The 114,271-nt window shown below is 74.8% G+C and carries 98 protein-coding genes, 4 pseudogenes and 1 riboswitch (2 of these 103 cut by a window edge); of the genes and pseudogenes, 65 read left to right on the forward strand and 37 right to left on the reverse strand.

The genetic code is table 11. The features are described from left to right. Window positions 1-321: the end of a ribonuclease J gene (locus tag ACFYWL_RS05900; RefSeq protein WP_386967948.1), read on the forward strand. Its footprint begins 1,368 nt before the window's first position; the window shows 321 of its 1,689 coding nt (coding positions 1,369-1,689); the start codon falls outside the window, past its left edge; its stop codon occupies window positions 319-321. Between the two features lie 163 nt (window positions 322-484). Next, window positions 485-1,696 carry a S1 family peptidase gene (locus tag ACFYWL_RS05905; protein ID WP_386967950.1) on the forward strand — a complete coding sequence of 404 codons (1,212 nt, stop codon included), beginning with the start codon at window positions 485-487 and terminating at the stop codon, window positions 1,694-1,696. Between the two features lie 47 nt (window positions 1,697-1,743). Here the strand turns inward: ACFYWL_RS05905 and ACFYWL_RS05910 are convergent, their stop codons facing one another. Continuing rightward, the gene (locus ACFYWL_RS05910) at window positions 1,744-3,486 is read right to left on the reverse strand and encodes a YbjN domain-containing protein (protein WP_386967952.1); all 1,743 of its coding nucleotides are present in this window, start codon (window positions 3,484-3,486) and stop codon (window positions 1,744-1,746) included. Beyond that, on the reverse strand, window positions 3,483-3,962 hold the full coding sequence (locus tag ACFYWL_RS05915) for a YbjN domain-containing protein (RefSeq protein WP_386967954.1): 480 nt from the start codon (window positions 3,960-3,962) through the stop codon (window positions 3,483-3,485). Before ACFYWL_RS05915 ends, ACFYWL_RS05910 begins: the two co-directional genes overlap by 4 nt. Before the next feature lie 113 nt (window positions 3,963-4,075). Here ACFYWL_RS05915 and ACFYWL_RS05920 point away from each other — a divergent pair, with 113 nt between their 5' ends. After that, window positions 4,076-6,544, forward strand: coding sequence for a DNA translocase FtsK 4TM domain-containing protein (locus tag ACFYWL_RS05920; protein WP_386967955.1), 2,469 nt, complete (start codon window positions 4,076-4,078; stop codon window positions 6,542-6,544). Window positions 6,545-6,959: 415 nt separating this feature from the next. Here ACFYWL_RS05920 and ACFYWL_RS05925 read toward each other — a convergent pair whose 3' ends face one another. Continuing rightward, window positions 6,960-7,205 carry a hypothetical protein gene (locus tag ACFYWL_RS05925; RefSeq protein ID WP_043962438.1) on the reverse strand — a complete coding sequence of 82 codons (246 nt, stop codon included), beginning with the start codon at window positions 7,203-7,205 and terminating at the stop codon, window positions 6,960-6,962. Between the two features lie 95 nt (window positions 7,206-7,300). Continuing rightward, on the reverse strand, window positions 7,301-7,615 hold the full coding sequence (locus ACFYWL_RS05930; RefSeq protein ID WP_386967958.1) for a DMT family transporter: 315 nt from the start codon (window positions 7,613-7,615) through the stop codon (window positions 7,301-7,303). A gap of 65 nt (window positions 7,616-7,680) precedes the next feature. Then, window positions 7,681-7,745: riboswitch (guanidine-III (ykkC-III) riboswitch) on the reverse strand. A 157-nt stretch (window positions 7,746-7,902) separates the two neighbouring features. Between ACFYWL_RS05930 and rimO the strand changes: the two genes are divergently transcribed. The 6 genes from rimO to ACFYWL_RS05960 all read left to right on the forward strand — a co-directional run bounded on the left by rimO (window position 7,903) and on the right by ACFYWL_RS05960 (window position 13,317). Continuing rightward, window positions 7,903-9,402, forward strand: coding sequence for a 30S ribosomal protein S12 methylthiotransferase RimO (gene rimO, locus ACFYWL_RS05935; RefSeq protein WP_386967960.1), 1,500 nt, complete (start codon window positions 7,903-7,905; stop codon window positions 9,400-9,402). Window positions 9,403-9,479: 77 nt separating this feature from the next. Continuing rightward, on the forward strand, window positions 9,480-10,082 hold the full coding sequence (gene pgsA / locus ACFYWL_RS05940) for a CDP-diacylglycerol--glycerol-3-phosphate 3-phosphatidyltransferase (RefSeq protein ID WP_386968752.1): 603 nt from the start codon (window positions 9,480-9,482) through the stop codon (window positions 10,080-10,082). A gap of 50 nt (window positions 10,083-10,132) precedes the next feature. Continuing rightward, entirely contained in the window at window positions 10,133-10,708 is a 576-nt protein-coding gene (locus ACFYWL_RS05945; RefSeq protein ID WP_386967963.1) for a CinA family protein, read from the forward strand. A 156-nt stretch (window positions 10,709-10,864) separates the two neighbouring features. Beyond that, entirely contained in the window at window positions 10,865-11,323 is a 459-nt protein-coding gene (locus ACFYWL_RS05950) for a helix-turn-helix domain-containing protein (RefSeq protein WP_043962444.1), read from the forward strand. A gap of 208 nt (window positions 11,324-11,531) precedes the next feature. Next, the gene (locus ACFYWL_RS05955) at window positions 11,532-12,413 is read left to right on the forward strand and encodes a PspA/IM30 family protein (protein ID WP_386967966.1); all 882 of its coding nucleotides are present in this window, start codon (window positions 11,532-11,534) and stop codon (window positions 12,411-12,413) included. A gap of 70 nt (window positions 12,414-12,483) precedes the next feature. Next, on the forward strand, window positions 12,484-13,317 hold the full coding sequence (locus ACFYWL_RS05960; RefSeq protein WP_386967969.1) for a hypothetical protein: 834 nt from the start codon (window positions 12,484-12,486) through the stop codon (window positions 13,315-13,317). A gap of 6 nt (window positions 13,318-13,323) precedes the next feature. On the opposite strand, the gene ACFYWL_RS05965 is transcribed toward ACFYWL_RS05960, so the two are convergent. The 4 genes from ACFYWL_RS05965 to ACFYWL_RS05980 all read right to left on the reverse strand — a co-directional run bounded on the left by ACFYWL_RS05965 (window position 13,324) and on the right by ACFYWL_RS05980 (window position 19,293). Continuing rightward, window positions 13,324-17,040, reverse strand: a complete 3,717-nt coding sequence (locus ACFYWL_RS05965) for a multicopper oxidase domain-containing protein (protein WP_386967971.1) — start codon at window positions 17,038-17,040, stop codon at window positions 13,324-13,326. A 159-nt stretch (window positions 17,041-17,199) separates the two neighbouring features. Further along, window positions 17,200-18,090, reverse strand: a complete 891-nt coding sequence (locus ACFYWL_RS05970) for a zinc finger domain-containing protein (protein WP_386967973.1) — start codon at window positions 18,088-18,090, stop codon at window positions 17,200-17,202. A gap of 63 nt (window positions 18,091-18,153) precedes the next feature. Then, complete coding sequence (locus ACFYWL_RS05975; RefSeq protein ID WP_091277528.1) at window positions 18,154-18,396, reverse strand: CPCC family cysteine-rich protein; 243 nt, start codon at window positions 18,394-18,396, stop codon at window positions 18,154-18,156. Window positions 18,397-18,510: 114 nt separating this feature from the next. After that, the gene (locus tag ACFYWL_RS05980; RefSeq protein WP_386967976.1) at window positions 18,511-19,293 is read right to left on the reverse strand and encodes an S-adenosyl-l-methionine hydroxide adenosyltransferase family protein; all 783 of its coding nucleotides are present in this window, start codon (window positions 19,291-19,293) and stop codon (window positions 18,511-18,513) included. A 195-nt stretch (window positions 19,294-19,488) separates the two neighbouring features. Here ACFYWL_RS05980 and ACFYWL_RS05985 point away from each other — a divergent pair, with 195 nt between their 5' ends. From ACFYWL_RS05985 to ACFYWL_RS05995, 3 genes are all read left to right on the forward strand, one after another. Continuing rightward, window positions 19,489-20,019, forward strand: a complete 531-nt coding sequence (locus ACFYWL_RS05985) for an RBBP9/YdeN family alpha/beta hydrolase (RefSeq protein ID WP_386967978.1) — start codon at window positions 19,489-19,491, stop codon at window positions 20,017-20,019. A 1,022-nt stretch (window positions 20,020-21,041) separates the two neighbouring features. After that, window positions 21,042-22,217 (forward strand): helix-turn-helix domain-containing protein, encoded by a 1,176-nt coding sequence (locus tag ACFYWL_RS05990; protein WP_386967980.1) that lies wholly within the window; start codon window positions 21,042-21,044, stop codon window positions 22,215-22,217. A 374-nt stretch (window positions 22,218-22,591) separates the two neighbouring features. Then, window positions 22,592-23,791, forward strand: a complete 1,200-nt coding sequence (locus tag ACFYWL_RS05995) for a helix-turn-helix domain-containing protein (RefSeq protein ID WP_386967983.1) — start codon at window positions 22,592-22,594, stop codon at window positions 23,789-23,791. A gap of 27 nt (window positions 23,792-23,818) precedes the next feature. Here ACFYWL_RS05995 and ACFYWL_RS06000 read toward each other — a convergent pair whose 3' ends face one another. Then, on the reverse strand, window positions 23,819-24,175 hold the full coding sequence (locus ACFYWL_RS06000) for a hypothetical protein (RefSeq protein WP_386967986.1): 357 nt from the start codon (window positions 24,173-24,175) through the stop codon (window positions 23,819-23,821). After that, window positions 24,172-24,522: a hypothetical protein gene (locus tag ACFYWL_RS06005; RefSeq protein WP_386967989.1), complete on the reverse strand. Its 351-nt coding sequence runs from the start codon at window positions 24,520-24,522 to the stop codon at window positions 24,172-24,174. Before ACFYWL_RS06005 ends, ACFYWL_RS06000 begins: the two co-directional genes overlap by 4 nt. 190 nt (window positions 24,523-24,712) lie before the next feature. On the opposite strand from ACFYWL_RS06005, the gene ACFYWL_RS06010 reads away from it, so the two are divergent. Then, window positions 24,713-26,122, forward strand: a complete 1,410-nt coding sequence (locus ACFYWL_RS06010) for an MFS transporter (protein ID WP_386967992.1) — start codon at window positions 24,713-24,715, stop codon at window positions 26,120-26,122. 90 nt (window positions 26,123-26,212) lie between these two features. After that, window positions 26,213-27,115, forward strand: a complete 903-nt coding sequence (locus ACFYWL_RS06015; RefSeq protein WP_386967995.1) for an aminoglycoside phosphotransferase family protein — start codon at window positions 26,213-26,215, stop codon at window positions 27,113-27,115. Between the two features lie 208 nt (window positions 27,116-27,323). On the opposite strand, the gene rox is transcribed toward ACFYWL_RS06015, so the two are convergent. Continuing rightward, entirely contained in the window at window positions 27,324-28,751 is a 1,428-nt protein-coding gene (gene rox, locus ACFYWL_RS06020) for a rifampin monooxygenase (RefSeq protein WP_386968755.1), read from the reverse strand. Between the two features lie 471 nt (window positions 28,752-29,222). On the opposite strand from rox, the gene ACFYWL_RS06025 reads away from it, so the two are divergent. After that, window positions 29,223-30,587, forward strand: a complete 1,365-nt coding sequence (locus tag ACFYWL_RS06025; protein WP_386967998.1) for an RICIN domain-containing protein — start codon at window positions 29,223-29,225, stop codon at window positions 30,585-30,587. A 144-nt stretch (window positions 30,588-30,731) separates the two neighbouring features. Here the strand turns inward: ACFYWL_RS06025 and ACFYWL_RS06030 are convergent, their stop codons facing one another. Then, window positions 30,732-35,360, reverse strand: coding sequence for an ATP-dependent helicase (locus ACFYWL_RS06030; protein WP_386968000.1), 4,629 nt, complete (start codon window positions 35,358-35,360; stop codon window positions 30,732-30,734). A 184-nt stretch (window positions 35,361-35,544) separates the two neighbouring features. Between ACFYWL_RS06030 and ACFYWL_RS06035 the strand changes: the two genes are divergently transcribed. Further along, window positions 35,545-35,892 (forward strand): hypothetical protein, encoded by a 348-nt coding sequence (locus tag ACFYWL_RS06035; RefSeq protein WP_386968003.1) that lies wholly within the window; start codon window positions 35,545-35,547, stop codon window positions 35,890-35,892. A 5-nt stretch (window positions 35,893-35,897) separates the two neighbouring features. Here ACFYWL_RS06035 and ACFYWL_RS06040 read toward each other — a convergent pair whose 3' ends face one another. Next, window positions 35,898-37,502, reverse strand: coding sequence for a DUF4139 domain-containing protein (locus tag ACFYWL_RS06040; protein ID WP_386968006.1), 1,605 nt, complete (start codon window positions 37,500-37,502; stop codon window positions 35,898-35,900). 173 nt (window positions 37,503-37,675) lie between these two features. Here ACFYWL_RS06040 and ACFYWL_RS06045 point away from each other — a divergent pair, with 173 nt between their 5' ends. The 9 genes and pseudogenes from ACFYWL_RS06045 to ACFYWL_RS06085 all read left to right on the forward strand — a co-directional run bounded on the left by ACFYWL_RS06045 (window position 37,676) and on the right by ACFYWL_RS06085 (window position 47,755). After that, the gene (locus tag ACFYWL_RS06045) at window positions 37,676-40,519 is read left to right on the forward strand and encodes a Na+/H+ antiporter subunit A (protein WP_386968009.1); all 2,844 of its coding nucleotides are present in this window, start codon (window positions 37,676-37,678) and stop codon (window positions 40,517-40,519) included. Continuing rightward, a complete protein-coding gene (locus ACFYWL_RS06050; protein WP_386968011.1) occupies window positions 40,516-40,989 on the forward strand; it encodes a Na(+)/H(+) antiporter subunit C in 474 nt (157 codons plus the stop codon). The genes ACFYWL_RS06045 and ACFYWL_RS06050 overlap by 4 nt, the downstream gene beginning before the upstream one ends. Further along, window positions 40,986-42,500: a Na+/H+ antiporter subunit D gene (locus ACFYWL_RS06055; RefSeq protein ID WP_386968013.1), complete on the forward strand. Its 1,515-nt coding sequence runs from the start codon at window positions 40,986-40,988 to the stop codon at window positions 42,498-42,500. Before ACFYWL_RS06050 ends, ACFYWL_RS06055 begins: the two co-directional genes overlap by 4 nt. Before the next feature lie 46 nt (window positions 42,501-42,546). Continuing rightward, on the forward strand, window positions 42,547-43,191 hold the full coding sequence (locus ACFYWL_RS06060; RefSeq protein ID WP_386968014.1) for a Na+/H+ antiporter subunit E: 645 nt from the start codon (window positions 42,547-42,549) through the stop codon (window positions 43,189-43,191). Further along, the gene (locus ACFYWL_RS06065; RefSeq protein WP_386968016.1) at window positions 43,188-43,451 is read left to right on the forward strand and encodes a monovalent cation/H+ antiporter complex subunit F; all 264 of its coding nucleotides are present in this window, start codon (window positions 43,188-43,190) and stop codon (window positions 43,449-43,451) included. The genes ACFYWL_RS06060 and ACFYWL_RS06065 overlap by 4 nt, the downstream gene beginning before the upstream one ends. A gap of 128 nt (window positions 43,452-43,579) precedes the next feature. Continuing rightward, the gene (mnhG, locus tag ACFYWL_RS06070) at window positions 43,580-43,918 is read left to right on the forward strand and encodes a monovalent cation/H(+) antiporter subunit G (protein ID WP_386968758.1); all 339 of its coding nucleotides are present in this window, start codon (window positions 43,580-43,582) and stop codon (window positions 43,916-43,918) included. Between the two features lie 264 nt (window positions 43,919-44,182). Next, window positions 44,183-45,517, forward strand: a pseudogene (locus ACFYWL_RS06075) (hemolysin family protein); the annotation flags it as partial. Window positions 45,518-45,624: 107 nt separating this feature from the next. After that, a complete protein-coding gene (locus tag ACFYWL_RS06080) occupies window positions 45,625-46,692 on the forward strand; it encodes a hemolysin family protein (protein WP_386968019.1) in 1,068 nt (355 codons plus the stop codon). 136 nt (window positions 46,693-46,828) lie between these two features. Next, window positions 46,829-47,755 (forward strand): sporulation protein, encoded by a 927-nt coding sequence (locus ACFYWL_RS06085; RefSeq protein WP_386968022.1) that lies wholly within the window; start codon window positions 46,829-46,831, stop codon window positions 47,753-47,755. 99 nt (window positions 47,756-47,854) lie between these two features. Here ACFYWL_RS06085 and leuE read toward each other — a convergent pair whose 3' ends face one another. Both leuE and ACFYWL_RS06095 read right to left on the reverse strand, forming a co-directional pair. Continuing rightward, entirely contained in the window at window positions 47,855-48,523 is a 669-nt protein-coding gene (gene leuE, locus ACFYWL_RS06090) for a leucine efflux protein LeuE (RefSeq protein WP_386968025.1), read from the reverse strand. Next, window positions 48,520-49,752, reverse strand: a complete 1,233-nt coding sequence (locus tag ACFYWL_RS06095) for a bifunctional pyridoxamine 5'-phosphate oxidase family protein/GNAT family N-acetyltransferase (RefSeq protein ID WP_386968028.1) — start codon at window positions 49,750-49,752, stop codon at window positions 48,520-48,522. The genes leuE and ACFYWL_RS06095 overlap by 4 nt, the downstream gene beginning before the upstream one ends. Window positions 49,753-49,790: 38 nt before the next feature. Between ACFYWL_RS06095 and ACFYWL_RS06100 the strand changes: the two genes are divergently transcribed. The 7 genes from ACFYWL_RS06100 to rny all read left to right on the forward strand — a co-directional run bounded on the left by ACFYWL_RS06100 (window position 49,791) and on the right by rny (window position 58,151). Then, complete coding sequence (locus ACFYWL_RS06100) at window positions 49,791-51,128, forward strand: aminotransferase class I/II-fold pyridoxal phosphate-dependent enzyme (RefSeq protein WP_386968031.1); 1,338 nt, start codon at window positions 49,791-49,793, stop codon at window positions 51,126-51,128. A gap of 196 nt (window positions 51,129-51,324) precedes the next feature. Continuing rightward, on the forward strand, window positions 51,325-52,029 hold the full coding sequence (locus ACFYWL_RS06105; protein WP_386968034.1) for a UdgX family uracil-DNA binding protein: 705 nt from the start codon (window positions 51,325-51,327) through the stop codon (window positions 52,027-52,029). Between the two features lie 133 nt (window positions 52,030-52,162). Next, complete coding sequence (locus ACFYWL_RS06110; RefSeq protein WP_386968037.1) at window positions 52,163-53,485, forward strand: MFS transporter; 1,323 nt, start codon at window positions 52,163-52,165, stop codon at window positions 53,483-53,485. Continuing rightward, complete coding sequence (locus ACFYWL_RS06115; RefSeq protein ID WP_386968040.1) at window positions 53,476-53,676, forward strand: DUF3046 domain-containing protein; 201 nt, start codon at window positions 53,476-53,478, stop codon at window positions 53,674-53,676. Before ACFYWL_RS06110 ends, ACFYWL_RS06115 begins: the two co-directional genes overlap by 10 nt. Window positions 53,677-53,860: 184 nt before the next feature. Continuing rightward, the gene (recA, locus tag ACFYWL_RS06120; protein WP_043962471.1) at window positions 53,861-54,907 is read left to right on the forward strand and encodes a recombinase RecA; all 1,047 of its coding nucleotides are present in this window, start codon (window positions 53,861-53,863) and stop codon (window positions 54,905-54,907) included. A 14-nt stretch (window positions 54,908-54,921) separates the two neighbouring features. Further along, window positions 54,922-55,638 carry a regulatory protein RecX gene (locus tag ACFYWL_RS06125; protein ID WP_386968044.1) on the forward strand — a complete coding sequence of 239 codons (717 nt, stop codon included), beginning with the start codon at window positions 54,922-54,924 and terminating at the stop codon, window positions 55,636-55,638. A gap of 746 nt (window positions 55,639-56,384) precedes the next feature. Then, window positions 56,385-58,151 (forward strand): ribonuclease Y, encoded by a 1,767-nt coding sequence (gene rny / locus ACFYWL_RS06130; RefSeq protein WP_386968047.1) that lies wholly within the window; start codon window positions 56,385-56,387, stop codon window positions 58,149-58,151. Window positions 58,152-58,265: 114 nt separating this feature from the next. Here rny and ACFYWL_RS06135 read toward each other — a convergent pair whose 3' ends face one another. From ACFYWL_RS06135 to ACFYWL_RS06150, 4 genes are all read right to left on the reverse strand, one after another. Next, window positions 58,266-59,156, reverse strand: coding sequence for an amino acid ABC transporter permease (locus ACFYWL_RS06135; RefSeq protein WP_386968759.1), 891 nt, complete (start codon window positions 59,154-59,156; stop codon window positions 58,266-58,268). Beyond that, complete coding sequence (locus ACFYWL_RS06140) at window positions 59,153-59,827, reverse strand: amino acid ABC transporter permease (RefSeq protein WP_386968050.1); 675 nt, start codon at window positions 59,825-59,827, stop codon at window positions 59,153-59,155. The genes ACFYWL_RS06135 and ACFYWL_RS06140 overlap by 4 nt, the downstream gene beginning before the upstream one ends. A gap of 78 nt (window positions 59,828-59,905) precedes the next feature. Continuing rightward, window positions 59,906-60,772 (reverse strand): glutamate ABC transporter substrate-binding protein, encoded by an 867-nt coding sequence (locus ACFYWL_RS06145; protein ID WP_386968053.1) that lies wholly within the window; start codon window positions 60,770-60,772, stop codon window positions 59,906-59,908. Between the two features lie 58 nt (window positions 60,773-60,830). Next, the gene (locus ACFYWL_RS06150) at window positions 60,831-61,586 is read right to left on the reverse strand and encodes an amino acid ABC transporter ATP-binding protein (RefSeq protein ID WP_386968056.1); all 756 of its coding nucleotides are present in this window, start codon (window positions 61,584-61,586) and stop codon (window positions 60,831-60,833) included. Window positions 61,587-61,873: 287 nt separating this feature from the next. Here ACFYWL_RS06150 and selD point away from each other — a divergent pair, with 287 nt between their 5' ends. Further along, on the forward strand, window positions 61,874-62,863 hold the full coding sequence (gene selD / locus ACFYWL_RS06155; protein WP_386968059.1) for a selenide, water dikinase SelD: 990 nt from the start codon (window positions 61,874-61,876) through the stop codon (window positions 62,861-62,863). A gap of 179 nt (window positions 62,864-63,042) precedes the next feature. Beyond that, window positions 63,043-63,522 carry a hypothetical protein gene (locus ACFYWL_RS06160; protein ID WP_386968062.1) on the forward strand — a complete coding sequence of 160 codons (480 nt, stop codon included), beginning with the start codon at window positions 63,043-63,045 and terminating at the stop codon, window positions 63,520-63,522. 111 nt (window positions 63,523-63,633) lie between these two features. Here ACFYWL_RS06160 and ACFYWL_RS06165 read toward each other — a convergent pair whose 3' ends face one another. Next, window positions 63,634-63,870: a DUF2277 family protein gene (locus ACFYWL_RS06165; protein WP_386968065.1), complete on the reverse strand. Its 237-nt coding sequence runs from the start codon at window positions 63,868-63,870 to the stop codon at window positions 63,634-63,636. 52 nt (window positions 63,871-63,922) lie between these two features. Between ACFYWL_RS06165 and miaB the strand changes: the two genes are divergently transcribed. After that, window positions 63,923-65,467: a tRNA (N6-isopentenyl adenosine(37)-C2)-methylthiotransferase MiaB gene (gene miaB, locus ACFYWL_RS06170; RefSeq protein WP_386968067.1), complete on the forward strand. Its 1,545-nt coding sequence runs from the start codon at window positions 63,923-63,925 to the stop codon at window positions 65,465-65,467. A 49-nt stretch (window positions 65,468-65,516) separates the two neighbouring features. Here miaB and ACFYWL_RS06175 read toward each other — a convergent pair whose 3' ends face one another. The 3 genes from ACFYWL_RS06175 to ACFYWL_RS06185 all read right to left on the reverse strand — a co-directional run bounded on the left by ACFYWL_RS06175 (window position 65,517) and on the right by ACFYWL_RS06185 (window position 70,065). Further along, window positions 65,517-66,482, reverse strand: coding sequence for a polysaccharide lyase family 1 protein (locus ACFYWL_RS06175; RefSeq protein ID WP_386968070.1), 966 nt, complete (start codon window positions 66,480-66,482; stop codon window positions 65,517-65,519). Window positions 66,483-66,780: 298 nt separating this feature from the next. Then, entirely contained in the window at window positions 66,781-68,427 is a 1,647-nt protein-coding gene (locus ACFYWL_RS06180; RefSeq protein WP_386968073.1) for a cellulase family glycosylhydrolase, read from the reverse strand. 429 nt (window positions 68,428-68,856) lie between these two features. Beyond that, complete coding sequence (locus tag ACFYWL_RS06185; RefSeq protein ID WP_386968076.1) at window positions 68,857-70,065, reverse strand: DUF349 domain-containing protein; 1,209 nt, start codon at window positions 70,063-70,065, stop codon at window positions 68,857-68,859. Between the two features lie 203 nt (window positions 70,066-70,268). Here ACFYWL_RS06185 and ACFYWL_RS06190 point away from each other — a divergent pair, with 203 nt between their 5' ends. Genes ACFYWL_RS06190 through dapF form a run of 3 tightly spaced genes read left to right on the forward strand, consistent with a single transcriptional unit; the run spans window position 70,269 to window position 72,845 of the window. Next, a complete protein-coding gene (locus ACFYWL_RS06190; RefSeq protein ID WP_386968079.1) occupies window positions 70,269-71,042 on the forward strand; it encodes a hypothetical protein in 774 nt (257 codons plus the stop codon). Then, window positions 71,039-71,992, forward strand: a complete 954-nt coding sequence (gene miaA / locus ACFYWL_RS06195; protein ID WP_386968082.1) for a tRNA (adenosine(37)-N6)-dimethylallyltransferase MiaA — start codon at window positions 71,039-71,041, stop codon at window positions 71,990-71,992. Before ACFYWL_RS06190 ends, miaA begins: the two co-directional genes overlap by 4 nt. Before the next feature lie 7 nt (window positions 71,993-71,999). Further along, window positions 72,000-72,845, forward strand: coding sequence for a diaminopimelate epimerase (dapF, locus tag ACFYWL_RS06200; protein WP_386968085.1), 846 nt, complete (start codon window positions 72,000-72,002; stop codon window positions 72,843-72,845). Between the two features lie 187 nt (window positions 72,846-73,032). Here dapF and ACFYWL_RS06205 read toward each other — a convergent pair whose 3' ends face one another. After that, on the reverse strand, window positions 73,033-74,508 hold the full coding sequence (locus ACFYWL_RS06205; RefSeq protein ID WP_386968088.1) for an NAD-dependent malic enzyme: 1,476 nt from the start codon (window positions 74,506-74,508) through the stop codon (window positions 73,033-73,035). Between the two features lie 206 nt (window positions 74,509-74,714). Between ACFYWL_RS06205 and hflX the strand changes: the two genes are divergently transcribed. Continuing rightward, complete coding sequence (gene hflX / locus ACFYWL_RS06210; RefSeq protein WP_386968091.1) at window positions 74,715-76,166, forward strand: GTPase HflX; 1,452 nt, start codon at window positions 74,715-74,717, stop codon at window positions 76,164-76,166. A 110-nt stretch (window positions 76,167-76,276) separates the two neighbouring features. Further along, window positions 76,277-77,971: a hypothetical protein gene (locus ACFYWL_RS06215; RefSeq protein ID WP_386968094.1), complete on the forward strand. Its 1,695-nt coding sequence runs from the start codon at window positions 76,277-76,279 to the stop codon at window positions 77,969-77,971. An 89-nt stretch (window positions 77,972-78,060) separates the two neighbouring features. Here ACFYWL_RS06215 and lexA read toward each other — a convergent pair whose 3' ends face one another. Then, window positions 78,061-78,846, reverse strand: coding sequence for a transcriptional repressor LexA (gene lexA / locus ACFYWL_RS06220; RefSeq protein WP_386968097.1), 786 nt, complete (start codon window positions 78,844-78,846; stop codon window positions 78,061-78,063). Window positions 78,847-79,430: 584 nt separating this feature from the next. Here lexA and nrdR point away from each other — a divergent pair. The 9 genes and pseudogenes from nrdR (at window position 79,431) to ACFYWL_RS06265 (ending at window position 88,512) form a co-directional block, all read left to right on the forward strand. Continuing rightward, window positions 79,431-79,943 carry a transcriptional regulator NrdR gene (gene nrdR, locus ACFYWL_RS06225; RefSeq protein ID WP_386968100.1) on the forward strand — a complete coding sequence of 171 codons (513 nt, stop codon included), beginning with the start codon at window positions 79,431-79,433 and terminating at the stop codon, window positions 79,941-79,943. A 65-nt stretch (window positions 79,944-80,008) separates the two neighbouring features. Then, window positions 80,009-80,479: pseudogene (locus ACFYWL_RS06230) on the forward strand (vitamin B12-dependent ribonucleotide reductase); the annotation flags it as partial. Then, window positions 80,477-81,358, forward strand: a pseudogene (locus tag ACFYWL_RS06235) (LAGLIDADG family homing endonuclease); the annotation flags it as partial. The pseudogenes ACFYWL_RS06230 and ACFYWL_RS06235, both read left to right, overlap by 3 nt. Window positions 81,359-81,535: 177 nt before the next feature. Further along, window positions 81,536-84,004: pseudogene (locus tag ACFYWL_RS06240) on the forward strand (vitamin B12-dependent ribonucleotide reductase); the annotation flags it as partial. Between the two features lie 133 nt (window positions 84,005-84,137). After that, on the forward strand, window positions 84,138-85,091 hold the full coding sequence (locus ACFYWL_RS06245; protein WP_386968102.1) for a DUF2332 domain-containing protein: 954 nt from the start codon (window positions 84,138-84,140) through the stop codon (window positions 85,089-85,091). 78 nt (window positions 85,092-85,169) lie between these two features. Next, window positions 85,170-86,618, forward strand: a complete 1,449-nt coding sequence (locus ACFYWL_RS06250) for an alpha/beta fold hydrolase (protein ID WP_386968105.1) — start codon at window positions 85,170-85,172, stop codon at window positions 86,616-86,618. 97 nt (window positions 86,619-86,715) lie between these two features. Then, entirely contained in the window at window positions 86,716-87,459 is a 744-nt protein-coding gene (locus tag ACFYWL_RS06255; protein ID WP_386968108.1) for a class I SAM-dependent DNA methyltransferase, read from the forward strand. 112 nt (window positions 87,460-87,571) lie between these two features. Next, window positions 87,572-87,814 carry a DUF5522 domain-containing protein gene (locus ACFYWL_RS06260; protein ID WP_386968110.1) on the forward strand — a complete coding sequence of 81 codons (243 nt, stop codon included), beginning with the start codon at window positions 87,572-87,574 and terminating at the stop codon, window positions 87,812-87,814. Window positions 87,815-87,960: 146 nt separating this feature from the next. Then, window positions 87,961-88,512 carry a hypothetical protein gene (locus ACFYWL_RS06265; protein WP_386968113.1) on the forward strand — a complete coding sequence of 184 codons (552 nt, stop codon included), beginning with the start codon at window positions 87,961-87,963 and terminating at the stop codon, window positions 88,510-88,512. A 32-nt stretch (window positions 88,513-88,544) separates the two neighbouring features. Here the strand turns inward: ACFYWL_RS06265 and ACFYWL_RS06270 are convergent, their stop codons facing one another. Then, the gene (locus tag ACFYWL_RS06270) at window positions 88,545-89,228 is read right to left on the reverse strand and encodes a metal-dependent transcriptional regulator (RefSeq protein ID WP_386968116.1); all 684 of its coding nucleotides are present in this window, start codon (window positions 89,226-89,228) and stop codon (window positions 88,545-88,547) included. Window positions 89,229-89,384: 156 nt separating this feature from the next. On the opposite strand from ACFYWL_RS06270, the gene ACFYWL_RS06275 reads away from it, so the two are divergent. The 3 genes from ACFYWL_RS06275 (at window position 89,385) to ACFYWL_RS06285 (ending at window position 94,127) form a co-directional block, all read left to right on the forward strand. Beyond that, window positions 89,385-90,233: a sulfurtransferase gene (locus tag ACFYWL_RS06275; RefSeq protein ID WP_386968118.1), complete on the forward strand. Its 849-nt coding sequence runs from the start codon at window positions 89,385-89,387 to the stop codon at window positions 90,231-90,233. Window positions 90,234-90,355: 122 nt separating this feature from the next. Next, window positions 90,356-91,537 carry an acetoin utilization protein AcuC gene (locus ACFYWL_RS06280; protein WP_386968121.1) on the forward strand — a complete coding sequence of 394 codons (1,182 nt, stop codon included), beginning with the start codon at window positions 90,356-90,358 and terminating at the stop codon, window positions 91,535-91,537. A 31-nt stretch (window positions 91,538-91,568) separates the two neighbouring features. After that, window positions 91,569-94,127, forward strand: coding sequence for a GNAT family N-acetyltransferase (locus ACFYWL_RS06285; protein WP_386968124.1), 2,559 nt, complete (start codon window positions 91,569-91,571; stop codon window positions 94,125-94,127). 145 nt (window positions 94,128-94,272) lie between these two features. Here ACFYWL_RS06285 and sigB read toward each other — a convergent pair whose 3' ends face one another. Further along, window positions 94,273-95,286: an RNA polymerase sigma factor SigB gene (gene sigB / locus ACFYWL_RS06290; protein ID WP_386968127.1), complete on the reverse strand. Its 1,014-nt coding sequence runs from the start codon at window positions 95,284-95,286 to the stop codon at window positions 94,273-94,275. A gap of 239 nt (window positions 95,287-95,525) precedes the next feature. On the opposite strand from sigB, the gene ACFYWL_RS06295 reads away from it, so the two are divergent. Next, on the forward strand, window positions 95,526-96,314 hold the full coding sequence (locus tag ACFYWL_RS06295) for a sporulation protein (RefSeq protein WP_386968761.1): 789 nt from the start codon (window positions 95,526-95,528) through the stop codon (window positions 96,312-96,314). A 143-nt stretch (window positions 96,315-96,457) separates the two neighbouring features. Here the strand turns inward: ACFYWL_RS06295 and dtd are convergent, their stop codons facing one another. Both dtd and ACFYWL_RS06305 read right to left on the reverse strand, forming a co-directional pair. Beyond that, window positions 96,458-96,880: a D-aminoacyl-tRNA deacylase gene (dtd, locus tag ACFYWL_RS06300; protein ID WP_386968130.1), complete on the reverse strand. Its 423-nt coding sequence runs from the start codon at window positions 96,878-96,880 to the stop codon at window positions 96,458-96,460. Window positions 96,881-96,938: 58 nt separating this feature from the next. Next, window positions 96,939-98,423, reverse strand: a complete 1,485-nt coding sequence (locus tag ACFYWL_RS06305) for a methyltransferase (protein WP_386968133.1) — start codon at window positions 98,421-98,423, stop codon at window positions 96,939-96,941. A 147-nt stretch (window positions 98,424-98,570) separates the two neighbouring features. Between ACFYWL_RS06305 and ACFYWL_RS06310 the strand changes: the two genes are divergently transcribed. Both ACFYWL_RS06310 and ACFYWL_RS06315 read left to right on the forward strand, forming a co-directional pair. Further along, window positions 98,571-99,146, forward strand: coding sequence for an HhH-GPD-type base excision DNA repair protein (locus tag ACFYWL_RS06310; protein WP_386968135.1), 576 nt, complete (start codon window positions 98,571-98,573; stop codon window positions 99,144-99,146). 57 nt (window positions 99,147-99,203) lie between these two features. Further along, window positions 99,204-100,409 carry a low temperature requirement protein A gene (locus tag ACFYWL_RS06315; RefSeq protein ID WP_386968138.1) on the forward strand — a complete coding sequence of 402 codons (1,206 nt, stop codon included), beginning with the start codon at window positions 99,204-99,206 and terminating at the stop codon, window positions 100,407-100,409. Window positions 100,410-100,455: 46 nt separating this feature from the next. Here ACFYWL_RS06315 and ACFYWL_RS06320 read toward each other — a convergent pair whose 3' ends face one another. Together ACFYWL_RS06320 and ACFYWL_RS06325 are read right to left on the reverse strand one after the other, a co-directional pair. Beyond that, the gene (locus ACFYWL_RS06320; protein WP_074473972.1) at window positions 100,456-100,767 is read right to left on the reverse strand and encodes a hypothetical protein; all 312 of its coding nucleotides are present in this window, start codon (window positions 100,765-100,767) and stop codon (window positions 100,456-100,458) included. 12 nt (window positions 100,768-100,779) lie between these two features. After that, window positions 100,780-101,094, reverse strand: a complete 315-nt coding sequence (locus ACFYWL_RS06325; RefSeq protein WP_386968140.1) for a hypothetical protein — start codon at window positions 101,092-101,094, stop codon at window positions 100,780-100,782. Between the two features lie 125 nt (window positions 101,095-101,219). Between ACFYWL_RS06325 and ACFYWL_RS06330 the strand changes: the two genes are divergently transcribed. Next, entirely contained in the window at window positions 101,220-101,576 is a 357-nt protein-coding gene (locus tag ACFYWL_RS06330) for a DUF3099 domain-containing protein (RefSeq protein WP_077936787.1), read from the forward strand. 49 nt (window positions 101,577-101,625) lie between these two features. Here the strand turns inward: ACFYWL_RS06330 and ACFYWL_RS06335 are convergent, their stop codons facing one another. Continuing rightward, entirely contained in the window at window positions 101,626-102,528 is a 903-nt protein-coding gene (locus tag ACFYWL_RS06335; RefSeq protein WP_386968143.1) for a carbohydrate kinase family protein, read from the reverse strand. Continuing rightward, complete coding sequence (locus ACFYWL_RS06340) at window positions 102,525-103,451, reverse strand: pseudouridine-5'-phosphate glycosidase (protein ID WP_386968146.1); 927 nt, start codon at window positions 103,449-103,451, stop codon at window positions 102,525-102,527. The genes ACFYWL_RS06335 and ACFYWL_RS06340 overlap by 4 nt, the downstream gene beginning before the upstream one ends. A gap of 87 nt (window positions 103,452-103,538) precedes the next feature. Between ACFYWL_RS06340 and ACFYWL_RS06345 the strand changes: the two genes are divergently transcribed. The 3 genes from ACFYWL_RS06345 to ACFYWL_RS06355 all read left to right on the forward strand — a co-directional run bounded on the left by ACFYWL_RS06345 (window position 103,539) and on the right by ACFYWL_RS06355 (window position 106,407). Then, complete coding sequence (locus tag ACFYWL_RS06345; protein ID WP_386968149.1) at window positions 103,539-103,757, forward strand: DUF3039 domain-containing protein; 219 nt, start codon at window positions 103,539-103,541, stop codon at window positions 103,755-103,757. A gap of 40 nt (window positions 103,758-103,797) precedes the next feature. Further along, a complete protein-coding gene (locus tag ACFYWL_RS06350; protein ID WP_386968152.1) occupies window positions 103,798-104,448 on the forward strand; it encodes a trimeric intracellular cation channel family protein in 651 nt (216 codons plus the stop codon). A 225-nt stretch (window positions 104,449-104,673) separates the two neighbouring features. Beyond that, a complete protein-coding gene (locus ACFYWL_RS06355; RefSeq protein WP_386968155.1) occupies window positions 104,674-106,407 on the forward strand; it encodes a DEAD/DEAH box helicase in 1,734 nt (577 codons plus the stop codon). A gap of 83 nt (window positions 106,408-106,490) precedes the next feature. Here the strand turns inward: ACFYWL_RS06355 and ACFYWL_RS06360 are convergent, their stop codons facing one another. Next, entirely contained in the window at window positions 106,491-106,724 is a 234-nt protein-coding gene (locus tag ACFYWL_RS06360; protein ID WP_036374862.1) for a hypothetical protein, read from the reverse strand. Window positions 106,725-106,969: 245 nt separating this feature from the next. Beyond that, complete coding sequence (locus ACFYWL_RS06365; RefSeq protein WP_386968160.1) at window positions 106,970-108,571, reverse strand: RNA polymerase sigma factor; 1,602 nt, start codon at window positions 108,569-108,571, stop codon at window positions 106,970-106,972. 287 nt (window positions 108,572-108,858) lie between these two features. Here ACFYWL_RS06365 and ACFYWL_RS06370 point away from each other — a divergent pair, with 287 nt between their 5' ends. Continuing rightward, a complete protein-coding gene (locus ACFYWL_RS06370) occupies window positions 108,859-109,674 on the forward strand; it encodes an inositol monophosphatase family protein (protein WP_386968162.1) in 816 nt (271 codons plus the stop codon). Between the two features lie 32 nt (window positions 109,675-109,706). On the opposite strand, the gene ACFYWL_RS06375 is transcribed toward ACFYWL_RS06370, so the two are convergent. Beyond that, window positions 109,707-110,222, reverse strand: coding sequence for a LytR C-terminal domain-containing protein (locus ACFYWL_RS06375; protein ID WP_386968165.1), 516 nt, complete (start codon window positions 110,220-110,222; stop codon window positions 109,707-109,709). 434 nt (window positions 110,223-110,656) lie between these two features. Here ACFYWL_RS06375 and ACFYWL_RS06380 point away from each other — a divergent pair, with 434 nt between their 5' ends. Both ACFYWL_RS06380 and ACFYWL_RS06385 read left to right on the forward strand, forming a co-directional pair. Next, window positions 110,657-110,953, forward strand: coding sequence for a DUF4193 domain-containing protein (locus ACFYWL_RS06380; protein ID WP_007075406.1), 297 nt, complete (start codon window positions 110,657-110,659; stop codon window positions 110,951-110,953). A 223-nt stretch (window positions 110,954-111,176) separates the two neighbouring features. Continuing rightward, a complete protein-coding gene (locus ACFYWL_RS06385) occupies window positions 111,177-112,082 on the forward strand; it encodes a hypothetical protein (RefSeq protein ID WP_386968170.1) in 906 nt (301 codons plus the stop codon). Between the two features lie 60 nt (window positions 112,083-112,142). Here the strand turns inward: ACFYWL_RS06385 and ACFYWL_RS06390 are convergent, their stop codons facing one another. Next, window positions 112,143-112,631: a DUF3093 domain-containing protein gene (locus ACFYWL_RS06390; RefSeq protein WP_386968172.1), complete on the reverse strand. Its 489-nt coding sequence runs from the start codon at window positions 112,629-112,631 to the stop codon at window positions 112,143-112,145. An 83-nt stretch (window positions 112,632-112,714) separates the two neighbouring features. Between ACFYWL_RS06390 and dut the strand changes: the two genes are divergently transcribed. The 3 genes from dut to ACFYWL_RS06405 form a co-directional block, all read left to right on the forward strand. Then, window positions 112,715-113,224: a dUTP diphosphatase gene (gene dut / locus ACFYWL_RS06395; protein WP_386968175.1), complete on the forward strand. Its 510-nt coding sequence runs from the start codon at window positions 112,715-112,717 to the stop codon at window positions 113,222-113,224. 25 nt (window positions 113,225-113,249) lie between these two features. Beyond that, window positions 113,250-113,891, forward strand: coding sequence for a DUF3710 domain-containing protein (locus ACFYWL_RS06400; RefSeq protein ID WP_386968177.1), 642 nt, complete (start codon window positions 113,250-113,252; stop codon window positions 113,889-113,891). A 173-nt stretch (window positions 113,892-114,064) separates the two neighbouring features. After that, window positions 114,065-114,271, forward strand: the 5' portion of a protein-coding gene (locus tag ACFYWL_RS06405; protein WP_386968179.1) for an OB-fold nucleic acid binding domain-containing protein. 177 nt of this gene lie beyond the right edge of the window; 207 of the gene's 384 nt are visible here — the first part of the coding sequence; it begins with the start codon at window positions 114,065-114,067; its stop codon lies beyond the right edge, outside the window.

The following is a 114,271-nucleotide window of genomic DNA, read 5'->3' on the forward strand; positions in this document are numbered from 1 at the left end:
GTGGGCGACGTCAGCGAGTCGCTGCTCACCGAGCGCCGGATCCTCGGCGACGGCGGGTTCATCGCCACCACCGTCGTGGTCGACTCGGTCACCGGCAAGGTCGTGGGCGGCCCCACCGTGTCGGCCAAGGGCTTCTCGGAGGACCCGGAGGCGTTCAACCCGGTCGTGCCGCTGGTCACCGAGGCGCTGAACCGGGCCGCCGCGGACGGCATCACCGACCCGCACCAGCTCCAGCAGATCGTCCGGCGCACCGTCGGCCGGTGGGTCAACGACAAGTACCGCCGCCGGCCGATGATCGTGCCGACGGTCGTCGAGGTCTGACGCCCCGCCGGACCCGCCGCGCGTACCGACGCCGGCCCACCCCCGAGCGGTGGGCCGGCGTCGGCGCAAGAATTGTTCCGGGTCGATCGTTCAACCGTCCGGCGCTCTGTCCCGTACTCCGTCGCGGCAGGCGTGCCCACGCCGGCCGGGAGGAGCGTGGCGGATGGACCGCAGACGGATGACAGCCATCGGCGTACTGGTGGCGGCGGCGGGAACGGCGGCGGTCGTGGCCCTGCCGTCGTTCGCCGGGGAGGGCGCCGCGCCGCCGGCCGGGGACTCCGGGCGGGCCGCCGCCCCGGCGGGGGCGGACCAGAAGGTCGTGGACGCGATGAGCCGCGACCTGCGGCTCACCCGCGAGCAGGCGGCGCAGCGGCTGAAGACCGAGCGCTGGGCCGCCGGCACCGTCGACAAGCTCCGGGCCGAGCTGGGCGAGGACTACGGCGGCGCCTGGCTGGGCGCCGACGGCCGTACCCTGACCGTCGCGGTCGCCGACCCCGGCCGGGCCGCCGCCGTGCGCGCGGCGGGCGCGGTGCCGAAGCAGGTCGCCCGGGGCGTGGGGGAGCTGGACACCATGAAGACCCGGCTCGACCGGTCCGGCGGCGCGGTCGGCCGGGCCGTCACCGGCTGGTACGTCGACGCGCCCACCAACTCGGTCGTGGTGGTGGCCCGGGCGGGCCAGGAGGCGGCCGGTCGCCGGTTCGCGGCGGCCAGCGGGCTCCCGGCGTCGGCGGTGCGGGTGGTCGGCTCGACGCGGGCCCCGCGGCTGCTCGCCGACCTCTCCGGCGGCGACGCCTACCTCATCAACGGCAACTCCCGCTGCTCGGTCGGCTTCGCCGTGGTCGGCGGCTTCGTCACCGCCGGGCACTGCGGCCGGGCCGGCGACCGCACCACCGGGGTGGACGGCTCCCCGCAGGGCGTCTTCGCCGCGTCGTCGTTCCCCCGCGACGACTGGGGCGTCGTGCGGGTCACCGGCGACTTCCAGCCGCAGCCCGTGGTGAACGACTTCAACGGCGGCGCGGTGCCCGTCAACGGCTCCCAGGAGGCCCCCGTCGGCGCGTCGATCTGCCGCTCCGGCTCCACCACCGGGGCGTTCTGCGGGGTGATCCAGGCGAAGAACGCGACGGTCAACTACCCCGAGGGCACCGTCACCGGGCTGACCCAGACCAACGTCTGCGCCGAGCCGGGCGACTCCGGCGGGTCGTGGATCTCCGGTGACCAGGCGCAGGGGGTCACCTCGGGCGGTGCGGGCGACTGCACCGTCGGCGGGGTCACCTTCTTCCAGCCGGTCAACGAGATCCTCCAGGTCAACGGGCTGACCCTGGTCACCGCCGACGGCGGCGTCGGCACCCAGGGCGGTCGCCGGGCGCGGCGCTGAGCCGTCCCTGTGTGCCCTGACCGGCCCCGCGTCACCGCGCGGGCCGGTCAGGGCAGCGCCGCGACCGCCTCCGCGTACGCGACGCCGGTGGCGACGGCCGCGGTGACCAGCACGTCGAGCTGTGCGGGGGCCACGCCGTGGGCCAGGTCCGTGGTCACGTCGCCGGCCAGCACCAGCTCGCCGCCGCCGTCGTCGTGCGCGTACGCCTTCGGCAGCAGCCGGTCGTGGTTCCAGGCGTTGCAGAAGGCGTACGCCTCCGCGCGCCGCCCCGCCGGGAGGCGTCGGACGGCCAGCACCCGGGCGTGCAGGATCTCGCCCCGCTCGCCGGCCTGCCGGAACTCGATCACCGCCGGCCCCCAGCGCCCCACCACCGCCGGGCCGCGCATCGTCCAGGCGTCGCCGCGCCGGTTCAGGGCTTGCGTCACCAGGGCGACGGTCAGCGCCCCCACCTCGTCGCCGGCCAGCTCCCGCCCGGCCTCCCGCCCCGCCGGCCCGCTGCCGTCCACGCCGCTGCCGTCCTCGTCGGGCCCGTCGGGGTCGCCGCCGTCGGCCGCCTCGTCGGCGGGCAGCGGCGTCACCGGCCCGCCGACCGGCCGCTCGGCCAGCAGCGCCGCGATCCGGCCGGACTGGTGCCCGGTGCCGTTGCGGGCGTCGAAGCTGCCGGCGAGCCCCGTCGCCAGCTCGGCGAGCAGCCCACCGAGCCGGGCCACGTCGATGTCGTCGACCGCCCGACCGGCCTGACCCACGGGGCCGGCGGGGCCGGGCATCCGCCGCTCGCCCCGTCCCGCCTCGGCGGCGAGGGCGCACAGCAGCGCCCCGGCGGCGGCGAACTCCATCGCGGCCAGATCGTCGGAGGGGCGGTCCAGCCGGGGCAGCTGCTCGGCGAGGATGTCCAGCCCCCGGTCCAGGTGCCCGCCCAGCGCGCAGAACCGCAGGTGCGCGGCGAGGTGCCCGAATGCCGCCCGCTCCCGCCGGTGCCGCCGGTACGCCCTGACGTGGGCCCGGCCCGCCCGCTCCGGCTCGCCGGCGCGCAGCAGCGGCAGCAGCGCCCCGGCCAGCGCCCGCTCCGGCTGGTCGGTGCAGTACGCCCCGCCCGCGCCGGCCGTCCCGCTCGCGGTGGTCCCGCCCGCCCCGGCCGGGGCCGCCGTCGTCGGGTCGTCGACGATCGGGCGCAGCTCGGCCAGCGCCGCCGCCCAGTCGCCCCAACCGGCCAGCAGGTCGGCGCGGCGCGACGGGGCGCAGCCCGGGCAGCCGGCGGCCGGATCGGCGGGGGCGGTGCGCCAGCGGTCGTACCAGCGGCGGGCCTCCGGCTCGTCGCCGAGGTGGTCGGCGAGGCGACAGCGCAGCTCGGCCACCAGGTCGGTCACCGGCGCGTCGCCGGCGCCACCCGGCGCGAGCCGGGCCAGGTCCTTCGGCTCCGGCGCGTGTCGGGCCAGGTCGTCCAGCGCCTCGCGGGTCTGGCCCAGCCCGACCCGGGGCGTGCCGAACGCGGCCTCGACGGCGAAGCGCTGGTAGCGGCGCAGCTCGGCGGCCCGCTCGGCGGTGGCGTCCGCGGATGCGGCGTCGAGCAGTTCCCGGCAGCGGCGGACGGGCTCGAACAGCCGCCACCGCTCGCCCCGCCGCAGGTACAGGTCCATCAGCGCGAACCGGGCGTCCAGCTCGGTGGCCGGGTCGCCGGCCGCGTCGGCGGCCGAGGCGATCCGGTCCAGCTCGACGGCGCGTCCCTCCCCGTCGGGCAGGTCCCCGGCGGCGGCCAGCCGGTCGGCCCACCGGCGCGGCTGCCCCGTCACGGCCGCGCCCCGCCCGCGAGCTGCCCGACCGCGGCGGCGAGCTGACAGCCGGTCGAGATGCCACAGTCGAGCAACTGGTCGAGCTGGTGCGTGGTCACCCCGCGCTCCAGGTCGGCGATCACCTCGCCGCAGACCAGGGCCTGCCCGTCGTCGTCGACGTGCACGAACGCCTTGGGCCAGTACCGGTCGTGGTTCCAGGAGTTGCAGAAGGCGTACAGGGTCGGCACGTACTCGATCGGGAAGGTCGGCGCGGCGATGGTGCGGACCTGGAGGATCTCGCCGGCCGCCCCGACCCGCAGGAACCAGACGAGCGCGTCCTCCCAGCGGCCGAGCAGCCGGCCCGCCGGGTCCGCCGCGACCGCGTACCCCCGGCGGCGCAGCACCGCCGCGACCAGCTCGTCGGTCAACGGCCGCAACGCCCCGGGGCGCCCGGCCAGGGGGCCGTCCGGGCCGTCCTCGATCTCGGGCGACGCCATCGGGCATCCCTTCTGAGGCGAATAACACAACAGGCGGCGTCGCCCGTGCTGCGACGCGCGGACACGACCCGGAAAAGCGGCGATCCACCGGGTCCCGCCGTTACGGTGACTCTATGGCGGGCCGTACCTCTCAGGCGAGCCGGCGACGCGGCGCGTCGCCGCGCGGCACCACGAACAGTCGTGCCCGCCAACCGGCGAAGAAGACCACCAAGGCGACGCCCCGGCGGCGCACCGCCGCCCGGCCCGGGCCGGCCGTCCATGTCGGCCGGGCGATCGGTGCGGTGTGGATGGGGCTCGCGCACGGCGTCGGCTGGGCGGTGCGGGCCGCCGGCCGGCAGGCCGCCTCGGCCCGCGACCTCGACCCGGAGCACCGCCGCGACGGCGCGGGCCTGCTGCTGCTCGGCCTCTCCCTGCTCAGCGCGGTGGCCCTCTGGTTCTCCGGGGCCGGCCCGCTGGGGGCCCGGCTCGCCGACACCGTGCGGCTCTTCCTCGGCGCGATCTCGATCGTCGTGCCGGTGCTGCTGTCGATCGGGGCGTGGCGGCTGATGCGCACGCCGGCCGAGCCGGAGCACCGGGGGCGGGGCCTGGTCGGCTGGGGGTCCATGCTGGTCGCCACCGCCGCGATGCTGCACATCGGACAGAACCCGGTGGACCCGGTCCAGCGCGACTACGCGGGCGGCCTGATCGGCGCGGGCGTCGGCAACGTGCTGGAGACCGCCGTGACCGCCTGGGTGGCGGTGCCGCTGCTGCTCCTGCTGCTGGTCTTCGGCCTGCTGGTGGTCACCGCGACGCCGATCAACAAGATCCCGGAGCGGCTCGGGCTGCTCGCCGGCGCGGTGGTCGGCCCGCCGCCGGCCGCCGAGGAGGCCGAGGCGGAGCCCGTCGAGAAGAAGCCGGCCCGCCGCCGCCCGGCCAAGCGCGCCGCGCCGCCGCTGCCGGACCCGGACGACTTCGACGGCGAGGCGTACGAGGGCGCCGACCTCCAGGAGACCGTGGTGTTGCCCCGCAAGGCCCCGGCGAAGGTGCCCGCCACCCGCAAGCCGGTCGAGCCGCCGGAGCACTCGCCGCCGCCCACCCGGGCGGAGCAGCTCGCGCTCACCGGCCTGGCCGGCGACTACACGCTGCCCCCGGCCAACCTGCTCAGCGGGGGCGCCGCGCCGAAGACCCGCAGCAAGGCCAACGACGAGGTGATCGCCGCGCTCACCGGCGTGTTCGACCAGTTCGGCGTGGACGCCGAGGTCACCGGCTTCACCCGGGGCCCGACGGTCACCCGGTATGAGGTGGAGCTGGGCCCGGGCGTGAAGGTCGAGCGGATCACCCAGCTCTCCCGCAACATCGCGTACGCGGTGAAGTCCCCCGACGTGCGCATCCTCAGCCCGATCCCGGGCAAGAGCGCGGTCGGCGTGGAGATCCCGAACACCGACCCGGAGAACGTGGCGCTGGGCGACGTGCTGCGCTCCCGCGCCGCCACCAGCGACCACCACCCGATGGTGGTCGCGCTCGGCAAGGACATCGAGGGCGGCTTCGTGGTGGCCAACCTCGCGAAGATGCCGCACATCCTGATCGCCGGCGCCACCGGGGCCGGCAAGTCGAGCTGCCTCAACTCCCTGCTGGTGTCCATCCTCACCCGGGCCACCCCGGACGAGGTGCGACTGCTGCTGATCGACCCGAAGCGCGTCGAGATGACCGGCTACGAGGGCATCCCGCACCTGGTCACCCCGATCGTGACCAACGCGAAGAAGGCGGCCGACTCGCTGGAGTGGGTCGTCCGCGAGATGGACATGCGCTACGACGACCTCGCCGCGAACGGGGTCCGGCACATCGACGACTTCAACCGCAAGGTGCGCACCGGGGAGATCAAGGCCCCGCCGGGCAGCGAGCGGGAGATGCGGCCGTACCCGTACCTGCTGGTGATCGTGGACGAGCTGGCGGACCTGATGATGGTCGCGCCGCGCGACGTGGAGGACTCGGTCGTCCGGATCACGCAGCTCGCCCGCGCCGCCGGCATCCACCTGGTGCTGGCCACCCAACGGCCGAGCGTGGACGTGGTCACCGGCCTGATCAAGGCCAACGTGCCGTCCCGGCTGGCCTTCGCCACCTCGTCGCTGGCCGACTCGCGGGTCATCCTCGACCAGCCGGGCGCGGAGAAGCTGCTGGGGCGCGGCGACGGCCTCTTCCTGCCGATGGGCGCGTCGAAGCCGATCCGCATCCAGGGGGCCTGGGTCACCGAGCGCGAGATCGCCGACGTGGTGAAGTTCTGCAAGGACCAGCGGGAGCCGGAGTTCCGCCCGGACGTGCTGGCCCCGGCGCAGGACAGCAAGAAGAAGATCGACGAGGAGATCGGCGACGACCTGGACCTGCTGGTGCAGGCGGTCGAGCTGGTGGTCACCTCGCAGTTCGGCTCGACGTCGATGCTTCAGCGCAAGCTGCGGGTCGGCTTCGCCAAGGCCGGCCGGTTGATGGACCTGATGGAGACCCGGGGCGTGGTCGGCCCGTCCGAGGGTTCCAAGGCCCGCGACGTGCTGGTCAAGCCGGACGAGCTGGAGGAGGTCCTCGCCGGCCTCGGCGGCGCGGACGACTGACCCGGGCGGGTCAATCCTCGCTCACCCACCGTGATGACGCTGCGGAGGTGACTCCGCGTCGCTCCCCTTCCACCCGGCCCCACTCCTCCCGCTCCCTTTGCTCTGCACCCACGGACGCATCCCCCGCCTGACCAGTAGTTTCGCGGCGCCGTCGGGCGGCGAGCGGAACCGGCCGGTTGCGTTGAGTGAACCGCTGCGTATGTGGGTGCAGAGCAAAGGGCGGCGTGGGGGTGGCGGGGTCGGGCGGCGAGGTTGCTGTGTGTAACGCGTTGACGCGGCCGGGTGCGGTCGCGCGGGACGCGCGGGACGGTATGGACGGTGCCGGACGGTATGGACGGCGCGGGGCCCGCCGGGAATCCGGCGGGCCCCTGCGCTCGCGCGTCGCTCGTCGCGGATCGCGGGTGGATTGGGGTGCTCAGGCGTTCAGGATCACCGCGCTGAGGATCATGCCGAGCACGGCGCCGGCCACGCTGGCGGCGGCGGCGTACCAGCCGAGCGGCTTGTCGCCGAGGACCGCGCCGACCACGCCGAGGATCACGCCGAGCAGGCCGAAGATCACCGGCGACACGAAGACCGCGAGGGCGGCGAAGACGAAGGCGACGATGGTGCAGATCCGGGCGGCGTTGGTGCGCGGGCGGGTGGTGGCGTGGGTGTCGGCCATGACGTCCTCCGTGGTGAGCCTCGTTCTACCGTCGACCGGATCACTACCCACCGGTGCCGAGAACTACGCATCCCGGTCGGTCAGGGGAAGACCGGTCAGTGGAAGACCTTGAGGCCGACCACCCCGGCGACGACCAGCAGCAGGCAGACGATGCGGGGCAGGCTCGCCGACTCGTGCAGCGCCAGCATGCCGACCAGCGCGGTGCCGACCGCGCCGATGCCCACCCAGACCGCGTAGCCGGTGCCGACGGGGATCTCGCGCAGCGCGTACGCCAGCCCGGCCATGCTGAGCACGAGGGCCACCCCGAAGACGAGGGACGGCACGAGCCGGCTGAAGCCGGCGCTGCGGTCGAGGGCGACCGCCCACGCGGTCTCGAGAAGTCCGGAGATCACCAACACGATCCAGGCCATGCCGCAACACCTCTGCTTCGGTGCCCGGGCCTGCGGTGCCGGGGCGAGTGTGGTCGGTTGTCACAGGTGCGGCGTCTTGGCCTGACCGGGTACGCCCACCACTCGTCCGGGGCGGCCCTGGGGCCGCCGCGACCGACGTTAGCACCGGCCGGGGCGACGGCGGGGGTGAGCCGGGCCACCGCCGGTTGACGTGAAGCGACGCCCTGCTCGCCGCGTACGCCGGCCGCCTGGTGGCCCCGCCCCGGGCCGCCGTTGCGGGCCGCCGTCCGCCCGCCCGGTACCCTCGGATGGTGTCTGCCACCGCCCCCTCCCCGCAATCCGCCGGCCGCCGCGTCGCCCTGCTGACCCTCGGCTGCGCCCGCAACGAGGTCGACTCGGAGGAGCTGGCCGCCCGGCTGCACGCCGACGGCTGGCAGGTCACCACCGACGGCGAGGGGGCCGACGTGGTGGTCGTCAACACCTGCGGCTTCGTGGAGAAGGCCAAGCAGGACTCGATCCAGACGCTGCTCGCCGCCGCCGACACCGGCGCGAAGGTGGTCGCGGCCGGCTGCATGGCCGAGCGGTACGGCCGCGAGCTGGCCGAGAGCCTGCCCGAGGCGCAGGCGGTGCTGAGCTTCGACGACTACCCGGACATCGCCGCCCGGCTCGACGCCGTCGTCGCCGGGGAGGCGCTCGACGCGCACACCCCGCGCGACCGCCGGGAGCTGCTGCCGCTGACCCCGGTCGCCCGGCGCGACAGCGCCGTCTCGCTGCCCGGCCACGGCACCGCCCGGGCCGCCGTGGCCACCGACGAGCACACCCCGGCCCACCTGCGGCAGGTGCTGCGGCGTCGGCTCGACACCGGCCCGGTCGCGTCGCTCAAGCTGGCCAGTGGTTGCGACCGCCGCTGCGCGTTCTGCGCCATCCCCGCCTTCCGCGGCGCGTTCGTCTCGCGTACGCCCGACGAGCTGCTCGCCGAGGCGGAGTGGCTGGCCAGGACGGGCGTGCGGGAGCTGGTGCTGGTCAGCGAGAACTCCACGTCGTACGGCAAGGACCTGGGCGACCCCCGGGCGCTGGAGAAGCTGCTGCCGCAGCTCGCCGCGATCGACGGGATCGTCCGGGTCCGGGCGAGCTACCTCCAGCCCGCCGAGACCCGCCCCGGCCTGGTCGAGGCGATCGCCACCACACCGGGCGTCGCGCCCTACTTCGACCTGTCGTTCCAGCACTCCAGCGAGCCGGTGCTGCGCCGGATGCGCCGCTTCGGCTCCACCGACCGGTTCCTGGAGCTGCTGGCCGCCGCCCGCGCCCTGGCCCCGGAGGCCGGCGCGCGGAGCAACTTCATCGTCGGCTTCCCCGGCGAGACCCGGGGCGACGTCGACGAGCTGGTCCGGTTCCTCAGCGCGGCCCGGCTCGACGCGATCGGCATGTTCGACTACAGCGACGAGGACGGCACCGAGGCCGCCGGCCTGCCCGGCAAGGTCTCCGCCGCGACGATCAAGCGCCGGTACGACCGGCTCAGCGCCCTCGCCGACGAGCTGTGCTCGCAGCGGGCCGAGGAACGGCTCGGCTCGACGGTCGAGGTGCTGGTCGACTCGGTCGACGACGGCGTGGTCGAGGGCCGGGCGGCGCACCAGGCCCCCGAGGTCGACGGCTCCACCACCCTGGTCGCCCCGGCCGACGGCGGGGTGGACCTGGCGGCGCTGCGCCCCGGCGACCTCGTGCGGGCCACGGTGACCGCCACCGAAGGGGTGGACCTGGTCGCCGTACCGGATGAGATGATCTCGGCTGCGCCCGGCGCGGCACGGTGACGGCGGGCCCTGAGAAGGCGGGGGAGCCACGTGGTGCGGTGCCAGGTTCGCCGCGGCGGCCCGAGCGGGGCACGCCGGTGACGCCGACGGCGGAGTCGACGCAGCCGCCGGTGGTCGCCCGGGTGCCGGTGCTCAACGCGGCCAACGGGCTGACCCTGCTGCGGCTGGTGCTGGTGCCGGTCTTCGCGGCCTCGGTGGTCGCCTCCGGCACGACCCACGCCGGGTGGCGGATCGCGGCCTGCCTGATCTTCGCCGTCGCCTCGGTCACCGACCTGGTGGACGGCTGGATCGCCCGCCGCTTCGGCCTGGTCACCTCGGTCGGCAAGGTGGCCGACCCGATCGCCGACAAGGCGCTCACCGGCGCGGCCCTGCTGCTGCTGTCCTGGTACGACCTGCTGCCCTGGTGGGTGACCGGCGTCATCCTGGCCCGGGAGCTGGGCATCACGGCGCTGCGGTTCTGGGTGATCCGGCACGGCGTCATCGCGGCCAGCCGGGGCGGCAAGATCAAGACGGCGCTCCAGATCCTGGCCATCACCTGGTACCTGTGGCCGATGCCGGCCGGGCTCGCCGCCGTCGGCCCGTGGCTGATGGCCGCCGCGGTCGGCGTCACGGTGGTCACCGGCTTCGACTACGTGGCCCAGGCGCTGCGCCTGCGCCGCCCCGCGCGCGAGGATGCGTAGGCCGGCGCGGGGGTGCGTAGACCGGCCGGCTCGGGGAAAGGGACGTTTCCATGGGAACTGACGCGAACGGCCACCGGCCGGCAGGCAGCCCGGCGGCCGGCGTGGTGCACCGCCTCGCCGAGCGGCACGAGACGCTGGCCACCGTCGAGTCGCTCACCGGCGGCCTGCTCTCCGCCTCGGTGGTGGAGATCGCCGGGGTCAGCGGCGTCTACCGGGGCGGCCTGGTCGTCTACGCCACCGAGCTGAAGTCGGCGCTGGCGGGCGTACCGGAGGAGTTGCTGGCCGAGCGCGGCCCGGTGGACCCGGACGTGGCCCGCGCCCTGGCCGAGGGCGGCCGGCGGCGCTGCGGAGCGGACTGGGGGCTGGCCACCACCGGCGTGGCCGGGCCGCAGCCGCAGGACGGCAAGCCGGTCGGGCTGGTCTACGTCGCGGTCGCCGGGCCGGCCGGCGTCGAGGTCCGCCGGCTCGACCTCGACGGGGGCCGGGACCACATCCGGACCGCCGCGGTGATCGAGGCGTTGCGGCTGCTCGCCGAGCGGATCGACGCGGCCGTGCCCGGCCCCGGGGCGGGCGTGTCGCGCTCCGGCGACGGCGACGCCGCGCCCGCCGCGGCGGCCCGCCGCTGAGCCCCGCGGCCAGAAGGACGGGCGGGGTGGGATGTCACCGGGGCCCGCAGCGGGTACGGTTGCGGGAAGGTTCCGACGCGCGGCGTCGACGCCGGGGCGGCCCGCCGCGCCGGCACGGCGTCGGTGAAGAGGGTGAGACCCGTCAGGGGAGGTGCGATGGTCCTGCTACGCCGGGTGATCGGTGACGCACTGCGGGCGCGCCGGCAGGGGCAGCACCGCACCCTGCGCGAGGTCTCCTCGGCGGCCAACGTCAGCCTGGGCTACCTGTCCGAGATCGAGCGCGGCCAGAAGGAGCCCTCCAGCGAACTGCTGGCCGCCATCTGCGACGCCCTCGGCGCCCGCCTCTCCGAGCTGCTGCGCGAGGTCAGCGACACGGTGGCGCTCGCCGAGCAGCTTCCCGGGGTGCTGGTGCCGGTGCAGGACGAGCCGGCCGAGCCGGTCGAGTCCCCGGTGGCCCGCGCCTCGGTGCGCAAGTCGACCGGCCGGGGGGTCCGGCAGGTCACCTCCGGCGGCCCGGTGGCCGTGGCGGTGCACCAGGACTCGCCGCTGAAGGCGACCCTGCGCACCCGGGTGCGCCCTGCCGAGCGCGACCGCGACGTCGTCTGCGCCGCCTGATCCCACCCGCCTCCCGCAGGTCGCCCGAGGACGTGGCCGGGCTTTCCCGCGCCGCGTACTGTTGATCAGACGGTGGCGTGCCGCCGGTGACGCACGGATGCCGGGCTGGCGCCCGGCTGGGACGATGGGGGTCACCGCCGCACGACCGCCGGCCGGACCGCCCGGCCTGGCCCGGGCGGCGCGACTCTACTGAGGGGATACCGCGGAGATGGCGAACCCGTTCGTCAAGGGCTGGAAATACCTGATGGCGCTCTTCGGTGCCCGGATCGACGAACACGCCGACCCCAAGGTGCAGATCCAGCAGGCGATCGAGGAGGCGCAGCGCCAGCACCAGGCGCTGGTGCAGCAGGCGGCGGCGGTGATCGGCAACCAGCGGCAGCTGGAGATGAAGCTGTCCCGCCAGATGACCGAGGTCGAGCGGCTCCAGGGCAACGCCCGGCAGGCCCTGGTCCTCGCCGACCAGGCCCGGGCCCGGGGCGACGAGGCGGAGGCCGGGAAGTACGAGCAGACCGCCCAGGTGCTCGCCACCCAGCTCGTCTCCGCCGAGCAGGCCACCGAGGACCTGAAGACCCTGCACGACCAGGCGCTCGGCGCCGCCGCGCAGGCCCGCCGGGCGGTGGAGAACAACTCGATGATCCTCCAGCAGAAGCTGGCCGAGCGCACCAAGCTGCTCAGCCAGCTCGAACAGGCCAAGATGCAGGAGAGCGTGGCCCAGTCGCTGGAGTCGATGTCGTCGCTCACCGCCTCCGGCAGCACCCCGTCGCTGGACGCGGTGCGGGACCGCATCGAGCAGCGCTACGCCACCGCGATGGGCCGCGCCGAACTGGCCGGCAACTCCGTCGAGGGCCGGATGCTGGAGATCCAGAAGGCGTCCCTGGACTCGGCCGGCTCGTCCCGGCTGGAGCAGATCCGGGCCAGCATGGCCGGCGAGCAGCTCGCCGGCCGGCAGGACCGCCCGGCCGTGGGGCAGCAGGGGCAGGCCGCACCCGCCGCGCCGGCCGTCGACCCGGCCGCCGCGGCCCGGCTCGACCAGCTCCGGGCCAGCATGGGCCAGGACCGCGGCACCGGGGACACCAGCGCCGCCGGTTGAGCGGCACCAGCGCCGCCGGCCGGGCGGCCCCGGCACCGCCCGACCCGGCGGCCGGAACGAGGAGGCACGGGTGGCAGACGAGCGAGCACGATACTTCCGCCAGCTCCGCAGGCTGCGGCGGTCCGCCCGCCGGTGGAGCGTGCTGGGCGGCGGGCTGACCGGGGCGGCGGCGGTGCTGACCCCGTACGCCGGGCTGGGTCTGCCCGACGCGGCGTGGGCCGGCGCGGCCGGCAGCGCGGTGGCCCTGGCCGTCTGGCGGTGGATCGACCTGCGGGCCCTCGCGGCGAGGCCCGCGCCCCCGGCCCTCGACCCGGCCGAGGCCGCCGCCCGGTCCCGGGCCCGGCTCGTCGCCGCCGTGGAGCGGCTTCCCGCCGGGCAGGGGGTGGTGGCGGAGGTGCGCCGCGCCCGGTCCCGGCTGGCCCTGCGCGGCACCAGCGTGGCGCAGCCGTGGGCCCGGCTGGACCGGGCCGCGCTCACCCTCGGCGGGATGGCCGGCCGGCTGACCGGCCTGGCCGAGCCGGCGGTGTCCGAGGCCGCCGCCGCCGACCGGTCGCTGCGCGAGCTGGCCGGGCGGGTGGCCAGCGTCGAGCGGGCCCTGCGGCTCGCCCCCGCCGACGCCCGTGCCCCCCTCGCCGAGGCCCACCGCGAGCTGTCCGCCCAGCTGGAGAGCGGGGTGGCAGCGTACGAGCGGCTGGTGGTGGCCGCCGCCGGCTACCTCGCCGAGGACGCCCGCTCCGACGCCGGTCACCTCGGCGGCCGGGCCGCCAGCGAGCAGGCCGCCGCGTCCCGGCTCGCCGAGGCGACGGACCTGCTGCACGGCGTGGCGTCGGCGCTGGCCGAGCTGCGCACCGTCGGCGAGCCCCTGCGCACCGTCGGCGACCCGCTGCGCGCCCCCACCCACTGAGCCGCCTCAGTCGGGGGTGGTCACGGCGACCGCCGGGGTGAACGGGGAGCTGCCGACGACGTTGCCGGCCCGCACCCGGTAGTGGTAGGTCACGCCCCGGGCCAGGCCGGTGTTGACGAACGCCCGCCCGTGCACCGTGAACGCGGCGACCTCCCGCTCGAACGCCGGGTCGACCGCCCGCTGCACCAGGAACCCGGCCCCCGGGCCGCCCGGCGGGTCCGCCGCCCAGGTCAGGGTCACCGTGGCGGTGTCCGGGCCGGGGGCGCTCGCGACGGCGGTCAGCCCGGTCGGCGGGGCCGGCCGGGGCGGGCTGGTGACGGTGGCGACCGTCGACCACGGCGACGCGACCCCCTGGTACGTGGTGCGCACCCGGTAGTAGTAGGTGGTCTCCGGGGCGACGACGGCGTCGACGTGCTGTTCCTGCACCCCGATGGCCGTGGTGGCGGGGCCGCTGGTGAACGTCGGGTTGGTGGCCCGCTGCACGTCGACGCCGGTGGCGAAGGAGCGGTTCGCCCAGCGCAGCGCGACCCGTAGCGGCGCCGCCGGTGGGATCGCCGCGGCCAGCCCGGTGGGCGCGGCGAGGCGCACCGCCGCCGGCACCCCGTTGGACCAGGCGGAGCAGCTCACCTCGTTCTCCGCCCGGATCCGATAGTGGTAGGTGACGCCGGGGGTGACCGTCGAGTCGGTGTAGCGGGTTGCGGCGGCGGCCACGGTGATCGCGGTGACCCCCTCGGTGAACGCGACGTCGGTGGCCCGCTGGAGCAGGTGGCTGCTGGCCGGGGGACGCCCGCCGTTGCCGGTCCAGGTCAGCGCGATCGCCGGCAGCACGGTCGCCGAGCCGGGCACCGGCGTGGCGGTCAGCCCGGTCGGGGCGAGCGGGGCGACCCGCAGCACCAGCGGGCGGCTCATGCCCTGGTCGCGGTGGCCGGCGAGCTGGCTGTGCCAGCGGTACTCCCACCCCATGTTGACCAGTTGGTTGACCACCGCCGCCGGCCGCCCGTCGACGGGACTGACCGCCGTCGAGCCGATCCGGGCGCCGGCCGGGCGGGTCGGGTCGAGCAGCCGTACGCTGTCGCCGATCTTGAACGGCAGGGCGGGGGCGACCGGCCGCAGCGCCACGATCACGTCCTCGCGGGGGTTGACCCGCACCGTCTCCTTCCAGCCCAGCTCGTTCGGCGCGGGCGGGCGGATCGTCCCGTCCCAGCCGACCCGGTTGACCACCTGCACGTCGCAGCCGCCGACGTGTACGGGGTGGGTCTGCGGGGTGTTGCCGACGATCCGCCAGAGCTGGGTGCCGTCGGCGGGCGCGCCGACCGGCACCGTCGGGTCGGCGATCACCAGCGTCTCGGTGGCCGGGTCGACCGGCCCGAGCGGCAGGGTGGCCGGGCCCAGCGGCCCGGCGTGCGGGTGGGCCACCCCGAGCCGGCCGGCGACCCGCCCGTACGCCGGGTCGAAGACGTGCTGCACCGCCTTCACCGTCAGCGGCAGCGTCACCGGCGCGGGGGAGCCGACCGGGGTGAAGCTGACCGCGATGGCGTGCGCCGGCACCACCGTCTGCCGGGCCGTCCGGGTGCCGAACGCGGGGTCGTACGCCGGCTGGGGCACGATCGGCGGGCGCTGGCTGGCCGCGTACGCGGCGGGCAGCCGCCCGGCCAGCCGGTCGAGGTCGTACGGCTCGGCCGGGTCGCCGGCCACCCGGAACTGGAGCAGGGTGCGGGTGTTCGGCCCGTACCCGGGCAGGGTGCCGGGGCCGCCGCCGACGGCGGTGCGGTCCGGGCCGCCCGTGTGGTGGTCGTTGCGGGGGTCGAAGCGGGGCAGCGGGGCCGGGCAGTCGTTGTAGAGGATCAGGGTGGCCCCGGACGGGACGGCCGAGAAGTCGACCACCACGTCGGCCCGCTCCCCGGGGGCGAGCAGCAGGGTGTGCCCGTCCACGTTGAGCACCGTCGGGTCCTGCCGGTCGTACCGGTAGCCGACCGGCCGGTTCGGCAGCACCGCCGGGGCCGGCAGCAGGCCGCACTCGTTGCCGACCTGGATCATCGCCGGCCCGGCGGCGGCCGGGTCGGGCACCCCGCCGTCGCGCCCGTCGACGGGCCAGTGCGGCGGGCGGCCGGGCGCGCGGGCGGCCTCCACCATCGGCACCTCGCCCGCGTCGGCGTCGAGCAGCCCGCCGTCCGCGTCCCACATCGGCCCGTCGGAGCGGGCCCGGTAGAGCTGGAGGTTGAGGGAGCGGTCCGCGCAGGCGTTGAGGATCCGGAACCGGTACGCCTTCGGCGCGACAATCAGGTACGGGTACGCGACGCCGTTGACCAACGGCGTGTCCCCGTACGCCTCGGGCACCGCCGACGGGTGCGGCACGCCCGGGGCCAGCGGCGGCTCGTCGGGGGCGGCGACGGGATCGTGGTGCGGGTTCGGCACGGGCCCGCCCGTGGCCCCCGGCGCGGTCGCCTGCTGCGCGTCGTCGGGTCCCGGCCGGCCCGGCGGCGCGTCGGCCGGCGGGGCGGGCCGGGTCCACGGGCCGTAGTCCCAGCGGCCGGTCGGGTTCGTCCCCGACGGGCGGGACGGGTGCTGCCGGGGCTGGTAGACGTGCGGGTGCCAGAGGCTGCCCCGGGCCCCCCAGCGGTCCCGGTCCCACGTCGGGTCCTGGCCGGCGAGCTGCGTGTCGTCGGGCACGAACGTGCGGTCGGTGACCACCAGCGGAAGCTGCTCGGCGGGCAGCACCCCGTCGGCGACGAGGCCCTCCTCGGCCTCGTCGGTGAGCAGGTAGACGGCGAGCTGCCCGGAGCAGACGGTGAGCCGGGACAGGCCGAGGGTGTTGTCGTGCAGCCACATGAGCCGGCCGCTCTGCTCGTTGGGGTAGTAGAGCGTGGTCGCCCCCGGGCCGGGCGGCGGCATGTCCGGCACGTGGGTCAACCCCACCCCCGTCGGGTACGGGGTGATCTCCCCGGCCGGCGTCACCCACTGCCACGGGTTGCCGGCGCTGATCCAGCCGGTCTGCCCGCCGTACAGGTGCGGCACCGCCCGGTTCTGCGGGTAGGGCGCCGGCCCGTCCAGCGGGCCCGCCCCGGCCCCGTCGAGCGTCGCGTCGACGGGCAGGAACAGCTCCCCGGCCCGGCCGGTGGGCAACTGGTTGATGAACTTGATCCGCACCGGCCGGCCGCGCCGGGCCACGATCACCGGCCCGCACAGGTACGGCCGGTCGGGCGGGGCCACCGTGTTGTGCCCGTTGCCGTCGGTGCCGAGGTTGAGCTGCCGGTAGCCGCGCAGCCGGGTGGCGGGCAGGTCGCGGTGCAGGCGCTGCGCGTACTCCTGGAGGCCGATCTCGTAGTAGTCGCAGCCCGGCCACGTGATGGTGTCCGGCACGGCGACCGGCAGCCACCCGCCCAGCTCGGTGCGGCCCCCCTCGCCGGGCCGGGGCAGCGCGTCGACGAACTTGCGCAGGCCCGTGCCGGGGACGACCCCGCCGCGTTCGTCCGGCGCGGGGACGGGCACCGGCAGCGGGCTGGCGGCGAAGTTGGGCACCGGGCCGAAGCAGCGTGGGACGGCCGCCGGGTCGAGGCTGGCCGGCGCCACCTCCCCGGCTTTGGCCACGTCGGGCCCGGTCGCCTCGGCGGTCCGGGCCGCCGGCACGGTCGGCCCCGGCTCCGCGCCGGTACGCGCGGGCCGGTCGACGAAGTTGGAGCGCAGTCTGCGGAACAGCACGATGGCTCTCCCCGGATCGATCATGGCGTGGCGACCGCCACCCCCTCGGGACGGCCGCGCCCGCCCGTTGACTGTCGGTGAGCACTCAACCGCAGCATGCGACGTCGGAGGGGTGGTGCGGAACTACCCAATCGTCCCTATCTGCTCCACGTCCCGGCCGCTGAGACGGCGTGTCGCCGCAGGTCAGGGTGTCGGCGCGGGCTGGCAGGCCCCTGTCCCCGGCCCGGCCCCTGTCCCCGGTTGGCAGACCGGGCACCAGTAGGTGACCCGCTCGCCCAGCTCCTCCTTGCGGATCGCGGTGCCGCAACGGCGGCACGGCTGGGCGCGCCGGCCGTACACGTAGCTCGTCTCGCCCCGGCGCAACGACCCGGTGGTGCTCTGCGTCCACCGCCCCCGGTTGGCCGCCAGCAGCCGCTGGGCGAGCGCGACCGTGCCGGCCAGGTCGGGCACCGCGCCGACCGGCGTCCACGGCGACAGCCCGCGCAGGAACAGCACCTCGCACTTGTAGAGGTTGCCCACCCCGGCCAGGTTGCGCTGGTCGAGCAGCGCCTCGCCGATCGTCGCCTCCGGCGCGGCGGCGAGCCGGCGGACCGCCTCGGCCGGGTCCCAGTCCGCGCCGAGCAGGTCCGGCCCGAGGTGGCCGACGAGGGCGTCCTCCTCGGCGGTCGGCACCAGCGCCAGCTCGTGCAGGTGGTAGCCCACGGCCACCGCGCCGGGGGCGCGCAGCACCACCCGGATCAGGTGCGCGGGCCGGCCGGTCCAGCGTTCCCCCGGCGCGTACGCCCGCCACGCCCCGTCCATCCGCAGGTGCGAGTGCAGCGTCCAGGCGGTGACCCCGCCCGTCCGGCGCGCCGTCGACCGCCCGGCGGGGCCGGCATCCGGGTCGACCGGCGCGGGCGCGGCGAGCCGCAGCAGCAGGTGCTTGCCCCGGCTCGCCGACTCGCGCACCGTCCAGCCGGCCAGGTCGGTGCCCGCCAGCCGGGGCACCCGGAAGTCGGACGCGGTCAGCCGGGCACCGTCGAGCGCCCGCCCCAGCACGCGGGCGGTGTTCCAGACGGTGTCGCCTTCGGGCATGCCGCCATTGTCCCCGCCAGGGCGGTGTCCACCCGGGCCGGGGCGGTGTGGGCCCCCCGAGGGTCAGGGGCGCTCCTCCGGGCGGGCCGGGCGCACCATGTCCTGGTAGCGGGGGTGGCTGGCGCCGTAGACGGCGAAGTTCAGCCGGGCGAGGGTCAGGCTCAGGTCGCCGTTGGGGCCGCCCCGGACCACGTCGGCGTCGGCGTCACTCTGACCGTCGTCGGTCCAGAAGCAGACCGGGCACGTGCCGCCCCCGGTCAGCGAGGCGCAACAGGGACATGCCGAAGGAACCCACTGAACACCCACCGGGAGAGCATTCCACAACCGACGATCCGGCATCACTCCGACGGTGGGCCGATTTCACGTTCCGGCCACGTCCTCCTCGGCGGTGACGCCTCAGCCCTCCGCGGCGGTGACGCCTCAGCCCTCCTCGGCGGTGACGGTCACCAGGTCGCCTGGTGCGACGCGCAGCACGTCGGCGGCCCGGCCGCCGTTGACGGCGGCGGCGACCAGGCCGGCCGAGTCGACGTACACGACCAGCGCGCCGGGCGGGGCGTCGCCGAACGTACGCCCGTGCGTCGCCGCCCGACCGGCCACCCGCAGCCGGGCCGGCAGCGGGGCGAGCCGCCCGCCCGGCGCGGCGAGCTGCACGTTGCCGAAGTGGTCCACGGTCAGCACCTCGGCGGCGAACCCGCCCGGCTCGGCCCGCAGCACCGGCTCGGGCAGCCGGACCAGGCCCGTCGGGTCGACCGCCGGCCCCGCGTCGGCCAGCGGCGCGCCCGACGCCAGCCGGGCGGCCACCGGGGCGAAGACGTCCCGGCCGTGGAAGGTGCGGGAGACCTCGGGTGCCAGCCACTGCGGGTTGGTCAGCTCCACGGCGGCCGTCACCCCGCCGAGCGCGGCGGCGGCGTCGGGCAGCAGCCCGTTGTCCGGCCCGACCAGCGTCCCGCCCGGCGTGGCCAGGGCCACCCCGCGCCGCGCGGTGCCCACCCCCGGGTCGACCACCGCGACGTGCACCCCCACCGGCAGGTACGGCACCGTCTGGGCGAGCACGGCCGCGCCCCGCCGCACGTCGGCCGGCGGGACGAGGTGGGTCACGTCGATCACCCGGGCGGCCGGGGCGATCCTCGCGATCACCCCGTGGCAGGCGGCCACGAACCCGTCGGTCAGGCCGTAGTCGGTGGTCAACGAGATCCACGCCATCGGCGTCCTCCTACGTGCTCGCTCGTGCTTGGTGCTCGTGCTTCGGCTCGCTCGTGCTCGTGCTCTCGCCTGCCTGCCCGGTTGCCTGCCTGCCCGGTTGCCTGCGGGCCCGGTCGCTTGCTGGCTGGTTGCTTGCTTGCCTGCTTGACGGCGCGGGGCGGCACGGCTGCCGGCTCGACGCTAGCCTCCCGAGGCATGACGCGCGTGCTGCTGGTGCCCGGCCGCAACGATCCTCGGCCCGAGCACTGGCAGGAGTGGCTGGCCCGGCGCGATCCCGCGCGCCGGATGGTCCGGCATGCCACCCCCGGGCGGTACGTGGCCGACGAGCGGGTGGCCGCCCTAGCCGCCGCCCTCGACGGGGTCACCGCGCCGACGGTGCTGGTGGCGCACAGCGCCGGCTGCCTCACCGTGGCCCTGTGGGCGGCGTCCTGCGGGCCCGGCCCGGTGCGGGGCGCGCTGCTGGTCACCCCGCCCGACATCGCCGAGCCGTGGACGGACGGGACGTCGGTGTTGCCGGCCCTGCCCGACGACCGGCTGCCGTTCCCGTCGATCCTGGCGGCCAGCCGCACCGACCCGGTGATGACGTACGACCGGGCGGCGCACTGGGCCCGGCGGTGGGGATCCGAACTGGTCGACCTCGGCGACGCGGGGCACCTGACGACGACCGACGGCTACGGCCCGTGGCCCAAGGCGGAGACCCTGATCGCCCGCCTGAGCACCGACTGACCGAGACCCAGTGACATCACTCCCACGTGCGCGGGAGCAGGAAGAAAATCCTCACGTCACCCGTGAAAAGCACGGATCACCCCCGCGTGCGCGGGGAGCAGGTCGGGGCTGGCGGGCTGCTGGTCCTGGTCGTGGGATCACCCCCGCGTGCACGGGGAACAGGGCGACGGGCAGGCCGTGGCATGTTAGGCGGCGGGATCACCCCGCGTGCGCGGGGAACAGGCCTACTCTCCAACGGGAAGTGGTGGCAGAAGCGGGATCACCCCGCGTGCGCGGGGAACAGGCTTCCTGAACTGGGGTGCTAAAGATCAATTATCTTGTTTTCCTTCACTTTGCGCCGCATGCTCATCTCCTGCGAGGTCTGGCTTTCGCGGCATGCAGGGCAGGATCAGGCTAATGGACATGTCGATGTTCGGAGAAGTGCGGCACCCGCCCTCAGGCCGTAGGCAGCAGGATCGCCGCCACGAGATGGATGAGTCGCTGCCGACAGGCGAGGGCTGCATAGATCTTGGAAGATTTCGGCCCCTCTAGGGGCCGAAATCTTCCAAGATCTCCCAGTGTCGGCGTCGGGCGGCTTCAGGGAGCCGCCGTGAATGGGGTAGGTGTGCAAGGTCGTGCTCGATCCATGAAAGTGTGGCCACCTGGCCGGCAGCGAGGGGACTCTTTCCCTGATCGAGCACGAGCGACCTCACAGGACGAGCAGCTGCACTCGATTGGCATCGCGAAGAGCGGCCGTCGCAATCCGGACTGGAGCGGAGTGATCAGCGTGGATTGTCATCGGCGCGTCTGCTCCATGAGGATCTGCCGTGATCCGCACTGCCGGTGCAGTGGCCGGACGGTGCTTGCGTCGTCGGCGCTCTTGGCATTGCCCGGGACGGGGTCCGTCGTTCTGGCGCATCATCCAGCCGAATGCTCACTGTTACTGCCCGGCAACTGCTTCGGTGTACCGTCCGAGGTGGCGGCGCAACCCCTGGTGGCGGTCGGCCGTCGCCCGGCGCTTCACCTGGGAAGGAGCCCCACCCATGGATACTCTTGGTCGTCGGATCGCCGAGATCCGCGGTCGGCGTGGGATGTCGCAGCGGGAGTTGGCGCAGGCGGCCAGCGTAAGCGTCGACCTGGTGTCCAAGCTGGAGCAGGGGCAGCGCCGGTCGGCGCGGCTGGACACCGTGGCGGCGCTGGCCCAGGCTCTCGACGTGACCCTGGCCGAGCTGCTCGGCAAGCCTCGTGGCCTGGGCGCGAAGGCCGAGGACGGGGAGATCGGGGCGATCCGACGGTCAGTCCTGGGCCTGCGTCCCGACCGGCAGGACCCGCCCGCGCGGGCCGACCTGGCCGTGGTGATCGACGACCTCTGGGCGGCCTACTGGTCCGGCCGCTACGCGCACCTGGCCCGGCAGCTTCCCGACCGCATCGACCAGGCCCGCGCGCTCACCCGCGACGGCCGCCCCGCCGACCACGCGCTGCTTGCCAGCGTCTTGCAACTCGCCGGGAGCTTGCTCGCTCACCTGGCGCAGGAGGATCTCGCGCACCTGGCGTTGGCAGATGCGTGCCGGGCGGCCGAAGCCAGCGGCGATCACCTACTCTTCGCAGCCCAGCAGGCCACCCGGTCCTGGGTGCTGTCTCGTCAGGGGCTGTGGTCCGAGGCGGAGTACGTCGCGGTCACGGCAGCCGCCGCCGTCGAGCCGACGCTTTCCCGATCCTCCGTCGACCAAGTGGCGCTCTGGGGCGAGTTGCTGCGATACGGAACCACGGCCGTGGCCCGGTCAGGTCGGCAGGCCGAGGCTAACGAACTGCTCGGCCTCGTCGGCGCTGCCGCATCCCGCATGGGGCACGATCAGTCCACCCGTTACGTCGGCCGCGCCTTCGGGCCGACCGTGGCGAAGATGAAGGCTGTGGACGTGGCAATTGCGGGCGGCCAAGCGCGCCGCGCTATTCGTCTCGCCGAGCAGGTCGAAAGCCCAGCGGCGGCTCCTACCGCGATGCACAGCCGGTACCTGCTCAACGTGGCCTGGGCGCAGATGGCCGACTGGCGCAGCCAGGACGCGGTGGACACCCTGCGGCAGGTCGAGGCGCTCACGCCCGAGATGCTGCTTCACCAGACGATCGCCCACACGATCGTCGCCGAGCTGCTTCCGCGCCGATCCCGTCAGCGGCTTCCCGGCCTGGTGGGGCTGGCCGACCGGATGGGCGTCGACAGGTAGGCCGCCCTGTGCCGATCCGCCTGGCCCGGTTGCTGTCCAACTAGGACGTCCTGTCCTGCTTGACCCTCACTCGATGCGAATAGGTCCGTCACGTGGCGTGATTGAGTGATCTCCTTGTCGTGATCCTCGCTCTGATGGTCACGCCCGTTGGCCGGGCGCGGCGGTTGCTCCTTTCAAGAGCGCCGCTGCCGCGTCCCCTTCGGAAGGATGCCGAGTGGGCGACAGTACGCAGGGTGGGTCGGCGCAGAGTTGTGGCGAGCGGATGGAGGAGGTGGAGCGGGAGGCGGTCCGGCAGCGCATTCTCGCCTAGGCCGAGGCGGAGCGGATACCGGTGGAGGAGACGACCCGGGCGGTGCCGGATCGGCGGTGGCGTCGTGGCCGGTGACGAGCTGCCGGCGGGTCGCCGGGTGGCACAGTGGCGGGTCCGGCGTGGACTGACGCAGCAGATGCTGGCCGATCGGCTGGGCAGGTCGAAGAGTTGGGTGGACAAGGTTGAACGGGGCGTCCGCGCCTTGGACAAGGTGTCCACCTTCCGGGACATCGCCGTGGTCCTGCGCGTCGACGCTTCGGTGCTGCTGGGCCGTGACGTGCAGCCGGCCGAGGCGACCGAGCGTGTGGAGGGCGTCGAGCGGATCCGGGCGGCCCTGTCGACGTACGACATCGCTCTTGGCACGCCGGCGGCCCGCAGCGTCGCGTTGCCGGCGGACCGGTTGGCCCAGGATGTCACGCATGCGTGGATCACGTTCCAGCATGCCCGGTATCCGCAGGTGGTCGCGCTGGTGCCGGGTCTGCTGTCGGCGGCGCAACGCGCTCACGCGGACGTCCCGGACCTGGGGCGGGCGGCGCTGGTAGAGGCGTACCGGGTGACCACGTCGCTGCTGGTGAAGCTCGGCGAGGGCGAGTTGGGCTGGCTGGCCGCCGACCGGGCGGTGGCCGCCTCAGCCGGCGATCCGGTGCTGGTGGCCGCCGCCTGCGTGCAGCTCGGCCAGGCGCTGCGGGCCTCGGGGCGGGCACGGTCGGCGAGGTCGGTGACCCTGGCCGCCGCGTACCGGATCGCCCCGCCCGACCCCGACGACGGCATCCCGGCGGAGCTGTCGTTGTGCGGGACGCTGCTCGTGCAGGCCGCCCTCGCGGCGGCCCGCGACGGAGACCACCGGTCGGCGGCCGACCTGCTCGACGAGGCCGGCGACCTGGCGGCGCGGGTGGGCGACGGCCACGACCACCACCGGACGGCGTTCGGGCCCACCGTGGTCGACCTGGCCCGCGCCGCCGCAGCCGTCGAGCTGGGCGCGGCCCGCGACGCGGTCGCCTGGCACGAGAAGGCGGTCAGGCGGAACGCCTGGCGGTGGCTGCCGCCCGAGCACCGCGCCGCGCACCTGCTCGATGCCGCGCGGGCGTACCTGCGCACCGACGACCCGCGCGGAGCCGGCCGGGTGCTGCTCGACGCCGAACGCACCGCCCCGGCCGAACTGCGCCACCGCCCCGCCGCCCGGCAGGTGGTCGCCCAGGCGACCCGTGATCCGCAGGCCCCGGCCACCCTCGTCCAGCTCGCGCTCAGCCTCGGTGTCACCTGACCGGTGCATTCCTTGTGTGCTGTCGATCTAGCCGGCGCCGAGCCCGACGGGCGGCGTCCAACTGAACAACGGCCCCGTGGCGAGGCTCCCCGCCATCGCCGCCACCAGGTAGATCAGCACCACGCCCGCAGGGGACCAGGCGAAGTGGCGGGCCCAGTACGCGTCACGGGCGAGCCGAGCCAGCAGCGCCCCCGCGATCGGCAGCGCCAGGTTGAGCACCATCGCCGTGGTCAGAAGGGTTTCCGTGGTCGCGCCGAACGCCCGCGCCGCCGCATGGGTCGGCACATAGGGCGAGGACACCCGTCGCACCAACCCGACGACGAACAGGAACGGCACGCCGTAGAGCCAGGCGAAGAAGAGCACGCCGAGCCCGACGCGCCTCATCGGGCGGCCTGCCAGAATCCGCCGGCCACCACGGCGAGCCCGACGGTGATCGACACCGACAGGGTGCCGGCGAGGATCGGGGAGGGGACCCGGCGCGCGAGCGGCGCGGTGATCGCCAGCGTGGTGAGCAGCATGGCTGCGAGAACCGGCGCGCCGAGCACCGCCGCCACCACGAACTCCTCCTGTGGCTTCAGGCAGGCGAACGCGGCCGAGCAGTCCCGGTTCGGGTTCGCCGGCACGCCTGCGCGTCCGACGAAGACCGCGGCGATCACGGTGGCGTACCAGCCGAGCGCGACGAGGAGGCTCGACCCGAACGAGCCCCGACGCGGTGGGTCCACATCATCCATGGCCATGAAACTGCCACGCCCCCGGCACCCGGCTCATCCGCTCGCGTACTCATTCCCGACGGCTTCCCGGCGGGTGCATTTCCCGCATCTTGACACGGGTCCAAAATGGGTCGATCGGGCCGTGCGGAGGGGCGATCATTGCGGGTGCCTCGCGGCCGGCTGGGCGCGACCGACTTCACGTGGGGGACCGGTGCTCGCTCCGCTGCGCCATCGCGCGTTCCGCTGGCTGGCCGCCGGCCGCATGGTCAACATGCTGGGCAACGGCGTCGCGCCCATCGCCCTGGCCTTCGCCGTGCTCGACCTGACCGGCTCGGTGCGTGACCTGGGCCTGGTGGTCGGCGCGAGATCGCTGATGACCGTGCTGTTCGTGCTCTTCGGCGGCGTGGTGGCCGACCGGATTCCGCGCCGGCTGGTGCTGGTCGGCTCCAACGCGCTGGGCGCGCTGACGCAGGCGGCGGTGGCCGCCGTCGTGCTCACCGGCACGGCGACGATCCCGCTGCTGCTGGCGCTCGGCGCGGCCAACGGCGTCGTGAGCGCCCTGTCGCAGCCCGCGTCGGCCGCCGCGACGCCGCAGACCGTGCCGCCCGACCTGCTTCAGCAGGCCAACGCGCTGATCCGGCTCGGCATCAACGCGGGCATGATCGGCGGCGCGGCGGCGGGGGGCCTTCTCGTGGCCGCCGTCGGGCCCGGCTGGGGGCTCGCCGTCGACGCGGCCACCTTCGCCGTCGCGGCCGTGGCCTTCACCGGCGTCCGGGTCGCCGCCCCGAAGGCCAGGAGCAGCCGTACGGGTGTCGTCGCCGACCTGCGGGTGGGCTGGGCGGAGTTCACCGCGCGTACGTGGGTGTGGGCGGTGGTGCTCGGCTTCATGGTCCTCAACGCGTGCCTGGCCGGCGGCGTGAACGTGCTCGGCCCGGCCGTCGCCGACTCGACGATCGGCCGCAGTGGCTGGGGCGTGGTGCTGGCCGCGCAGACCGTCGGGATGGTGCTGGGCGGGCTGATCGCCCTGCGGATCCGGGTGCGCCGCCTGCTGCTGCTCGGCGTGGCCTGCATGTTCGCCGAGTCGCTCCTGCTGCTGGGGCTGGCCCTGGCGCCCACCATCCTCGTGCTGGTGGCCGCCGCGTTGGCCGTCGGCGTCGCCGTCGAACAGTTCACGGTGGCCTGGGACACGTCGATCGCCCAGCACGTCCCGGCCGACCGGCTGGCCCGCGTCTACTCGTACGACATGTTGGGGTCCTGGATCGCCATGCCGCTCGGCCAGGTGGCGGTCGGGCCGCTCGCCGCGACGATCGGGGCCCGCGACACGCTGCTGGCCCTCGCCGGGCTGGTGGTCCTCGCAGTCGGGGGGATGCTGGCCAGCCGGGACGTGCGGCGGCTGCGGGCGGTGCCACCCGGCCGGGCCGCCGACGAGCCGCGTGCTGCCGACGATGCGCGTGCCGCTGACGAGCCGCGTGCCACCGACGAAGCCCGCGCTGCCGACGAAGCCCGCGCTGCCGGCGGGGCGCGTGCCGCCGAGGAGCCGCCCGCCGCCGACGGACCGCCGGCTGACCCGGCGCGGGGAGAGGCGAAGGGCGGCACCGCCGACGCGGCCACGGTCGCCTGATGCGGCAGGTCCCGCTCTGCTCCCGGCCGTAGCCGGCTGGCCCGATAATCCGGTGGATGCCGGGGACGGGGTCGCCCTACCGTGCCGGGCGTGCCCATTCACGCCGACGAGATCCGCGCCACCGCCGAGCAGGTGCGTCGCCTGGTGGCGGCCCAGTGTCCCCGCTGGGCCGACCTTCGCGTGACGCCCCTGCCCGACGAGGTGGAGGGCACCGACCACGTCCTCTTCCGGATCGGCGACGAACTCGTCGCCCGGATGCCCAAGATCGCCTGGGCGGTCGGCCAGGCCGAGTCCGACGCGCGGTGGCTGCCCGCGCTCGCCCCCCACCTGCCCGCGCGGGTTCCCGTGCCGGTGTACGTCGGAGAGCCGGGCGCGGGGTTCCCCTGGCCGTGGACCGTGGTGCCGTGGTTCGCGGGACGCACGCCGCCCCGGCTCGGCTGCGACGACGTGTCCCTGGCCCGCGACCTGGCGGACTTCGTGCGGGCTTTGCACAGAGTGGACCCGGCCGGGGGCCCGGCCAAGCCGCCCGGTTCCCGTGGGGCCGCCCTGCGCCACGCCGACGACGCCGTCCGGCGGGTGCTGCCCCGGCTCGCCGCGCACGACGACGGCTTCGACGTGCGCGCGGCCCAGGCGGCGTGGGAGGTCTGCCTGGCCGCACCCGAGTGGGACCCCGAGCCGGTGTGGATCCACGGCGACCTGCAACCGGGCAACCTGGTCACCGACGGCGGCCGGCTGGTCGCGGCCATCGACTTCGGCGCGCTCGGCGTCGGCGATCCGGCCCCGGACGTGGCTCCGGCGCTGTGGACGTTCACCGGCGCGGCCCGGGAAACCTACCGGGAGGCGATCGGGTACGACGATGCCACCTGGCGGCGCGCCTGCGGCTGGGCGCTCGCGCCCTCCCTGACCGGCATCGACTACTACCGGCACACCTTCCCGCGCATGGCCGAACACGGCCGCCGAACGGTCCGCACGGTTATCGCCGAACTGACCTGACCCACCTCCCACCCCCCGGCCCCCGGCCCTCTGCGCCGCCCGCCTCGCCCCGCCTCGCCCCGCCTCGCCCCGCCTCGCCCCGTCTCGCCTCGGTGATCAAGAGGTTTGCGTCATCGGTGAGATCAACTTTGACGCTTTTCTCTTGATCACCGGGGCGGGGCGGGGGCGGAGCGGGGGCGGGGGGCGGCGGAGTGGGGCAGGGGCGGGGTTAGGGGGTGGCGGGGCCGAACCAGGTGGGTAGTGCGTCGCGTAGGTCCTGCTGGTCGTCGCCGACCCACGCCACGTGGCCGTCGGGCCGCAGCAGCACGGCGGGCACGTCCAGTTCCTCGCTGCCGCCGACGACGTGGTCGACCCGATCGGCCCAGCCCGTCACCGACAGCCGGCCGGTCCGGTCGAGCAGCAGCCCCCGGCCGGCGCGCGTCAGCTCGTAGAGGCGTCCGCGCCCGAGCCGGATGTCGCGCAGCCGACGGCCGAGCAGTTCGTGGCCCGCGCCGAAGTCGTACCGGATGCTGATGGCGATGATCTTCTCGGTCAGGTGCCGGCTCACGTCCTCGAAGTCCATCAGCTCCGCCAGCAGCCGGCGCACGGCCTGTGGCCCCGGCTCGGTGGACATCAGCTCCATCTGGGCGCGGGTGTTGTCCAGCACATCGGCGGCGACGGGACGCCGTTCGGTCTCGTAGCTGTCCAGCAGCCCCGGCGGCGCCCAGCCGTCGACCTGGGCGGCCAGCTTCCAGCCGAGGTTGAACGCGTCCTGGATGCCGAGGTTGAGCCCCTGCCCGCCGGTCGGCGGGTGGACGTGCGCCGCGTCGCCGGCCAGCAGCACCCGGCCGACCCGGTAGCGCTCGGCCAGCCGGGTGGAGTCGCCGAAGCGGGACAGCCAGCGCGGCGAGTGCACGCCGAAGTCGGTGCCGGCGTACGCCCGCAGTTGCCGCTTCACCTCGTCGAGGGTCGGCGGGACCCGGCGGTCCTCGGCCACCCCCTCGGCGGGCACGACGACGCGGTACACGCCGTCGCCGAGGGGCATCGCGCCGAAGCGCAGCTGGGTCTTGCGAACCTCGGCGCCCACGGCGGCGAGGGTCTCGGGCGACGCGGTCAGCCGCATCTCGCCCAGCAGCGTGTCGACCCTGCTGGGTTCGCCGGGGAAGCCGACGCCGAGCAGCTTGCGTACGGTGCTGCGCCCGCCGTCGCAGCCGACGAGGTAGCGGGAGCGCAGCCGGGTGCCGTCGGCCAGTTCGGCGGTCACGCCGTGGTCGTCCTGGCTGAGCCCGACCAGTTCGCCGCCGCGCCGCATCTCGACGCCGAGTTCGGCGGCGCGCTCGGCCAGCAGGCGGTCGGTGGTGGTCTGCGGGATGCCGAGCACGTACGCGTGCGCGCTGTCCAGCCCGGTCGGCGGCGGCTTGGGGATGGCGGCGAAGAAGCCGCCCACCGGGTGCACCTGCCCGAGGGCGAGGAACCGTTCCAGCAGGCCGCGCTGGTCCATGATCTCGATGCTGCGCGCGTGCAGCCCGAGCGCGCGTACGACCGGGGTCGGCTCCGCCTCCTTCTCCAGCAGCAGCGTACGCACGCCGTGCAGTCGCAGCTCGCCGGCCAGCATCAGGCCGGTCGGTCCGCCCCCGACCACGATCACGTCGAACATGATCATCCCCCAAATGTAGACGAGCCCATCCATGCTGCGCGGATCGCCGATATGCGCAGCTACGGGGCCCGGCGGACGATTCTGCGGCACCACCCGGGTCTTGCCGCAAGCCCCCGGGTGCGGTATATGTTGAGAGTGGCAGGGAGTCGTCGACTCCTTGCCTTTCGTCTTTTCCGGCCCTGTTGCCAGCCTCTGTCCCGCGTGGACCGCGTGGACCGCGTGGACCGCATGGACCGCATGGACCGCGTGGATGACGTGGCTGCGGCGGCGGTGGCGATCGCCGGATCCGCAGGCGCGGCCCGCGTAGCCGCCCCGTGTTGACCGCAGACGTCATACGTATTACTTTAACGTTAATCGATGGATGGAAGCCGTCTCCGGCCGCGAACCCCGCAGCCTGCCCGCCGGAGGGCCGACCCACCAGGAAACCCCACCAAAAACCCCACCAGGAACCCCACCAAGAAGGAGTCGCCAATGTGGAGACATCGGCTCGTCGTCGGTGCCGTCGCGGGCGCGGCGGCGCTCGTCCTCGCGGCGGGCGGCGCGGCGGTCGCCGCCGGAGCCGGCCCGGTCGCGTACGCCAACGACGTCGGCACCCTCGCGACGACCGCCGGCTGTGGCCAGGCGCCCACGCTGACCAGCGGCACCCGCACGATCTCCAGCGGCGGCCAGAACCGCTCGTTCATCCTGCGGATCCCCGACAACTACGACCGCAACCATCCCTACCGGTTGATCTTCGCGTTCCACTGGAACGGCGGCACCGCCAACGAGGTCGACTCGGGCGGCACCAGCGGCTACCCGTGGTCGTACTACGGCCTCCGCGCGCTGTCCAACAACTCGGCGATCTTCGTCGCGCCCCAGGGCATCGGCAACGGCTGGGCCAACAGCGGCGGCCGGGACCTGACGTTCGTCGACGACATGATGCGGCAGATCGAGGCGGGTCTGTGCGTCGACACCACGCAGCGCTTCGCCATGGGCTTCAGCTACGGCGGCGGCATGAGCTACGCCATCGCCTGCGCGCGGGCCACGGTCTTCCGGGCGGTCGCCGTCTACTCCGGCGCGGAGCTCAGCGGATGCAGCGGCGGCAACCAGCCCATCGCGTACATCGGCATCCACGGGCTGCGGGACGGCACCATCCCCATCTCCACCGGCCGGTCGCTGCGTGACCGGTTCGTCAGGAACAACGGCTGCACCCCGCAGAACCCGCCCGAGCCGGCGCAGGGCAGCCTCACGCACACCCTCACCTACTACTCGGGATGCCGGGCCGGCTACCCGGTGGCGTGGGCCCCGTTCGACGGCCCGCACGCGCCCAACGCCGTGGACGGCTCCGCCGACCCGTACGCCCCCGGCGAGAAGTCCTGGACCCGGCCGGTGGTGTGGAGCTTCTTCACCCAGTTCGACGGCACCACCCCGCCGACGCCCACCCCGACCCCGACCAGCAGCCCCGCGCAGGGCAAGCAGGTCGTCGGCGGCCAGTCCGGTCGCTGCGTCGACGTGCCGAACGGCAGCACCACCAACGGCACCCAGACCCAGCTGTGGGACTGCATCGGCGGCGCCGCCGCCCAGAGCTGGACGTACACCGCGGGCAGGCAACTCCAGGTGTACGGCACCAAGTGCCTCGACGCCAGCGGCGCCGGCACCAGCAACGGCACCCAGGTGATCATCTGGGACTGCCACGGCGGCACCAACCAGCAGTGGAACGTCAACGCCAACGGCACCATCACCAACGCCCAGTCCGGGCTCTGCCTGGACGCCAACGCGGCGGGCACCGCCAACGGCACCAAACTCATCCTCTGGTCGTGCAACGGCCAGCAGAACCAGCAGTGGAGCCTGCGCTGACCCGCGACCGCCCCTGACAGGTGGCCCTCGGGCGACCAGCCGATGCCGGCCCGGCGTCTCGATCCGCCGGGCCGGCATCGCCGGCTGTGGCCGGTCGGCCGATCAGCCGGTCGGCCGGTCAGCGGGTCAGCGGCTTCAGCGGCTTCAGCCGCGTAGGCGCAGGCCACGCGGGGTGGCCCGGAACCCGGCGGCCGTCAGCGCGTCGCGCAGCGGGGACGCCGACACGGCCTCCCCGTCGGCCCGCTCCACGGAGATCGCGCCGAGCGCGCCCGTGTGCACCGCGTCGGCGAGCGCCCTGCCGGCCGCCGCGAGGGCGTCGGGGTCGTCGGTGAAGGAGAGGATCGTCCGGCCGCCCCGCTCGACGTAGAGCACCAGGTCGCCGCCGGCCAGCACGACCAGCGCGCCCGCCTTGCGGCCGGCCCGGTGCCCGCTCGCCGGTGCGGCCCCGTCGCCGGAGTCGACCGCCCGCTCGGGCCAGGGCAGCGCCGCACCGTACGGGTTGGCCGGGTCGGTGGCGGCGAGGACGAGCGCCCCGCCCCGGCTCCCGGCCGCCCCACCGCCACCGCCACGGCCTGCGGCCGGGTCGGCGAGGGCGCGGATCCGGTCGACCGCCCCGGGCACCGCGAACTGCGCCGCGCCCAGCCCCTCCACGAAGTAGCCCCGCCGGGCCGCCCCGCGCTCCTCCAGCGCCGACAGCACCGGGTAGACGGCCGCGAAGCCGCCCGCCACCTGCTCGGCGGCGACGGCGCCCCGGGTGACGACGCCGTGCCGTTCCAGCAGCACGTCGGCGAGCGCGGCGGCCCGCCGGGTCGGGTCGAGGTCGCGCTCGGGCAGCCGGGACCAGCGGCCCGCCACCGTGGGCGGGCCGCTGCGGCTGGGCAGCGCCACCCGGCCGGGACGGCGCAACCGGGTGCGCGGCGCGGCCGGCCGGGACCGGTGCGCCCCGCCGCCGGCGAGCGCCGCCCGCAGCGGGGCGAGGGTGTCGTTGGTAAGGTGCCCCGCCCACACCAGGTCCCAGATCACGGCGGTCAGCGCCGCGTCGTCGGTGCCGCCCACCCGGTCGGACAGCGACCGGAAGAACAGCGCCTGACCGTCGCCGAGCGCGTCGAGCACGGCGTCGTGCAACGGGGTACGCGCCAGCGCGTCGTCGGGCGGCGGGAGCAGCAGCGGCGCGGCGTCGGCGTACGCGAGGGCGACCCAGCCGTCGCCCCCGGAGATCGCCCCGGACCCGGCCCACAGCACCTCACCGCTGGCGCACAGCTCGTCGAGCTGGGCGGGGGAGTAGTCGGCGACCCGGCCGGGCAGCACCAGACGTTCCAGCGCGGACGCCGGCACGGCCGCGCCCTGCAACTGCTCGACGGCGGCGGCGACGGCCTCCATCCCCCGGGCCGACGAGCCGACCTGCTGCCAGCGGGGCAGGAACGCGGCAAGGGCCCGCGGCGGCACCGGCTCGATCTCCCGGCGCAGGGCCGCCAGGGAGCGCCGGCGCAGCAGCCGCAGCACCTCGGCGTCGCACCACTGGGCGCCCACGGTGTCGGGGGCGAACTCGCCGGAGACGACGCGCCCGGCGGCGGCGAGCCGGCGCAGCTCCTGCTCGACGACGGCCACCCCGAGCCCGAAGCGGGCGGCGCAGGTGGCGGCGGCGAACGGGCCGTGGGTGCGGGCGTACCGGGCGACCAGGTCGCCGAGCGGGTCGGCCACCGGGGCGAGGTGTGCCTCGGCTACCCCGACCGGCAGGGCCACGCCGAGGGCGTCGCGCAGCCGGGCGGCGTCCTCGACGACGACCCAGCGCTCCTGGCCGGCGACGCGCACGCGCAGCACCCGGCGGGCCGCCGCCAGGGCGGTGAGCCAGTCGACGGGCACGCCCCGCTCGGCCAGCTCCGCCTCCGACAGGTCGCCGACGGTGCGCAGCAGCTCCACGGCGTCCTCCGCGTCGCGGGGCCGGCGCTGCTCGGTCAGCCAGCGTAACTGCCGGTCGGTCTCGGCGAGCACCGCCGGGTCGAGCAGCTCCCGCAGGTCGACCCGGCCGAGCAGCTCGCCGAGCAGCGCCGAGTCCAGCGCCAGGGCGGCGGCCCGCCGCTCGGCCAGGGGCGCATCGCCCTCGTAGAGGAACGCCCCCACGTAGCCGAACAGCAGCGAGCGGGCGAACGGCGACGGCCGCTCGGTCTCGACCTCGACCAGGCGCACCCGGCGGGCGGCCAGGTCGCGCATCAGCCCGGCGAGGGCCGGCTGATCGAAGACGTCCTGGAGGCATTCCCGGGCGGCCTCCAGGGTGACCGGGAAGTCGGCGTACTCGCGGGCCACGTCGAGCAGCTGGGCGGCCCGCTGGCGCTGCTGCCACAGCGGCTGGCGGCGGCGCGGGTCGCGGCGGGGCAGCAGCAGCGACCGGGCTGCGCACTCCCGGAACCGGGACGCGAACAGCGCCGACGTGCCCACGGCCTCCTCGACGAGCTGGGTGATCTCGTCGGCCTCGAAGAGCACCACGTCGGCGCCGGGCGGGGAGTCGGCGGTGTCGGGCAGCCGCACCACGATCCCGTCGTCGGACGGCATGACCTGGGCGTCCACGCCGTACCGCTCGGCGAGCCGGCGGCCGATGGCCAGCGACCACGGGCCGTTGACGCGGGCGCCGAGCACGCTGTGCACGGCGAGCCGCCAGTCGCCCAGCTCGTCGCGGAACCGTTCGACCAGCACCGTGCGGTCGTCGGGCAGGGACCGGGTCGCGGCCTGCTGCTCCCGCAGGTAGGCCATCAGGTTGCCGGCGGCCCAGTCGTCGAGCCCTCCGGCGCGCAGCGCGGCCACCGCCGCCTCGTCGCCGTGGCGCAGCAGGGCCCGCACCCGGGCGCCGATGGCCCGGCCCAACTCCACCGGGCGGCCGAGCTGGTCGCCCTTCCAGAACGGCATCCGGGCGGCCTGGCCCGGGGCGGGGGAGACCAGCACCCGGTCGGGTGTGATGTCCTCGATCCGCCAGGACGACGAACCGAGCAGGAACACGTCGCCGACGCGGGACTCGTAGACCATCTCCTCGTCCAGCTCGCCGACCCGGGCGGCCCGCTCCGCCCCGGCGAGGAAGACGCCGAACAGGCCCCGGTCGGGGATGGTGCCGCCGCTGGTGACGGCGAGCCGCTGCGCGCCGGGCCGGCCGGTGAGCACGTCGGCGGCGCGGTCCCAGACCAGCCGGGGCCGCAGCTCCGCGAACGCGGTCGACGGATAGCGGCCGGAGAGCATGTCCAGCACGGCGTGCAGCGCGGAGTCGGGCAGCTCGGCGAACGGCGCGGCCCGGCGGACGACGACGGCCAGGTCGCCGACCCGCCACGGTTCGAGGGACACCATCGCGACGATCTGCTGGGCCAGCACGTCGAGGGGGTTGCGGGGGTGGTGCAGCTCCTCGATCGCCCCGGCGGCCATCCGCTCGGCGACGACGGCGCAGGAGAGCAGGTCGCCCCGGTGCTTGGGGAAGACCACGCCCCGGGAGACCGCGCCGACCTGGTGCCCGGCCCGGCCGACGCGTTGCAGGCCGGCGGCGATGCTGGGCGGGGCGGCGATCTGCACCACCAGGTCGACCGTGCCCATGTCGATGCCCAGCTCCAGGCTGGAGGTGGCCACCACGGCGGGGAGCTGGCCGGACTTGAGGGCCTCCTCGATGTGCTTGCGCTCCTCACGCGAGACGCTGCCGTGGTGGGCGCGGGCGACCACCGGTGCGGCCCCGGCCACCGCCCCCGCCTGGGCCATCACCTCGGCCGGCGGCCGGGGCCGACCCGTGCCGGGCAGCGCCGCGTCGGCGGGCAGCGCCGCGTCGGCCAGCTCGTCGGCGGCCAGCTCGTTGAGCCGGGCGCAGAGCCGCTCGGCGCTGCGCCGCGAGTTGGTGAAGACGATGGTCGACCGGTGCGCCCGGACCAGCGCGTAGACCCGTTCCTCGACCGCGGGCCAGATCGAGGCCCGGCGCGGCCCGGGGCCGCCCAGGTCGTCGGGGGGTGGCTCCTGCTCGTCGAGGCGGGTCATGTCCTCCACCGGCACCTCGACGCTGACCTCGATGGTCTTGGCGCTGGGCGGCTGCACCACGTCGACCGGGCGGGCCCCGCCGAGGAACCGGGCGCACGCGTCGATCGGCCGGACCGTGGCGGACAGGCCGATGCGCTGGGCGGGGGCGGGCAGCAGCTCGTCGAGGCGTTCCAGGGACAGCGCCAGGTGCGCGCCGCGCTTCGTCCCGGCGACCGCGTGCACCTCGTCGACGATCACCGTCTCGACCCCGCGCAGCGACTCCCGCGCGGCGGAGGTGAGCAGCAAGAACAGCGACTCGGGGGTGGTGATGAGGACGTCCGGCGGGGTGCGGGCGAAGGCCCGCCGCTCGTCGGCGGGGGTGTCGCCGGTGCGCATCCCGACGGTGATCTCCGGCGGGGCGACGCCGAGCCGGGTGGCGGCCTGCCGGATGCCGGCCAGGGGCGCGCGCAGGTTGCGCTCGACGTCGACGGCGAGGGCCTTGAGCGGGCTGACGTAGAGCACCCGGCAGCGCTGCCGGGGGTCGGCCGGCGGCGGCGAGGCGGCCAGCCGGTCCAGCGACCAGAGGAACGCCGCGAGGGTCTTGCCGGAGCCGGTGGGCGCGACGACCAGGGCGTTGCGCCGGGCCGCCACCGACCGCCAGGCCCCGATCTGGGCGGGAGTGGGCGTGGCGAAGGCCGCCGAGAACCACTCCCGGGTCGCCGGGCCGAATCCCGCCAGCACCCGGGCCGCCTCCGCCGCGCCGAACCCGGCCGTCACCTCCGCCACGCCGTCCATCCTGCCTCGCGGGTGGGACATCCGCGCGGGCCGGGACCGGTGGCCGCAGCCGAGGCACGTGGAGTGCCCCGCCCGCCGCTTGCAAGCGAAATGGGCCTTTATTCCGTTAAGGCTTACTTAACTGCTTGCTTCCACGCCGCAACCTAAAGTAACTTCGCGGAAAGCGAGACGTGGAGGAGCGCGGATGGTCGCCGAGGAGCGGGGTGCCGGTGCGGGCACCGACGTGCTCATCCGGAAGGTCGACAGCCATCTTGCCGCACTCCGCGCCGGCCTGCACGGCCCCGAGCTGGAGCTTGCCGAGCGGCTCGCGGCCTGCCTGCGCGAGCTGGTCCGGCAGACCGCCCAGTCCAGCGCGGCCGACCGGGGGCAGGTCCGCGCCGCCGTCCACTTCTTCGTCCTGCGCCGAGAGAGCCGGGGGCGGCTGCTCTCCGTGCGCTCGCTCGCCGCCGCCCAGCGCGTGGTCAACAAGGTCGTCGTCCAGCTCGACCGCCCCGACCTGCTCGTGGAGACCCGCCGCGACCTGCTGGTCTGAGGCTGTCACTCCCGCCAGCCGGCCAGCTCCACCCCCTTGGCCAGCTCGACCCGGAAGCCCATGGTGATCTCGCCGCTGTCGCCCGGCTCCAGCCGCAGCCGCCAGGTCAGCTCGCCCAGCTCGGTGCGCTCGGCCGGCGGCGGGGCGATCGTGGCCTCCCGCACGACCACCGCCTCGTCGCGGGACACCGGCAGTTGGTCACGCACCTCCACGGTCGCCGGCCGTGGGGTGTGGTTGGCCACCGAGATCCGATACTCCACGTCCCGCCGCCGGGTCGAGCCGAGCGTGGCCCGGGTCTCGGCGCGCCGGCCCAGCTTCCGCTCCACCCGCATTCGGTCGTCCACGCCGAGCGCCAGCTCCGTCTCCTCGCCGGGCGCCCACGTCGGCAGCTTCGTCGCCGCGACGAAGTCGGCCCCGTGGAAGACCGCCGCCGGGCCCGGCAGCAGCGTGTGCGCCGAGGTGTTGCGCACCGTCGCCCGCAGGTGCGCCTCGGCCGCGCGCACCGGCACGGTCACGTGGTCCAGCCGCGCCGGCAGCTCCAGCACCGCGATGGTCGCCCGGTACGCGCTGCCGTCCGCCGGCACCGCCACCGGCCGCGCCGGCCGGTAGGTGGCCGCGCTGACCCCCTGCTCGACCGTCGCCACGCTCTCGTGCACCTTGGGCCGCGGCGCGCCCGCGCGGGCCGCCCCGCCCGCGGCGGCGACTTCGAACGCCGGCCCGCCGGGCGGCGCGGGCGCCGGCGGCGCGCCGAAGCTCGCCGCCGGCATGGCGCCCCGGGGCGGCGGCAGCGGCCGGACCCGGTCGAGATACCAGGGCGACAGCTCGGGCACGCCCGTCGCCGCCGCCGGCCGGGCCGTCGAGAGCTGGAGCACGCACTCCGGCCAGTCCTCGCCGGTGTCCTGGCTGACCAGGCCGAACCAGGTCACGGTCACCGTGTCGTCGACCAGCCGCAGGTCGTAGGAGGGCTGCCAGCGGGCCCCGTCGACCAGGTAGGTCAGCTCCAGGTCCAGCTCGGCGTCGTCGGCGTCCACCGCCACCGTCACCTCGGCGGCCAGCCGGTCCGGCTCCCGCTTGCCCTGCGCGGCCTCCAACTGCCGCCGCACCGCCGCCAGGTCCTCGGCCAGCTCGGTCCGCCGCCGGGTCAACTCCCGCCGCCGCCCGTGCGAGTCGGCGAGCTGCCCGGCCACCGAGTCGGCGAAGGCCGCCACGTCGGCCGGCTCGGCGTCACCGGCGGCGAGCGCTCGGGCGTACGTGCCGCCGGCCCGCTCGGCCAGCCCGGAGAGGAACTGCCCCCGCTGCTCCTCGACCGCGTACGCGTCGTCGACCTCGGCCAGCTCGCCGGCCAGCTCCCGGCTGCGCTCCTCCAGCTCGCGGACCTGCCCGTCGGCGCTGCGCGCCTGCCGCCACGTGGTCACGTCCACGCCGAGCACCCTCGCCGCGCCCCTGCCGCCGACCCGCAGCGAGTCCCGGCGCAGGCCGAGCGGCAACGGGGCGACACGTACGCGGTGCTCACCGGCCGCCAGCCGGGCGCTGCCCCGGCGGGTGACCCGGGCCCGGTCCGGATAGACGGTGACGCCGACGACGGGTGCTTCGATCTCCACTGCGTTCACGGCGGCGAGGATAGCCGGGCGATGCTCGCGGTTCGGGTGGACCGAAGCGTGGCGCAGCCCACCGCGTACCGGCGCAAATTCCGGCAAAACCGCCCATCAAGCCGGAAACTGGCGTCTGATCGCTGATAGGCGTCTCCCTCGGCGCGCTGCTGCCACCTCGACCGGGAGCGCGGGTGCTCGTACTGCTGATCCTCCACCTGGTGGCGGCGCTCGTCGCGCCGCTGCTGGTCCGGTGGTGGGGCCCGCGCGCCTGCTACCCGCTCGCGCTCGCGCCGGCCGCCGCCTTCGGCTGGGCCGTGGCCCGCACGCCGGCCGTGCGCGACGGCGGCGCGGTCGTCGAGGCGTACCCCTGGGTGCCGCAACTGCGGCTGGAGCTGGCGCTGCGGCTGACCACCCTGTCCTGGCTGATGACCCTGCTCGTCGGCGGCGTCGGCGCGCTCGTGCTCGTCTACTGCGCGCGCTACTTCGCCGCCGGATCGGCCGGGCTGGCCCGGTTCGCGGCCGTGCTGGTCGCCTTCGCCGGCGCGATGCTCGGCCTGGTCCTCGCCGACGACCTGCTGCTGCTGTACGTCTTCTGGGAGCTGACCACGATCTTCTCCTACCTGCTGATCGGGCACAGCACCACGCGGCGGGCCAGCCGGTGGGCGGCGGCGCAGGCGCTCACGGTGACCACGTTCGGCGGCCTGGCGATGCTCGTCGGGTTCCTGATGCTCGGCCGGGACACCGGCGGGCACCGCTGGTCGGAACTCGCCGGCGCGGGGCTGCCGACCGGCGGCTACCTGGTCACCGCCGTGCTGCTGGTGCTGGCCGGGGCGTTGGCCAAGTCGGCGGTCCTGCCGTTCAGCGGCTGGCTGCCGCAGGCGATGGCCGCGCCGACGCCGGTCAGCGCGTACCTGCACGCGGCGGCGATGGTCAAGGCCGGCGTCTACCTGCTCGGCCTGCTCGCCCCCGTGCTGGCCACCGCCGGCCCGTGGCGGCCCGTGACGGTCACCGCCGGGCTGCTCACCATGCTGGTCGGCGGGTGGGCCGCGCTGCGCCAGTGCGACCTGAAGCTGCTGCTGGCGTACGGCACGCTCAGCCAGCTCGGGCTGCTCACCGTCGCGCTCGGCGCGGGCACCCCGAAAGCCGCGCTCGCGGGCACGGCGATGCTGCTCGCGCACGCGCTGTTCAAGGCGGCCCTGTTCCTCGTCGTCGGCGCGATCGACCACAGCGCCGGCACCCGCGACCTGCGGGAACTGTCGGGGCTCGGGCGGCGGGCCCCGCTGCTGGCCGCCGTCGGGGCGCTGGCCGCCGCCTCCATGGCCGGGCTGCCGCCGCTGGTCGGCTTCGTCGCCAAGGAGGCCGTCCTCGCCGCGTTCACCGACCAGCCGCTGGTCCTCGCGGGGCTCGTCGCCGGCACGGTGCTCACCGTCGCGTACACGGCCCGCTTCGTCTGGGGCGCGTTCGGCACGCGCCCGCACGCCGACCGGACCGAGCCGCAGCCCGTACCCGCCGCCATGCTGGGGCCGCCCGCCCTGCTGGCCGCCGCCGGGCTCGCCGTCGGGCTGCTCGCCGGCCCGACGGGCGCGCTGCTGCTCCCGTACGCCGAGATCTTCGGCCCGGTGCCCGAGCACCTCGCGCTCTGGCACGGGCCGACCCCGGCGCTCGGCCTGTCCGCCCTGGCCCTGGCCGGCGGCGCGGCCCTGTTCGCGCTGCGCGGCCCGCTCGCCCCCGCGCTGGCCCGGCTGCGCGCGCCGGTGGGCGGCGCCCAGGGGTACGAGTGGCTGACCCACCGCTTCGACCGGCTCGCCATCGAGGTCACCAGCGCCACCCAGCGCGGCTCCCTGCCGCAGTATCTCGGCACGATCCTGCTGGTCCTCGTCGTCGTGCCCGGCGGGGCGATGCTGGCCGCCGGCCCGTGGCGGCAGCGGGTCCCGCTGTGGGACACCCCGCTGCAACCGGTCGTCGGCGTGGTCGCGGCGGTGGCCGCGCTGCTCGCCATCGGCGCGCGTCGCCGGCTCACCGCCATGCTGCTGGTCGGGGTCACCGGCTACGGCACCGCGATGATGTTCGTCCTGCACGGCGCGCCCGACCTGGCGCTCACCCAGTTCCTGGTGGAGACGGCGACCATCGCCGTCTTCGTGCTGGTGCTGCGCCGGCTGCCCGAACGGTTCTCCGCCCGCCCGCTGCGCCGCAGCCGGTGGGTGCGCCGCGCCGTCGGGGTCGCCGTCGGGCTCGTCCTCGCCGGGCTCTGCCTGGTCGCGGTCGGCGCCCGCACCGCGCCGTCCGTCTCGCGGGCCTTCCCCGGCCTCGCCGTCAGCGAGGGGCACGGCCGCAACGTGGTCAACGTGACCCTGGTCGACATCCGGGCCTGGGACACCATGGGCGAGATGTCCGTGCTCGTCGTGACCGCGACCGGGGTGGCCAGCCTGGTCTTCCAGCGGTCCCGCACCGGCCCCCGCCCGCGCCGCCCCCGCCGCCCCGAGCGCACCGACCAGCGGGGCCCGCAGCGGCCGGTGTGGCTGCGCGGCGGCCCCACCCTCGCCGAGCGCCGCCGGTCCATCGTCTTCGAGGTGGTCACCCGGCTGCTCTTCCACACCATCGTGCTGTTCTCCCTGTTCCTGCTCTTCTCCGGCCACAACGCCCCCGGCGGCGGCTTCGCAGGCGGCCTGGTCGCCAGCCTCGCCCTGGCCGTGCGCTACCTCGCCGGCGGCCGGTACGAGCTGGCCGAGGCGGCCCCCGTCGGCGCCGGCACGGTCCTCGGGGCCGGCCTGGCGGTGTCCGTCGGCACCGGCGCGTTCGGTCTCCTCGTCGGCGGGTCCGTGCTCCAGAGCGCGAAACTCGACCTGTGGCTGCCCGGCGTCGGCGACCTCTACGTCGTCACGTCGCTCTTCTTCGACGTCGGGGTGTACCTGATCGTGGTCGGCCTGGTGCTGGACATCCTGCGCAGCCTCGGCGCCGAGGTCGACCGGCACATCGAGGCGGCCGGCAGGAGCGAGCGCGGGCTGATCGTGGACCCGCAGGGGCGGCGGCCGTGAACGGCAGCGGAGCGACGCTGGTGCTGATCGTCGTCGTCGGGGTGCTCGCCGGCGCCGGCGTCACCCTGCTGCTGGAGCGCAGCCTGACCCGGATCCTGCTCGGCCTCATCCTGCTCGGCAACGGGGTCAACCTGCTGATCCTGCTCAGCGGCCGGTCCGGGGACGCGCCCGTTGTGGGCGCCGCGCCGGCCGACCGGATGAGCGACGCGCTGCCGCAGGCGATGGTCCTCACCGCCATCGTGATCACCTTCGGGTTCACCGCGTTCCTGCTGGCCGTCGCGTACCGCAGCTGGTATCTCACCGGCAACGACGAGGTGCAGGACGACCTGGAGGACCGCCAGGTCGCCGAGCTGGCCGCCCGCAACGAGCTGCCCGCGCGCGACCTCGGCGGCGAGGGCCCCGACGGCGACGCCGAACAGGTCGACCCGGAGCCGCACCTGCGCCGGCAACACCGGGGGGAGACGTCGTGACGGGGTACGGGCCGCTCGTCCCGCTGCCGGTGGTGGTGCCGCTGCTGGGCGCCGCCCTCACCCTGCTGCTGGCCAACCGGCCCCGGCTCCAGCGCGCCGTCAGCGTGGTGGTGCTGGCCGTCACCCTGGTGGTCGCCGCGGTGCTGCTCGTCGAGGCGTACCGGCACGGGCCGGTCGTGGTGAGCATCGGCGGCTGGCCCCCGCCGGTGGGGATCGTGCTGGTCGCCGACCAGCTCGCCGCGCTGATGCTGGTGGTCTCCTCCGCCGTGACGCTGTGCGTGCTGCTCTACTCGATCGGGCAGGGCCGGGGGGACATCGGCGAGTCCGCGCCCGTCACCATCTACCACCCCACCTACCTGGTGCTCACCGCCGGCGTCACCAACGCCTTCCTCGCCGGTGACCTGTTCAACCTCTTCGTCGGCTTCGAGATCCTGCTGGCGGCGAGCTTCGTGCTGATCACGCTCGGCGGCACCGAGGGCCGGATCCGGACCGGGTCGACGTACGTGGTGGTCAGCATCCTGTCCTCGATGATCTTCCTGGCCGGGGTGGGCCTCGTGTACGCCGCCACCGGCACCGTCAACATGGCCCAGCTCGCCGGGCGGCTCGACGCGCTGCCCGCCGACGTGCGGCTCGCCCTGCAACTCACCCTGCTGCTCGCCTTCGGGATCAAGGCGGCCGTGTTCCCGCTGTCGGCCTGGCTGCCGGACAGCTACCCGACCGCGCCCGCCCCCGTCACCGCGGTCTTCGCTGGCCTGCTCACCAAGGTCGGCGTGTACGCGGTCATCCGCACCGAGACCCTGCTCTTCCCCGGCGGCGACGTCGCCGGCCTGCTGATGGTGGTGGCCGGGCTGACCATGGTGGTCGGCATCCTCGGCGCGGTCGCCCAGTCGGACATGAAGCGGCTCTTCTCGTTCACGCTGGTCAGCCACATCGGCTACATGATCTTCGGGGTGGCGCTGAGCAGCGTCGCCGGCCTGTCCGGGGCGATCTTCTACGTGGTCCACCACATCACCATCCAGACCACCCTGTTCCTGGTCGCCGGGCTCGTCGAGGCGCGCGCCGGCAGCACCGACCTGCGCCGGCTCGGCGGCCTGGCCCGGGTGGCCCCGCTGCTCGGGGTGCTCTTCTTCGTGCCGGCGATGAACCTCGCCGGGATCCCGCCGCTGTCCGGGTTCCTCGGCAAGCTGGGCCTGCTCCAGGCCGGGATCGGCGTCGGCGGCGTGCTGCCCTGGGTGCTGGTCGCCGCCGGCACCGCCACCAGCCTGCTCACCCTCTACGTCGCGTCCCGGGTGTGGAACATCGCGTTCTGGCGGGCGCCCCAACTGGCCGCCACCGACCCGCCGACCCGGCTGCCCACCCTGATGGTCGGCGCCACCACGGCCCTCGTCGCGCTGGGCCTGGTGTTCACCGTGGCCGCCGGCCCGCTGTTCGGGGTGACCACCGACGCGGCGATCGACCTGCGCGCCCGCACCCCGTACGTGCGGGCCGTCCTCCCCGGCGGCGCGCCGTGACGCGGCGCGCCGTGACGCGGCGGGCCCGCCCCGCCCGGGGGGCGCGGTGATCCGGCGGGCCGCCGGGGGCCGGCGGCGGGGGCCGGTCGTCGACCCCGACGCCCCGGTGACCCGGGTACGCGCCCGGCTCGGCCGCTGGCGGGACCGGCTGCTGGCGCTGGCCTGGATGGTGCTGATCTGGTGCCTGCTCTGGGGACGGTTCTCCTGGGGCAACCTGCTCGGCGGACTGCTCGTCGGCGGGGCGGTGCTGCTCTTCTTCCCGTTGCCGCCGGTGACGTTCGGCGGCCGGCTGCGCCTGCGGGCGCTGCTGGAGCTGGCCGGCCGGTTCGTCACCGAGCTGGTCAGCGCCAGCATCCACGTGGCCCGGATCGCGGTGCAGCCGGGCTACCGGCCCCGGGGCGCGATCATCGCGGTACGGCTGCGCGTGCGCACCGACCTGAACCTGGCGCTCACGGCGGAGGCGATCTCGCTGGTGCCCGGCACCCTGATCGTCGAGGTCGACCGGGAACGGGGCCTGCTCTACGTGCACGTGCTCGACGTACGCGGACCGCAGGACCTGACCGGCAGCCGCGACCGCATCCTCGCCACCGAGGCCCGGATCGTGCGCGCGATCGGCTCGGCCGCCGAACTCCGCCTCCTCACCGCCCCCGCCGATCCCGTTGCTCCCACCGAGAGGGGAATCGACCAGTGAAGGTCGTCCTCGCCACCGTGCTCACCGTGCTCCTGTCGGTCACCGCGCTGCTGGCGCTGGCCCGGATGTACCGCGGCCCGTCCCTGCTGGACCGCGTGATCGCAGCCGACGTCCTGCTCAACACGATGGCCGGCGCGGTCGGCGCGGAGGCGGCGGTCAACCGGCACGCCACCACCCTGCCCGTGCTCGTGGTGCTCTCCCTGCTCGGCTTCGTCGGCGCGGTGGCCCTGGTCCGCTTCGCCGTCCGGGAGGAGCCGTGAGCGCGGGCCTCTTCGCCACCGCTGGTTGGCTGAGCGCGGGCGTCTTCGCCGCCCCCGGTTGGCTGAGCGCGGGTGCCGTGGCCGCCCCTGGTTGGCTGAGCGGGGGTGTCGTGGCCGCCCCTGGTTGGCTGAGCGCGGGTGCCGTGGCCGACTGGCTGGGCGCCGGGTGCCTGGTCGCCGGGGGACTGCTCAGCCTCGCCGCCGGGATCGGCGTGCTGCGCTTCCCGGACGTGCTCGACCGGATGCACGCGGCCACCAAGCCGCAGGTGCTCGGCGTGCTGCTGCTGCTCGCCGGGGTGGCGCTGCGGCTGCGTACCCCCGACGACATCGGCATGATCGTGCTGGTGGCGGTCTTCCAACTGGCCACCGCTCCGGTGGCGGCCCAGATGGTCGGCCGCGCCGCGTACCGCTCGGGCCGGGTCGACCGCTCCCTCCTCGACGTCGACGAACTCGCCGACGGGGGGTAAGGAAGGGCCCCTTGTTAACGCTTTTGGTATAGGAAGGGCCCCTTCTTAACAGGTGGGCCCGTTCCGCCCAGCGGGTGAGAAGGGTGCCCTTCTCTACCGTATGCGTTAACAAGGGGCCCTTCCTTGCACCCTCAGCGGGCGCTCAGGTGACGCCGATAAAATGGGCGGCATGATCGACTCTTCTGCCCAGGAGGGCAGCAGTAGCCAGCCGGGTCGTGCCCGGCATCTTCCCGTTCCGACGACCCCGGGAGCCCTGAGCGACCCGTGTTGATCGTCGTCGGACTCGTCCTCATCACCGTTCTGACCGCCGCCACCGGCTACTTCGTGGCCCAGGAGTTCGGCTACGTCGCCGTGGACCGGGGCCGCCTCCGGCAGCTCGCCGACGACGGCGACCAGGCCGCCGCCCGGGCCCTGGAGGTCACCGGCCGGCTGTCGTTCATGCTCTCCGGAGCGCAGCTCGGCATCACCGTGACCGCGCTGCTGGTCGGCTACGTCGCCGAGCCGTACCTGGGCGCGGGGCTGGCCGAGCTGCTCGGCGTGGCCGGGGTCTCCACGGCCGTCGCCCTGCCGCTGTCGGTCGCGCTGGCGCTGGTCATCGCGACCGTCGTGCAGATGGTCCTCGGCGAGCTGGCCCCGAAGAACCTGGCCATCGCCCGCGCCGAGCCGCTGGCCCGGGCGCTGAGCCGGTCCACCCTGATCTACCTGAAGATCGCCGGGCCGGTGATCACCCTGTTCGACAAGGCCGCCGTTCGGCTGCTGCGCCGGCTCGGCATCGAGCCGATCGAGGAGCTGCCCAGCGGGGCCACCCCGGAGGACCTGGAGCAGATCATCGCCGAGTCCCGCGAGGAGGGGCACCTCGACGCGGAGATGTCCGACCTGCTCGACCGGGGGCTCGACTTCCGGGAGCTGACCGCCGGGGAGGCCATGGTCCCCCGGGTCGACGTGCACACCGTCCGGGCGCACGAGCCGCTGAGCCGGGTGGTGGAGCTGCTCGACACCGGGCACTCCCGGTTCCCCGTACGCGGCGCCGACGGCGTCGACGACCTGGCCGGCGTCGTCGGCATCGCCGACGTGCTGGCGGTGCCCCCGGCCGAGCGCGCGACGACCCCGGTCAGCGCGGTGGCCGTACCCCCGTTGCTGGTGCCCGAGACGCTGCCGCTGCCGACGGTGCTGGACCGGCTGCGGTCCGGGCACCGGCAGCTCGCCTGCGTGGTCGACGAGTACGGCGGCTTCGCCGGCGTGATCACGCTGGAGGACCTGGCCGAGGAGCTGGTGGGCCCGATCCGCGACGAGGACGACCCGCCGGAGCGGGCGCCGGCCCGGCAGGACGACGGGTCCTGGGTGGTGCCGGCGCGCTGGCGGATCGACGAGGTCGCCGACAGCACCGGCATCGAGCTGCCCGAGGCGCCGGAATACGACACGGTCTCCGGGCTGGTCATGCGCGAGCTGGGCCGGGTGCCCGAGGTGGGCGACCGGCTGGAGATCGCGCTGCCCGCCGACGGTGACGCCGAGACCGGGGCGCGCGCCCTGGTCGAGGTGCTGGCCGTGGACCGCCACGTCGCCGACTCGGTCCGGCTCCGGCTGGCGGGCGACCCGGGCGACAGCGCCGCCGGCGCCGCCGACACCATCGCGGGAGTCGGGTCAGGCGGCGCGGGCCGAAGGCCGGGCGGCGCTGCGAACCCGGCGCAGGGCGGGGAGGAGGCGGCATGAGCCCCGGCATCGCCCTCGTCGTGTCCATCGTGCTGCTGGCGCTGAACGGGTTCTTCGTGGCCGCCGAGTTCGCGCTGGTGGCCAGCAAGCGCTACCGGCTGGAGCAGGCCGTCGCCACCGGCGGCGGCCGGGGGGCCCGCGCGGCGCTGGACGGCGTACGCGAGCTCTCCCTGATGCTGGCCGGCGCGCAGCTCGGCATCACGCTGTGCACCCTGGGCCTCGGCGCGTTGGCCGAGCCGGCGATCGAGCACCTGCTCAGCCCGCTGCTGCACGCCGTGGGCCTGCCGACCGCGGCGAGCCACGTCGTGGCGCTGGTCTTCGCCCTGGGCCTGGTCACCTTCCTGCACCTGGTGGTCGGCGAGATGGCCCCGAAGTCGTGGGCGATCACCGACGCGGAGCGGTCGGCCACCCTGCTGGCGCTGCCGTTCCGGGCGTTCGCCCGGGTGGCGCGGCCGGTGCTGTCGGCGCTGAACGCGGTGGCCAACGCGATGCTGCGGCTGGTGCGGGTGCGCCCGCAGGACCAGCTCGCCCAGGTGCACGGCCCCGACGAGCTGCGGATCCTGCTGGAGCAGTCCCGCGAGCACGGGCTGCTCGGCGCGGAGCAGCACCGGATGCTCACCAGCATGCTGGAGCTCCAGGGCACCACGGTCGCCCAGGTGATGGAGCCTTTCGACCGGATCGTCACGGTCGGCCGGGACGACCCGGCCGAGCGGGTCGAACAGGTCTCCCGCGACAGCGGCCGGTCCCGGCTGGCCGTGCTGGACGCCGGCGGCGAGGTGTGCGGCCTGGTGCACGTGCGGGAGGCCGTGCGGGTCACCACGACGGGCCGGTCGGCGACCGCCGGGGAGCTGATGACCGAGGCGTTCACGCTGCCGGCGTCCGCGTCGGTGACGGAGGCCGTGACCGCGATGAAGGGCCGGCGGGCCCAGCTCGCCCTGGTCCGCAACGGCGGCGGCCCGACCCGGCCCATCGGGTTCGTGGCGCTGGAGGACCTGCTGGAGGAGGTCATCGGCGAGTTCGACGACGAGACCGACCCGGTGCCCCGGGGCCGTCGGATGCGCTGACGCCCCCCACTGACGCCCGTGCGGCCGGCCCGGCACCCACCGGGCCGGCCCCGGCGTCCGCGGCGGGCCGGCAGGAGTGTCCGGCCGCCGGCGGGGAAAGCCGTGCCACCACCGAGGGGGTACGGAGGAAAGCGCCGTGCGGCTGACCGGGGTGTCGCCGGAGTCCGGCTGGACCGGGCTGTCGGTGCGGACCACGCTGCCCAACCCGAGCACCCGGCCCGGGCTGCGGCTGCCCGGCCGGGTCACCCTGCGCGCCGGGCCGGACGACGTGCCGGTCCGGCGGCTCCGGCTCGGCCTGGTCAGCCAGGTCGAGCCGGACGACCCGGCCGCGCCCCGGCGGCTCGTCCAGTTCCACCAGGTGACGATCGCGGGCGCGTTCGTGGTGCCGGCCGGGCGACGGCGGGCGGTCGACTTCGCCGTGCCGCTGCCCTGGGAGACCCCGGTGACGATCTTCGGCGGGGTGCCGCTGATGAGCCTGCGGATGGGGCTGCGCACGGAGGCGTCCCTCGACGTGGACCTGGAGCAGGGCGCGCTGGTGCCGATCTTCGTGCATCCCCTGCCGACCCAGCAGCACGTCCTCGCCGCGCTGGACACGCTCGGCTTCAGCATGCGCCAGGCCGGCCTGGTCGACGGCCGGCTGCCCGGGGTGGAGCAGGCGCTCCCGCTGCACCAGCGGCTCGGCTGGTGGGTGGCCCCGCTGTACGCCGGGCCGATCACCGAGCTGGAGGTGATCTTCGTGGCGAACTCGGCGGGCCTGGAGGTGCTGCTGTGGGCCGACCGCCGGCTCTCCCTCGCCGGCGTCACCCACCAGAGCATCAGCCGGTTCCGGGTGTGGCACGCGGACGCGGACCGGGTGGACTGGGTCGCGGTGGTCGACGGCTGGCTGCGCCACGCGATCAACCGGCACGCCGCCGCGGCGGCGCACGCCGACTGGTCGGCGCGGATCACCGAGTCGGCGCACGTCAGCCGCTCCCCGGACCAGCCCGTCCGCCCCGGCTACGGCCTCGGCGGCACCGCCGGCGGCGCGGGCATCGGCGGCGGCGGGGGCGGCGACGGCACCTGACGCCCGCCCGCCGGTGCGCGTGCCTGCCGGTGCGCGCGCCTGCCGGTGCGGTAAGAAGGGGACCCTTCTATACCGTATGCGTTAACAGGGGGCCCTTCCTTACACCGAGGCGGTGGCGAGCTTGACGCTGAAGCCCAGGAAGAGCGCCGCCACCCCGGTGGTCGCCCCGGCGGCCAGCCGCCGCCGCTGCCGGAACTGCGCCGCCAGGAACGTGCCCGCGAAGATCAACGCGGTGAGGTACAGCGCGCTGGTGACCTGGGCGATCAGCCCGAGCAGCAGGAACGACAGCGCCGGCCAGGCGTACCCGGGGTCGACGAACTGGATGAAGAACGAGACGAAGAACAGGATCGCCTTCGGGTTGAGCAGGCTGATCACCAGCGCCCGCCGGAACGGGCTGCGCAGCTCCGCCGGCTCGGCGGCGTCGATCAGCCGCGGCGTGGCCGGGTCGTTGCGGTCCCGCCAGCGCCGCCACGCGCCGCGCAGCATGGTCAGCCCGACCCACCCGAGGTACGCCGCGCCCGCGTACTTCACCACGAGGAACAGCGGCGGGTACGCCTTGAGCAGCGACGCCACCCCGGCGGCGGAGAGCGTCATCAGCGCCGCGTCGCCGAGGAAGACCCCACCGGCGGCCCGGTAGCCGGCGCGTACCCCGCGCTTGGCGGCGGTGGAGAGCACGAAGAGCGAGTTGGGGCCGGGCAGCAGCACGATCGCCACGGTCCCCAGCACGTACGTCCAGATGTCGGTGATGCCCAGCACGCCCGACATCATCGCGCCGGCGTCGGGCCGGGGCGAAGCCGTTCCCGCAGCCTGGCCTGTGCGTTCGGCCACTCCTCGTCGGTCAGCGAGTACTGCACCGTGTCCCGCCAGGTGCCGTCGGGGCGCAGCCGGTGCCGGCGCAGCACCCCCTCGCGGGTGGCGCCGAGCCGCTCGATGGCCCGCTGGGAGCGCTCGTTGCGGATGTCGGTGTGCCAGACCACCCGCACCGCGCCCAGCTCCCCGAAGGCGCGGGCGAGCAGCAGCAGCTTCGCCTCGGTGTTGACGCCGGTGCGCCACCAGGGCCGGCCCAGGTAGGTGTAGCCGATGGCGACCGCCCGGCGTTCGGGGTCGACCTCGTAGTACGACGTGGTGCCGACCACCGCGCCGGTGACGGCGCAGCGCTGCACCCACGGCACCCGCTCGCCGCGGTGGTGGGCGTCGAGGGCGGCCCGGATCGTCTCGGCCGTGCCGGCCGGGTCGGCGGGCTGGCGGCTGCCCAGGTGCTGCCAGACCTGCGGGTCGGCGGTGGCGGCGTGCAGCTCGTCGGCGTGCGCGAGGTCCAGCGGTTCGAGGACGACGTGCGCGCCCCGCAGCGTGGCCGGCTCCAGCCAGGGCGAGCGGTCCGGCCGCAGGTACGCCGGCAGCGGCGCGGTCACGCCCGCGTCGGGCTCGGGCCGCCCGGCGGTCAGCCGCAACGGCAGCACCCCGGCCCAGTGCGGCAGGTCGTGGTCGCCGGGTTCGTCGCGTACGCCGCCGGTGCGGGTGCGGACGGAGACCTCGCGCAGCGGCAGCGCCAGCACGGCGGTCTCGGCGAGCTCGCGGCGGCTGTCGGCGCTGCGCCCGGCGGCGGCCTTCTCCACCAGGGCGGTCAGCGCGGCGGACTTCTCGCCGGGGTCGGTGACCAGGTGCGCGGTGCCGTGCGCGACCACCGACCGGTAGTTGGCGCTGTGGTGGAACTGGGAGCGGCCAAAGATCAGCCCGTCGAGCAGGGTGACCGCCACGCAGACGGGCAGGCCGTTGCCCCGGGCGGCGAGCAGCGGCCGGCTGCCGGTGGAGCCGTGCAGGTAGAGCGTGTCGCCGACGCGGACGTGCAGGGTGGGCAACACCCGGGGCTCGCCGCCGACGGTGAACGCGAGCGCGCAGTGGTACGCCTCGTCGAGCACGGCGTGCGCGGCGGCCCGGTCGTAGCTCATCCGGTCGCGGCTGCGGGTGGCGGTGGTCCGGGGGGTGGGTGGGTACATGCGAGGACCCGCTTTCGTACTAGTACAATCCTCGAATTGTGTCAGCACGCTATCAGGTCACCGGCCGGACGGCCGCCGCGATCTCCGCCAGCATCGAGTCGGGCGTCCGCCTCGGCGACCTGCCGGCCGGGGCCGCCCTGCCCCCGGTGCGGGCCCTCGCCGCCGAGCTGGGCGTCAGCCCGGCCACCGTGGCCCGCGCCTACCAGGACCTGCGCCAGCGCGGCCTGCTCGCCACCGCCGGCCGGCACGGCACCCGCGTCCGCCCCCGCCCGCCGGTGGCCACCCGCCGGGCGCTGCGCCCGAGCGCCGCGCCCGGCGTGCGCGACCTGTCCCTCGGCGAGCCCGACACCCGGCTGCTCCCGCCCCTCGGCCCGCACCTGGCCGCCCTCGCCGCCGACTTCGGCATCCCCATCGGGTACGCCTCGGCCGGCGTCCTGCCCGAGCTGGCCGACGCGGCCCGGGAGCGGCTCGCCGCCGACGGGGTGCCGGCCGACGACGTCACGGTCACCGGCGGGGCGCTCGACGGCATCGAGCGGCTGCTCGCCGCCCACCTGCGCCCCGGCGACGCGGTCGCCGTCGAGGACCCCGGCTGGGCCAACCTCCTCGACCTCGTCGCCGCCCTGGGGCTGCGCCCGATCGGGGTGCCGGTGGACGACGAGGGCCCGATCGAGGCCGGGGTACGCGCCGCCCTGGCCGCCGGGGCCCGCGCCCTGGTGGTGACCAGCCGGGCGCAGAACCCGACCGGGGCGGCCGTCTCCGCCGACCGGGCCGCCGCGCTGCGCGCCCTCCTCGCCGGCCGCGAGGACCTGCTGCTGATCGAGGACGACCACGCCGCCGAGCTGGCCCGCGTACCGCTGCACCCGCTCGCCGGGGTGACCGGGGCATGGGCCTTCGTCCGGTCGGTGAGCAAGCCCTACGGGCCCGACCTGCGGCTGGCCGTGCTGGCCGGCGACGAGGCCACCGTCGCCCGGGTCGCCGGCCGGGCCCGCGTCGGCGCGGGCTGGGTCTCCACCGTGCTGCAACGCCTCGTGCTCGCGCTGTGGCGCGAACCGGCCACGGCCGCCCTGGTCGACCGGGCCGGCGCGAGCTACGAGCGCCGCCGGGGCGACCTGCTCGCCGCGCTGGCCACGCGCGGGCTGGCCGGGCACGGTCGCACCGGCATCAACGTCTGGCTCCCGGTGCCCGACGAGACCAGCGCCGTCACCGCCCTGCGCGACGCCGGCTGGGCGGTGGCACCGGGCGCGCTGTTCCGCATCGCCGCCGCCCCCGGCGTGCGCGTCACGGTCAGCCAGCTGGACCCCGCCGACCTCCCGGCCCTGGCCGACGCAATGGCCAGGGCCCTCCACCCTCACCCCCCGTCAACCTTCACCGCCTGACGCCCCCACCCCCCACCGCGGCCCCCCACCCGCCCGCCGCCCCCGCCCGCCGCCCCCCGCCCGCGTGATCAAGAGGTTTGCGTCACCGTCCGGCCGGATCCTGACGCAAACCTCTTGATCAACTCCCGGAGGCGGGCGGGGCGCGCCGGGTGGGGGTGGCTGCGTGGGCGGGGCGGCGGGGGGTAGAAAGATCGGCATGACCGACAAGACCGACACCGCCCCCGGTGCGCAGCAGTTCATTCCGCCGCAGGCCGACACCCTCGACGCGCTGCGCGCCGCCGCAGGCGGCTGCCGGGGCTGTGAGCTGTACCGGGACGCCACCCAGACGGTCTTCGGCCGCGGCGGCGCCGACGCCCGGGTGGTGCTGGTCGGCGAGCAGCCCGGCGACATGGAGGACCAGAAGGGGCTGCCGTTCGTCGGCCCGGCCGGCCGGCTGCTGCGCCGGGCGGTCGACGACGCCGGGCTCGACCCGACGAGCCTCTACCTCACCAACGCGGTGAAGCACTTCCGCTTCGAGCTGCGCGGCAGGCGGCGCATCCACCAGACCCCGGACCGGGTGCACGTCACCGCGTGCCGGCCCTGGCTGGTGGCCGAGTTCGCCCGGCTGCGCCCGGAGGTCGTCGTGGTGCTCGGCGCGACCGCCGCCAAGGCGCTGCTCGGCCCGTCGTTCCGGGTCACCCGGCAGCGCGGCACGCTGATGCCCTGGCCGGCGTCGGCCGAGCGGCCGGAGGACTTCGCCCGGGTGCCGGTCGACTCGGCCGGCGGGGTCGCCGACGCCCCGGCGGTCCGGCTCCTGGCCACCATCCACCCGTCGGCGGTGCTGCGCGCCGACGACCAGGACACCGCGTACGCCGGGCTGGTCGCCGACCTGACGGTCGCCGCCGGCGCCCTGGCAGCCTGACCCACCAGGGTTTCCGATCGTGGACAGTTGTCGTTCCGGCGGGACCGCAACTGTCCAAGGTCCGGGGGTTGCGTGAGGATGGGCGGGCCGCACCCCCCCCGCCGGAGCCCCGGCCGTCACCGAGGAGCCCCCGATGGCCACCGACCTCACCGCGCCGGCACCGAGCCGCGCCGACGTCGCCCCGATCCAGCGCCGCACGCTGCGGCTGCTCGTCGTGACCCAGATCATCGGCGGCATCGGGGTCACCATCGGCATCTCGGTCGGCGCGCTGCTCGCCGCCCGGATCGCCGGCACGGCGGTCGCCGGCCTGGCGCAGAGCGCGGCGGTGGTCGGCGGCGCGCTGCTCGCCGTCCCGGTCACCCGGATCATGACCGGGCACGGCCGCCGGCCGGGGCTGGTCACCGCGTACCTGGTCGGGGCGGCCGGGGGCGTGCTGGTGGTGCTCGCCGCGGCGACCCGCCAGGTGCCGCTGCTCTTCCTCGGCATGCTGCTGTTCGGCGGGGGCTCGGCGGCCAACCTCCAGGCCCGCTACACGGCCGTGGACCTCGCCGAGCCGACCCGCCGGGGCCGCCAGCTCTCCCTGGTCGTCTGGGCCACCACGATCGGGGCGGTGGCCGCGCCGAACTTCGCCGCGCTGGCCGACCGCACCACCCGGGGCTGGGGGCTGCCGTCGCTGGCCGGCCCGTTCGCGTTCAGCGCGGTGGCGTTCGCCCTCACCGCCGGCGTACTGCTGGCGCTGTTGCGGCCCGACCCGCTGCTCACCGCGCGCCGGCTGGCGGACGCCGAGGCCGCTCCCGACGCCGCCGCTCCCGGCGAAGCCGCCGGGCGGCGCGGCGCGGGCATGCGGGCCGCCTGGCGGGTGGTCCGCGAGCGGCCGGCGGCCCGGCTGGGCATCGCCGCCGTCGCGGTCGGCCACCTCGTGATGGTCGCGGTGATGTCGATGACCCCGGTACGCCTCGGCGAGTACCACGACGACTCCGCCGTGCTCGGGGTGGTCGGGGTGGTGCTCAGCCTGCACATCGCCGGCATGTACGCGCTCGCCCCGGTGGTCGGCTGGCTCACCGACCGGCTCGGCCGGCGGCCGGTGATCCTCGGCGGACTGGCCGTGCTGCTGGCCGCCTGCGCGGTGGCGGGCGGCTCCGGGCACCACACACCCGGCCTCTCGGTCGGCCTGGTCCTGCTCGGGCTGGGCTGGTCGGGGACCATGGTGGCCGGCTCCACCCTGCTGTCGGAGTCGGTGCCCGCCGACGTGCGGCCCAGCGTGCAGGGGCTCTCCGACCTGACGATGGGCCTGGCGGGGGCCGCCGCCGGGGCGCTGAGCGGGTTCGTCATGCAGGTCGCCGGGTATCCGGCGCTGACCCTGCTGGCCGCGATCGCGACGGTGCCCCTGCTGGCGCTAGCGTTGCGGGCGGCGCCCGGGCGGGCGCCGGACAAGGAGGACCGACCGTGCGGCTGACCGACTTCTGGGCCCGGCTGGAGGAGGCGTTCGGCCCGGGGTACGCGGCCAGCCTCGCCTCGGACCAGGTGCTGTCCCAGCTCGGCGGGCGGACCATCGAACAGGCGCTCCGGTCGGGTGAGCAGACCCACGTCGTGTGGCGCGCGGTGGTCGCCGCGTACCCCGACCGGGTGCCCGCGCGACTACGCTGAGCAGCCTTTTCTTTCCCTCCGCGTGTCGCTTGCCGAGTCGTACACCTGTTCGGCTATTGTCCACAGCGGGGTGCTCGTCCACAGCTCGCGGCCCGTCGGCTGGTTTTCTGTCGGACCCAGCGCCTAGCGTGTCCGCGTGACGCGAAGCTCAGGAAAGACGCCGGCGAAGGCAGGGGTGGCAACGATGGCGGCAGGTCCTGACCGGGAGAAGGCGCTCGACCTTGCTCTCGCTCAGATCGACAAGCAGTTCGGCAAGGGTTCGGTGATGCGCCTGGGGGAGCGCCCTGTCGTGCAGACCTCGGTCATCCCGACCGGGTCCATCGCCCTCGACGTGGCCCTCGGCGTGGGGGGCCTGCCCCGGGGCCGGGTGGTCGAGATCTACGGTCCCGAATCCAGCGGCAAGACGACGGTGGCCCTGCACGCGGTGGCCAACGCCCAGCGGGCCGGCGGCATCGCCGCGTTCGTCGACGCCGAGCACGCGCTCGACCCGGAGTACGCGAAGGCCCTCGGCGTCGACACCGACGCCCTGCTGGTCTCGCAGCCCGACACCGGCGAGCAGGCGCTGGAGATCGCGGACATGCTGGTCCGCTCCGGCGCGATCGACATCATCGTGATCGACTCGGTGGCGGCCCTGGTGCCGCGCGCCGAGATCGAGGGCGAGATGGGCGACAGCCACGTGGGCCTCCAGGCCCGGCTGATGAGCCAGGCGCTGCGGAAGATCACCGGTGTGCTCAACAACACCGGCACCACGGCGATCTTCATCAACCAGCTCCGCGAGAAGATCGGGGTGATGTTCGGCTCGCCCGAGACCACCACCGGTGGCCGGGCGCTGAAGTTCTACGCCTCTGTCCGGCTCGACGTGCGCCGCATCGAGAGCCTGAAGGACGGCACCGACGTGGTCGGCAACCGCACCCGGGTCAAGGTCGTGAAGAACAAGGTCGCCGCGCCGTTCAAGCAGGCCGAGTTCGACATCATGTACGGCAAGGGCATCTCCCGCGAGGGCTCGCTCATCGACGTGGGCGTGGAGCAGGCGATCATCCGCAAGTCCGGCGCCTGGTACACGTACGACGGCGACCAGCTCGGCCAGGGCAAGGAGAAGGCCCGCGAGTTCCTCCGCGAGAACCCGGACGTGGCGGCCGAGATCGAGAAGAAGATCCTGGAGAAGCTCGGCGTCGGGGTCGGCGCGGGCGACGCCGCCGGTGGCCCGGAGCTGCCGCCGGTCGACTTCTGACCGGCCGCTGACCGGTGACAGGACGACGCGCCCGCACGGGGCGGGGCTGGGATGCCAGCCCGCCCCGCGCGGGTGACGCCGACGGGCCGCCCCGTCCCCGACGCGGCCGGCGTGACCCTTCCGACGGGGCGTTCTCCCCGGCGGCGGGGGCACCGCGCGACGACGGGGCTCCGCCCCGTGACGAGGCGGAGCTGGCCCGGGAGGTCTGCCTGCGCCAGCTCGCCGTGCGCCCGCGCACCCGGGCCGAGCTGGCCGCCGCGCTGGCCACGCGGGGGATCTCCGAGGAGGTCGCCGCCGGGGTGCTCGACCGCTACGACGAGGTCGGCATCATCGACGACGCCGCGTTCGCCCGCGCCTGGGTGTCCAGCCGGCACGCCGGCCGGGGGCTGGCCCGCCGGGCCCTCGCCAACGAGCTGCGGCGGCGCGGCGTGGACGGCGAGGTGGCCAGCGAGGCACTCGACGAGCTGGACGAGGAGACCGAGGCCGAGACGGCCCGGGCGCTGGTCGAACGGAAGCTGCGTACGGCCCGGGGGGAGCCGGACGCCGTCTTCCGCCGCCTCGTCGGCATGCTCGCCCGCAAGGGCTACCCGCCGGGGGTGGCGATCCGGGCGGTGAAGGACGCGCTCGCCGCGCAGAGCGCCGAGGCGGCCGAGTTCGCCGACGGCATCGACGCCGATGCGCTCGCCGACGCGGAGGGCGACCTCGACCCGGGCGTCCGCCCGCTCGACTGACCGGGGACGCCCAGACGCTGAGCGAGGACGCGCGGACGCCTGGCCGGCGGGCGAGCCGCAGCCCGGCCCGGCTGGGCGAGCAGACCGGAGCGATCCGGCTGGGCAGCGCCGAAGGTTCCCGCAGTGTGGGCCGGGTCCGGTCTCCTTTGTCCGGCCGTGTCCGACGCGCCATCAGCGGTGGGTGACCCGTCAACTTCTCTCCGTTCGGGGGGTTTGATCATGAGTCCTTGACCAGACGGCACCCGGAGACCTAGCCTCGCCATACAGGCTCACATTGCCCGACCAAGCGCAAGCAAAGCGCACAACATAGATCTCGTAACAGAACAGCATCACTTTGGCCGGCTCGCCGGTCTGCGGTGTCAGCTCCGGACAGGCCGGTCCGGGGCCGGCACGACAACTGCACCCGGCCGTCGGCGATGCCCCGTGGGCACCGCCGGCGGAAAGCTACCCACGGCCAGTCGCTCAGGTCGGGCGTCTCAGAGCCGCAGCGCACGTGCCCACCCGGCACGCTCACTGCGGCGCCGACGTTCAGGGGAGGCGGCCATGGCGGGGCGGCAGAGGTCCACGGTTGGTCCCGGCGGGGCGGCGGTCGACGACAGCGCACGCCGCGGTGCGGGGGCTGCGGCCAGCAGCGCGCGGGTGCCGGCCCGCAGCAGCACATGGGCATCGGCCGGCAACGGCGCACGGGCATGGGCCGGCAACGGCGCGCGGGCGGCGGAGTCCCGGTCCGGCGCGGGGACGCGGCCGTGAACGCCTTCGACGCCGTCCTCCTCGGAGTGGTGCTGCTCCTCGTCCTGGTCGTGGTCGGCGCGGTCCTGGTGGGCGTGCGGACGATGCGCCGGCTCAGCGCGGCGCCCCGCCCGGAGGACCCGGCCTTCATCGCCGAGAAGGACCGCCAGGAGCAGTCGCTGGCCGCCCTGCGCACCGCCGCCGACGAGGTCAACAGCACCATCGACGTGGCCAAGTCCGCCGCGTCGGCGGCGCGCGCCGAGGCCGCCGCCGCGAAGGCCGAGGCGAAGGCCGCCCGGGCCGAGGCCCGCCGGGTGCTCGACGACGCCCGCGCGGAGGCCGACACCGTCCTGGAGCGGGCCCACAAGCAGGCCGAAGCCGACGCCGAGCAACTGCGCACGGCGGCCCGCCGCAGCGGGGAACGCGAGGTCGCGGTGCTCGCCGCGACCACCCGGGAGCAGGCCGCCGAGGTGGAACGGCGGGCCGCCCGGATGGACGAGCGGGAGCGGCTGCACACCGAGGAGGTGGAGCGGCTGGCCGACCGGGAGCGGCAGCTCACCGCCGCCAGCGCCGCCCTCGCCGCCCGCGAGTCCGCCCTGGCCGAACGCGAGCAGGCGGTCGCCGAGGCGGAGGAGCAGCGTCGCCGCGAGCTGGAGCGCGTCGCCGGGCTCACCGCCGAGGCCGCCCGCGCCGAGCTGATCGAGGTGATCGAGACCCAGGCGAAGCGGGAGGCCGCCCTGCTGGTGCGGGACATCGAGTCCGACGCCCGCAACACCGCCGAGCAGCGCGCCCGGCACATCGTGGTGGACGCGATCCAGCGGGTGGCCAGCGAGCAGACCGCCGAGAGCGTGGTCAGCGTTCTGCACCTGCCCGGGGACGAGATGAAGGGGCGGATCATCGGCCGGGAGGGGCGCAACATCCGCGCCTTCGAGTCGGTCACCGGGGTCAACCTGATCATCGACGACACCCCGGAGGCCGTGCTGCTGTCCTGCTTCGACCCGGTGCGCCGCGAGGTCGGCCGGTTGACGCTGGAGAAGCTGGTGCTCGACGGCCGGATCCACCCGCACCGGATCGAGGAGGTCTACGACCTGGCCCGGCAGGAGGTGGAGCAGCTCTGCCACCGGGCCGCCGAGGACGCCCTCGTCGAGGTCGGCATCACCGAGATCCACCCCGAGCTGGTGAGCCTGCTCGGGCGGCTGCGCTACCGCACCTCGTACGGGCAGAACGTGCTCAAGCACCTCGTGGAGACCGCGCACATCGCCGGGATCATGGCCGCCGAGCTGCGGCTGGACGTGCCGACCATCAAGCGGTCGGCGTTCCTGCACGACATCGGCAAGGCGCTCACCCACGAGGTGGAGGGCAGCCACGCCATCATCGGCGCGGACCTGGCCCGCAAGTACGGCGAGAGCGAGGACGTCGTCCACGCGATCGAGGCGCACCACAACGAGGTGCCCCCGCAGACCATCGAGGCCGTGCTCACCCAGGCGTCCGACGCCTGCTCCGGCGGGCGGCCGGGGGCGCGGCGGGAGAGCCTTGAGGCGTACGTCAAGCGGCTGGAGCGGATCGAGGAGATCGCGGCCGGGAAGCTCGGCGTGGAGAAGGTCTTCGCCATGCAGGCGGGCCGGGAGATCCGGGTGATGGTCAAGCCCGACGACGTCGACGACATCGGCGCGGCGGTGCTGGCCCGGGACGTGGCCAAGCAGATCGAGGAGGAGCTGACCTACCCGGGGCAGATCCGGGTGACGGTGGTCCGCGAGTCCCGGGTCACCGAGATCGCCCGCTGAGCCGGCGGGGCCCCATCCCGGGCGGGAGCAGTGTCGGCACGCCGGGGATGGGACCGTGACCGCGCCGGGATCGGCAGCGGGGTGGCGGGCGGTGTCGTGGCCGGGCGGCCCGAATCAGCCCTGCGGCTCGGTGACCGCCTGCTCAAGGAGCGGGGCCGGGGCCCGGCCGGTGGTGGTCTTCTTCGGGACGCGGAAGCCGCGCCGCTGGGTGCGCCGGTCGAGCCAACCCGCCAGCATGGTGATCAGCGAGTTGATCACGATGTAGATCGCGGCCACCACGATGGCCGCTGCCACCACGTTGCCGTAGTTGGCCGAGAGGTCGTTGACGCCGCGCTGGAGCAGCTCGGGGAAGGCCACGATGTAGCCGAGCGCGGTGTCCTTGAGCAGCACGACCAGCTGGCTGACGATCACCGGCAGCATCGCCCGGGCGGCCTGGGGCACCAGGACGAGCTGCATGACCTGGCTCTTGCGCATGCCGACGGCGTAGGCGGCCTCGGACTGGCCCCTCGGGATCGACCGGATGCCGGCGCGGAACGCCTCGGCGAGCACCGACCCGTTGTACAGGGTGAGGCCCACGACCACGGCCCAGAACGCCGAGACGGGGGCCTGGATGAGGAACGGCACGCCGTAGAAGATGAAGAAGATCATCAGCAGCAGCGGCACGGCCCGGAAGAACTCCACGACGATGCCGGACGGCACCCGGATCCACCGGCGGTCGGAGAGCCGCCCGACGGCGAAGACGATGCCGAAGGCGAGCGACAGGACCATTCCGGTGGCCGCGGCGAGCAGGGTCTGCCGCAGGCCGGGGATGATGAACTGGGTCCAGGTGTCCGGCTCGGTGAAGGGCTGCCAGAGCCGACCCTCCCACTGCCCGGCCTCGTCGAACTTGCGGTAGACCCACCAGAGCAGGGCGACGAGGCCGACGCCGAAGACGACACTGAGCACCGCGTTGCGGACGCGGGCGCGCGGCCCCGGGTGGTCGTAGAGAACCGTGCTGCTCATCAGCGCTTCACCGCCAGTCGGTTGGCCAGCCAGCCGAAGAAGTAGCCGGTGGGGATCAGGAACGCGGCGAAGGTGCCGGCGAACACCAGGAAGATCGGGATGACCGCGTCCCCGTTGCTGTTGATCAGGTCCTTCATCACGCTCGACGCCTCGATGAGGCCGATGGTGCCGACGATCGTCGCGTTCTTGCACAGCGCGATGAGCACGCTGCCCAGCGGCGCGACCACCGCCCGTCCGGCCTGGGGCAGGATCACGATCCGTAGCGTCTGGAAGAAGGTCAGCCCGATGGCCCGGGCCGCCTCGGCCTGGCCGGCGGGGACGGTGTTGATGCCGGAGCGGACCGCCTCGCAGACGAACGCGGCCGTGTAGACCGACAGGCCGACGACGCCCAGCCAGTAGTTGTTCAGGTCCAGGTCGTCCGAGAGGCTGAGCCCCAGCGTGGAGAAGAGGCCGAAGTAGCAGAAGAAGACGATCAGCGTCAGCGGCGTGTTGCGGAAGATGTTGACCCAGGCGGCGCCAACCCCGCGCAGCACCGGCACGGGGGAGACCCGGAACGCGGCGAGCAGCACGCCCAGCACCAGCGCGAAGAACGCCGACGCACCGGTCAGCTTGAGGATCCACAGGAAGCCCGACAGGTACGCGTCGAGATTGGTCTGATCAGCGAATACGTGCATACGTCGACTCCCGGGGCAGGTCGTCCGCGTCGTGACGGTCCGGGGCCGGCGCCCGCGTGGCGCCGGCCCCGGCCTCCGTCAGACGCTGCCGCAGTTGGTCAGCTTCGTGGTGTCCAGCTCGGGCGCGGCCTTGCCGCTCTTGCCCAGCGTCGAGTCCCAGGCGGCCTTGTACGAGCCGTCCGAGGCGGCGGCCTTGAGGATCTCGTTGACCTTCTCGCAGCCGTCCTTGTCGTCCTTCTTCAGGCCGATCCCGTAGGGCTCGCTGGAGAAGGGCTTGCCGACCACCTTGAACTTGCCGGCGTACTGGTCCTGCGCCGCGTAGCCGGCGAGGATGATGTCGTCGGTGGTGACCGCGTCCACCTTGCCGTTCTCCAGCAGCGGCAGGCACTTCGAGTACGAGTCGAACTGCTGGAGCTTGGCCTTCGGGTGCTCGGTCTGGATCCGCTTGGCCGGCGTCGAGCCGGTCACCGAGCAGACCGTCTTGCCGTCCAGCCCCTCCGGCCCGGCGAGCGTGGAGTCCGCCTTGACCAGCAGGTCCTGCCCGGCGATGAAGTACGGCCCGGCAAAGCTGATCTTCTGCTTGCGCTCGTCGTTGATCGTGTACGTCGCCACGACCAGGTCGACGGTGCCCTGCTGGATGAAGGGCTCGCGGTTGGCGGAGACGGTGGTCTTCCACTCGATGCTGCCGGCCTCGACGCCGAGCCCCTTGGCGATGATCTTGGCGATCTCGACGTCGAAGCCCTCGTACGTGCTGCCGGTCTGGAGGCCCAGGCCGGGCTGGTCCGCCTTGACGCCGATCACCAGCTTCTTCTGGTTCTGTGCCTTGCCGATGAGGCCCTTGGCGCCCGAACCACCGGACTCTCCGTCGCTGTCGCCGCCGCAGGCGGCCATGCCGAACGACAGGGCGGCGGCCATGGCGACCGCCGCCACGCGCTTCATACGCATACTTCTCTCCTTCTTCGACGGAGCCCGCCGGGGGACGACGCGCTCCACGGACGGACGCCTAGTGCGTCAGGATCTTCGACAGGAAGTCCTTGGCGCGCTCGCTGCGCGGGTTGGCGAAGAACTCGGCCGGGGGCGCGTCCTCGACGAGCTGGCCGTCGGCCATGAAGATGACCCGGTTGGCGGCGTGCCGGGCGAAGCCCATCTCGTGGGTGACCACGACCATGGTCATGCCGTCGCGGGCCAGGGAGGTCATCACCTCCAGCACCTCGCCGACCATCTCCGGGTCGAGCGCGCTGGTGGGCTCGTCGAACAGCATCGCCTTGGGCTGCATGGCCAGCGCGCGGGCGATCGCCGCCCGCTGCTGCTGACCGCCGGAGAGCTGGGCGGGATACTTGTCGGCCTGGTTGGCGATGCCGACCCGGTCCAGCAGGGCCAGCCCGCGCTCGCGCGCGGCGGCCGGCTTCTCCTTGCGGACCTTGATGGGACCGAGCGTGACGTTCTCCAGGATCGTCTTGTGCGCGAAGAGGTTGAACGACTGGAACACCATGCCGACCTCGCTGCGCAGCCGGGCCAGCGCCTTGCCCTCGGCGGGCAGCGGGGTGCCGTCGAAGGTGATGCTGCCGGAGCTGATCGGCTCCAGCCGGTTGATCGCCCGGCACAGCGTCGACTTGCCCGAGCCCGACGGGCCGATCACGACGACGACCTCGCCCCGGCCGACCGAGAGCGAGACGTCCTGCAGCACGTGCAGCGGCCCGAAGTGCTTGTTGACCCCGTCCAGCACGATGAGCGGTTCGCCCGTCGTCACGTCGTCCACCGTCCCTGTCGTCACGTACGCCTGAGCCGGATGACCCCCGGTCCGGCCACTCTAGGCGGGTCGACATGGCGGATCGCCACCCATCTGGTCACGGTGCGGTAACACCGGTAACGATCCGCACCGGGGAGTCCGGTATCCGTCTCCGACCGGCCCGGCCGGCTGGCTCGGACCGGCCCGGCCGGCTGGCTCGGACCGGCCCGGCCGGCTGGCTCGGACCGGCCCGGCCGGCTGGCTCGGACCGGCCCGGCCGGCTGGCGGCCAGGCCGGATCACGGCGATCATGGGGGGATGACCGAGCCCGTACGCCTGACCGCCTACGCCCGCGGCGGCGGCTGCGCGTGCAAGATCCCGCCCGGCGAGCTGGAGGCCATGGTCGCCGGGCTCGGCCCGGCCGGCGGCGCGGCGGAGCTGCTGGTCGGCCTGGAGAACGGCGACGACGCCGCGGTGGTCCGCCTCGACGAGCGCACCGGCCTGGTCAGCACCGCCGACTTTTTCACCCCGGTCGTCGACGACGCCTACGACTGGGGGCGCATCGCCGCCGCCAACGCGCTCTCCGACGTGTACGCCATGGGCGGCACCCCGCTCGTCGCGCTCAACCTGCTCTGCTGGCCCCGTGAGCGGCTGCCGCTGGAGCTGGCCCGGGAGGTGCTGCGCGGCGGCCAGGACGTGGCCCGGGAGGCCGGCTGCCACCTGGCCGGCGGGCACAGCGTCGACGACGACGGCCCGAAGTACGGGCTCGCGGTCACCGGCGTGGTCCGGCCGGAGGAGCTGATCACCCTCGACGCGGGGCGGGCCGGGCTGCCGCTGTCGCTGACCAAGCCGCTCGGCGTCGGGGTGCTCAACACCCGGCACAAGGCCACCGGCGAGCGGTTCGCCGAGGCGGTCGCCTCGATGGCGGCGCTGAACCGGGACGCCGCCCGGGCGGCGGTCGCCGCCGGCATCCGGTGCGGCACCGACGTGACCGGGTTCGGGCTGCTCGGGCACGCCTCGAAGCTGGCCCGGGCCAGCCGGCTCACGGTGGCGATCGACGCGGCCCGGGTGCCTTACCTTCCGGGCGCGCGGGAGGCGGTCCGCGCCGGGTACGTCAGCGGCGGTACCCGCCGCAACCTGGACTGGGTCGCCCCGTGGACCGACTTCGGGGCGGCCGACGAGGCGGAGCGGCTGCTGCTGGCCGACGCGCAGACCTCCGGCGGGTTGCTGGTCGCCGGGGAGCTGCCGGGGGCCACGGTGGTCGGGGAGCTGCTGCCGCGCGGTGAGCACCTGCTGGTCGTGCGCTGACCGGGGAGGGCTGGCACCATAGCCGATAAAGTGTCAGCTTTCCGCCACTGTGCGCGGGAAATTTTGCCCGGAATGGTCACAGACCGGTAACTTGCCCCCGGCTGCGGTCATATGCCCCCCACCATCGTCAGTAAGGCCCGATCCGGAGGCCGGTGGGACGAACGCAGCGAGGAGGCGGCATGACCGAGCTGTGGAACTGGAGAATCGACGGGGCACCCCCGGTGGAGGTGTACCCGGCGCTGGCCGAGGCCCTGGGGCGGGTGGTGATGCCGCTCGCGGTGGCCGACCCGGCGCGGCTGCCGACGTACGCGGTGATCTGCGACGTCTGGGAGGCGCCGGGGGCGTTCGGCACCATGGTGGACTGCTACGGGGTGCCCGAGAGCCTGACGGAGCTGCCCTGCGTCGCCGCGCTGGCCCGGCTGCTCGGCCGCAACTGCGTGCTGCGCGACGACACCCTCGACGCCGGGCGGCACCTGCTGGTCGCGCCGGACGGCACGATCCGCCCGGTGCATTTCGACGTGCGGGAGACCGACGACGGCGAGGTGCTCAGCGACCAGCGGCTGTGCACCGTGGCCCACCCCGGCTGCCGGGGCTGGTCGCGCTGCCACCGGTCGAGGTGGGCCCCGGACTCGGTCTTCCCGGCCCTCGCCGCGGCCTGACCGCCAGGGGCCGACCGACCCGGAGCCCCGCGCGCTGCCCCGGCGGCCCCGGCCCGGCCCCCGGCGGCCCCGGTTCAGCGTTCGCTGGCCCGGGGCCGCGGCAGCCCCGGCTCAGCCCTCGGCGGCCGGGCGCTGCGGGGCGCCGCCGCGCACCACGAGCTGGTCCAGCAGCGTCGCGGTGGCCTCGGCGACGGCGGCCACCGCCGCGTCGAACGCCGCCGCGTTGTGCGCGGCCGGCGCGCGGAACCCGGAGATCTTCCGGACGTACTGCAACGCCGCGGCCTCGATGTCGGCCCGGTTCACCTCCGGCACGTACGGCTCACGCAGGGTCTTGATGCTGCGGCACACGGCTCCTCCTCGTTCGGGTTCTGTCGGCTGGTGCGGATACGCTGTGCGGGTCATGACTACCGCAGCCGTGGGCAGCCCGCGCACCTACCAGGTGCGCACGTACGGCTGCCAGATGAACGTGCACGACTCCGAGCGCATTTCCGGCCTGCTGGAACAGGCCGGTTACGTGCGCGCCGCCGAGGCCGACGGCAACCCCGACGTGGTGGTGTTCAACACCTGCGCCGTCCGGGAGAACGCCGACAACCGGCTCTACGGCAACCTGGGTCACCTGCGCCCCGTGAAGGACAGGCACCCGGGGATGCAGATCGCCGTCGGTGGCTGCCTCGCCCAGAAGGACCGCGGCGACATCGTCCGCAAGGCCCCGTGGGTGGACGTGGTGTTCGGCACGCACAACATCGGCTCCCTGCCGGCGCTGCTGGAGCGGGCCCGGCACAACGCCGCCGCCGAGGTGGAGATCCTGGAGTCGCTCGACGTCTTCCCCTCGACGCTGCCGACCCGGCGCGAGTCGACGTACGCCGGGTGGGTGTCGATCTCGGTGGGCTGCAACAACACCTGCACGTTCTGCATCGTGCCCGCCCTGCGCGGCAAGGAGAAGGACCGCCGCCCCGGCGACGTCCTCGCCGAGGTCCGCGCCCTGGTCGACTCCGGCGTGCTGGAGGTGACCCTGCTCGGGCAGAACGTCAACTCCTACGGCGTCGAGTTCGGCGACCGCTACGCGTTCGGCAAGCTGCTGCGCGCCTGCGGCGAGATCGACGGGCTGGAACGGGTCCGGTTCACCAGCCCGCACCCGAAGGACTTCACCGACGACGTGATCGCCGCGATGGCCGAGACGCCGAACGTCTGCCACTCGCTGCACATGCCGTTGCAGTCCGGCTCCGACGACGTGCTCAAGGCGATGCGCCGGTCGTACCGGTCGGAGAAATACCTGGGGATCATCGAGCGGGTCCGGGCGGCGATGCCCGACGCGGCGATCACCACCGACATCATCGTCGGCTTCCCCGGCGAGACCGAGGCCGACTTCCAGCGCACCCTGGACGTGGTCCGCGAGGCCCGCTTCTCCTCGGCGTTCACGTTCCAATACTCCAAGCGCCCCGGCACGCCGGCCGCCACCATGCCCGACCAGCTGCCCAAGCAGGTGGTGCAGGAGCGCTACGAGCGGCTGATCGCGACGGTGGAGGAGATCACCTGGGCGGAGAACCGCAAGCTGGTGGGGCAGGAGGTCGAGGTGCTGGTCGCCGTCGGCGAGGGCCGCAAGGACGAGCGCACCGGCCGGATGTCGGGGCGGGCCCGCGACGGCCGCCTCGTGCACTTCGCGACGGGCGGGCACGGCGCGACGGGCGCGAACGGCCAGCACGGCGAGGCGGGCTCCCTCGCCGGCCAGATCCGCCCCGGCGACATCGTGCACACCGTGATCACCTATGCCGCCCCGCACCACCTCAACGCCGACGGGGAGCCGTTGTCGCACCGGCGCACCCGGGCCGGCGACGCCGCCGAGGCCGGCCGCGTCCCGCGTACCCCCGGGGTGTTGCTCGGGCTGCCCACGGTCGGCGCGCCGGCCGCGGCGCCCGCGCCGGCGACCGGCTGCGCGGCGCACTGACGCGGTCGGGGCCCGCCGCACCGCCGGGCCCCGACCATTCTGCGCGGGGTCAGACCGAGATCCGGCCCGCGCCCGCGCCGCCCGTCACGATCGACTTGACGCTGCTCGCGCTGTCGAGGGTGTACGAGTACGGGATGCTCTTCACGCTGCCGCCGGTCTGCCCGCTGCCGGAGCTGACGAAGTAGTTGTTCCGGGCGACCAGGGTGCCGGGGCCGGAGCTGCCCTCGCCGAGGTGGAACGGGTCGCTGACGCTCTCGAAGTAGTTGCCCTCGACGAGCACGCCGGCGCTCATCGTGGAGGCCACGCCGTAGCCGCTGTTGCGGTAGTAGTAGTTGTTGTAGACGTGCACCGGGTTGCCGAAGCGGACCCGGGGGTGGCGCTGGGTGCTCGCGTCGAACCAGTTGTGGTGGTAGGTCACCCGCAGGTGGCCGGTGTCCTGGCTGGCGTTGTCGTCGCTGTGCCCGAGCAGCATCGACTTGTCGTGGTTGTAGACCCGGTTCCACGACACGGTGACGAAGTCCGAGCCGCGCTTGATGTCGACCGCGCCGTCGTAGCCGCCGGTGAAGGTGTTGTGGTCGACCCAGACGTTGGTCGCCGACTCCTGCACGTTGATCGCGTCGTCGTTCCAGCTCGTGAACGTGATGTTGCGGATGATCACGTTGCGGTCGCCGCTGATGTTGAAGCCGCAGCCGGAGATGGTCGCGCCCGGGTTGCCGAGGATGGTCTTGTTGGACCGGACCCGCAGCATGCCGGAGCAGGAGATGGCGCCGGAGACCCGGATCACCGCCGCGCTGCTGGACCCGACGGCGGTGGTCAGCGCGGAGGCGCTGGTGACCGTGGTGGCCGGGGCGCTGCCGCCGCCCGTGGTGCCCCCGTTCTGGGTGGCCCAGCCGACCAGGTCGGTGGGTCCGGCCGAGGCCGGGGCGGTGGCGACGGTGAGGGCTCCGACGACGAGGACGGAGGCGGTGGCGGCTGCGGCGAGCAGCGTGGTGCGACGTCGTGCCGTGATGCGCATGTGCTTCCCTTCGGTGGTCGCGGGCGCGCGGACCGGTCGGCCGATCGTCGACGCCGGTGCCCGGTGTGGCGTCTGGGTCGGCCGGAGACGGTGGTCCGGGTCCCCGCCGGTGTGGACTGCCCTGGGGTGAGAAGCGGCTCCCGTGCTGGCCCGCCAAGAGGCAGGCAAGCGCTTTCCCGATGTAAACACAGATGCCTATCGATGTAAACCCTTCCCGTCGGCCATCCCCACCTGCACAAGGATCAGCGGCCGGCACCCGCGTCGGGTGCCGGCCGCCGTCCTGCGGTGACGCGCTGGCTCAGCAGGCGACGCCGTTCAGCTTGACCGCGCCGGGCGTCGCGGCGGACCCGTTGGCGGTGAAGCCGACCGTCACCGAGGCGCCCGCCGCGAGCGACGCGGACCAGGCCGGCGCGGCGGCCGTCACCGCCGTGCCGGACTGGGTCACGGTGGCGTTCCAGCCGCTGACCAGCGTGACGCCGGCCGGCCAGTTCCAGGTCACCGACCACGGGTTGACCGCTGCCGAGCCGCCGTTCTTGACGGTCAGCTCGCCCTGGAAGCCGCCCGCCCACGAGTTGACCTGCTTGTAGGTGGCGGTGCAGCCACCGGCCGGCGGCGTGGTGGTCGGCGGCGGGGTGGAGGTGGGCGTGGGCGTGGGGGTGCCGGTCGGCGTCCCCGTCGGGCTTCCGGTCGGTGTCGGATCGGTCCCGCCACCCACCGGCGCGATCAGGTACGGCTGGAGGATCGCCTGCTTCGCGGTGTTGATGTTGGTCCAGTCGTCCAGCGCGATGCCGCCGGTGTCACCCGAGTTGGGGTTCCACGACCAGTAGGTGAACGACATCCCGTTGACCCCGGTGCCCGTGTACGCCATCAGGTTCTCCAGCCACACCTTGTCGCGCGGGTCGGCCAGGGTGCTGCCGAACTCGCCCATCATGATCGGGGCGATGTTCTGCTTGTACAGGTATCCCCAGTACTTGTCCCAGATCGCCGGCAGGTTCGCCGGGTAGTCCGGCGCGGAGAACCAGTTCTGCTCGAAGACGCTGGTGGCGTACTCGTGCGGGGAGTAGACCAGCCGGTTCGCCACGTTCAGCCGGACGGGGAACTGCCCCGCCTTGGAGAGGTTGCCGCCCCACCAGCCGCAGTCCTCGTCGTTGCTCGGGTCGTTGTCCCAGACGTTCGACAGGCCGCCGCTGGGGCAGCTCACCCCCTCGACGAAGATCAGCCAGTTCGGCTGCACCCCGAGGATCGCGTTGCCGGCCCGCTCGGCGGCCAGCCGCCAGTCCCGCGTGGTGTCCCCGCAGCCCCAGCAGGCGCCGGTGGCCGCCGGGTTGGTGCCCTCGGCGTGCGGCTCGTTGTGCAGGTCCGCGCCGATGACCGTCGGGTTGTTCGCGTACCGCTGGGCCAGCATCTTCCAGTCGTCGATCCAGGTCGCCTCCGACACCGTGGAGGTGTACCAGAGCGGCGACTGCCCGGCCGCCGTCGGCCGGTGCCGGTCCAGGATGACCCGCATCCCCTTGCTGCCCGCATAGGCGATGACCTTGTCGAGGATCTGCAACGGCGACAGGCCCACCAGGTCGGGGTTCACGAAGTCGTTGATGCCGCTCGCCGTCGCCCCCGGCTTCAGCGCGTCGTTCGAGTACGGGATGCGCAGCGTGTTGTAGCCGAGGCGGGCCATCGTGTCGAGCTGGCCGCGCCACGGGTTGTTCGACCACAGGCCGTGGAAGGTCCTGTTGTCGGTCTCCATGCCGAACCAGTTGATGCCGGTCAGGCGGACCGTCGCGCCGGTGCTGTCGACGATCTTGTTGCCGTTGGTGCGCAGGTAGCCGGTGCCGGTGCCGCCGGTGGCGGCGGCGGCCGGCGCGGTGCCGACGGCGGCGGCGACGAGGACGCCGGCCGCGGCGGTGGCGAGCGCGGTGAGCGCGCCGCCGAGGGCGGTGGATCTGTGCATGGGGACTCCACTTCGGATGCCGGCTGCCGCACGGGCGGCGCGGGCGGGGAACCAGGGGGAGGGCCGTCGCCCGGTGCCCGCAGGGCGGCGTGCCGACCGGCAACCACGGGATGCTTGCCGACCGGCGTGTCGACCGGCAGGCAAGGGGGCGCCGACCAGTGACGCGGAATGCGGGATACGACGGCGACGCGGATGCGACCGCTCGCGGTGGACCGGCGACGCGCGGCGGCGAATCCGCCGTCGGTGCCCCTCGCGCCGGTGCTGCTACCTAGCTCCGCGGACCATTGTCATCAGCGCACCTGGATGCGTCAACCTGCGCGGGTCCTCGCGCACGCCACCCGCCATCCGATCGCGGTCCCCATGCGGGCCCGGGACAGCCGAAAGCCCCCGGCCCCGCGTGGGGGACCGGGGGCTCCCGGGACGGTCAGCTCAGCCCGCCTGCTCCGCGAGCTGGAGGAACTGCCGCTTGGACGCGAGCGCCTGCTCGGCCTCCTTGATCCGCCGGTTGTCCCCGGCGGCCTGGGCCCGGGCCAGCCGCTCCTCGGCCTCGGCCACCTGCGCGCGCATCTGGGCCAGCAGCGGGTTGTCCTCCTTGGTGGTCCGGCGCCACGCCGAGTCCATCACCTCGCGGACCTTGTCGTCGACGACCCGCAGCCGCCGCTCCAGCCCGGCGGCGGCCTCCCGCGGCACCCGGCCGGCCTCGTGCCACTGCGCCTGGATCTCGCGCAGCTTGGCCTGGGCGCCCTTCGGGTCGGCGTCGACGTCGAGCGCCTCCGCCTCGGCGAGCAGCGCCTGCTTGCGCTCCAGGTTGGCCCGCTGCTCGTTGTCCCGCGCCGAGAACACCTCGCTGCGCCGGGTGAAGAACGCGTCCTGGGCCGCCCGGAACCGCTCCCAGAGCTTCTGCTCGGCCTCCTTGGCGGCGCGCGGGGCGGCCTTCCACTGGGTCATCAGGTCCTTGAGCTGGTTGGCGGTGGCCGCCCAGTCGGTGGAGTCCCGCAGCTTCTCCGCCTCGGCGACCAGGTCCTCCTTGACCTGCTGCGCCTGCTTGCGCTGCGAGTCCAGGGAGGCGAAGTGCGCGCCCCGGCGACGGGTGAAGCCGTCCCGGGCGGCGGCGAACCGCTTCCACAGCTCACCGTCGGCCTTCTTGTCGACGCCCCGGATGGTCTTCCACTCGTCGAGGATCTCCTTGAGCCGGTCCCCGGCGGTCTTCCAGCCGGTCGACTCGGCAGCCAGCTTCTCGGCCTCCTCCACGAGGGCGGTCTTGCGCGCCAGGGCCTCGCCCCGGGCGGCCTCCCGCGCGGCGCGCGCCTCGCCCGCCTTCTCCTCGGCGACCGTGGCGAGCTTGTCCAGCCGCGCCGTCAGGGCGTCGATGTCGCCGACGACGTGCGCCTCGGCCAGGGAGGCGCGGATCCGGCGGATCGTGGTCAACGAGTGTCCGGCGTCCGCCGCGCCCGAGTTGAGCCGTGCCTCGGTCAGGTCCACCTCGGTGACCAGATCCGCGAAGCGGCGGGCGAAGTGGGCCAGTCCCTCCTCCGGAGCGCCCGCCTGCCAGGATCCGACCACCCGCTCGCCCTCGGCGGTCTTGACGTACACGGTGCCGTCCGCGTCCACCCGTCCGAAGGCCGTCCAGTCGCTCATGTGCCCATCCTCGTTCTCCCGGCGTCGACGGGCCAGGGCCCGCGAGCGCCGCCACGGCGCAGCAAAGTTACTCCCGGCATTGTCACAGGTCCGCCCCCGTCCGCGTCGAGCGCCTGTCGTCGACCGTGACCATACGGTGTCCTAGCCCCCCGACGACCGGATCGGCGCGGGGACGCACCGGCGGGTCCCGCTACGGTGAACGGGTGCCTCTGGTCGCCGCCGCCGTCTGCCCCCACCCGCCCCTGATCGTGCCCGAGCTGGCCGGCGCCGCCGCGGCTGAGCTGGACGAACTCCGCCGCGCCGCCGACGCCGCCGTGGCCCGGCTGCTCGGCCGCGCCCCCGACGGCCTGGTGCTGGTGGGCACGGGGCCGGCGACCGGTTGGATCGTGCCGCCGGCCGTCGGCTCCTTCCGCCCCTGGGGAGCGGACCTGTCCGTCCCGCTTTCGGCCGGGCCGGACGACGACAGCCCGCTGCCGCCGCACGCCGCACCGGCGGCCGGCGACGCCCCGGCGGTGGCGGGGGCGTCCGCGCTGCCGCTGAGCCTTGCCGTGGGCGCGTGGCTGCTCGCCCGGCACCGGGTCGGGGTGCCGGTCGCCGCCGCCCAGGTGGACGCCGGGGCGACCCCCGCCGAGCTGGCCGCGCTGGCCGGGCAGGTGCACCAGCACCGCCCCCGGGTGGCGCTGCTGGTGCTCGGGGACGGCTCGGCGTGCCACGGCACGAAGGCCCCCGGCTACGCCGACCCGCTCGCGGAAGCGTACGACGACGGGGTTGCCCGGGCCCTGGCCGACGCGGACGCCGAGGCGCTGCTCGGCCTCGACCCAGCGCTGTCGGCGCGGCTGAAGGTCGCCGGGCGCGCGCCCTGGCAGGTGCTGGCCGGCGCGGCCCGGGCGGCGGGCGGCGACTGGCGCGGCGACCTGACCTACCACGACGCGCCCTACGGCGTCGCCTACTTCGTGGCCACCTGGGAGCCGGCGTGACCGCGACCGGGCGCCCCACCTTCGGCGACGGGCCCGCCGGGCGCGGCGCCGTCGTCGCCGTCGTCGGGCCGACCGCCGCCGGGAAGTCGGCGCTGAGCATCGCCCTCGCCCACGCCCTCGGCGGCGAGGTGGTCAACGCCGACTCGATGCAGCTCTACCGGGGCATGGACATCGGCACGGCGAAGCTCACCCCCGCCGAGCGGGACGGGGTCCCGCACCACCTGCTCGACATCTGGCCGGTGACCGAGCCGGCCAGCGTCGCGGAATACCAGCGGCTGGCCCGCGCGGCGGTCGACGGCATCCTGGCCCGGGGCCGGGTGCCGCTGCTGGTCGGCGGCTCCGGGCTGTACGTGCGGGCGGTGCTGGAGCGGTTCGAGTTCCCCGGCACCGATCCGGACCTGCGCGCCCGGCTGGAGGCGGAACTGGCGGCCGGCGGCCCCGCCCCCCTGCACGCCCGCCTGCGCGCGGCGGACCCGGCGGCGGCCGAGGGCATCCTGCCCGGCAACGGCCGGCGGATCGTCCGGGCCCTGGAGGTCATCGAGCTGACCGGTGCCCCGTTCACGGCGGCGCTGCCCGAGCCCACCCCGTACTACCCGTCGGTGCAGCTCGGCGTCGACCTGGACACCGCGGCGCTGGACGAGCGGATCGCGCTGCGGGTGGACCGCATGTGGGCCGACGGCCTGGTCGACGAGGTCCGGGGCCTGCTCGACCAGGGCCTGCCCGAGGGCCGCACCGCCAGCCGGGCGCTCGGCTATCAGCAGGTGCTGCGCCTCCTCGCCGGCGAGCTGACCGAGGCCGAGGCGCACGACGAGACGATCCGGGCCACCCGGCGGTTCGTCCGTCGGCAGCGCTCCTGGTTCCGCCGCGACCCGCGGATCCACTGGCTAAACTCCGCCGGCCCGGGGCTGGTCGAGGCGGCCCTGAGTCTCGTCCGCGCGGCTGCGCGATGATGGGGGCGTGGAGTTCACCAAGGGACACGGCACCGGCAACGACTTCGTCATCCTCCCCGACCCGGACGGCGCGCTCGACCTGACCCCGGGCCTGGTCGCCGCGCTGTGCGACCGGCGGCGGGGCCTCGGCGCGGACGGCGTCCTGCGGGTGGTGCGGGCCGCCAAGCACCCCGAGGGCGCGGGACGGGCCGGCGAGGCCGAGTGGTTCATGGACTACTGGAACGCCGACGGCTCGTTCGCCGAGATGTGCGGCAACGGCGCGCGGGTCTTCGTCCGCTACCTGCTGGCGCAGGGGCTGGCCGCGCCGGTCGACGGCACCCTGCCGGTGGTCACCCGCGCCGGCCTGGTGCGGGCCCGCGTCGAGGGCGACGACGTCGCCGTGGAGATGCGCCGACCCCGGCTGTACGACACGTCGACCGCCGCCCTGGGCGGGCTGACCCTCACCGGCACCGCCGTGGACGTCGGCAACCCGCACCTGGTCTGCGCCCTGCCGGCCGGGCTGGAGCTGGGCGCGCTCGACCTCACCCGGGCCCCCGCCTTCGACCCGGCGATCTTCCCGGCCGGGGTGAACGTCGAGTTCACCGTCCCCGGCGAACCGGTCGACGGCACCGACGGCCACGTGCTGATGCGGGTCCACGAGCGGGGCTCCGCCGAGACGCTGTCCTGTGGCACGGGCGCGTGCGCGGTCGCCGCGGTCGCCTTGCGCGACGCCGGCCGGGACACCGGCACGGTGACGGTCGACGTCCCCGGCGGTCGCCTGACGGTCACGGTGACCGACGACTCCTGCTGGCTGTCGGGCCCGGCCCTCCTGATCGCCACCGGCACACTGAACCCCACAACCCTCCGAACCTGACCCCCCCGCCCTCCCGCCCCCCGGCGGCTCAAGCCGGTGATCAAGAGGAAAACGTCAGAGTCGATCTCGACGGTGACACAAACCTCTTGATCACCGAAGCGAACCCGGGGGACCCGGGGGACCCGGGGGCCGGGTGGGGCCGGGCGGGGGCGGGGGCCGGGGCGGTGGGGTGGGGTGGGGTGGGGGGTCAGGGGGTGGCGCTGGCGGTGGCGGCGATCTCCGGGAGGTCCGCCGGGCCCGGGTCGGCGGCCGGCGGGGGAGTCTCGGAAGCGGGGGTCTGCGCGGCGGCGCGCACGGCCGCCGCGACCGCCGGGGCCACCCGGGCGTCGAAGACGCTGGGCACGATCACCGTCGGGTTGATCTTGTCCTCGCCGACGACGTCCGCGATGGCCCGGGCCGCCGCGATCGCCATCTCCTCGGTGAACTCCTCGGCGTGCGCGTCGAGCATCCCCCGGAACACGCCGGGGAAGGCGAGCACGTTGTTGATCTGGTTGGGCTGGTCGGAGCGGCCCGTGGCGACCACGGCGGCGTGCTTGCGCGCCTCCCGGGGGTCGACCTCCGGGTCCGGGTTGGCCAGCGCGAAGACGATCGCGTCCTTGGCCATGGTGGCGATGTCGTCGCCGGTGAGCAGGTTGGGCGCGCTCACCCCGATGAACACGTCCGCGCCGCGCACCGCCCCGGCCAGGTCGCCGGAGTAGTCCTCCCTGTTGGTGTTGTCGGCCAGCCACTGCCAGGCCGGGTTGAGCCCGGTCAGCCCGCGGTGCAGGGCGCCCTGCCGGTCGTACGCGATGATGTCGCCCACGCCCTGGCGCAGCAGCAGCTTCATGATCGCGGTGCCGGCCGCGCCCGCGCCGGAGACGACCACCCGCACGTCCGCGAGCCGCTTGCCCACGACGCGCAGGGCATTGGTCAGCGCGGCCAGCACGCAGATCGCGGTGCCGTGCTGGTCGTCGTGGAACACCGGGATGTCCAGCGCGTCGCGCAGCCGGGCCTCGATCTCGAAGCAGCGCGGCGCGGCGATGTCCTCCAGGTTGATCCCGCCGTACGCGGGCGCGATCGCCTTGACGATCGCCACGATCTCGTCGGTGTCCTGGGTGTCGAGCACCACCGGCCAGGCGTCCACCCCGCCGAACCGCTTGAACAGCGCCGCCTTGCCCTCCATCACCGGCAGCGACGCCGCCGGCCCGAGGTTGCCCAGGCCGAGCACGGCCGAGCCGTCGCTGACCACCGCGACCGTGTTGCGCTTGATGGTCAGCCGGCGGGCGTCGGCCGGGTTCTCCGCGATCGCCATGCAGACCCGGGCCACCCCCGGCGTGTACGCCCGGGACAGCTCGTCGCGGTTGCGCAGCGCGACCTTGGAGCTCACCTCGATCTTGCCGCCGAGGTGCAGCAGGAACGTCCGGTCGGACACCTTGCGCACGTCCACCCCGTCCAGGGCGGTGAGCGCGTCGACGACCTGGTCGGCGTGGCCGGCGTCGGCGGTGTCGCAGGTCAGGTCGACCAGCACGTGGGTCGGGTCGGAGTCGACCACGTCCAGCGCGGTGACGATCGCCCCGGCCTCGCCGACGGAGGTGGTCAGCCGGCCGATCGAGGAGGCGTCCGCCGGCACGGAGATCCGGATCGTGATCGAGAATCCCGCGCTCGGAAGTCGGGTGATGGCCACAGGATTCCCTCCGTCAACGCTGATCGGGGTCGGTCGTACCTCGCCCGCATTTCTACTCGCCCGCCCGGATCGGGGAGCACTCACCCCCACGTTCGGTGGTCCACGCGACGGGCATATAGCGGGTGCGTCCGGCGTTGACACGTGTCAGGATTGGTCGTACGCGACAGAATCCGTCGCTATGGCACATAACGGACAGGAGGCGCGGTTTGCGCGACCAGGAGACCTACGTACCCTTCACGGACGACGAGCTCGAGGCGACCACCGGGGAGTTCGAGCTGTCGGAGCGGCAGGCGCTGCGGCGGGTCCCTGGCCTCTCCACCGAGCTCACCGACATCACCGAGGTCGAATACCGCCAGCTCCGGCTGGAGCGGGTCGTGCTCGTCGGGGTCTGGACCGAGGGCACGCAGACCGACGCCGAGAACTCCCTCACCGAGCTGGCGCAGCTCGCCGAGACGGCCGGCTCGCAGGTCCTCGAAGGGCTGATCCAGCGCCGCAGCCGCCCCGACCCCGCCACCTACATCGGCCGGGGCAAGGTCGACGACCTCGGCGCGGTGGTGCTCGCCAGCGGCGCCGACACGGTGATCTGCGACGGCGAGCTGTCCCCGTCCCAGCTGCGCAACCTGGAGCAGCGCACCAAGGTCAAGGTGGTCGACCGCACCGCCCTGATCCTCGACATCTTCGCCCAGCACGCCAAGAGCAAGGAGGGCCGGGCGCAGGTCGAGCTGGCCCAGCTCGAATACCTGCTGCCCCGGCTGCGCGGCTGGGGCGAGACGCTGTCCCGGCAGACCGGCGGCTCCGGCCGCGGCGGCGGCGCGGGCGGCGGCGTCGGCGTCCGCGGCCCCGGTGAGACCAAGCTGGAGACCGACCGGCGGCGCATCCGGCACCGCATCTCCCGGCTGCGCCGCGAGATCAAGGCCATGCGGACGGTACGCCAGACCAAGCGCGCCCGCCGCTCCCGCAACGCGGTGCCCGCCGTGGCCATCGCCGGCTACACCAACGCCGGCAAGTCCAGCCTGCTCAACCGGCTGACCGGCGCCGGCGTGCTGGTGGAGAACGCCCTGTTCGCCACCCTGGACCCGACCACCCGCAAGGCGACCGCCCCCGACGGGCGGATCTACACCCTGTCCGACACCGTCGGCTTCGTCCGGCACCTGCCGCACCAGATCGTCGAGGCGTTCCGCTCGACGCTGGAGGAGGTCGCCGAGGCCGACCTGGTGGTGCACGTCGTCGACGGCACCCACCCGGACCCGGAGGAGCAGGTCCGGGCGGTCCGCGAGGTGCTCGCCGAGGTCGGCGCGGACCGGCTGCCCGAGCTGCTGGTGGTCAACAAGACCGACGCGGCCGACGAGGAGACCCTGCTGCGGCTCAAGCGGCTCTGGCCCGACGCCGTGTTCGCCTCGGCCCGCTCCGGGCGGGGGATCGACGAGGTGCGGGCCGCCATCGAGGCGCGGCTGCCCAGCCCCGCCGTGGAGGTCCGGGCCGTGCTGCCGTACGACCGGGGGGCCCTGGTCGCCCGGGTGCACCGGCAGGGCGAGGTGCTCAGCTCCGCCCACCTGCCCGAGGGCACGATGCTGCACGTGCGGGTCAGCGAGGCGCTCGCCGCCGAGCTGGCGCCGTTCGCCGCCGACGAGGGGCGGGTCGCCGCTGCCGCCCGGTGAACCCGGCCCGGCCCCGGCAACGTACGCGACAGCGAGGGGCACGCCGAACGGCCCGAGACGGGCGGTCCGGCGTGCCCCTCGCGTTTACACGGGCATGCGACACTGACCCCATGCGCCGCGCTGTTTCGTCGGTCACGGTTGCCCTCGGCCTGCTCGGGGCGACCGTGGCGCTCACCGGAGTCGCCCTGGCCGCGCCCGCCCCCGGGGCCGCCGCCCCCGGGCCGACCCCCGGCAAGAAGCGCTGCGCCGTCACCGACGAGCGCCTACGCGAGCTCTCCGGCCTGGTGGCGACCAGGAGCGGCTACGTCGTGATCAACGACGGCACCACCATCGAGGCCCGCAAGCGCGTGTTCTTCCTCGACACCAGGTGCCAGGTGGTGAAGGAGGTCCGCTACTCCGGCAACGGCCCGCTCGACACGGAGGACCTAACGCTCTCGCCGGACGGCGAGAAGCTCTGGATCGGCGACATCGGCGACAACATCACCAGCACCCAGCGACGGGAGCGGGTCGCGGTGTGGAGCATGCCGGCCGACGGGTCCGCCCGGCCGGTGCTGCACCGGCTGTCGTACCCCGAGAAGAAGCCGCACGACGCCGAGGCGCTGCTGATCACCGACGACGGCAAGCCGTTGATCATCACGAAGGTGGCCAGCGGCAAGGCCGAGATCTTCGCCCCGGAGGGCGAGCTCAACAGCGGCGACACCGACCCCGTGCCGATGACCAGGGTCGGCGAGGTCTCCCTGCCGAAGACGAACACCCCGAACGTGCTCAACACCATCGGCCGGGTCGCCATCACCGGCGCGGCCCGCTCGCCCGACGGCAAGAAGGTGGTCCTGCGGACGTACGCGGACGCCTTCGAGTACGACGTCTCCGGCGGCGACATCGTCGGCGCGCTCACCGGCGGCAAGCCCCGCGTGACCCCGCTGACGGACCCGTTCGGCGAGGCGATCTCCTACACCCCCGACGGCAAGTCGTTCGTCACCGTCTCCGACGGCGGCGAGCTGGGCGAGGACGAGGCCATCGAGATCCTCGCCTACACCCCCGCCACCACCGGCGTCGAGGCGCTGACCGGCGGCGACGCCGGCCCGCCGAAGCCGGCGGCGGAGAAGTCCTGGGTGGAGGGGCTGAGCCTCGACGAGATCACCTACCTCATCGCGGCCGTCGGCGTGATCGGCGCGCTGATGGTCGGCGCGGGCATCTTCGGCATCCTCCGGGCCCGGCGGCGTCCCGCGCCGCCCGACGAGCCCGCCGCCGACGCCGACCTGCCGGAGCGCGACGCGTTCCCGCTCAACGCCGGCCCGGGCGGGCCCGCCCGGGGACGGCCGGCCGAGGGGCCGCCGCAGGGCGGTGGCCGGGGCCGAGGCGGAGTCTACGGCGCAGTGCCGGCCGGTGGTGGCGGCTACGGCGCGGCCCCCGCCCCCGCCGGCCCGCGCCCACCCTCCGGCGGCGCGCGCCCACCCTCCGGCGGCGTCTACGGCGGCGCGGCCCGCCCGGCGGGGGCTGCCCGCCCACCGGGCAGCGGCGTGTACGGGGCAGGCGGGGGGCGGCCGTCCGGCGGCGGCTACGGCGGCGCGCAGCCCGGGGGCGTTCCGCCCGGCGCGGGCGGCGGAGCGGCCCAGCCGCCGGGACGGGCGGGTCAGCCGGGCCGCGGCGGGGTCTACGGCGGACGGGCCGAGCCGCCCCGGCGGGGGCGGGACCCCCGGGACCCGCGTGGAGGCCGACACGGCGACGGTGGGCCCGGCGACGAGCGCGGCGGCTACGGCCAGCCGCCCGGCGGAGGCCGCGAGTACCGGGGCGACCGGTACTGACCGTCGTCGCGCCACGGCGCGGCGGACGCCGTGCCTGACCTCCGGCCCGGGCGCGCCGGCACCCGGGCCGTCGGCCCTCCGGAGACCCGTCAGATGCGGCGCAGGACCGCGACGACCCGGCCCATGATGGTGGCGTCGTCGCCCGGGATCGGGTCGAAGGCCGGGTTCTGCGGCATCAGCCACACGTGGCCGTCGCGGCGGCGGTAGGTCTTCACGGTCGCCTCGCCGTCGAGCATCGCGGCGACGATGTCGCCCGCCTCGGCGGTCGGCTGCTGCCGCACCACCACCCAGTCGCCGTCGCAGATCGCCGCGTCGAGCATCGAGTCGCCCTTGACCTGGAGCATGAAGACCTCGCCCTCGCCCACCAGCTCGCGGGGGAGGGGGAAGACGTCCTCCACCGCCTGCTCGGCGAGGATGGGGCCACCGGCGGCGATCCGGCCGAGCATCGGCACGTACGCCGGAGCGGGGCGCTGCGAGCGGCTCGCCTCGTCGTCGAGGGTGTCGCCGGGAGCCCGGACGTCCACCGCGCGCGGGCGGTTCGGGTCGCGCCGCAGGAAGCCCTTCTTCTCCAGCTCCTTGAGCTGGTAGGCGACGCTGGACGGGGAGACCAGGCCGACGGCCTCGCCGATCTCCCGCACGCTCGGCGGGTAGCCGTGCCGCTCGACCCAGTTGCGGATGAACTCCAGGATGCGGCGCTGCCGGGCGGTCAGGTCGACCGTGGCCGGGTCGGGAAAGCTGCTGACCACCGGGGTGACGGGACGCACGCCCGGCTGAGCGGCCCGGCTGCGCGCGGCGCGGGGGCGTCGGGTGGCCGGCGGACCCGCCTCGGTGCTCTGCTGCGGGTTCTTCGGCCGGCTGGCCCGGTCCTCGGTCACGTCCGTCCTCCCTGGTCGGCGCTGGTTGCCCGGCGGCTCGGGGGGCTGTGGGGTGGAGCCGCGCGGGTTGCCTCGGCCGGTCCGCGTGCTCGCCGGCCCGGTTGTTCTTGACCGTATAGGTGGGATCGGTCATTTTCAAACATCTGTACGACCTTCGTCGGCGTGTCGGACTCGAAAAGCGGGAAATCCGAACGCCTGTTCTGATAAATGGTACGCGCGCTCGAACGTCAGTTCGACGTCCGCCCGTCCGGCCCCTGTTGCCGGGGGTGGGTCGGCCGCAGGGCGTGACCGGGGGGACGCGTGCCGCGTTGGGCTTTCGGCGGCCCCGCGGAGGGGGATCGCCGACGTGATTCTGGTGACGCGCCGGATGCGCCGGCGAACTTGACCACGGTGCGCCGGGCGCATACGGTCAACCCCTAGATGTAGTAGTCACACGGGCGTAAGTCGCCTACAGGTTGGGTTCGACTACCGACCGCACTTCCCGCTACCGCACCCGGTGGCGGCCCCCGGGCGGGGTCGGCGCCGCGGTTTCGCGTGCCCGGGGAGCGGGTTGTCGGCCCGCCGTCGACGAAGGAGGTCAGGCGATGCGGTGTCCGTACTGCCGGCACGCCGACTCCCGGGTCGTCGACTCGCGGGAGGCCGACGACGGCCAGCTGATCCGCCGGCGGCGGTCCTGCCCCGAGTGCGGCAAGCGGTTCACCACGCACGAGGAGGCGGTGCTCGCGGTGGTCAAGCGCAGCGGGGTGACCGAGCCGTTCAGCCGGATCAAGATCATCGGCGGGGTGCGCAAGGCGTGCCAGGGACGACCGGTCGACGAGGACTCGATCGCCCTGCTCGCCCAGAAGGTCGAGGAGACCATCCGGGCCAAGGGGGCCGCCGAGATCCCCAGCCACGACGTGGGCCTGGCGATCCTGGGCCCACTGCGGGACCTGGACGAGGTCGCCTACCTGCGCTTCGCCAGCGTCTACCGCTCGTTCGACTCCCTCGCGGACTTCGAGCGCGAGATCGAGACCCTGCGGGCCGCCGCCCGCGCGCGGGAGGGCGCCGGGGTCGGCGACGGTACGGCCGCGGCGGGGGCCGCCGGCCGTACCAATTGATTCTTTCTGGTTTCTGACAGTTTGGACGCGCGGCGGGTGACCGCGCAGACGAGGGGGCGGATGAGATGGCGGGGGACGGCGTGACAGCCAGCCGGACGCGGACGAAGGCCAGCACCGGCCTGAAGGTCGAGCGGGTGTGGACCACCGAGGGGGTCCACCCCTACGACGAGGTGGCGTGGGAGCGCCGCGACGTCGTGATGACGAACTGGCGGGACGGCTCGATCAACTTCGAGCAGCGCGGGGTCGAGTTCCCCGAGTCCTGGAGCGTCAACGCGGCCAACATCGTCACCACCAAATACTTCCGGGGCGCCGTCGGCACCCCGGAGCGGGAGTGGTCGCTGCGGCAGCTCATCGACCGGGTGGTCAGCACCTACCGCGCCGCCGGCGAGGAGCACGGCTACTTCGCGACCCCGGCCGACGCCGAGGTGTTCGCCCACGAGCTGACCTGGATGCTGCTGCACCAGGTGTTCAGCTTCAACTCGCCGGTCTGGTTCAACGTCGGCACGCCCTCACCGCAGCAGGTCAGCGCGTGCCTGCCCTACGACTCGCTGGTCAGCACCCCCGGCGGCCTGGTGCCGATCGGCAAGCTGGTCGAGGAGCAGGCCGTCGGGGCCAAGGTGTACGACGGCAGCGGCCTGACCAGGATCGTCGCCGTCAAGGCCAACGGGGTGCGCGAGGTCATCCGGCTGCACACCAAGGCGGGTTACCAACTTGACGTCACGCCGGACCACGTGGTGTGGAAGAGCACGGGCGACGGCACGGGCCGGTGGGTCGAGGCCGGCACGCTCGCGCCCGGCGACAAGCTGGAGTGGCACCGCACCTACGCCTACGGCGAGAGCGAGATCGACCTGCGGGAGATCCGCGAGGCCGCGCTCGCCGGCTGGTTGCAGTCCGACGGTTTCGTGGGGCAGTACGACGAGGGCACGAACCGGTCGTTGACGATCGAGGCGATGACCGTCAACGACGACGAGCTGGACTGGGTCACCGGCACCCTCGACGAGGTCTTCGGCGGCGCGCACCGGCACGAGCGCACGGTGACGACGCAGAGCGACGAGCTGGACTGCCGGCGCACCCGTCTCTACGGCGAGCACCTGCGCCCGTTCGTGCAGAAGTGGGACCTGCTCACCCGCGGCGTCGACATGGAGGTGCCGCAGCAGCTCTTCACCGCGCCGCTGCCGGTCGTCGCGGCGTACCTGCGCAGCATCTTCCAGGCCGAGGGCTACGTCTCCGCGCGCGAGCACTCGACGCTCGTCGCGGTGGACATGATCTCGGAGAAGCTGATCCGGGGCGTGCAGAGCCTGCTGCTGCGCTTCGGGATCTTCTCCCGCGTCGCGCACAAGCCCGACCCGCGGCCGAACCGCAAGGGCTGCTGGTCGGTCCGGATCCAGAACGACGGCGACCGAGACCTCTTCGCCACCCACATCGGGTTCGTCGGCGCGGAGAAGACGGCCAAGCTCGAGCAGAGTTTCGCCAAGGCGGGCCGGTCGGCCGGCGGCATCAAGCGGCTGGAGATCGACCGTATCGAGCCGCTCGGCGCGATGGAGGTCTACGACATCCAGACGGAGAGCGGCGAGTTCCTCGCCGGCAACCTCCGGGTGCACAACTGCTTCATCCTCTCCGTCGACGACTCGATGGATTCGATCCTCGACTGGTACAAGGAGGAGGGGCTGATCTTCAAGGGCGGCTCCGGCTCCGGGGTCAACCTCTCCCGGATCCGCTCCTCCCGGGAGCTGCTCTCCTCCGGCGGCACCGCCTCCGGCCCGGTCAGCTTCATGCGCGGCGCGGACGCCTCCGCCGGCACGATCAAGTCCGGCGGCGCGACCCGGCGCGCGGCGAAGATGGTCATCCTCGACGTCGACCACCCGGACATCGAGGAGTTCGTGATCACCAAGGCGCGCGAGGAGGACAAGATCCGCGCGCTGCGGGACGCCGGCTTCGACATGGACCTCGGCGGCAACGACATCGTCAGCGTGCAGTACCAGAACGCCAACAACTCGGTGCGCGTCTCCGACGAGTTCATGTCGGCCGTGGAGAACAGCGGCGGCTTCGACCTGCGTGGCCGGCTCGACGGGCAGACCATCGAGACCATCGACGCCAAGAAGCTGTTCCGCACCATCGCCCAGGCCGCCTGGGAGTGCGCCGACCCCGGCCTCCAGTACGACGACACGATCAACGACTGGCACACCTGCCCGGAGACCGGGCGAATCACCGCATCTAACCCATGTAGCGAATACCTTCATTTGGACAACTCGTCCTGCAACCTGGCCTCGCTGAACCTGATGAAGTTCCTGCGGGCCGACGGCGGGTTCGAGGTGGAGAAGTTCGTCCGGTCGGTCGAGTTCGTCATCACCGCGATGGACATCTCGATCTGCTTCGCCGACTTCCCGACCGAGCGGATCGGCGAGACCACCCGCGCCTACCGGCAGCTCGGCATCGGGTACGCCAACCTCGGCGCGCTGCTGATGGCCTCGGGCCTGCCGTACGACTCGGAGCAGGGCCGCTCCGTCGCCGCCGCCATCACCTCGCTGATGACCGGCACGGCGTACCGCCGCTCGGCCGAGCTGGCCGGCATCGTCGGCGCGTACGACGGCTATGCCCGCAACGCCGAGCCGCACAAGCGGGTCATGCGCAAGCACGCCGCTGCCAACGACGAGATCAAGCCCACGGGCACGGTCGCCACCGCGATCGTCCGGGAGGCCACGAAGCAGTGGACCCAGGGCAACAAGATCGGCGACAAGCACGGCTGGCGCAACTCCCAGGCCGCGGTGCTCGCCCCGACCGGAACTATTGGCTTGATGATGGATTGCGACACTACGGGCGTTGAGCCCGATTTGGCGCTGGTCAAGTTCAAGAAGCTGGTCGGCGGCGGCTCCATGCAGATCGTCAACCAGACCGTCCCGCGCGCCCTGCGCAGCCTCGGCTACCCCGAGGAGCAGGTCGAGGCGATCGTCGAGCACATCGCCGACCACGGTCACGTGGTGGACGCCCCCGGCCTCAAGCCGGAGCACTACCCGGTCTTCGACTGCGCCATGGGCGAGCGGTCCATCGCGCCGATGGGGCACGTGCGGATGATGGCGGCCGTCCAGCCGTTCATCTCGGGCGCCATCTCCAAGACGGTCAACATGCCGGAGCAGGCGACCGTCGAGGACGTCGAGAAGATCTACTTCGAGGGCTGGAAGCTCGGCCTGAAGGCGCTGGCGATCTACCGGGACAACTGCAAGGTCGGCCAGCCGCTGTCGGTGGCCAAGCCCAACAAGGCGACCACGCCGGCCGAGGCCCCGGCCGAGGCGGAGAAGGCCGTCGAGAAGGTGGTCGAGAAGGTCGTCGAGTACCGCCCGGTGCGCAAGCGGCTGCCGAAGAAGCGCCCGTCGGAGACGGTCAGCTTCTCCGTCGGCGGCGCGGAGGGCTACCTCACCGCCTCGTCGTACCCCGACGACGGCCTCGGCGAGGTCTTCCTGAAGATGTCGAAGCAGGGCTCGACCCTGGCCGGCGTGATGGACGCCTTCTCGGTGGCCATCTCCATCGGCCTGCAGTACGGCGTCCCGCTGGAGACGTACGTCAGCAAGTTCACCAACATGCGCTTCGAGCCGGCGGGCATGACCGACGACCCGGACGTGCGGATGGCCGCCTCGGTGATGGACTACATCTTCCGTCGCCTGGCCCTGGACTTCCTGCCGTACGAGCGCCGCGCCGAGCTGGGCATCTTCACCGCCAAGGAGCGGGCCGCGCAGCTGCGGGCCGAGGCGGAGGCGGAGAGCGCCACGGTCAGCGGCGCGGACCTCACCGCGATGGCGGCCTCCGCGCCGGTCGAGTCGCCGGAGACGAAGGCCGCGCCGGGCCAGCAGGCCACGGCCGGCGCGGTCGCCCAGCCGGCGCAGGAGCTGGCCGACGTCGCCGCCGCGAAGCCGGCCCCGTCGGTGGGCTCCAGCACGGAGCTGCTGGAAGCCGTGATCGGCAAGGCCGCCGACGCGCCGCTCTGCTTCACCTGCGGCACGAAGATGCGGCCGGCGGGCAGCTGCTACGTCTGCGAGGGCTGCGGGTCGACCAGCGGCTGTAGCTGAGTGCGGCAGCGGTCGGGCCCCGGGCGCGCCAGCGCCCGGGGCCCGACCTGTTGGTAAGGAAGGGCCCCTTGTTAACGCCTACGGTAGAGAGGGGCGCCCCTCTCACACCCCGCAGAGCGGTTAGCCTTCGGCGATGACGACGGGTGTGGATGCGGCGGTCGCCGCCAGTTACGTCGAGTTCGCCGACCGCCAGGCGCGTGGGGTGTCGCCCGCGTACGAGCGGCTGGCCCACGCCGTCGCCCGCGACGGTCGCCTGCTCGCGCTGCTCGGCACGGTCCCGGCCGCCAAGCGGCAGCCCAACCTGCTGTTCGCCGTCGTCCGGCTGCTCGGCGGGCCGGTCGAGGACCCGGCCGCGTTCGCCGAGTTCACGGCGGCCCACTGGCCGGCGGTCGCGGCGCAGCTGCGTACCCGCGCGACCCAGACCAACGAGGCCGGCCGGTGCGCGGCGCTCCTGCCGGTGCTGGCCGCGCTGCCGCAGCCCCTCGCGCTGCTGGAGGTCGGCGCGTCGGCGGGGCTGTGCCTCTATCCCGACCGGTACGCCTACCGCTACGGCGACCACCGGATCGGCGTCGGGGAGCCGGTTCTCGACTGCGCGCTCACCGGTGCCGCGCCGCCGGCCCGCCGGCCCGAGGTGGCGTGGCGGGCCGGGCTGGACCTGAACCCCCTCGACGTGGCCGATCCCGCCGACGCCGCCTGGCTCGACGCCCTCGTCTGGCCCGAGCACGCCCACCGCCGCGCCCGGCTGCGGGCCGCGTCGGCCGTCGCGGCGGCCGACCCGCCGCTGCTCGTCCGCGGTGATCTGGTCGACGACCTGCCGGAGCTGGCGGCGCGGGCGCCCGCCGGCGCGACCCTGGTGGTGTTCCACACCAGCGTGCTCTACCAGGTGCCAGGCCCGCGCCGGGCGGCCTTCGCCGATCTGGTACGCACACTGCCCGGCCACTGGCTCGCGAACGAGACCCCGGACGTGCTGAGGCACGAGGCGCTGCCGGAGCCACCGGACGGGACACTGCACAACGTGCTCGCGCTGGACGGCTCGCCGCTGGCCTGGACGAGGCCGCACGGTCAGGCGGTCACCTGGTTCGCGTGACGCCCCGCGCGGGGTCACGCCGAGCAGTGTCGCCCACTACGCTGGGTCCTCCGGGCGTACCTGACGGGGGAGGTCGTCGTGACGAGGCCTGCCGTTCGTGTGCTCCTCGCGGTGCCGCTTCCCGTGCTCTGGGGGCTGGTCGCGGGGTGGTGGACCCCGCGCGGCCCCGGATCCGCCGGCCCGGCGCTGGCCTCGATCGGCGTCAGCCTCGCCGTCGGGCTGGCCGCCGGCTGGCTGGGCCGGTCCCGGTGGGCGATGGTCGCCGCCCCCGTGGCGTACGCGGTGGCGGTCGAGCTGGTCCGGATCCGGCTGCGCGGGCCGAGCGTCGACCGGCCGCACCTGAGCGGCTTCGGCGTCGTCGTGCTCGTCGCCGGGCGCGGGGTGCACGGCACGCTCTCCCTGCTGCCGCTGCTCGTCGGCGCCGCGTACGGTGCCGGGATCGCCCGCCGGGCGGTCGGTGGGGACGGCCGCGGGCCGGCGCTGCGCTGGGCCGGTCGCGGCGCGGTGGGGGTGCTTGCCGCGGTGCTCGCGCTGGTGGCGGTCGGCGTTTCGGTGCCGGCGCGCACCGACCGGATCCCCGGCGGGATCGCCGAGCTGACCACCGTGACCGCCGCCGGCCGCGACCTCGGCCTGCTGATCCGGGGCGTGGAGCCGGCCGCGCCGGTGCTGCTCGTGGTGCCCGGCCCGCCCGGCGGGTCGGAGATCGGCTCGGTGCGCCGCCACCTGGCCGACCTGGAGCGGCACTTCGTGGTCGCCACCTGGGACCGGGCCGGCGCGCCGAAGTCCTGGTCTGCCTTCCCGCCCGCGCCGACCCTCGACGGCGAGGTGGCCGATCTCGTCGCCGTCACCGAACACCTGCGGCGGCGCTTCGGCCGCGACCGGGTGCACCTGCTCGCCCACTCGGGCGGCACCGTACCGGGGCTGCTCGCCGTGCAGCGTCGCCCGGAGCTGTTCGCCTCCTACGTCGGCGTCGGCCAGGTGGTCAGCCTGCGCGAGGCCGACACGAGCCAGCACGCCGACACCGTGGCCTGGGCCCGGCGCACCGGCCGGGCCGACCTCGCCGACCGGATGGCCGCGCAGGGCCCGCCGCCCTACGGGGACATCTGGGCGTACGAGCCGCTGCTGACCAACGAGCCGGCGGCCTTCGACTTCGACCGCTCGGGCAACAGCGAGGGGGCTGCCGGGGTGGCGGAGAACCTCGGCGTGCCGGAATACACGCTGCTGGAGAAGGCGCACCTGCTCCCCGGCTTCATCGACGGTTGGGACACGCTCTACCCGCGCCTACAGGGCCTGGACTTCCGTGCGGACGTCCGGCGGCTCGACGTCCCGACGTACCTCGTGGACGGTGAGCACGAGGTGCCGGGGCGGCTGCGCCTGCTCGACCAGTGGTACGCCCAGCTCCAGGCCCCCCGCAAGGAGCACGTCGTCATTCCCGGCGCCGGGCACCGGTCGCTGTTCCAGCGGCCCGGGCCGTTCGTCGAGCTGATGACCCGGGTACGCGCGGAGACGGAGGGCGTTGCCCGCTGAGGCGCCGGCCGTCGACGCCCGCCTCCTGACCCGGCCCGCCTCGGCGGGCCGCATTCGGGCGGCGCGTCGTGTCCGGCGGCGGCTAGGGTCGCCGGTCATGGGGGAACCGAACTGGCTGCGGGAGACCCGCGCCGCGTACGACACGGTGGCCGTCGACTACGCCCGGCTGATCCACGGCGAGTTGGACGGCAAGCCGCTGGAGCGGGCCCTGCTGGCGGCCTTCGCCGAGCTGGTCGGCGGCGGGGCCACCCCGTCGGCCGCGTGCGGCGCGGGTCCGGCCGTGGGGCCCGGCTGCGCTGCGGGCCCGGTGGTGGAGGTCGGTCGCGCTGCCGGGCCGGTCGTGGAGGTCGGCTGCGGCACCGGCCGGATCACCGCGCATCTGCGCGGCCTCGGGCTGGACGTCGCCGGGCTCGACTTGTCCCCGGGGATGGTCGCCGTGGCCCGCGAGTCCTGGCCGGGGGTACGCTTCGCCGTCGCCTCGATGACCGACCTGCCGCTGCCCGACGCCGGCCTCGCCGGCCTCGTCGCCTGGTATTCGATCATCCACCTGCCGCCGGAGGCGCTGCCGGCCGTCTTCGCGGAGTTCCACCGGGTGCTCGCCCCGGGCGGCGAGCTGCTGCTCGCGTTCAAGGCCGGCGACCAGCGGATCCGCCTGGAGCAGGCGTACGGCCACACGGTCTCCTACGACGTGCACTGGCTGCCGCCGGAGCGGATCGCCGCGCAGCTCGCCGCCGCCGGGTTCGCCGTCCACGCCCGGCTGGTGCGGGAGCCGGAGGGCTACGAGCGCGGCCCCCAGGCGTACCTGCTGGCCCGCCGGCCGCACCACGCTGCCCCGGCGTAGGGGCCGCAGGAAGCGCGGCGCGGGGGCGGGCGCGCGCGGGCGGTGGGTGGTTAGGAGGGGGCCCTTCCTATACAGAAAGCGTTAACAAGGTGCCCTTCCTTACACTGCGGCGGTGAGTGGAGAGCGGGTGCCGTTGGCGGCCCGGCCGTTGACCGAGCCGCACCCGTCGCGGCTGCCGCCGGAGCATCCGCACCGGGAGCGGATCCTCGCCGCGCACGCCGCTGCCCTCGCGGCGGGGCAGGCCGGCTATCCCGATCCGGAGACCGGCCTGTTCGTGCTCACCGCCGGCTTCCTGGCCCGCCGGGGCACCTGCTGCGGGCGGGGCTGCCGGCACTGCCCGTACGTGGCCGACTGAGCCCGCCGGCCCGGTGCGGCCCACCGCCGTCGACGGGCTCTCGCCCGCGCGGGTCACCGCCGACCGTGGGCTTTCGCCCGAGGCGGACAACCCGTACGGTGTCGGGCGGACATCGGCGGGAACCGCCGGGAGGCGCGGAGGTTGGCGTGCGCGGTTGGATCTGCCTGGCGGGCGTGTCGGTGCTGCTGGTGGCGGGGTGCGGGGCGGAGGCGGCGGAGCCGGTGGCGGTGCCCCGGGGCGCGCCGGTCGCGGTCGACGTCCCGGCGGCGTCCTCCGGCGGCGCCTGCCGGCTGCTCGACTTCGCCGTGGTCGAGGAGCACACCGGGGAGCGGTTCGACGTGGCGGCGGCCAGCGCGCGCGACGACACCCGCACCTGCGTGCTGCGCGCGAAGCGGGCGCTGCTGCCGGAGCTGGCCCTCACCGTCACCGACACGTCGATCGACGCGGCCGACTTCACGGCCGACGTGCAGCCCGCCGGGGCCCGGAAGGTCAGCCGGCTGGGTCAGGTCGCCTACCGGCGGACCGGGGCGGCGACGAAGGGGCAGGGCCCGATCGCGGAGGTGGGCTGGCTGGCCGCCGAGGATCGGCTGGCCGTGCTGCGCTGGACGCTGCCGAAGGGCGCCGAGCGCGCCGCCGCCGAAGAGGTGGCCGGGAAGCTGGTCGCGCTGGCGGGAACGGTCGACACCCGGGCCCTGTGAACCCGTCGCCGGGCCCGGGTGCGGGCGTCGGGTCAGTGTGCGGCGACGAAGACCCGGGAGGCGACCTCGCGGGGCAGCCGGACCCGGTCGCCGGAGCGGTCGATGGAGACGCCGTCGCGCTCCTGGGCCACGGTCACCGTCGCGCCCGGGTCGACCCCGGCGGCGTGCAACTGCCGCAGCACGTCGGCGTCGGTCTGGACGCTCTCGCAGATCCGCCGCACCACCACCGTGCCGGTGAGCCCCGGGAACGCCAGGTTGCGCTCGCCGTCGCTGCGGTCGGTCGGCTGTTCGGGGGTGCCCAGCTCCTCCAGGCCCGGGATCGGGTTGCCGTACGGGGAGCGGGTGGGGCGGTTGAGCAGGTCGTACACCCGCTTCTCCACCGCGTCGCTCATCACGTGCTCCCACCGGCAGGCCTCCTCGTGGGCCTCCTCGTAGGGCATCCCGATGACGTTGACCAGCAGCAGCTCGGCGAGCCGGTGCTTGCGCATCACGGACACGGCGGAGGTGCGGCCCAGCGGGGTCAGCGCGAGGTGCCGATCGCCCTCGACGGTGAGCAGCCCGTCGCGTTCCATCCGGGCGACGGTCTGGCTGACGGTGGGGCCGCTCTGGCGCAGCCGCTCGGCGATCCGGGCGCGCAGCGGCGGGACGCCCTCCTCCTCGAGTTCGAGGATGGTGCGCAGGTACATCTCGGTCGTGTCCACTAGATCGTGGCGCATCGATTCCCCCTCTCGGCGGAGGCAGTTCCGCGCCCACTCGTGTCGACCAGGTGCTTCACGTCGGCGACCTCCCGGAGGTCGATGGTACCCCGGCCGCCGGACATCCCCCGGCGGCGAATCGCGAGGTGACCGCCCGGATGGTGTTGACTGGACGCCATGTCCGGTACCGAGGAGCTGCTGGTCGAGGCCGACCGGCTCGCGGCGGAGCTCGACTCCGCCGACCCGCCCACCCTGCTCGACGTCCGGTGGCGGCTCGCCGGCCCGCCCGGCCGGCTCGACCACGCCGCCGGCCACCTGCCCGGCGCGGTCTTCGTCGACCTGGACGCCGCGCTGTGCGGGCCGCCCGGCGCGGCCGGCCGGCATCCGCTGCCCGACCCCGCCGTCCTCCAGGCCGCGCTGCGGGCCGCCGGGGTCCGCGCCGGTCACCCCGTCGTCGCGTACGACGGCGGCGACGGCCTCGGCGCGGCGCGGGCCTGGTGGACGCTGCGCTGGGCCGGGCACCGGGCGGTCCGGGTGCTGCACGGCGGCTTCCCGGCCTGGGTGGCCGCCGGCCTGCCCGTGTCCACCGACGTGCCCGCCCCGGCCCCCGGGGACGTGACCGTCCGCCCGGGCGGGCTGCCGGTGCTCGACGCCGACTCGGCCGCCGCGCTCGCCGCCGCCGGCGACGGGACGCTGCTCGACGTGCGGGCCGCTGCCCGCTTCCGGGGCGAGCAGGAGCCGGTCGACCCGGTGGCCGGGCACGTGCCGGGCGCGGTGAACCTGCCCGCCGGGGAATACGTCGGCCCGGACGGCCGCTTCCCGTCCGGCGGGGCGCTGCGGGAGCGGTTCGCCGCCGCGGGGGTCGCCGACGCCGCGCCCGTGGGGGCGTACTGCGGGTCCGGGGTGACCGCCGCGCAGGCCGTGCTCGCCCTGCACCTGGCGGGCCGCCCGGACGCCGCCCTCTACGTCGGGTCCTGGAGCAACTGGGTGGCCGACCCGGCCCGCCCCGTCGCCACCGGCGGCTGAGCGCCGACCCCCGGCCACCAGGAGAGCCGGCCGCCGGGCGGGCCCGCCGACCAGGGAGACACCCGGCCGCCGGAGCAGCGCGTGCGGTGGGCGGCGTCGGTGGCCCGTGCGACGATGGCCCCATGTCCGAGGACACGGTGGTGGTGTGGGACGAGGCCCTGCTCGCCTACGACATGGGTGACCATCCGCTCGACCCGGTGCGCGTCGAGTTGACCGTCGCGCTCGCCGGGGAGCTGGGCGTCCTGGGCCGGCCCGGGGTGCGGCTGGTCCGGCCCGAGCCGGCCGACGACGCCCTGCTGACCCGGGTGCACGACCCGCGCTACCTCGACGCGGTCCGCGCCGCCCCCCGCGACCCGCTCTTCGCCGGGTTCGGGCTGGGCACGTCGGACAATCCGGTCTTCGACGGGATGCACGAGTCCAGCGCGCTGGTCGCCGGGGCGACCGTGGCCGCCGCCGAGGCGGTGTGGCGGGGCGAGGCCCGGCGGGCGGTCAACGTGGCCGGCGGGCTGCACCACGCCATGCCGGCCCGCGCCGCCGGGTTCTGCGTCTACAACGACCCGGCGGTGGCCATCGCCCGCCTGCTCGACCTCGGCGCGCAGCGGATCGCGTACGTCGACGTGGACGTGCACCACGGCGACGGCGTGCAGGCCGTCTTCTGGGACGACCCCTGGGTGCTCACCGTCAGCCTGCACGAGACCCCGCTCGCCCTGTTCCCCGGCACCGGGTTCCCCGACGAGACGGGCGGGCCGGGGGCGCAGGGCACCGCCGTGAACGTGCCGCTGCCGCCCGGGGTTGACGACGCCGGCTGGCTGCGCGCGTTCCACGCGGTCGTGCCGTCGGTGCTGCGGGCGTTCCGGCCGCAGCTTCTGGTCACCCAGTGCGGGGCGGACGGGCACCGACTCGACCCCCTCGCCGACCTGCACCTGAGCGTCGACGGGCAGCGCGCCACCTACCTGGCGCTGCGGGCGTTGGCCGACGAGCTGTGCGAGGGCCGCTGGGTGGCCACCGGCGGCGGCGGGTACGCCCTCGTCGAGGTGGTGCCCCGGGCCTGGACCCACCTGCTCGCGGTGGCGACCGGCGACCCGATCGACCCGGCGACGCTCACCCCGCCCGGCTGGCGCGCTCTCGCCGCCGCCCGCCGCCCCGGCCGGGAGGTGCCGCTGCGGATGACCGACGACGCCGACCCCGCGTTCGCGCCGTGGCAGCCGACCGGCGAGCCCAGCCCGGTGGACCGGGCCGTCGCGGCCACCCGCAAGGCGGTGTTTCCCCTGCTCGGCCTCGACCCGCACGACCCGCGGGACTGACCGGGGTGCGCCCGGGGAGGGGCCGGAACCGGTGACCACAGTCGACCAGCCGGTGGACGTGCTGCTGCGTGACGGCAGCACCGTCGGGCTGCGCCCGATCCGGCCGGACGACGCGCCGGGGATCGTGGCGATGCACGCCCGCTTCTCCGAGCGCACCCGCTACCTGCGCTACTTCTCGCCGTACCCGCGCATCCCGGAACGGGACCTGAACCGGTTCGTCCACGTCGACCACGTCGACCGGGAGGCGTTCGTGGTGCTCGCCGCCGGGCGGATCGTGGCGGTGGGCCGCTACGAGCGGCTCGGCCCGCAGGCCCCCGAGGCCGAGGTGGCGTTCGTGGTGGAGGACGCCCACCAGGGGCGGGGGATCGGCTCGGTGCTGCTGGAGCACCTGGCCGACGCGGCCCGCCGGGCCGGGATCGTGCGCTTCGTCGCCGAGGTGCTTCCGGCCAACGGGGCGATGCTGCGGGTCTTCGCCGACTTCGGCTACCAGGTCCAACGCCAGTACGCCGACGGCGTGGTGCACCTGAGCTTCCCGATCGCCCCCACCGAGGCGACGCTCGCCGTGCAGCGGGGCCGGGAGCACCGCACCGAGGCCCGTTCCATCGCCCGGCTGCTGGCCCCCCGGGGGGTGGCCGTCTACGGGGCGAGCGCCACCGGGCAGGGCGTCGGCGCGGCCCTGCTCGGGCACCTGCGCGACGGCGGTTACCGGGGGCCGGTCGTGCCGGTGCACCCGAGCGCGGCGACGGTGGCGGGGCTGCCCGCGTACCCGTCGGCGGTCGACGCCGGCCACCCGATCGACCTGGCGGTCGTCGCGGTGGCCCCGGAGGCGGTCGGCGCGGTGGTGGCCGACGCGGCGGCGGCGGGCGCGCACGGCCTGGTGGTGATCTCGGCCGGCTTCGCCGAGGCCGGCGCGGGCGGCGCGGCGGCCCAGCGGGCCCTGGTCCGCGCCGCGCACGCCGCCGGCATGCGGGTCGTCGGCCCGAACTGCCTGGGCGTGGCCAACACCGCCGACCAGGTACGCCTCAACGCGACCCTCGCCCCCGCGCTGCCGGCCCCCGGCCGGGTGGGCATCTTCAGCCAGTCCGGCGCGTTCGGGGTGGCGCTGCTGGCCGAGGCGGCCCGGCGGGGCCTCGGCCTGTCCAGCTTCGTCTCGGCCGGCAACCGGGCCGACGTCTCGGGCAACGACCTGCTGCAGTACTGGCAGGACGACCCCGGCACCGACGTGATCATGTTGTACCTGGAGACGTTCGGCAACCCGCGCAAGTTCGCCCGGCTGGCCCGGCGGATCGGCCGGGACAAGCCGGTGGTGGCGCTGGCGTCCCCCGCCCGCCCGCCCGGCCTGGGCGGCGACGCGCCCGGCCCCGACGCGGTCGCGGTCAGCGCCCTGTTCGCCCAGTCCGGGGTGATCCGGGTCGACACGGTCGCCGAGCTGCTCGACGTCGGCGTGCTGCTGGCCCACCAGCCCCGGCCCGCCGGGCGGCGGGTCGCCGTGGTCGGCAACTCCTCGGCGCTGACCGGGCTGGCCGCCACCGCCTGCGCCGCGCAGGGGCTGACCGTGGCGACCGGCTACCCGCGCGACGTGGGTCCCCAGGCCGGGGCGGCCGAGTTCGCCGCCGCGCTCGGCGCAGCCGCCGCCGACGAGCACGTGGACGCCCTCGTCGTGGTCTTCGCCCCACCGCTGCCCGGCCAGCTCGCCGACGCCGAGGCCGACTTCGCCGTCGCCCTGCCCGGCGTCCTCGACGCCGGCAAGCCGGCGGTGGCGACCTTCCTCGCCGGCCGCCCGCCGGCGGGGGTGCCGGCGTACCCGAGCGTGGAGGAGGCGGTGCGGGCCCTGGCCCGGGTCGCCGCGTACGCCGACTGGCTGCGCCGGCCGGCCGGCGCGCTGCCCGAGCTGCCCCGGATCGACCCCGCCGCCGCCTCCGCCGTGCTGCGCGCCGACGGGTCCGACCCGGCCGGGCTGCTGGGCGCGTACGGGATCGACGTGGTGCCGTCGGCGCCCGCCGGATCGGCCGACGAGGCGGTCGCCGCCGCCGGGGCGCTCGGCTGCCCGGTGGCGTTGAAGGCCGCCGCCCCCGGGCTGCGGCACCGCCTCGACCTCGGCGCGGTCCGGCTCGACCTGGCCGACGCGGCGGCGGTGCGCCGGGCGTACGCGGAGATGTCGGCGGTCTTCGGCGCGGACGTCCTGGTGCAGGCGATGGTCCCGCCCGGCGTGCCGTGCGTGGTGGAGCTGGTGGAGGACCCGGCGTTCGGGCCCGTGGTCGGCTTCGGCCTCGGCGGCGTCGCCACCGAGCTGCTCGGCGACCGGGCGTGGCGGGCGGTGCCGCTGACCGACGTCGACGCCGCCGAGCTGGTGGACGCGCCCCGGGCCGCGCCGCTGCTGCGTGGGCACCGGGGGGCCGCGCCGGTGGACCGGGCCGCCCTAACGGAGCTGTTGCTGCGGGTGGGGCGGCTCGCCGACGAGCAGCCCCGGCTGCGCTCGCTCACCCTCAACCCGGTGCTGGCCCGCCCGGACGGCATCTCGGTGCTGCACGCGACGGTGGGCGTCGGCGCGGCGGGCACCCGCCCCGACACCGGCCCCCGCCGCCTGTAAGGAAGGGCACCTTGTTAACGCTTTCTGTATAGGAAGGGCCCCCTCCTAACACCGCTGGGCACGCGCTAACACCGCTGGGCACGCGCCAGCTCCGCACGCGCGAAGGGCCCCGGCGAACCGCCGGGGCCCTTCGCGTGCGCGCCGCTCAGCAGGCGTACGCCTCCAGCCGCTGCGCCCGCTCCGGGGCGCGCAGCTTGAGCAGCGTGACCTTCTCGATCTGCCGGATTCGCTCCCGGGACAGGCCGAACTCCTTGCCCACCTCGTCGAGGGTGCGCTGGCGGCCGTCGTCCAGGCCGAAGCGGAGGCGGATCACCGCCTGCTCCCGCTGGGACAGGGTGGCGAGCACGATCTGCACCTCGTTGCGCAGCTCGCCGTCGGCGGCGGCACCGGGCTCGGCGGCCGGGTCGACGGCGGCGACGAAGTCGCCGAGGGCGCTCTCGCCGTCCTCGCCGACGGCCTGGTCGAGGCTGACCGGCTCCCGGTCGTACGAGATCAGCTCGATGACCTGGAACTCGGGGACGTCCATGGCCCGGGCGACCTCGGCGACGGTGGGCTCGCGGCCCAGCGTGACGGCCAGCTCCCGGCGGGCCCGGACCATCCGGTTGACCTGCTCGACCATGTGCACCGGGATGCGGATGGTGCGGGCCTGGTCGGCCATCGCCCGGGTGATCGCCTGCCGGATCCACCAGGTCGCGTACGTGGAGAACTTGAAGCCCTTGGTGTAGTCGAACTTCTCGACGGCCCGGATCAGGCCGAGGTTGCCCTCCTGGATGAGGTCGAGGAACGCCATGCCCCGGCCCGTGTAGCGCTTGGCGATGCTGACGACGAGGCGCAGGTTGGCCTCCAGCAGGTGGTCCTTGGCCGTGCGCCCCTCGGCGACGACGATCTCCAGGTCGGCGCGCAGCTCCGTCGAGACCGGCGTGCAGGTGGCCAGCTTCTCCTCGGCGAACAGCCCGGCCTCGATCCGCTTGGCGAGCACCACCTCCTGCTCGGCGGTGAGCAGCTTGGTGCGCCCGATGCCGTTGAGGTAGGCCCGGACCAGGTCCGTGGAGACGCCGCGCTCGTCGGTGGCGTCCAGGTCGGTCAGGGTGTCGGCGGCAGCCTCGGCGTCGGTGGTGACGGCCGGGCCGATCTGGTTCTCGATCATCTGAAGGACCATCTCTGTCTCTCCCCGTGTCCACGTCGGTGCCGCGTGCCGGCCCAGTGGTGCCGGTGACACACACTCTGGCAAGCGGGGCGTGAAACGGGAGTGAGGCGATCGGGGAACCGACAGCGGATAGGGGTGTGGCGGACCCCTGACCTTGCCAGGCCCGGCTACCGTGCCGGCAGTCGGCCGTTCGGGCCGAATCAGCAGGTCGGACGCCCCGGTGGCCGATCTTCGAGAGGGTGGAGGGCGTCGTGGTCTTCAAGCGGCTCATGCAGGCGATGGGTGTGGGCGGTCCGTCGGTGGAGACGGTGCTGAGCAATCCGAACTGCCGTCCGGGCGGCCAGTTGGAGGGCGTCGTGCACGTGGCGGGCGGCGAGCACGCGGTCGACATCGACTACGTCGCGCTGGGCCTGGTCACCCGGGTCGAGGTGGAGAGCGGCGACAGCGAGTACGAGACCACCCAGGAGTTCCACCGCCGCCAGGTGACGGGGGCGTTCCGGCTGGAGCCGGGGCAGCGCTACGACGTCCCGTTCCGCTTCGACGTGCCGTGGGAGACCCCGCTCACCGAGCTGTACGGGCAGCACCTGCACGGCATGACGATGGGGCTGCGTACGGAGCTGGAGGTGGCGCGGGCGGTCGACAAGGGCGACCTGGACGCGGTGGCGGTGCACCCGCTGCCGGCCCAGGAGGCGCTGCTGGAGGCGCTGCTGCGGCTGGGCTTCCGGTTCGCCCGCGCCGACGTCGAGCGGGGCCACATCTACGGGGTACGCCAGCACCTGCCGTTCTACCAGGAGATCGAGTTCTACCCGGCCCCCCAGTACGCCCAGGCGATCAACCAGCTGGAGGTCACCTTCGTCACCGACCCGCAGCAGGTGCAGGTGGTGCTGGAGATCGACAAGCGGGGCGGCCTGTTCACCGAGGGACGGGATGCCTTCGGCCGCTTCACCGTCGACCACTCGACGGTGCACAACACCGACTGGGCCGCCCAGCTCGACGGCTGGCTGCGCCAGTCCATCCAACGCCGCGGCCTGTTCTTCTGACCCGCCCGCCCGCCCGCCCCCCCCGCCCCCCCGCCCCCGCCCCCGGGTGCCGCTTCGGTGATCAAGAGGTTTGCGTCAGGTTCCGGGCCGCCGGCTGACGCAAACCTCTTGATCGACGGGCGCAGGGGGGCGGGCGCAGGGGGTCAGAGGTCCAGGAGGAGGGTGCGGGGGCCCACGTTGACGCTCTCCACCAGCATGTGGGTGCGGAAGCGGCCCGTCTGCACCGGGGCGCCACGGTCGCGTAGCGCCGCCACGACCGCCTCGACCAGGGGTTCGGCCACCTCGGCGGGGGCGGCGGCGGTCCAGCTCGGCCGCCGGCCCCGGCGGGCGTCGCCATAGAGGGTGAACTGGCTGACCACCAGTATCGCGGCGCCGGTGTCCGCCGCGCTGCGCTCGTCGTCCAGGATGCGCAGCTCGTGGATCTTGCGGGCCATGGTGCGCGCGGTCTCCCCGGTGTCGGTGTGGGTCACCCCGAGCAGCACCAGCAGCCCGTCGGTGACCGCGCCGACGACCTCCCCGTCGACCGTGACGCTGGCCCGGCCGACGGTCTGCACCACCGCCCGCATCAGCGCGCTGCCCGCGTCGACGCCAGCGCCGGCATCCCCGAGGGCTTCGACGCCCGCATCAGTCGGTCACCGGCTCGACGATGCCGCGTTCCACCAGGTGCGCCACGATCGGGCCGGCCGCCTCCGCCAGCTCCTGCGGCGTCACGTCGTGCGCGGCGGCGAGCAGGGCGAGCTGGTCGCGCAGCGGCAGCCGGCCGTCCGCGCCCCCGACCAGGGCCAGCACCAGCGGGTCGATCTCCTCCGTCCAGCGCAGCCCGCGCGGCATCGCCAGGACCTGCCGGTCCACCGCCCAGCCCTCGTCGCCCATCGTGGCCTCCTGCCGCAGCTGGAGCCCTTCGGCGGCCCGGAAGCGCGCGGCGAGCAGGCCCTCGGTGTCGTGTGCCCGCAGCCAGTCCTGGCGGTCGAACCAGGCGTCGATCTGCTCGCCCAGCGGCGGCTCCACCCGCTGCCGCAGGTCCTCCACCCGCACCACCGGGTCGGCGTGGCCGCCGCGGCGCAGCGAGACGATGCCGAAGCCGACCGCCTCCACCTTGTGCGCGTCGAACCAGTCGAGCCACGCCGCCGCCCGCTGCGGGTCGGCCGCCTCGCCGACGTCGGTCAGCCACAGGTTGACGTACGCCATCGGGTCGGCGACCTCCCGCTGGATGACCCAGGCGTCCAGGCCGGTGCCGGCGAACCAGCCGGCCACCCGCTCGCCCCAGTCCTCCCCGGTGACGTGCACCCAGTTCGCCAGGTACTGCATGGTGCCGCCCTCGGTGAGCAGCCCCGGCGCGGCGGCGGCCAGCTCGGCGCCGATCGCGTCGCCGACCCGGCCGGAGTCCCGGTAGACGTGGGTGGTGGTGCCGGGGCCGACCACGAACGGCGGGTTGCTGACCACCAGGTCGAACCGGCGGCCGGCGACCGGGGCGACCAGGTCCCCGCGGAGCAGTTCCCAGTCCTGCCCGTTGAGCGCGGCCGTGGTGGCGGCGAAGCGCAGCGCCCGCTGCGACACGTCGGTGGCGGTGACCCGCCGGGCGTGGGTGGCCAGGTGCAGGGCCTGCACCCCGGAGCCGGTGCCCAGGTCGAGCGCGGTCTCCACCGGCCGGCGCACGGCAGCCCCGATCAGCGTCTGGGTCGCCCCGCCGATGCCGAGCACGTGCTCGGAGTGCAGCGGCCGGCCCGGCCGGGAGCTGACCGGCAGGTCGGCGAGCACCCACCAGTCGTCGGCGTACGGCTCCAGGTCGACGCCCGCGCGCAGCCCGTCGCCGTGCCGCTCGACCAGGCCAGCGGCCAGCGCCTCGGCCACGGTCAGCGGGTCGAGCGCGGCGGCCACCGCTGCCTCCGGCTCGGTCTGGTCGCAGATGAACACCCGGATGAGGGTGGCGAGCGGGTCGCGGTCGGCGGTGGCGCGCAGGGCCGCCCGGAAGTCGTTGCGGGCGATCCCGCCGGTGGCCTGCGGTCCGAGCCGGTCGGCGATGCCGTTCGAGGTGTACGCGGCGCGGGCGAGCGCCGTCCGGAGCGCCTCGACGCCGGCGGGGGAGAGCAGCATGTCGTGTTCGTCCACGTCGCCATCCTGCCCTCCGCCGTGGTGCCCGGCGTCACCGCCGCCCCGAAATCCGACCGTCGGGCGGGGCCGACGGCGGGACGGTCGGGCGACCCGTGCCCGGGGAGCCGGCGTCGTCCCGGGGCGGCGGGCGGGCAAGATGACGGCATGACGTTCTCGCTGCCCATCGACCCCGAGGCCAACCGGCTGCTGGAGCGCAGCCCGCTGGCCCTGCTGCTGGGGATGACGCTCGACCAGCAGATCCCGATGGAGAAGGCGTTCTCCTCGCCGTACGTGCTGACCCAGCGCCTCGGGCACGAGCCGGACGCCCGCGAGCTGGCCGGGTACGACCCGGACGCGCTGGTGGCGGTCTTCGCCGAGCCGCCGGCCCTGCACCGGTTCCCGAAGGCGATGGCCGCCCGGACGCAGGAGGTGTGCCGGGTGCTGGTCGACCGGTACGACGGCGACGCCGCCCGGCTCTGGGCCGACGTCGCCGACGGGCGGGAGCTGCTGCGCCGCATCACCGAGCTGCCCGGGTTCGGCCGGCAGAAGGCGCAGATCCTCGTCGCGCTGCTCGGCAAGCGGCACGGCGTCACCCCGGCCGGCTGGCGGGAGGCGGCCGGCGGCTACGGCGATGCCGACGCGTACCGGTCGGTGGCCGACGTGACCGACGCGGACTCGCTGCGGCGGGTGCGCGAGCACAAGCAGCGGATGAAGGCGGAGGCGAAGGCCGCGAAGGGCTGACACAACCCGGGCCTGTCGGGCTCGTTGAGCCCTTCGGGCGTCGGCGACGGGTGGGCGATGGCGGAGGACCAGCGGGGCGCGGTGTTGCTGCGGGGGTCGGTGAGCTCGCCGCGGGCCACCTTCCTGGAGCTCTTCTTCGACCTGGTCTTCGTCTTCGCGCTGACCCGGGTGTCGCAGCGGATCATCGACGACGTGGCGGCTGCCCGCCGGGACGTGTGGAGCGAGGTCGCGCAGACCGTGCTGCTGTTCCTGGCGCTCTGGCTGGTCTGGACGCTGACGGCCTGGGTCACCAGCCGCTACGAGCCGGAGCGCGGGGCCATCCAGTTCATCGTGGTGGCCTCGATGTTCGGCAGCATGGTGATGGCCGTCGCCCTGCCCCGGGCCTTCGCCGAGCGGGCGACGACCTTCGTCTGCGCGTACCTGGCGATGCAGATCGGCCGGCCGCTGCTGGTCACCGTGGCGCTGCGCCGGCACTCCCGCCGGAAGGTGACGACGCGCATCGTGGCCTGGATGACCGTCGGCGCGGTGCCCTGGCTCGCCGGTGCCCTGGCGCCGCAGCCGACCGTGCGTGCGGTGCTCTGGACCGCCGCGCTGGCCTGGGACTACGCGGGGTTGGCGCTCGGCTGGCCGGTGCCGCGTCTCGGGCCGACGCGGGTTTCCGGCTGGGCCGTGATGGGCGAGCACCTGGCCGAGCGGTACCAGCAGATCTTCCTGATCGCCCTGGGCGAGACGATCCTCGTCATCGGGTTCACGTTCAGCAACAGCGAGTTCGCCGCGGCCGGGTTCGCGGCGTTCGCCCTCTCGTTCCTGGTCACGGCGTTGCTCTGGCGGATCTACTTCCACCGGGCCGGGCACCTGCTGACCGAGGCGATCCGGGTGGCCCGGTCGCCGGGCCTGCTGGGTGAGTCGGCGAGCTGGACCCACCTGGTGATGGTGGCCGGCGTGCTGCTCACGGGCATCGGCTACGAGCTGGTCATCGACCACCCCTACGCCCGGATGGAGTTGGTGTGGCCCGTCTTCGTCATGGGCGGCCCCGCGTTGTTCCTGGCCGCCCGGGCGCGCTTCGAGTACGAGATCTTCGGCCGGGTCTCCCGCTCCCGCCTGGCCGGGGTGCTGGCGCTGGTCGCGCTGGCCCCGCTGGCGCTGCGCATGTCGCCGATGGTCGCGCTCGCGTCGGCCGCCGCCGTGCTGGCGGCGATCGCCGTGCGCGACATGGCGCGGTCGTGGGGCCGCCCGGTCGAGCGGCCCGCATCTCCGCTGTGACGGCCCGGCCCGCCGCCAGGGGCCGGGCGGGTGGTGGGCCGGGGGCTCAGGCGGCGGTGGGCCGGGAGAGGGCGGCGAGGGCGCGCCGGACGTCGGCGAGGGACACCGTCGCCGAGTCGTCCAGCTCGGCCAGGCCGGCCTCGATCCACTGCCGCATCAGCGTCGTCACCCCGATGCCCCGGGCGTCGGCGGCGGCCCGCACCCGCTCGTACGTCTCCAGCGGCAGCCGCACCGAGCGGCTGACCATCGGCACGTCGGTGTCGGGGGTGGGCAGCTCCACGGGCGCGCCGGCGTCGATCAGCTCGGCGAGCGGGTCGCCGCCGCCGTGGAACTGCTTGGTCGCGTCGTTACGGTTCATCGCCACGCCTCCTCATCGGCGGAATCTGTGGCCGGCGTCGCCGTCGGGAAACCGGCGGACGGCCTCGTCGTAGCGCTTGGCCTCGGCGTCGGTCAGCTCCCGGGCGGAGAGCACGTCCCAGTCGTTGTCGGCGTCGTCGGCCTCGGCGAGCAGCACGGCCAGTCGCCTGCCGTGGCGGGCTGCGGCGTAGACGACCATCACGTCGTCGCCCAGGTGCCGGATGACCCGCCGCGGGCTGTGCAGCGCCTCCCAGACCTCCCCGGGCGTGACGTCGTAGACCCGCAGGTTGGCCAACGCCTCGTCGGTGAAGCTGAACCGGCTGCCCACGAGCGGAGCGTACCACGCGCGTAACACGAGCTCGAACGGTGCGATTTCGCTGATCAACGCCCCGCGACGAACCGATCAACGCTGCGGGGTGACAGGATGGGGGCGATCCCTCTTGGAGGTTCGTGGTGAAGCGTCAGGCGTACCAGCCGATCCTGATCACCGATGCGGCCCGCAGCCAGGACGACCAGCTCACCAGCCGGCAGCGCCGCTACGTCGTGATGATGGGCGTCCGGGTGGCCTGCGTGATCGTCGGCGCGATCCTGGTCGGCGCGCAGGCGCCCATGCTCTGGCTCTGGCTGCCGCTGTGCGGCCTCGGGATGGTGCTCATCCCGTGGCTGGCGGTGCTGCTGGCCAACGACCGGCCGCCGAAGGAGAAGCACCGGCTGGCCAACCGGTTCCAGCCCCGGCACACCGACCCGGCCCCGCCGATGAGCCTGGCCGCCGAGGAACGCCCGCACAAGGTCATCGACGCCGAGCCCTGACCGGCGCGGCCGGGCCTTTCGGCGGCCGGCGCGCCGGCCGGGCCACCGGTCAGCCCGTCGGGCGCGCGCCGATGCTCGACACGGCCAGCGCGCCCAGGTCGCCGGCCCGGTCCAGCGCCGCCCGGGGCCCCGCGCCGGCCAGCCAGGCCGACAGCAGCCCGGCCGCGAAGGCGTCCCCGGCCCCGGTGACGTCGGCCACGGCCACCCGCCGCGTCGGCGCCACGCTGACCGTCGCCGTCCGGTCCGCCCACACCGCCCCGGCCGCGCCCCGCTTCACCACCACCCGCCGGGCCGTCGCCGTCAGCGCCCGCGCCTGCGCCGCCGGGTCCAGCCCCCCGGCCAGCACGGCCGCCTCGTCGGCGTTGACCAGGAGCAGGTCGACGTCGCGTACCCAGGTCAGGAAGGCCGTCGCGCCGACCCGCCGCAGCGGCGCCGCGGACGCCGCGTCGACGCTGGTGGTGAGCCCGCGCTCGCGCGCCGCGGCCAACGCGCGCAGCCCGGCGCCGCGCGACCCGGCGTCCAACAGGGGATACGCGGACAGGTGCAGGTGCCGCGCGTCGGGCGCACCGGCGAGGGCGGCGTCGACGTGCCCGGCGCCCAGCCGCAGGTTCGCCCCCCGCTCGGTGACCATCGTGCGCTCGCCGTCGCCGGTGAGCACGATCACCGTGCCCGTGGTGCGGCCCGCGTGCCGCTCGACGGCGCAGTCGACGCCGGCCCGCTCCAGCTCGGCGACCCGGTCGCGGCCCGCGTCGTCGTCGCCGACGGCGCCGACCATGGTCACCGGCACGCCCTGGGCGGCGAGCCAGGCGGCGGTGTTGGCGGCCTGCCCGCCGCCGGTGACCCGGATCGTGGCCGGGGTGTCGGAGCCGGTGGCCAGCGGCCCGGCGAGCACCGCGACGACGTCGGTGATCAGGTCGCCGACGACGACGATCCGGCCCGGCCCAGCGGTCATGCGGCGGCGCGGTCGGCGGCGGCGACCGCGATCCGGGCGGCGAGGTCGGCGTTGCGCAGGATGATCCGCACGTTCACGGCGAGGCTCGCGCCTTCGGTGGCGGAGTGGAAGTGCGCGAGCAGGTACGGCGTCACGGCCTTGCCGGTCACCCCGTCGCGCTCCAGCAGGGCCAGGCCCTCGGCGAGCGTCCGGTCGTGCAGGGCCGGGTCGAGCTGCTCGTCGGCCGGCAGGGGGTTGGCCACGATCAACCCGCCGCCGTGCACCCCGTGGGCGTCCCGCGCGGCCAGCACGTCGGCGACCTGCTCGGGCGAGTCGACCGACCAGTCCAGGTCGAAGCCGGCGTCGGTGAGATAGAAGCCGGGGAACCGGCGGGTGCGGTAGCCGACCACGGCGACGCCGAGGGTCTCCAGCCGCTCCAGGGTGGCCCCGACGTCGAGGATCGACTTGACCCCGGCGCAGACGACGGCGATCGGCGTGCGGGCCAGGGTGCCCAGGTCCGCCGACTCGTCGAAGGTCGTCGCGGCCTCCCGGTGCACCCCGCCCAGCCCTCCGGTGGCGAAGACCCCGATCCCGGCGGCGGCGGCCACCGCGCTGGTGGCGGCGACCGTGGTGGCCCCGTCCGCGCCGCTCGCGGCGGCGATCGCGAGGTCGCGCACCGAGAGCTTGCTCACCCCGTCGGCGGTGGCGAGCCGGGTCAGCTCCGCGTCGTCGAGGCCCACCACGAGCTGCCCGCCGACCATGCCGATGGTCGCCGGGATCGCCCCGGCGGCGCGGACGGCCTGCTCGATCTCGCGGGCCACCCGCAGGTTGTCGGGCCGGGGGAGGCCGTGCGAGACGATGGTGCTCTCCAGGGCGACGACCGGACGCCGGTCGCGCAGGGCGGCGGCCACCTCGACACCGAGGCGGATGTGGAAGCTGTTCACGTCCGTTACGGTACGGGCCGGGAAGGGGTGGCCTGCGGTGGACCCGGCCGGGTCGACCTGCCAGACTGGAAAGTTGGAGGTGCAGAAGTGAACACACAGGTTCTCGAACGTCCGGACCTGAAGGATGCCGACACCGGTCCCGAGATGTTCCACTACGTCCGCAAGGACAAGATCGCCGAGAGTGCCGTCATGGGCACCTTCGTCGTCGCGCTGTGCGGGGAGAAGTTCCCGGTGACCAAGGCCGCCAAGCCGGGCTCGCCGGTCTGCCCGAAGTGCAAGGAGATCTACGACTCCTGGGGCGAGTGACCACGGGCGGCCCCTCCGGCCGCCCACGTAACCTTCGGCGGTGACCACCTCCACCGCCCTGCTCCTCGCCGACCTGACCGGGGTGGCCGTCTTCGCCGCCTCCGGGGCCTCCGCGGCGGTGGCCAAACGCCTCGACCTGTTCGGCGTCGTCTTCGTCGGCTTCGTCGCCGCGCTCGGCGGTGGGATCCTCCGCGACCTGGTGATCGACGAGACGCCACCGCTGGCCTTCGCCGACTGGCGGTACGCGGCCACGGCCGCGCTCACCGCCGCCGCCACCTTCTGGCTGCACCCCAGGCTCGCCCGGCTGCGCACCACCGTGCTGGTGCTCGACGCCGCCGGCCTCGGGCTGTTCACCGTCACCGGCACCCTCAAGGCGCTCGACGCCGGCGTGCCGGCGGTCGGCGCGTGCCTGCTCGGCATGCTCACCGCCATCGGCGGCGGGCTCGGCCGGGACCTGCTCACCGGCGAGATCCCGGTGGTGCTGCGCCGGGAGATCTACGCGGTGGCGGCCCTCGCCGGGGCGGTCGCCGTGGCGCTGCTCGACGCGTTCGGGCGGGCCGACGCCGCCGGGCTGACCGCCGCGGCGGTGTTCGTCTTCGCGCTGCGCCTGGTGTCGTTGCGGCGGCGCTGGTCCGCCCCGGTGGCCACGCTGCGCCCGCCCCGCACCGGCGCGCGGGGACCCGCCTCGTGACGGCCCTGCGGGGCTGACCGAGGGTGGCCGTCGGGTCGCGGGTGGTGGCTGTGGTCGGCGGTGTCGATGTGACCAGCGTGGCGTCGCCTGGGCCCACCGGCCCGCGCTGGTTATGCTGATCCGGCCTTCGCGGCACCCCGATGCGCGAGGGCCTTTTCATGGGCGGCGGCACCCGTGGCCCTCGACCGGGGCCCGCCGTCGCGCGGTCGGAGAGGAGCCTGACGCGTGGCAGCCCGGACGCCGGCGCTCGAGACGTTCCCGCCCCTGCGTGCCTGGCAGCGCAAGGCGCTGGTGGAGTACCTGCGGCGACGCACCGAGGACTTCACGGCGGTCGCCACCCCGGGGGCCGGCAAGACCACCTTCGCCCTGCGGATCGCCGCCGAGCTGCTCGCCGACGGCACCGTCGAGGCGGTCACCGTGGTCGCACCCACCGAGCACCTGAAGACCCAGTGGGCGCAGGCGGCGGCCCGGGTCGGCATCCAGCTCGACGCGGCGTTCCGCAACGCCGACCTGCACTCCTCCGCCGACTTCCACGGCGCCGTCGTCACCTACGCCCAGGTGGGGATGGCGCCCCAGGTGCACCGGCGGCGCACCATGACCCGGCGCACCCTGGTCATCCTCGACGAGATCCACCACGCGGGCGACTCCCGCACCTGGGGCGACGGGGTGAAGGCGGCGTTCGAGCCCGCGGTGCGCCGGCTGATGCTCACCGGCACCCCCTTCCGCTCCGACGACAACCCGATCCCGTTCGTCACCTACGAGCGGGGCGGCGACGGCCTGCTGCGCTCCCGTGCCGACGCCGTCTACGGCTACGCCGACGCGCTGCGTGACAACGTGGTCCGGCCGGTGCTGTTCCTGGCGTACTCGGGGGAGACCCGGTGGCGGACGAACGCCGGGGACGAGCTGGCCGCCCGGCTGGGCGAGCCGATGACGCAGGACCTCGTCGCCCAGGCGTGGCGCACCGCCCTGGACCCGGCCGGCGACTGGATGCCGCAGGTGCTGCGGGCGGCCGACGCCCGGCTGACCGTGCTGCGCAACGCGGGGATGCCCGACGCCGGCGGGCTGATCATCGCCAGCGACCAGCAGGCCGCCCGCTCGTACGCGAAGCTGATCGAGCGGTTGACGGGCGAGAAGGCCGCGGTGGTCCTCTCCGACGACCAGGGCGCGTCCGCCCGGATCGCGACGTTCGCGGCGTCCGAGCAGCGCTGGCTGGTGGCGGTCCGGATGGTCTCCGAGGGCGTCGACATCCCCCGGCTGGCGGTCGGCGTCTACGCGACCAGCGCCAGCACCCCGCTCTACTTCGCCCAGGCCATCGGCCGGTTCGTCCGGGCCCGCCGCCCGGGGGAGACCGCGTCGGTGTTCCTGCCCAGCGTCCCGCACCTGCTGGGGCTGGCCAGCGAGATGGAGGTCGAGCGGGACCACGTGCTCGGCAAGCCGAAGGACCGCGAGGGCTTCGACGACGACCTGCTGGAGCGCGCCCAGCGCGACGACCAGGCCAGCGGGGAGCTGGAGAAGCGGTTCGCCGCCCTGTCCGCCACGGCCGAGCTGGACCAGGTGATCTTCGACGGCGCGTCCTTCGGCACCGCCGCCCAGGCCGGCACCCCCGAGGAGGAGGAATACCTGGGCCTGCCCGGGCTGCTCACCGCCGACCAGGTCTCCCTGCTGCTCACCAAGCGGCAGGCCGAGCAACTCGCCGCCCAGCGCCGCCGGGCCGCCGAGCGGGCCGCTGAGCCGGCCCCTGCCGCCGCGGCGGCCCCGCCCCAGCCCATGAGCGCCGCCCAGCGCCGGGTGGCGCTAAGGCGGCAACTGAACGCCCTCGTGGCCGCGCGGCACCACCGGACCGGCCTGCCACACGGCAAGATCCACGCCGAGCTGCGCCGCCTGTGCGGCGGCCCGCCCAGCGCGCAGGCCACGATCGAGCAGCTGGAGGAGCGGATAGCCACCGTCCAGACCCTGTGACCGGGGGCCGAAACGGGTAAGCCGGCCGGAGGGGCCCATTGGGCGCCTCCGGCCGGCTTATGTCGGTATGCGGTCTTCTGCGGTCAGTTCGCCATCAGATCGGCGCCACGCCAGCTGAACTCGGGGTCCGTCGCGTACCGCACGGTGATCTTCACGAGATCCTCCGCGTACTTGTTCGCGTGGTGCCCACAGAACACCAGCTCGCTCCCGCCCGCCAGAGTGATACGGAGCTTGCCGGCAGCGTTGCAGCGGTCGCACCGTTCATCGGCGGCTGGGGGAGCCACCGTCTCGGGCGGCGGCGTGAGGGTCGGGGTCATCGCCTTCCTCCTCTGGTCGTCACCGATGAACAATCTCGTCGGTCGTTGCTCACCTATCGTGCAACACCCGGCGAGGGTCTTGCCTTCCCTGTGTGCCCGCGGGGGACCGAGGTCACACCTGGCGGCAACAGTGTGCCGTGCACCAAGGGTGCCACGTCAACGATCACAATCGTGCAACCGGCCGATCACCATCGGGTGTTGTACGCCTGGTGATCAAAGCGACACGGGCAGTTGACGAACGCGGGTCAGTCCAGGTAGTCACGGAGAACCTGTGACCGCGACGGGTGGCGCAGTTTCGACATCGTCTTCGACTCGATCTGCCGGATCCGCTCCCGGGTCACACCGTAGACCTGGCCGATCTCGTCCAGCGTGCGCGGCTGGCCGTCGGTCAGGCCGAAGCGGAGCCGGACCACGCCCGCCTCGCGCTCGGACAGCGTCTGGAGCACCTGCTGGAGCTGGTCCTGGAGCAGGGAGAAGGAGACGGCGTCGACCGCGACGACGGCCTCCGAGTCCTCGATGAAGTCGCCGAGCTGACTGTCGCCCTCGTCGCCGATGGTCTGGTCGAGCGAGATGGGCTCCCGAGCGTACTGCTGAATCTCCAGCACCTTCTCGGGTGTGATGTCCATCTCCTTGGCCAGCTCCTCCGGGGTGGGCTCGCGGCCCAGGTCCTGGAGCAGCTCGCGCTGGATCCGGCCGAGCTTGTTGATCACCTCGACCATGTGCACCGGGATGCGGATGGTGCGGGCCTGGTCGGCCATCGCCCGGGTGATCGCCTGCCGGATCCACCAGGTCGCGTACGTGGAGAACTTGTAGCCCTTGGTGTAGTCGAACTTCTCGACGGCCCGGATCAGGCCGAGGTTGCCCTCCTGGATGAGGTCGAGGAACGCCATGCCCCGGCCGGTGTAGCGCTTGGCCAGCGACACCACCAGCCGCAGGTTGGCCTCCAGCAGGTGGTTCTTGGCCCGCTCGCCGTCGCGCGAGATCCAGCCGAGGTCGCGGACCATCTCCCGGACCAGCTTCTCCTCGCCCTCCTCGGCGGCGCGCAGCCGCTCGGCGGCGTAGAGGCCCGCCTCGATCCGCTTGGCGAGCTCGACCTCCTGCTCGGCGTTGAGCAGGGGCACCTTGCCGATCTGCTTGAGGTAGGCCCGCACGGAGTCGGCGGAGGCGGTCAGCTCGGCGTCGCGACGCGCCTGCTTGAGCGCCTCGGACTCCTCGTCGTCCCACTCGAAGTCGTTGTCGGTGGCGGAGCTGGCGGCGTCGGCCGCGGCGGCCTGGGCCAGCTCGGCCGGCTCCTCGACCACCACGTCCTCGATCTCGGCGGCGAGCTCCTCCGGGTCGATGTCGCCCTCGGCGGCCTCGCCCTTCGGCTTGGCGGCGGCCTTGGCCGGCTTGCCCGCGGCGGCGGCCACCGTCGCCTTGGTGGCCCGCGTGGGCCGCGCGACCTTCGCCGGGACGGCGGCCTTCGCGACCGCCTCGGTCGTGGCCTTGCGCGCGGCGACCTTCCGGGGCGCCGGCGCGGGGGCGTCGTCGGCGGCGGGCGCCTGCTTCGGGGCGGGCGCGGCCACCTTCTTCGTGGTCTTGGCGGTGGTGGCCCGGGACGCCGGGGTGGCGGACCGGGCGGCGGCGACCCGGCGGCGCGGGCTGGCCGAGCCGTCGACGACCACGGTCACCCCCGCTTCCGCGAGCGCACGCAGGATCTTCTTGGCCTGGGCCGGAGTCACCTCGGCGGACTCGACGGTGCGCGCGAGCTGGGCCGACGTGAGCTGGCCGCCGGCGCTCTGCGCGTGGGCGATCAGGGTGTCGGTGAGCGAGCGAACGTCGGCGCCGGTCTGGCGGGGTTCTGTCACGAAGACCTTCCGGAGGCGAAGAGCGAGCACGGCCGGGTTGCCCGACGCAGCGCGGAACACGGTGCCGGGCGATGTCGTTGAGGGACCCCCGTGTCCCGGGCCGGCCGGTGGCTGGCGGTCCGTGGCGCGTGGGCAGGGTGAATTGTAACGCCGTCTGCCGCGATCATCCTGCGCCGCACGGCGGACCGACTGGCGGGACCGCCGAATCGGCGCAGATCTGGACTTTGTAAGGATGATACTCGCGCGCGAACCGGACGGGTCCGGTCGTGCGGGAAGGGGACGAACCTATGGACCACGCAGGGCCGCCATCCGGGGAACTGCTGGAGATCGCCGTCGATGTCGCCCGGGCCGCGGCGACCACCGCGCACCGGATGTGGGCCGAGGGGGTGTCGGTGGCCGCCACCAAGTCCACCGTCACCGACGTGGTCACCGCCGCCGACCGGGCCGTCGAGCGGCAGGTGCTCGACGCGCTGCGCCGGCTCCGGCCGCACGACGCGGTCCTCGGCGAGGAGTACGGCGCGGGCGACGCCGCCCCGGCCGCCCGGGTGCGCTGGATCGTCGACCCGATCGACGGGACGGTCAACTACCTCTACGGGCTGCCGTACTGCGCGGTGTCGCTGGCCGCCGAGGTCGACGGCGAGGTGGTCGCGGGCGTGGTGCGCAACGTGTTCACCGGCGACGAGTGGACGGCGACCGCCGGGGGCGGCGCGTACCGGGCCGGGGAGCGGCTGCGCTGCTCGGCCGAGACCGACCTCGGGCAGGCGCTGGTCGCCACCGGCTTCGGCTACGACCCGGCCCGCCGGGCCCACCAGGCCCGGGTGCTCGCCGGGCTGATCGGCCACGTGCGGGACGTGCGCCGGCAGGGCGCCGCCTCGGTGGACCTCTGCCTGGCCGCCGAGGGGCGGCTGGAGGCGTACTACGAGAAGGGCCTGAACCTCTGGGACCACGCGGCCGGCGCGCTGGTCGGCGTCGAGGCCGGGCTGCTGGTCGGCGGGCTCGGCGGGCGGCCGGCGGGCCCGGACCTGCTGATCGCGGCCCCGCCGGCGCTGTTCGCGCCGCTGCACGACCGGCTGGCCGACCTGGACGCCTCGGGCGGCCCCTGACCGCCGGGAGGTGGCCAGGCCGGCCGGCCCGGTCACTTGTCGACGGGCATCGGGCAGGTGCCGGCCGGGGCGACGGGGGCGCCCAGGTCGCCGAGGGACTGGTTGACCTCCGTGGTGGTGGCGAGCTGGGCGAAGCTGTTGCCCAGCACCACGTCGACCGTGTCGTCCTTGCGCTTGATGTCGAACTTCGGCTCGGCGTTGTTGAGGAAGTACGCGCGCAGCAGGTGCGCCGAGCCGACGCCCTTCGGTCCGTACTGCAGGACGGCGACGCCGTCGAGCTGCTGCTTGGCGTTGCCCTCCTTCTTCACCTGGAACTTGCGGTTGCGGAAGTCGTCCGCCACCTTCTTGGCGAGGCCCACCTCGTCGGTGGCGTTGTAGACGTTGATCTTCACGTCCTTGTTCTCGTGCAGGGTCACGTCCGCCAGCGGCGCGCCCTCGGGGCAGCCGCCGGCCACGCCGCCCTTGCCCTGGGTGTCGCGGACCACGGCCACGACCACGAAGACCAGGGCGACGACCGCCAGCAGACCGACGACTACGAGTGCTCGCACTCGCGCAAAGCTCATCCTGGCGCTCCCCGGACGGTGATTGGGTGGCGGCGGCCGGGGGCGGGTGGGCCGCCCCGCCGGCCGTCGAGTACGCCGCTGAGGCTAACGGTTGTCCGGCGGTCGCGTGGAAACAGTCCGACATGCCGGCGCGCCAACCGGGAAGCGGGTACTACTACCCCTATCTTCGTGTCGCCTGAGTCACATTGGGAACAACTTCGAGGTCTGGGGCGTACATCTGAGCCGCGAGGGCGGTATACATGCCTCGCCCGAGGGGGGTAAGGTACCGCGCTCGCTGGGGGAGTTTCTCTGGCGGACCCGGTCCGGCCGGTGGCCGGGTCGGGTGACCGACAAAAGTTGGTGGCCGGCAGTGGAACCGAAACAGCGCCTTCCGGCGTTACAACCGGGAGCGACCATATCGATATGGGAGAGTGAAACCGATGGCCACCGACTACGACGCCCCGCGTCGCGACGAGGTCGACCTCGGCGAGGACAGCCTGGAAGAGCTCAAGGCCCGGCGGGTCGACTCACAGTCGGGCGCCGTGGACGTCGACGAGGCCGAGGTGGCCGAGAGCTTCGAGCTCCCCGGTGCCGACCTGGCCGACGAGGAGCTCACGGTCAAGGTGCTACCGATGCAGCAGGACGAGTTCCGATGCGCCCGCTGCTTCCTGGTCCACCACCGCAGCCAGCTGGCGGTCGAGCGCAACGGCGAGCTGATCTGCCGCGAGTGCGTCTGACCGCGACAGGGCACACCAGCGCCTCAACGGGGGACACCAGCGCCTCTTGGCGGCGACACCGGCGGCGGCCTCATCGGATGGGGCCGCCGCTGTGGGAGCTGCCTGTACCGGGCACGTCCGCCGGTGCGCCACCGGCCCACGGCACCGTCGTGCGCCGGTGGCGGGTAACTGCTTGACTCGTCAGGACGGTTCCCCACCGCCGACGCACCCGGGAGGTCGACGCATGGTCGAGCGCAGCGACGACGGCGGACGGCCCGCCACCGACGGCACCGGCGGGCCGGAGCCCGCCCCGCCCGGCGGCGGTCGCACCGGGTCCGGGCCCACCCCGCCGGGTGGCGGTCGCACCGGCTCGGAGGCCGCCCAGCCGGGCGGCGTCGGCGCGGGGGAGGAGTTGGGCGCGACCGTCGCCGCGCTGACCGCCGACGACGTCGAGCCGGCCCGCCGGCGGCAGTTGCTGACCCGGCTGGTCGGCCAGGTCCGCGGCCGGGGCCTCGCCGACCTGTTCAAGCCGCGCGCCGCCGTCCGCTGGATGACCGACGCGGTCGCCGACGTCGCCCCGCACGTGCCGATCCGGGACCTGGCCACCCTGCGCCGGCACTTCCCCGGCCTGGACGACGAGGCCCTCGCCGACCGGCTGGTCCGCAACGCCGCCCGGACGACCGCCGCGATCGGCGCCGCCGGCGGGGGAGTCGCGGCCGTCGAGTGGGCGGTCACGCCGACCCTGCTCTCCGCGCCGGTGCTGCTGGCCGCCGAGACGGTCGCCGTGGTGGCCGTCGAGCTGAAGCTGATCGGCGAGCTGCACGAGGTGTACGGCGCCCCGCTGCCCACCGGCGGCACCCAGCGGACGGTGGCCGTGGTGCAGTCCTGGGCCAGCCAGCGGGGGGTCAACCCGATGCTGCCCGGGGTGGGCGTCAGCGCGGTGCTCGGCACGGCGGCCCGCAAGGAGCTGCGGGACACCCTGCTCAAGCGCTTCGGGCGCAACCTGACCACGCTCGGCCCGTTCCTCACCGGGGCGGCGGTCGCCAGCTATCTCAACCGGCGGGCCACCCGGGCCCTCGGCGAGCAGCTCCGCAAGGACCTCGGCCGGCAGCGGCGCGAGCTGCCCGGCCCGCCGCCCGCCCTGCCCTGACGCCCGTCCTGCCCCGTGACGCCCGTCCTGTCTGACGGCTGTCGCGCCCTGACGCCCGCCTCAGCCGGCGTCGCGGGCGGCGAGCAGCGCGGCGGCCAGGCGTACCGGGTCGCGGGTGCTGACCACCCAGAACGGGGTGGGGTCGGCCGGGTCGTCCAGCACCACCTGCACCGCCCCGGCGATCCAGGGGCGCTGCACCACGAAGGCGAGCGGGTCCGCCCCGACGCCGAGCACCTCGCGGCGGCCGGCGGCGTCCAGCGGGACGGCGTCGGCCACGAACCGCACGGGCAGGCGGGCGTCGTCCACCCGCAGCTCGCCGTCGGCCACGGCGACCCGGACCCGGCCCAGCCACCACAGGGCGGCCACGGTCGCCGGCAGCAGCACCGCGAACGGCAGCCAGGCGCGCAGGCCGCCCGCGCCCAGCCACAGCTCCAGCGCGAGGAAGCCGCCGAGGGCCGGCCCGGCCAGCCAGAGCCACCAGGGCAGGCTGAGCCGCTCCGCGTACGTGGTGGCGGTGGTGGCGGGCGTCGGGGCGGGCGATCGGCTCACTCCTGCCAGGGTACGGCGCGCGACGGCCGGTCGACCCGGCAGGATGACAGGGCACCCCGCGAACCGGACGGAAGAGGCAGACCGTGACCGACGACGTACCCGTGCCCGTGCGGCGGCTCGACCCGCAGTTGCCGCTGCCGGCGTACTCCCATCCCGGCGACGCCGGGGCGGACCTGGTGGCCGCCGCGGACGTGGAGCTGCCCCCCGGCGGCCGGGCCCTGGTCCCGACCGGCCTGGCGATCGCCCTCCCGGAGGGGTACGTGGGCCTGGTGCACCCCCGGTCGGGCCTGGCGGCCAGGCTCGGCGTGACGGTGCTCAACGCGCCCGGTACGGTCGACGCCGGCTACCGGGGTGAGATCCTCGTCAACCTGATCAATCATGATCGGGAGACACCGGCGAAGATCGCCCGTGGCGATCGGATCGCGCAACTCGTTGTCCAGCGGGTGGCGCGGGCCGATTTCCGGCCGGTGGCCGAGTTGCCGCCGTCCCGGCGGGGCGTCGGCGGGCACGGCTCGACCGGCGGGCACGCCGGGCTCGTCCCGCCGCCGCCGGCGGACCGGGCCGGCGGGCAGCCGGAAGAGGTGGCAGGGTGAGTGCGAACAGCGGAGGGTGGGTGCAGTGATCTTCTCCCGAAAGCGGGCCGGTGACGGTCGGCAGGCCCGTGACGAGCGGCCCGCCGAGGTCGTCGACGGCCGTGACGCCGAGGCCCAGGCCCCGGCGCGCGGCCCGTACGACGTCTCCGAGGCCCCCGACGGGGTGCAGCGGCTCGACCTGGGCAGCCTCCACATCCCGGCGGTGGCCGACGTGGAGGTGCGGGTGCAGGCCGACCCGGAGGGCGTGATCCAGCAGGTCGTGCTGGTGCACGGGCAGAGCGCGCTCCAGCTCGGCGTCTTCGCCGCGCCCCGCTCCGAGGGCATCTGGGACGAGGTGCGCGAGGAGATCCGGCAGTCGCTGTTCAACGACGGCGCGGCGGCCCAGGAGGCGCAGGGCGAGTACGGCCCGGAGCTGCACGCCCGGGTGCGCACCCCGGACGGCCTGACCGACCTGCGGTTCGTCGGGATCGACGGGCCCCGCTGGATGGTGCGCGGCGTCTACCAGGGCGCCGCCGCGACCGACCCGTCCGCCGCCGGCCCGCTGCGCGAGTGCCTGGACGGGCTGGTCGTCGACCGCGGCCAGGAGGCCAAGCCGGTGCGCGAGCCGCTGCCGCTGCGCCTGCCGCGCGAGGTCGCCGAGCAGGCCGGCCCGCCCGTCGAAGCCTGAGCGGCCAACCGGCGGCCCCGCCCGGGTCCGCCGTCGGCGTGTCGTCGCCGGTCCGGGGCGGGCCGCCGGTCCCGGCCGCGTGCCGGCCGGCGTACGCTGGCAGGACGGCCTCGCCCACGCAGGCCGCACCGGTGCCGGCGCGGCCTGCCGGCGGAGGAGAGGTTGACGCGGTCATGACGACCGACGAGGGCCGCCGGGTCTCGCTCCGGCGGCTGCTGCACCGGCTCACCGCGAGCGAGGCCGAGATCGAGGCGCAGGAGCTGCGCCGGGAGAGCGCCGAGTCCGGCGGCGTGCCGGCCCGGCAGTGCGCGCGGGGCCAGGTCGTCTGCGTCAACGGCCGGCTGCGCACGGTCGTCTACACCCCCCGGACGAACCTCCCC

The organism is Micromonospora sp. NPDC002575 (assembly GCF_042889525.1).
Taxonomy (GTDB): domain Bacteria; phylum Actinomycetota; class Actinomycetes; order Mycobacteriales; family Micromonosporaceae; genus Micromonospora; species Micromonospora carbonacea.

Bases quoted from the DNA above. Each gene is read 5' to 3' on its own strand.
- ACFYWL_RS05905 (WP_386967950.1), top strand. From the start codon at position 485: ATGGACCGCAGACGGATGACAGCCATCGGCGTACTGGTGGCGGCGGCG.
- ACFYWL_RS05915 (WP_386967954.1), bottom strand. From the start codon at position 3,962: ATGGCGTCGCCCGAGATCGAGGACGGCCCGGACGGCCCCCTGGCCGGG.
- ACFYWL_RS05920 (WP_386967955.1), top strand. From the start codon at position 4,076: ATGGCGGGCCGTACCTCTCAGGCGAGCCGGCGACGCGGCGCGTCGCCG.
- ACFYWL_RS05925 (WP_043962438.1), bottom strand. From the start codon at position 7,205: ATGGCCGACACCCACGCCACCACCCGCCCGCGCACCAACGCCGCCCGG.
- ACFYWL_RS05930 (WP_386967958.1), bottom strand. From the start codon at position 7,615: ATGGCCTGGATCGTGTTGGTGATCTCCGGACTTCTCGAGACCGCGTGG.
- rimO (WP_386967960.1), top strand. From the start codon at position 7,903: ATGGTGTCTGCCACCGCCCCCTCCCCGCAATCCGCCGGCCGCCGCGTC.
- ACFYWL_RS05945 (WP_386967963.1), top strand. From the start codon at position 10,133: ATGGGAACTGACGCGAACGGCCACCGGCCGGCAGGCAGCCCGGCGGCC.
- ACFYWL_RS05950 (WP_043962444.1), top strand. From the start codon at position 10,865: ATGGTCCTGCTACGCCGGGTGATCGGTGACGCACTGCGGGCGCGCCGG.
- ACFYWL_RS05955 (WP_386967966.1), top strand. From the start codon at position 11,532: ATGGCGAACCCGTTCGTCAAGGGCTGGAAATACCTGATGGCGCTCTTC.
- ACFYWL_RS05965 (WP_386967971.1), bottom strand. From the start codon at position 17,040: ATGATCGATCCGGGGAGAGCCATCGTGCTGTTCCGCAGACTGCGCTCC.
- ACFYWL_RS05970 (WP_386967973.1), bottom strand. From the start codon at position 18,090: ATGCCCGAAGGCGACACCGTCTGGAACACCGCCCGCGTGCTGGGGCGG.
- ACFYWL_RS05980 (WP_386967976.1), bottom strand. From the start codon at position 19,293: ATGGCGTGGATCTCGTTGACCACCGACTACGGCCTGACCGACGGGTTC.
- ACFYWL_RS05985 (WP_386967978.1), top strand. From the start codon at position 19,489: ATGACGCGCGTGCTGCTGGTGCCCGGCCGCAACGATCCTCGGCCCGAG.
- ACFYWL_RS05990 (WP_386967980.1), top strand. From the start codon at position 21,042: ATGGATACTCTTGGTCGTCGGATCGCCGAGATCCGCGGTCGGCGTGGG.
- ACFYWL_RS06000 (WP_386967986.1), bottom strand. From the start codon at position 24,175: ATGAGGCGCGTCGGGCTCGGCGTGCTCTTCTTCGCCTGGCTCTACGGC.
- ACFYWL_RS06005 (WP_386967989.1), bottom strand. From the start codon at position 24,522: ATGGATGATGTGGACCCACCGCGTCGGGGCTCGTTCGGGTCGAGCCTC.
- rox (WP_386968755.1), bottom strand. From the start codon at position 28,751: ATGTTCGACGTGATCGTGGTCGGGGGCGGACCGACCGGCCTGATGCTG.
- ACFYWL_RS06025 (WP_386967998.1), top strand. From the start codon at position 29,223: ATGTGGAGACATCGGCTCGTCGTCGGTGCCGTCGCGGGCGCGGCGGCG.
- ACFYWL_RS06030 (WP_386968000.1), bottom strand. From the start codon at position 35,360: ATGGACGGCGTGGCGGAGGTGACGGCCGGGTTCGGCGCGGCGGAGGCG.
- ACFYWL_RS06035 (WP_386968003.1), top strand. From the start codon at position 35,545: ATGGTCGCCGAGGAGCGGGGTGCCGGTGCGGGCACCGACGTGCTCATC.
- ACFYWL_RS06080 (WP_386968019.1), top strand. From the start codon at position 45,625: ATGAGCCCCGGCATCGCCCTCGTCGTGTCCATCGTGCTGCTGGCGCTG.
- leuE (WP_386968025.1), bottom strand. From the start codon at position 48,523: ATGATGTCGGGCGTGCTGGGCATCACCGACATCTGGACGTACGTGCTG.
- ACFYWL_RS06095 (WP_386968028.1), bottom strand. From the start codon at position 49,752: ATGTACCCACCCACCCCCCGGACCACCGCCACCCGCAGCCGCGACCGG.
- ACFYWL_RS06105 (WP_386968034.1), top strand. From the start codon at position 51,325: ATGACCGACAAGACCGACACCGCCCCCGGTGCGCAGCAGTTCATTCCG.
- ACFYWL_RS06110 (WP_386968037.1), top strand. From the start codon at position 52,163: ATGGCCACCGACCTCACCGCGCCGGCACCGAGCCGCGCCGACGTCGCC.
- recA (WP_043962471.1), top strand. From the start codon at position 53,861: ATGGCGGCAGGTCCTGACCGGGAGAAGGCGCTCGACCTTGCTCTCGCT.
- ACFYWL_RS06140 (WP_386968050.1), bottom strand. From the start codon at position 59,827: ATGCACGTATTCGCTGATCAGACCAATCTCGACGCGTACCTGTCGGGC.
- ACFYWL_RS06145 (WP_386968053.1), bottom strand. From the start codon at position 60,772: ATGCGTATGAAGCGCGTGGCGGCGGTCGCCATGGCCGCCGCCCTGTCG.
- selD (WP_386968059.1), top strand. From the start codon at position 61,874: ATGACCGAGCCCGTACGCCTGACCGCCTACGCCCGCGGCGGCGGCTGC.
- ACFYWL_RS06160 (WP_386968062.1), top strand. From the start codon at position 63,043: ATGACCGAGCTGTGGAACTGGAGAATCGACGGGGCACCCCCGGTGGAG.
- miaB (WP_386968067.1), top strand. From the start codon at position 63,923: ATGACTACCGCAGCCGTGGGCAGCCCGCGCACCTACCAGGTGCGCACG.
- ACFYWL_RS06175 (WP_386968070.1), bottom strand. From the start codon at position 66,482: ATGCGCATCACGGCACGACGTCGCACCACGCTGCTCGCCGCAGCCGCC.
- ACFYWL_RS06180 (WP_386968073.1), bottom strand. From the start codon at position 68,427: ATGCACAGATCCACCGCCCTCGGCGGCGCGCTCACCGCGCTCGCCACC.
- ACFYWL_RS06185 (WP_386968076.1), bottom strand. From the start codon at position 70,065: ATGAGCGACTGGACGGCCTTCGGACGGGTGGACGCGGACGGCACCGTG.
- ACFYWL_RS06215 (WP_386968094.1), top strand. From the start codon at position 76,277: ATGCGCCGCGCTGTTTCGTCGGTCACGGTTGCCCTCGGCCTGCTCGGG.
- nrdR (WP_386968100.1), top strand. From the start codon at position 79,431: ATGCGGTGTCCGTACTGCCGGCACGCCGACTCCCGGGTCGTCGACTCG.
- ACFYWL_RS06245 (WP_386968102.1), top strand. From the start codon at position 84,138: ATGACGACGGGTGTGGATGCGGCGGTCGCCGCCAGTTACGTCGAGTTC.
- ACFYWL_RS06255 (WP_386968108.1), top strand. From the start codon at position 86,716: ATGGGGGAACCGAACTGGCTGCGGGAGACCCGCGCCGCGTACGACACG.
- ACFYWL_RS06270 (WP_386968116.1), bottom strand. From the start codon at position 89,228: ATGCGCCACGATCTAGTGGACACGACCGAGATGTACCTGCGCACCATC.
- ACFYWL_RS06275 (WP_386968118.1), top strand. From the start codon at position 89,385: ATGTCCGGTACCGAGGAGCTGCTGGTCGAGGCCGACCGGCTCGCGGCG.
- ACFYWL_RS06280 (WP_386968121.1), top strand. From the start codon at position 90,356: ATGTCCGAGGACACGGTGGTGGTGTGGGACGAGGCCCTGCTCGCCTAC.
- sigB (WP_386968127.1), bottom strand. From the start codon at position 95,286: ATGGTCCTTCAGATGATCGAGAACCAGATCGGCCCGGCCGTCACCACC.
- dtd (WP_386968130.1), bottom strand. From the start codon at position 96,880: ATGCGGGCGGTGGTGCAGACCGTCGGCCGGGCCAGCGTCACGGTCGAC.
- ACFYWL_RS06310 (WP_386968135.1), top strand. From the start codon at position 98,571: ATGACGTTCTCGCTGCCCATCGACCCCGAGGCCAACCGGCTGCTGGAG.
- ACFYWL_RS06315 (WP_386968138.1), top strand. From the start codon at position 99,204: ATGGCGGAGGACCAGCGGGGCGCGGTGTTGCTGCGGGGGTCGGTGAGC.
- ACFYWL_RS06320 (WP_074473972.1), bottom strand. From the start codon at position 100,767: ATGAACCGTAACGACGCGACCAAGCAGTTCCACGGCGGCGGCGACCCG.
- ACFYWL_RS06335 (WP_386968143.1), bottom strand. From the start codon at position 102,528: ATGACCGCTGGGCCGGGCCGGATCGTCGTCGTCGGCGACCTGATCACC.
- ACFYWL_RS06360 (WP_036374862.1), bottom strand. From the start codon at position 106,724: ATGACCCCGACCCTCACGCCGCCGCCCGAGACGGTGGCTCCCCCAGCC.
- ACFYWL_RS06370 (WP_386968162.1), top strand. From the start codon at position 108,859: ATGGACCACGCAGGGCCGCCATCCGGGGAACTGCTGGAGATCGCCGTC.
- ACFYWL_RS06380 (WP_007075406.1), top strand. From the start codon at position 110,657: ATGGCCACCGACTACGACGCCCCGCGTCGCGACGAGGTCGACCTCGGC.
- ACFYWL_RS06385 (WP_386968170.1), top strand. From the start codon at position 111,177: ATGGTCGAGCGCAGCGACGACGGCGGACGGCCCGCCACCGACGGCACC.